The organism is Leptospira broomii serovar Hurstbridge str. 5399 (assembly GCF_000243715.2).
GTDB classification, from domain to species: domain Bacteria; phylum Spirochaetota; class Leptospiria; order Leptospirales; family Leptospiraceae; genus Leptospira_B; species Leptospira_B broomii.
In genome coordinates this window covers 115,343-230,000 of sequence record NZ_AHMO02000008.1, presented here as the reverse complement: position 1 = coordinate 230,000, position 114,658 = coordinate 115,343, and the positions used below count along the sequence as shown (strand labels likewise).

105 protein-coding genes (1 of these 105 only partly in view) are annotated in these 114,658 nt (G+C 44.0%); 63 read left to right on the top strand and 42 right to left on the bottom strand.

Features of this window, described 5'->3' with window-relative positions:
• The 3 genes from LEP1GSC050_RS06440 to lfb1 all read left to right on the top strand — a co-directional run.
• On the top strand, positions 1-279 hold the 3' portion of the coding sequence (locus tag LEP1GSC050_RS06440; protein WP_010570428.1) for a hypothetical protein. Its footprint begins 102 nt before the window's first position; 279 of the gene's 381 nt are visible here — the last part of the coding sequence; the start codon falls outside the window, past its left edge; the stop codon is at positions 277-279.
• Between the two features lie 248 nt (positions 280-527).
• The gene (locus LEP1GSC050_RS06435; protein ID WP_010570427.1) at positions 528-3,779 is read left to right on the top strand and encodes an acetyl-CoA carboxylase family protein; all 3,252 of its coding nucleotides are present in this window, start codon (positions 528-530) and stop codon (positions 3,777-3,779) included.
• Between the two features lie 159 nt (positions 3,780-3,938).
• Positions 3,939-4,298, top strand: coding sequence for an LIC10280 family protein (gene lfb1 / locus LEP1GSC050_RS06430; protein ID WP_010570426.1), 360 nt, complete (start codon positions 3,939-3,941; stop codon positions 4,296-4,298).
• Positions 4,299-4,525: 227 nt separating this feature from the next.
• On the opposite strand, the gene LEP1GSC050_RS06425 is transcribed toward lfb1, so the two are convergent.
• The 6 genes from LEP1GSC050_RS06425 to LEP1GSC050_RS06395 all read right to left on the bottom strand — a co-directional run bounded on the left by LEP1GSC050_RS06425 (position 4,526) and on the right by LEP1GSC050_RS06395 (position 11,833).
• A complete protein-coding gene (locus tag LEP1GSC050_RS06425; RefSeq protein ID WP_232225668.1) occupies positions 4,526-5,548 on the bottom strand; it encodes a DUF4384 domain-containing protein in 1,023 nt (340 codons plus the stop codon).
• A gap of 288 nt (positions 5,549-5,836) precedes the next feature.
• Positions 5,837-7,714 (bottom strand): alginate export family protein, encoded by a 1,878-nt coding sequence (locus LEP1GSC050_RS06415; protein WP_010570423.1) that lies wholly within the window; start codon positions 7,712-7,714, stop codon positions 5,837-5,839.
• Between the two features lie 216 nt (positions 7,715-7,930).
• The gene (locus tag LEP1GSC050_RS06410) at positions 7,931-8,995 is read right to left on the bottom strand and encodes a sulfate/molybdate ABC transporter ATP-binding protein (protein WP_010570422.1); all 1,065 of its coding nucleotides are present in this window, start codon (positions 8,993-8,995) and stop codon (positions 7,931-7,933) included.
• A gap of 10 nt (positions 8,996-9,005) precedes the next feature.
• On the bottom strand, positions 9,006-9,905 hold the full coding sequence (gene cysW / locus LEP1GSC050_RS06405) for a sulfate ABC transporter permease subunit CysW (protein WP_010570421.1): 900 nt from the start codon (positions 9,903-9,905) through the stop codon (positions 9,006-9,008).
• Positions 9,902-10,729, bottom strand: coding sequence for a sulfate ABC transporter permease subunit CysT (cysT, locus tag LEP1GSC050_RS06400; RefSeq protein ID WP_010570420.1), 828 nt, complete (start codon positions 10,727-10,729; stop codon positions 9,902-9,904). The genes cysW and cysT overlap by 4 nt, the downstream gene beginning before the upstream one ends.
• A gap of 102 nt (positions 10,730-10,831) precedes the next feature.
• A complete protein-coding gene (locus tag LEP1GSC050_RS06395) occupies positions 10,832-11,833 on the bottom strand; it encodes a sulfate ABC transporter substrate-binding protein (RefSeq protein WP_051184895.1) in 1,002 nt (333 codons plus the stop codon).
• A gap of 158 nt (positions 11,834-11,991) precedes the next feature.
• Here LEP1GSC050_RS06395 and LEP1GSC050_RS06390 point away from each other — a divergent pair, with 158 nt between their 5' ends.
• The 7 genes from LEP1GSC050_RS06390 (at position 11,992) to LEP1GSC050_RS06365 (ending at position 19,879) form a co-directional block, all read left to right on the top strand.
• Positions 11,992-14,247, top strand: a complete 2,256-nt coding sequence (locus LEP1GSC050_RS06390) for a PP2C family protein-serine/threonine phosphatase (RefSeq protein ID WP_020987517.1) — start codon at positions 11,992-11,994, stop codon at positions 14,245-14,247.
• A gap of 124 nt (positions 14,248-14,371) precedes the next feature.
• Complete coding sequence (locus LEP1GSC050_RS21200) at positions 14,372-14,506, top strand: hypothetical protein (RefSeq protein ID WP_020988308.1); 135 nt, start codon at positions 14,372-14,374, stop codon at positions 14,504-14,506.
• A 101-nt stretch (positions 14,507-14,607) separates the two neighbouring features.
• Positions 14,608-17,106 (top strand): hypothetical protein, encoded by a 2,499-nt coding sequence (locus LEP1GSC050_RS06385; RefSeq protein WP_040911471.1) that lies wholly within the window; start codon positions 14,608-14,610, stop codon positions 17,104-17,106.
• Positions 17,107-17,114: 8 nt separating this feature from the next.
• Positions 17,115-18,248, top strand: coding sequence for a membrane protein (locus LEP1GSC050_RS06380; protein ID WP_040911199.1), 1,134 nt, complete (start codon positions 17,115-17,117; stop codon positions 18,246-18,248).
• 154 nt (positions 18,249-18,402) lie between these two features.
• Positions 18,403-18,609 carry a hypothetical protein gene (locus LEP1GSC050_RS06375; RefSeq protein ID WP_010570416.1) on the top strand — a complete coding sequence of 69 codons (207 nt, stop codon included), beginning with the start codon at positions 18,403-18,405 and terminating at the stop codon, positions 18,607-18,609.
• A complete protein-coding gene (locus tag LEP1GSC050_RS06370; protein ID WP_010570415.1) occupies positions 18,606-18,959 on the top strand; it encodes a hypothetical protein in 354 nt (117 codons plus the stop codon). The genes LEP1GSC050_RS06375 and LEP1GSC050_RS06370 overlap by 4 nt, the downstream gene beginning before the upstream one ends.
• Before the next feature lie 209 nt (positions 18,960-19,168).
• Positions 19,169-19,879, top strand: a complete 711-nt coding sequence (locus LEP1GSC050_RS06365) for a pirin family protein (RefSeq protein WP_010570414.1) — start codon at positions 19,169-19,171, stop codon at positions 19,877-19,879.
• Positions 19,880-19,886: 7 nt separating this feature from the next.
• Here the strand turns inward: LEP1GSC050_RS06365 and LEP1GSC050_RS06360 are convergent, their stop codons facing one another.
• Together LEP1GSC050_RS06360 and LEP1GSC050_RS06355 are read right to left on the bottom strand one after the other, a co-directional pair.
• Positions 19,887-20,921, bottom strand: a complete 1,035-nt coding sequence (locus LEP1GSC050_RS06360; RefSeq protein WP_010570413.1) for a S1C family serine protease — start codon at positions 20,919-20,921, stop codon at positions 19,887-19,889.
• A gap of 201 nt (positions 20,922-21,122) precedes the next feature.
• Positions 21,123-21,437 (bottom strand): putative quinol monooxygenase, encoded by a 315-nt coding sequence (locus tag LEP1GSC050_RS06355; RefSeq protein ID WP_010570412.1) that lies wholly within the window; start codon positions 21,435-21,437, stop codon positions 21,123-21,125.
• An 84-nt stretch (positions 21,438-21,521) separates the two neighbouring features.
• On the opposite strand from LEP1GSC050_RS06355, the gene LEP1GSC050_RS06350 reads away from it, so the two are divergent.
• The 3 genes from LEP1GSC050_RS06350 (at position 21,522) to LEP1GSC050_RS21300 (ending at position 22,951) form a co-directional block, all read left to right on the top strand.
• Positions 21,522-22,439 (top strand): NAD(P)H-dependent flavin oxidoreductase, encoded by a 918-nt coding sequence (locus LEP1GSC050_RS06350; protein ID WP_040911196.1) that lies wholly within the window; start codon positions 21,522-21,524, stop codon positions 22,437-22,439.
• A gap of 63 nt (positions 22,440-22,502) precedes the next feature.
• A complete protein-coding gene (locus LEP1GSC050_RS06345; RefSeq protein ID WP_010570410.1) occupies positions 22,503-22,850 on the top strand; it encodes a PaaI family thioesterase in 348 nt (115 codons plus the stop codon).
• Positions 22,796-22,951 (top strand): PaaI family thioesterase, encoded by a 156-nt coding sequence (locus LEP1GSC050_RS21300; RefSeq protein WP_408605397.1) that lies wholly within the window; start codon positions 22,796-22,798, stop codon positions 22,949-22,951. The genes LEP1GSC050_RS06345 and LEP1GSC050_RS21300 overlap by 55 nt, the downstream gene beginning before the upstream one ends.
• Before the next feature lie 92 nt (positions 22,952-23,043).
• Here the strand turns inward: LEP1GSC050_RS21300 and LEP1GSC050_RS06340 are convergent, their stop codons facing one another.
• From LEP1GSC050_RS06340 to LEP1GSC050_RS06310, 7 genes are all read right to left on the bottom strand, one after another.
• Positions 23,044-23,316, bottom strand: coding sequence for a hypothetical protein (locus LEP1GSC050_RS06340; RefSeq protein WP_010570409.1), 273 nt, complete (start codon positions 23,314-23,316; stop codon positions 23,044-23,046).
• 102 nt (positions 23,317-23,418) lie between these two features.
• Positions 23,419-23,937 (bottom strand): MXAN_6521/LA_1396 family lipoprotein, encoded by a 519-nt coding sequence (locus LEP1GSC050_RS06335; RefSeq protein WP_232225667.1) that lies wholly within the window; start codon positions 23,935-23,937, stop codon positions 23,419-23,421.
• Positions 23,938-24,011: 74 nt separating this feature from the next.
• Positions 24,012-26,939, bottom strand: a complete 2,928-nt coding sequence (locus LEP1GSC050_RS06330) for an efflux RND transporter permease subunit (protein ID WP_010570407.1) — start codon at positions 26,937-26,939, stop codon at positions 24,012-24,014.
• On the bottom strand, positions 26,939-27,475 hold the full coding sequence (locus tag LEP1GSC050_RS06325; RefSeq protein ID WP_010570406.1) for an ABC transporter substrate-binding protein: 537 nt from the start codon (positions 27,473-27,475) through the stop codon (positions 26,939-26,941). The genes LEP1GSC050_RS06330 and LEP1GSC050_RS06325 overlap by 1 nt, the downstream gene beginning before the upstream one ends.
• A 217-nt stretch (positions 27,476-27,692) precedes the next feature.
• On the bottom strand, positions 27,693-28,427 hold the full coding sequence (locus LEP1GSC050_RS06320) for a TIGR04283 family arsenosugar biosynthesis glycosyltransferase (protein WP_020987768.1): 735 nt from the start codon (positions 28,425-28,427) through the stop codon (positions 27,693-27,695).
• Positions 28,406-29,038: a TIGR04282 family arsenosugar biosynthesis glycosyltransferase gene (locus tag LEP1GSC050_RS06315; protein ID WP_010570404.1), complete on the bottom strand. Its 633-nt coding sequence runs from the start codon at positions 29,036-29,038 to the stop codon at positions 28,406-28,408. Before LEP1GSC050_RS06315 ends, LEP1GSC050_RS06320 begins: the two co-directional genes overlap by 22 nt.
• A gap of 572 nt (positions 29,039-29,610) precedes the next feature.
• Positions 29,611-30,945 carry a sterol desaturase family protein gene (locus LEP1GSC050_RS06310; protein WP_010570403.1) on the bottom strand — a complete coding sequence of 445 codons (1,335 nt, stop codon included), beginning with the start codon at positions 30,943-30,945 and terminating at the stop codon, positions 29,611-29,613.
• Positions 30,946-31,109: 164 nt separating this feature from the next.
• On the opposite strand from LEP1GSC050_RS06310, the gene LEP1GSC050_RS06305 reads away from it, so the two are divergent.
• The 14 genes from LEP1GSC050_RS06305 to LEP1GSC050_RS06235 all read left to right on the top strand — a co-directional run bounded on the left by LEP1GSC050_RS06305 (position 31,110) and on the right by LEP1GSC050_RS06235 (position 48,924).
• Entirely contained in the window at positions 31,110-32,180 is a 1,071-nt protein-coding gene (locus tag LEP1GSC050_RS06305; protein WP_010570402.1) for a saccharopine dehydrogenase family protein, read from the top strand.
• Between the two features lie 92 nt (positions 32,181-32,272).
• A complete protein-coding gene (lsa14, locus tag LEP1GSC050_RS06300) occupies positions 32,273-32,731 on the top strand; it encodes an adhesin Lsa14 (RefSeq protein ID WP_010570401.1) in 459 nt (152 codons plus the stop codon).
• A 32-nt stretch (positions 32,732-32,763) separates the two neighbouring features.
• Positions 32,764-33,192: an adhesin Lsa14 gene (lsa14, locus tag LEP1GSC050_RS06295; RefSeq protein ID WP_232225666.1), complete on the top strand. Its 429-nt coding sequence runs from the start codon at positions 32,764-32,766 to the stop codon at positions 33,190-33,192.
• The gene (locus LEP1GSC050_RS06290) at positions 33,189-33,536 is read left to right on the top strand and encodes a TRL domain-containing protein (protein WP_020987535.1); all 348 of its coding nucleotides are present in this window, start codon (positions 33,189-33,191) and stop codon (positions 33,534-33,536) included. The genes lsa14 (LEP1GSC050_RS06295) and LEP1GSC050_RS06290 overlap by 4 nt, the downstream gene beginning before the upstream one ends.
• Complete coding sequence (locus LEP1GSC050_RS06285) at positions 33,533-33,871, top strand: TRL domain-containing protein (protein WP_010570398.1); 339 nt, start codon at positions 33,533-33,535, stop codon at positions 33,869-33,871. The genes LEP1GSC050_RS06290 and LEP1GSC050_RS06285 overlap by 4 nt, the downstream gene beginning before the upstream one ends.
• Positions 33,868-34,605, top strand: coding sequence for a hypothetical protein (locus LEP1GSC050_RS06280; RefSeq protein ID WP_010570397.1), 738 nt, complete (start codon positions 33,868-33,870; stop codon positions 34,603-34,605). The genes LEP1GSC050_RS06285 and LEP1GSC050_RS06280 overlap by 4 nt, the downstream gene beginning before the upstream one ends.
• 1 nt (position 34,606) lies before the next feature.
• Positions 34,607-35,488 carry a hypothetical protein gene (locus LEP1GSC050_RS06275; RefSeq protein WP_010570396.1) on the top strand — a complete coding sequence of 294 codons (882 nt, stop codon included), beginning with the start codon at positions 34,607-34,609 and terminating at the stop codon, positions 35,486-35,488.
• A 307-nt stretch (positions 35,489-35,795) separates the two neighbouring features.
• A complete protein-coding gene (locus tag LEP1GSC050_RS06270; RefSeq protein WP_010570395.1) occupies positions 35,796-37,226 on the top strand; it encodes a circularly permuted type 2 ATP-grasp protein in 1,431 nt (476 codons plus the stop codon).
• Between the two features lie 68 nt (positions 37,227-37,294).
• Positions 37,295-38,239, top strand: a complete 945-nt coding sequence (locus LEP1GSC050_RS06265) for an alpha-E domain-containing protein (RefSeq protein WP_010570394.1) — start codon at positions 37,295-37,297, stop codon at positions 38,237-38,239.
• Between the two features lie 9 nt (positions 38,240-38,248).
• Entirely contained in the window at positions 38,249-41,545 is a 3,297-nt protein-coding gene (locus tag LEP1GSC050_RS06260) for a transglutaminase family protein (RefSeq protein ID WP_010570393.1), read from the top strand.
• Positions 41,546-41,675: 130 nt separating this feature from the next.
• Entirely contained in the window at positions 41,676-42,923 is a 1,248-nt protein-coding gene (locus LEP1GSC050_RS06255; RefSeq protein ID WP_010570392.1) for an imelysin family protein, read from the top strand.
• Entirely contained in the window at positions 42,923-45,340 is a 2,418-nt protein-coding gene (locus LEP1GSC050_RS06250) for a TonB-dependent receptor family protein (protein WP_010570391.1), read from the top strand. Before LEP1GSC050_RS06255 ends, LEP1GSC050_RS06250 begins: the two co-directional genes overlap by 1 nt.
• Positions 45,341-45,515: 175 nt before the next feature.
• Positions 45,516-48,029: a circularly permuted type 2 ATP-grasp protein gene (locus LEP1GSC050_RS06240; RefSeq protein ID WP_010570389.1), complete on the top strand. Its 2,514-nt coding sequence runs from the start codon at positions 45,516-45,518 to the stop codon at positions 48,027-48,029.
• Positions 48,022-48,924, top strand: coding sequence for a transglutaminase family protein (locus tag LEP1GSC050_RS06235; protein WP_010570388.1), 903 nt, complete (start codon positions 48,022-48,024; stop codon positions 48,922-48,924). The genes LEP1GSC050_RS06240 and LEP1GSC050_RS06235 overlap by 8 nt, the downstream gene beginning before the upstream one ends.
• A gap of 106 nt (positions 48,925-49,030) precedes the next feature.
• Here the strand turns inward: LEP1GSC050_RS06235 and LEP1GSC050_RS06230 are convergent, their stop codons facing one another.
• Positions 49,031-50,116 carry an acyl-CoA desaturase gene (locus LEP1GSC050_RS06230; RefSeq protein ID WP_010570387.1) on the bottom strand — a complete coding sequence of 362 codons (1,086 nt, stop codon included), beginning with the start codon at positions 50,114-50,116 and terminating at the stop codon, positions 49,031-49,033.
• A 169-nt stretch (positions 50,117-50,285) separates the two neighbouring features.
• Here LEP1GSC050_RS06230 and pyrE point away from each other — a divergent pair, with 169 nt between their 5' ends.
• Complete coding sequence (gene pyrE, locus LEP1GSC050_RS06225; protein WP_010570386.1) at positions 50,286-50,843, top strand: orotate phosphoribosyltransferase; 558 nt, start codon at positions 50,286-50,288, stop codon at positions 50,841-50,843.
• Positions 50,844-50,846: 3 nt separating this feature from the next.
• Complete coding sequence (locus tag LEP1GSC050_RS06220; RefSeq protein WP_010570385.1) at positions 50,847-51,557, top strand: hypothetical protein; 711 nt, start codon at positions 50,847-50,849, stop codon at positions 51,555-51,557.
• On the opposite strand, the gene LEP1GSC050_RS06215 is transcribed toward LEP1GSC050_RS06220, so the two are convergent.
• The 6 genes from LEP1GSC050_RS06215 to LEP1GSC050_RS06190 form a co-directional block, all read right to left on the bottom strand.
• On the bottom strand, positions 51,554-52,495 hold the full coding sequence (locus LEP1GSC050_RS06215; protein ID WP_010570384.1) for a hypothetical protein: 942 nt from the start codon (positions 52,493-52,495) through the stop codon (positions 51,554-51,556). The genes LEP1GSC050_RS06220 and LEP1GSC050_RS06215 overlap by 4 nt on opposite strands.
• Positions 52,496-52,590: 95 nt before the next feature.
• Positions 52,591-55,101: an FtsX-like permease family protein gene (locus tag LEP1GSC050_RS06210; RefSeq protein WP_010570383.1), complete on the bottom strand. Its 2,511-nt coding sequence runs from the start codon at positions 55,099-55,101 to the stop codon at positions 52,591-52,593.
• A complete protein-coding gene (locus tag LEP1GSC050_RS06205) occupies positions 55,098-55,796 on the bottom strand; it encodes an ABC transporter ATP-binding protein (RefSeq protein WP_010570382.1) in 699 nt (232 codons plus the stop codon). Before LEP1GSC050_RS06205 ends, LEP1GSC050_RS06210 begins: the two co-directional genes overlap by 4 nt.
• A gap of 112 nt (positions 55,797-55,908) precedes the next feature.
• Positions 55,909-57,027 carry a SpoIID/LytB domain-containing protein gene (locus LEP1GSC050_RS06200; protein ID WP_010570381.1) on the bottom strand — a complete coding sequence of 373 codons (1,119 nt, stop codon included), beginning with the start codon at positions 57,025-57,027 and terminating at the stop codon, positions 55,909-55,911.
• A gap of 61 nt (positions 57,028-57,088) precedes the next feature.
• The gene (locus tag LEP1GSC050_RS06195) at positions 57,089-58,441 is read right to left on the bottom strand and encodes a class I SAM-dependent RNA methyltransferase (protein WP_020987417.1); all 1,353 of its coding nucleotides are present in this window, start codon (positions 58,439-58,441) and stop codon (positions 57,089-57,091) included.
• Positions 58,442-58,488: 47 nt separating this feature from the next.
• On the bottom strand, positions 58,489-58,929 hold the full coding sequence (locus LEP1GSC050_RS06190) for a hypothetical protein (RefSeq protein WP_010570379.1): 441 nt from the start codon (positions 58,927-58,929) through the stop codon (positions 58,489-58,491).
• Positions 58,930-58,989: 60 nt separating this feature from the next.
• Between LEP1GSC050_RS06190 and LEP1GSC050_RS06185 the strand changes: the two genes are divergently transcribed.
• A complete protein-coding gene (locus LEP1GSC050_RS06185) occupies positions 58,990-59,463 on the top strand; it encodes a hypothetical protein (RefSeq protein WP_010570378.1) in 474 nt (157 codons plus the stop codon).
• A 102-nt stretch (positions 59,464-59,565) separates the two neighbouring features.
• Here LEP1GSC050_RS06185 and LEP1GSC050_RS06180 read toward each other — a convergent pair whose 3' ends face one another.
• Complete coding sequence (locus LEP1GSC050_RS06180) at positions 59,566-60,048, bottom strand: DUF3015 family protein (RefSeq protein WP_020987556.1); 483 nt, start codon at positions 60,046-60,048, stop codon at positions 59,566-59,568.
• 11 nt (positions 60,049-60,059) lie between these two features.
• Positions 60,060-60,557, bottom strand: a complete 498-nt coding sequence (locus tag LEP1GSC050_RS06175) for a DUF3015 domain-containing protein (protein WP_010570376.1) — start codon at positions 60,555-60,557, stop codon at positions 60,060-60,062.
• A gap of 810 nt (positions 60,558-61,367) precedes the next feature.
• Here LEP1GSC050_RS06175 and LEP1GSC050_RS06170 point away from each other — a divergent pair.
• The 4 genes from LEP1GSC050_RS06170 to LEP1GSC050_RS06155 all read left to right on the top strand — a co-directional run bounded on the left by LEP1GSC050_RS06170 (position 61,368) and on the right by LEP1GSC050_RS06155 (position 65,461).
• Positions 61,368-61,868: a DUF3015 domain-containing protein gene (locus LEP1GSC050_RS06170; RefSeq protein WP_010570375.1), complete on the top strand. Its 501-nt coding sequence runs from the start codon at positions 61,368-61,370 to the stop codon at positions 61,866-61,868.
• A gap of 19 nt (positions 61,869-61,887) precedes the next feature.
• Positions 61,888-62,382 (top strand): DUF3015 domain-containing protein, encoded by a 495-nt coding sequence (locus LEP1GSC050_RS06165; protein WP_010570374.1) that lies wholly within the window; start codon positions 61,888-61,890, stop codon positions 62,380-62,382.
• 66 nt (positions 62,383-62,448) lie between these two features.
• Positions 62,449-64,620 (top strand): Lnb N-terminal periplasmic domain-containing protein, encoded by a 2,172-nt coding sequence (locus LEP1GSC050_RS06160; protein WP_010570373.1) that lies wholly within the window; start codon positions 62,449-62,451, stop codon positions 64,618-64,620.
• Positions 64,583-65,461 carry an alpha/beta hydrolase gene (locus LEP1GSC050_RS06155; RefSeq protein ID WP_010570372.1) on the top strand — a complete coding sequence of 293 codons (879 nt, stop codon included), beginning with the start codon at positions 64,583-64,585 and terminating at the stop codon, positions 65,459-65,461. Before LEP1GSC050_RS06160 ends, LEP1GSC050_RS06155 begins: the two co-directional genes overlap by 38 nt.
• On the opposite strand, the gene LEP1GSC050_RS06150 is transcribed toward LEP1GSC050_RS06155, so the two are convergent.
• From LEP1GSC050_RS06150 to LEP1GSC050_RS06140, 3 genes are all read right to left on the bottom strand, one after another.
• On the bottom strand, positions 65,440-65,859 hold the full coding sequence (locus LEP1GSC050_RS06150; protein ID WP_020987368.1) for a hypothetical protein: 420 nt from the start codon (positions 65,857-65,859) through the stop codon (positions 65,440-65,442). The two genes, LEP1GSC050_RS06155 and LEP1GSC050_RS06150, sit on opposite strands and share 22 nt — an antisense overlap.
• A 110-nt stretch (positions 65,860-65,969) precedes the next feature.
• Positions 65,970-66,614, bottom strand: coding sequence for a hypothetical protein (locus tag LEP1GSC050_RS06145; RefSeq protein WP_010570370.1), 645 nt, complete (start codon positions 66,612-66,614; stop codon positions 65,970-65,972).
• A gap of 74 nt (positions 66,615-66,688) precedes the next feature.
• The gene (locus tag LEP1GSC050_RS06140; protein WP_010570369.1) at positions 66,689-67,258 is read right to left on the bottom strand and encodes an LIC12231 family lipoprotein; all 570 of its coding nucleotides are present in this window, start codon (positions 67,256-67,258) and stop codon (positions 66,689-66,691) included.
• A gap of 845 nt (positions 67,259-68,103) precedes the next feature.
• Between LEP1GSC050_RS06140 and LEP1GSC050_RS06135 the strand changes: the two genes are divergently transcribed.
• Positions 68,104-68,448, top strand: coding sequence for a hypothetical protein (locus tag LEP1GSC050_RS06135; protein ID WP_010570368.1), 345 nt, complete (start codon positions 68,104-68,106; stop codon positions 68,446-68,448).
• Positions 68,445-68,786: a hypothetical protein gene (locus tag LEP1GSC050_RS20550; protein ID WP_010570367.1), complete on the top strand. Its 342-nt coding sequence runs from the start codon at positions 68,445-68,447 to the stop codon at positions 68,784-68,786. The genes LEP1GSC050_RS06135 and LEP1GSC050_RS20550 overlap by 4 nt, the downstream gene beginning before the upstream one ends.
• Positions 68,787-68,915: 129 nt before the next feature.
• Here LEP1GSC050_RS20550 and LEP1GSC050_RS06125 read toward each other — a convergent pair whose 3' ends face one another.
• The gene (locus LEP1GSC050_RS06125; protein ID WP_010570366.1) at positions 68,916-70,088 is read right to left on the bottom strand and encodes a tetratricopeptide repeat protein; all 1,173 of its coding nucleotides are present in this window, start codon (positions 70,086-70,088) and stop codon (positions 68,916-68,918) included.
• Between the two features lie 145 nt (positions 70,089-70,233).
• Between LEP1GSC050_RS06125 and LEP1GSC050_RS06120 the strand changes: the two genes are divergently transcribed.
• The gene (locus LEP1GSC050_RS06120) at positions 70,234-72,348 is read left to right on the top strand and encodes a sodium-translocating pyrophosphatase (protein WP_010570365.1); all 2,115 of its coding nucleotides are present in this window, start codon (positions 70,234-70,236) and stop codon (positions 72,346-72,348) included.
• A 239-nt stretch (positions 72,349-72,587) separates the two neighbouring features.
• Entirely contained in the window at positions 72,588-73,166 is a 579-nt protein-coding gene (locus LEP1GSC050_RS06115) for a hypothetical protein (protein ID WP_040911465.1), read from the top strand.
• Between the two features lie 104 nt (positions 73,167-73,270).
• On the opposite strand, the gene LEP1GSC050_RS06110 is transcribed toward LEP1GSC050_RS06115, so the two are convergent.
• Positions 73,271-74,551 (bottom strand): hybrid sensor histidine kinase/response regulator, encoded by a 1,281-nt coding sequence (locus LEP1GSC050_RS06110; protein WP_010570363.1) that lies wholly within the window; start codon positions 74,549-74,551, stop codon positions 73,271-73,273.
• 349 nt (positions 74,552-74,900) lie between these two features.
• On the opposite strand from LEP1GSC050_RS06110, the gene LEP1GSC050_RS06100 reads away from it, so the two are divergent.
• Complete coding sequence (locus LEP1GSC050_RS06100; protein ID WP_040911461.1) at positions 74,901-75,461, top strand: NADPH-dependent FMN reductase; 561 nt, start codon at positions 74,901-74,903, stop codon at positions 75,459-75,461.
• Between the two features lie 44 nt (positions 75,462-75,505).
• Here LEP1GSC050_RS06100 and LEP1GSC050_RS06095 read toward each other — a convergent pair whose 3' ends face one another.
• Complete coding sequence (locus LEP1GSC050_RS06095; protein ID WP_010570360.1) at positions 75,506-75,991, bottom strand: GNAT family N-acetyltransferase; 486 nt, start codon at positions 75,989-75,991, stop codon at positions 75,506-75,508.
• Positions 75,992-76,076: 85 nt separating this feature from the next.
• On the opposite strand from LEP1GSC050_RS06095, the gene LEP1GSC050_RS06090 reads away from it, so the two are divergent.
• Positions 76,077-76,931 carry a hypothetical protein gene (locus LEP1GSC050_RS06090; protein WP_010570359.1) on the top strand — a complete coding sequence of 285 codons (855 nt, stop codon included), beginning with the start codon at positions 76,077-76,079 and terminating at the stop codon, positions 76,929-76,931.
• Positions 76,932-77,331: 400 nt separating this feature from the next.
• Here the strand turns inward: LEP1GSC050_RS06090 and LEP1GSC050_RS06080 are convergent, their stop codons facing one another.
• Positions 77,332-78,729, bottom strand: coding sequence for a glycine--tRNA ligase (locus LEP1GSC050_RS06080; RefSeq protein WP_010570358.1), 1,398 nt, complete (start codon positions 78,727-78,729; stop codon positions 77,332-77,334).
• A gap of 105 nt (positions 78,730-78,834) precedes the next feature.
• Here LEP1GSC050_RS06080 and LEP1GSC050_RS06075 point away from each other — a divergent pair, with 105 nt between their 5' ends.
• The 4 genes from LEP1GSC050_RS06075 (at position 78,835) to LEP1GSC050_RS06060 (ending at position 83,273) form a co-directional block, all read left to right on the top strand.
• A complete protein-coding gene (locus LEP1GSC050_RS06075) occupies positions 78,835-80,514 on the top strand; it encodes an energy transducer TonB family protein (protein ID WP_010570357.1) in 1,680 nt (559 codons plus the stop codon).
• A complete protein-coding gene (locus tag LEP1GSC050_RS06070) occupies positions 80,511-81,284 on the top strand; it encodes a PrsW family glutamic-type intramembrane protease (protein ID WP_010570356.1) in 774 nt (257 codons plus the stop codon). The genes LEP1GSC050_RS06075 and LEP1GSC050_RS06070 overlap by 4 nt, the downstream gene beginning before the upstream one ends.
• On the top strand, positions 81,274-82,182 hold the full coding sequence (locus LEP1GSC050_RS06065; protein ID WP_010570355.1) for a 50S ribosomal protein L11 methyltransferase: 909 nt from the start codon (positions 81,274-81,276) through the stop codon (positions 82,180-82,182). Before LEP1GSC050_RS06070 ends, LEP1GSC050_RS06065 begins: the two co-directional genes overlap by 11 nt.
• Before the next feature lie 95 nt (positions 82,183-82,277).
• Positions 82,278-83,273, top strand: coding sequence for an adenosine kinase (locus tag LEP1GSC050_RS06060; RefSeq protein WP_010570354.1), 996 nt, complete (start codon positions 82,278-82,280; stop codon positions 83,271-83,273).
• A 51-nt stretch (positions 83,274-83,324) separates the two neighbouring features.
• Here LEP1GSC050_RS06060 and LEP1GSC050_RS06055 read toward each other — a convergent pair whose 3' ends face one another.
• Genes LEP1GSC050_RS06055 through LEP1GSC050_RS06040 form a run of 4 tightly spaced genes read right to left on the bottom strand, consistent with a single transcriptional unit; the run spans position 83,325 to position 87,171 of the window.
• Positions 83,325-84,596, bottom strand: coding sequence for an LIC11270 family surface protein (locus LEP1GSC050_RS06055; protein WP_010570353.1), 1,272 nt, complete (start codon positions 84,594-84,596; stop codon positions 83,325-83,327).
• Positions 84,593-85,414: a hypothetical protein gene (locus tag LEP1GSC050_RS06050; RefSeq protein ID WP_020987525.1), complete on the bottom strand. Its 822-nt coding sequence runs from the start codon at positions 85,412-85,414 to the stop codon at positions 84,593-84,595. The genes LEP1GSC050_RS06055 and LEP1GSC050_RS06050 overlap by 4 nt, the downstream gene beginning before the upstream one ends.
• Positions 85,411-86,235 carry a tRNA pseudouridine(38-40) synthase TruA gene (gene truA / locus LEP1GSC050_RS06045; RefSeq protein ID WP_232225770.1) on the bottom strand — a complete coding sequence of 275 codons (825 nt, stop codon included), beginning with the start codon at positions 86,233-86,235 and terminating at the stop codon, positions 85,411-85,413. Before truA ends, LEP1GSC050_RS06050 begins: the two co-directional genes overlap by 4 nt.
• 54 nt (positions 86,236-86,289) lie before the next feature.
• Entirely contained in the window at positions 86,290-87,171 is an 882-nt protein-coding gene (locus LEP1GSC050_RS06040; RefSeq protein WP_010570350.1) for a DUF2225 domain-containing protein, read from the bottom strand.
• A 137-nt stretch (positions 87,172-87,308) separates the two neighbouring features.
• On the opposite strand from LEP1GSC050_RS06040, the gene LEP1GSC050_RS06035 reads away from it, so the two are divergent.
• From LEP1GSC050_RS06035 to omp85 (LEP1GSC050_RS06005), 7 genes are all read left to right on the top strand, one after another.
• Positions 87,309-88,424, top strand: coding sequence for an LIC11274 family protein (locus LEP1GSC050_RS06035; protein WP_010570349.1), 1,116 nt, complete (start codon positions 87,309-87,311; stop codon positions 88,422-88,424).
• A gap of 177 nt (positions 88,425-88,601) precedes the next feature.
• Positions 88,602-89,399 carry a lysophospholipid acyltransferase family protein gene (locus LEP1GSC050_RS06030; protein ID WP_010570348.1) on the top strand — a complete coding sequence of 266 codons (798 nt, stop codon included), beginning with the start codon at positions 88,602-88,604 and terminating at the stop codon, positions 89,397-89,399.
• Positions 89,396-90,871: an acetyl-CoA carboxylase biotin carboxylase subunit gene (locus LEP1GSC050_RS06025; RefSeq protein ID WP_040911184.1), complete on the top strand. Its 1,476-nt coding sequence runs from the start codon at positions 89,396-89,398 to the stop codon at positions 90,869-90,871. The genes LEP1GSC050_RS06030 and LEP1GSC050_RS06025 overlap by 4 nt, the downstream gene beginning before the upstream one ends.
• Positions 90,868-91,353: an acetyl-CoA carboxylase biotin carboxyl carrier protein subunit gene (locus tag LEP1GSC050_RS06020; protein ID WP_020987617.1), complete on the top strand. Its 486-nt coding sequence runs from the start codon at positions 90,868-90,870 to the stop codon at positions 91,351-91,353. Before LEP1GSC050_RS06025 ends, LEP1GSC050_RS06020 begins: the two co-directional genes overlap by 4 nt.
• 514 nt (positions 91,354-91,867) lie before the next feature.
• A complete protein-coding gene (omp85, locus tag LEP1GSC050_RS06015; RefSeq protein WP_010570345.1) occupies positions 91,868-93,388 on the top strand; it encodes an Omp85 family outer membrane protein in 1,521 nt (506 codons plus the stop codon).
• Between the two features lie 13 nt (positions 93,389-93,401).
• Complete coding sequence (lsa25, locus tag LEP1GSC050_RS06010) at positions 93,402-94,097, top strand: surface adhesin Lsa25 (protein ID WP_010570344.1); 696 nt, start codon at positions 93,402-93,404, stop codon at positions 94,095-94,097.
• A 270-nt stretch (positions 94,098-94,367) separates the two neighbouring features.
• Positions 94,368-95,861: an Omp85 family outer membrane protein gene (gene omp85, locus LEP1GSC050_RS06005; RefSeq protein WP_232225769.1), complete on the top strand. Its 1,494-nt coding sequence runs from the start codon at positions 94,368-94,370 to the stop codon at positions 95,859-95,861.
• Between the two features lie 35 nt (positions 95,862-95,896).
• Here omp85 (LEP1GSC050_RS06005) and nadB read toward each other — a convergent pair whose 3' ends face one another.
• Both nadB and LEP1GSC050_RS05995 read right to left on the bottom strand, forming a co-directional pair.
• Positions 95,897-97,498 (bottom strand): L-aspartate oxidase, encoded by a 1,602-nt coding sequence (gene nadB, locus LEP1GSC050_RS06000; protein WP_040911455.1) that lies wholly within the window; start codon positions 97,496-97,498, stop codon positions 95,897-95,899.
• A 55-nt stretch (positions 97,499-97,553) separates the two neighbouring features.
• Positions 97,554-99,377: a S41 family peptidase gene (locus LEP1GSC050_RS05995; RefSeq protein ID WP_020987425.1), complete on the bottom strand. Its 1,824-nt coding sequence runs from the start codon at positions 99,375-99,377 to the stop codon at positions 97,554-97,556.
• Between the two features lie 124 nt (positions 99,378-99,501).
• Between LEP1GSC050_RS05995 and LEP1GSC050_RS05990 the strand changes: the two genes are divergently transcribed.
• The gene (locus LEP1GSC050_RS05990) at positions 99,502-100,419 is read left to right on the top strand and encodes a hypothetical protein (protein WP_010570340.1); all 918 of its coding nucleotides are present in this window, start codon (positions 99,502-99,504) and stop codon (positions 100,417-100,419) included.
• On the opposite strand, the gene LEP1GSC050_RS05985 is transcribed toward LEP1GSC050_RS05990, so the two are convergent.
• Positions 100,370-101,125, bottom strand: a complete 756-nt coding sequence (locus LEP1GSC050_RS05985) for a pyridoxine 5'-phosphate synthase (RefSeq protein WP_040911182.1) — start codon at positions 101,123-101,125, stop codon at positions 100,370-100,372. The genes LEP1GSC050_RS05990 and LEP1GSC050_RS05985 overlap by 50 nt on opposite strands.
• Positions 101,126-101,236: 111 nt before the next feature.
• Between LEP1GSC050_RS05985 and LEP1GSC050_RS05980 the strand changes: the two genes are divergently transcribed.
• The 8 genes from LEP1GSC050_RS05980 to LEP1GSC050_RS05945 all read left to right on the top strand — a co-directional run bounded on the left by LEP1GSC050_RS05980 (position 101,237) and on the right by LEP1GSC050_RS05945 (position 108,222).
• Positions 101,237-101,692 (top strand): TIGR02300 family protein, encoded by a 456-nt coding sequence (locus LEP1GSC050_RS05980; RefSeq protein WP_010570338.1) that lies wholly within the window; start codon positions 101,237-101,239, stop codon positions 101,690-101,692.
• 20 nt (positions 101,693-101,712) lie between these two features.
• Positions 101,713-102,588 carry a tRNA (adenosine(37)-N6)-dimethylallyltransferase MiaA gene (gene miaA / locus LEP1GSC050_RS05975; RefSeq protein ID WP_051184858.1) on the top strand — a complete coding sequence of 292 codons (876 nt, stop codon included), beginning with the start codon at positions 101,713-101,715 and terminating at the stop codon, positions 102,586-102,588.
• Positions 102,589-102,602: 14 nt separating this feature from the next.
• Positions 102,603-102,854, top strand: a complete 252-nt coding sequence (hfq, locus tag LEP1GSC050_RS05970; protein ID WP_010411443.1) for an RNA chaperone Hfq — start codon at positions 102,603-102,605, stop codon at positions 102,852-102,854.
• Positions 102,855-103,733 (top strand): hypothetical protein, encoded by an 879-nt coding sequence (locus LEP1GSC050_RS05965; RefSeq protein ID WP_010570336.1) that lies wholly within the window; start codon positions 102,855-102,857, stop codon positions 103,731-103,733.
• Positions 103,734-103,735: 2 nt separating this feature from the next.
• Positions 103,736-104,797: a mannose-1-phosphate guanylyltransferase gene (locus LEP1GSC050_RS05960; protein ID WP_010570335.1), complete on the top strand. Its 1,062-nt coding sequence runs from the start codon at positions 103,736-103,738 to the stop codon at positions 104,795-104,797.
• 294 nt (positions 104,798-105,091) lie between these two features.
• Positions 105,092-105,826: a hypothetical protein gene (locus LEP1GSC050_RS05955; protein ID WP_010570334.1), complete on the top strand. Its 735-nt coding sequence runs from the start codon at positions 105,092-105,094 to the stop codon at positions 105,824-105,826.
• A gap of 9 nt (positions 105,827-105,835) precedes the next feature.
• Entirely contained in the window at positions 105,836-106,300 is a 465-nt protein-coding gene (locus LEP1GSC050_RS05950) for a chemotaxis protein CheW (RefSeq protein ID WP_010570333.1), read from the top strand.
• Positions 106,297-108,222, top strand: a complete 1,926-nt coding sequence (locus tag LEP1GSC050_RS05945; RefSeq protein ID WP_010570332.1) for a hypothetical protein — start codon at positions 106,297-106,299, stop codon at positions 108,220-108,222. Before LEP1GSC050_RS05950 ends, LEP1GSC050_RS05945 begins: the two co-directional genes overlap by 4 nt.
• On the opposite strand, the gene LEP1GSC050_RS05940 is transcribed toward LEP1GSC050_RS05945, so the two are convergent.
• The 3 genes from LEP1GSC050_RS05940 to LEP1GSC050_RS05930 form a co-directional block, all read right to left on the bottom strand.
• On the bottom strand, positions 108,219-108,728 hold the full coding sequence (locus tag LEP1GSC050_RS05940; RefSeq protein WP_010570331.1) for an LIC_12238 family plasminogen-binding lipoprotein: 510 nt from the start codon (positions 108,726-108,728) through the stop codon (positions 108,219-108,221). The two genes, LEP1GSC050_RS05945 and LEP1GSC050_RS05940, sit on opposite strands and share 4 nt — an antisense overlap.
• A complete protein-coding gene (locus tag LEP1GSC050_RS05935; protein ID WP_010570330.1) occupies positions 108,725-108,916 on the bottom strand; it encodes a hypothetical protein in 192 nt (63 codons plus the stop codon). Before LEP1GSC050_RS05935 ends, LEP1GSC050_RS05940 begins: the two co-directional genes overlap by 4 nt.
• Before the next feature lie 152 nt (positions 108,917-109,068).
• Positions 109,069-109,509 carry a CBS domain-containing protein gene (locus LEP1GSC050_RS05930; protein ID WP_010570329.1) on the bottom strand — a complete coding sequence of 147 codons (441 nt, stop codon included), beginning with the start codon at positions 109,507-109,509 and terminating at the stop codon, positions 109,069-109,071.
• Between the two features lie 288 nt (positions 109,510-109,797).
• Here LEP1GSC050_RS05930 and LEP1GSC050_RS05925 point away from each other — a divergent pair, with 288 nt between their 5' ends.
• The 3 genes from LEP1GSC050_RS05925 (at position 109,798) to LEP1GSC050_RS05915 (ending at position 113,576) form a co-directional block, all read left to right on the top strand.
• Positions 109,798-111,300 carry an ATP-binding response regulator gene (locus tag LEP1GSC050_RS05925; protein WP_010570328.1) on the top strand — a complete coding sequence of 501 codons (1,503 nt, stop codon included), beginning with the start codon at positions 109,798-109,800 and terminating at the stop codon, positions 111,298-111,300.
• A 99-nt stretch (positions 111,301-111,399) separates the two neighbouring features.
• Complete coding sequence (locus LEP1GSC050_RS05920; protein WP_010570327.1) at positions 111,400-112,455, top strand: class I fructose-bisphosphate aldolase; 1,056 nt, start codon at positions 111,400-111,402, stop codon at positions 112,453-112,455.
• A 140-nt stretch (positions 112,456-112,595) separates the two neighbouring features.
• A complete protein-coding gene (locus LEP1GSC050_RS05915; protein WP_010570326.1) occupies positions 112,596-113,576 on the top strand; it encodes a cysteine synthase A in 981 nt (326 codons plus the stop codon).
• Here the strand turns inward: LEP1GSC050_RS05915 and LEP1GSC050_RS05910 are convergent.
• Positions 113,573-114,574: an LA_0442/LA_0875 N-terminal domain-containing protein gene (locus LEP1GSC050_RS05910; RefSeq protein ID WP_040911451.1), complete on the bottom strand. Its 1,002-nt coding sequence runs from the start codon at positions 114,572-114,574 to the stop codon at positions 113,573-113,575. The genes LEP1GSC050_RS05915 and LEP1GSC050_RS05910 overlap by 4 nt on opposite strands.
• Positions 114,575-114,658 lie beyond the last annotated feature (84 nt).

Below are 114,658 nucleotides of genomic sequence, written 5' to 3'. Positions count from 1 at the left end.
GCAACGGATCGACAAACTTATTGTAAAAACGTTCCACATGGTCCCCGCTTACACGATTGTTTTAGAGAGAACGATTCTAAGCTATCTCCAGCTTGTAAATCGCATTTAGCGGAAATGCATGCAAAGCATGAGGCAATAAGACAGGCCTGCTCTTCGGACGAACAAAAATTTTGTGGCGATTCTGGACATGGCAATGGAGGTCCGATCGGTTGTTTGAGGAATCATGAGGCCGAACTATCGGCTACCTGTAAATCCGCACTGCCTCCGCCGCGCAGATAGCGTTTCAAAGATAATTTATAAAATTATAATATATTACGAGTTTTGATGAAAGGATTTCGTTACTTACGCACTTTTTAATTGTTTATTGTAACGAGTTCTTTTTAGTTCGTCTATTTGTGTTGGTTAAATTCTAAAAAGTTTTTTAATCAAACCAATTATAAGACTTTTCCTCTTTCCAAGAACAAGTTTCAAACCCGAATTATAGTCGACTCTTTCGCAATTTGGAGGAGATTGCTGCCCATCTACATATGGCATCCAAGAAATTACTAATTGCAAATAGAGGGGAAGTCGCGATTCGGATTGCACGAGCTTCCGCAGCGCTAGGATGGGAAAGCGTAGTCGTTTTTTCCGAGGACGACGCAGATTCGAAACATCGTCTGTGCGGAGATCATTCCATTGCGTTAAATGGCAGCGGAAGCCACGCGTATTTGGACGCGAAGCAACTGATCCGAGTCGCGAAGGAGACGCATTGTTTGTTTCTTCATCCGGGCTACGGTTTTTTAAGTGAAAACGCTGAGTTTGCCGAAAGCTGTTTGGTGGAGGGGTTACAATTTATTGGTCCTTCTTCGCGGGTTGTCAAAACCCTGGGAGATAAACTCGAGGCGATTCGATTAGCGGAACAGAACTCGATTCCGGTTCTGGCTGGGACCAGAGGTCCTACTACACTCGCTCAATCGAAGGATTTTTTCGTTCAACATGGAGCGTTAATGATCAAGGCGTTATCCGGTGGCGGAGGGAGAGGAATCCGAAGGGTCCGAAATCTGGATCAAATGGAGGAAGATTTTCTTAGATGTTCTTCCGAAGCTAAAGCCGCGTTCGGAAACGGAGATTTATACGTTGAGCAATTTCTTCCGAGAGCTCGGCACATCGAGGTCCAAATCGTAGGCGATACTCATGGAGAAATCGCTCATTTATGGGAGAGAGATTGCACCTTACAAAGAAGAAATCAAAAATTGATAGAGGTGTCGCCGGCTCCCAATTTATCCCCCGAAATTCGGGATTCGATTCTAAATTCGGCTCTCCGTTTAGCTCGAAGTGTGCAATATTCGAGTCTCGGGACATTCGAATTTTTAGTCGATGAGGATACGCGAGGAAAATTTTACTTTATGGAGGCTAATCCACGTTTACAAGTCGAACATACTGTTACAGAAGAAGTGACCGGAATCGATTTGCTTCAGCTACAATTGCGCATAGCCGCCGGGCAATCTTTGAAAGACCTAGGAATTTGGCCCGAGGCGATTGCACCTCCTACGGGATTTGCAATTCAGCTAAGAATTAATGCTGAGACTCTTGATCGAACCGGCAATCCGCAGCCGTCGACCGGAAAATTGGCAGTCTTTGAGCCGTCAACTGGGCCGGGGATTCGCGTTGATACAGGGGCATATTCCGGATACGTAATGAATCCTAGTTTCGATTCATTGCTTGCGAAGCTTATCGTCCATAGTAAAAGTTCGCGCATTCAAGACGCCATATCTTTGGCTTATCGCGCATTGAGTGATTTTAATATCCAAGGCGTTACAACTAATAAGACATTTCTCCAGAATCTTCTCCTTTTGCCGGAAATGGAAAATTATGCGGTTTATACCAGAATGATAGACGAAATCTCCGGATCCGCCGTATTTGAACATTCTAAAGTTCATAAAGAGTTTTCTTTCTTATCGGATAAAAACGAATCAATTCCGGAAGTAACCGAAATAGAGGAGGCTCCATTAGGAACTTTGCAAGTTCCTTCTACGATTTCCGGACGTTTAACGGAAATCTGCGTCGCCGAAGGCGAAATGATTCGAAAAGGGCAAAAAATCGCGATTATTTCCGCAATGAAAATGGAGCACGTAATTAATACCGAGGTTTCGGGTTTGGTGGAAAGAATTCCGATTTCGATAGGTTCCATTGTGGCTCCAGAACAATCTTTGCTTTTTGTCAGGCCGTCGGAAGTAATAGACTCGGCTTCGGAAGATCAGAGTAAAATAAATTTGGATTCGATTCGTCCCGATCTTCAGGATTTATTGAATCGGTTGTCGTTAAACGAAGATAGCTTTCGCTCTCAAGCCGTAGCCAAACGCCATAAAAGAGGGCAAAGAACCGCTAGGGAGAATATTGCCGATCTCTGCGATCCTGGTACTTTCGTGGAGTACGGCGCGTTGGCGATTGCGGCGCAACGTCGCAGACGATCCCTGGATGAGTTAATCAAATTGAGTCCAGCAGACGGTTTGATTACCGGATTGGCTAACGTAAACGGGGCAATCTTTGACTCGCATAGATCGCGCTGCGCTGTTCTGGCGTACGATTACACCGTCTTTATGGGAACGCAGGGAGCAATGAATCATAAAAAAACGGATCGTTTATTGCAGGTTGTTAAGGAGCTTCAACTTCCGTTAGTCTTTTTTACCGAAGGCGGAGGCGGTCGTCCGGGGGAAGTCGATATGCCCGCGGTAGCCGGTTTGGATTTGCACACATTTCGCCAATATGCGAGTTTAAAAGGAATTGCTCCTCGTATTGCGATTACTTCCGGTCGTTGTTTCGCAGGGAACGCAGCTTTATTCGGCTGCAGCGACATCACTATCGCAACTCAGGGATCAAATATAGGCATGGGCGGACCTGTTATGGTTAAAGGGGGAGGTCTTGGCAATTTTTCTGCGGAAGATATCGGCCCGGTCGATATTCAGACTAAAAACGGAGTCGTAGATATTCTCGTCAAAGACGAGATAGAAGCCGTTGAAATTGCAAAAAAAACCTTATCCTATTTTCAAGGGGACATTATAAATTTTTCATGCACTGATCAACGAGCATTGAGAACGGCTATTCCTGAAAATCGATTACGTTCCTACGATATTCGCTCTTTAATTAAGATTCTCGCTGATGAAGATTCTTTTTTGGAACTTAAACAAAAATTTGCAGCGGGTATGGTCACGGCTTTTATTAGAATCGAAGGGAAAGTGTTAGGGCTTGTCGCTAACGATCCTACTCATTTAGCAGGGGCAATCGATGCGGAAGGGGCGGATAAAGCTAGCGACTTTATAAAACTATGCGATTCTTTTAATATACCAATATTATTTCTTTGTGATACTCCCGGATTTATGGTCGGTCCTGAAGTGGAGAAGAAGGGTTTAGTGCGTAAAGCTGGGCGTTTATTCGAAGAGTCTGCCGCTTGTAAGGTTCCGATTTTTACTGTCGTTCTCAGGAAAGGATACGGTTTAGGTGCGATGGCAATGGCGGGCGGTAGCTTTCATGCTCCGGTTTTTACGATTTCTTGGCCTTCGGGCGAATTCGGAGCGATGGGAATCGAAGGAGAAATTCGCACCGGATTTCAAAAGGAACTTGCTGAAATTAAAGATTGGAACGAAAGACAGAAATTATTCGATCGCTTAGTCAACGAAGCTTATGAAAGAGGGAAGGCAATGAATATGGCTTCCTATTTGGAGATAGATGCCGTAATCGATCCGGCGGATTCCAGAAAATGGATTTTGCGCGGATTGAATTCTATTCCCAAGACTCCTTAACCCTGAACGTTAAATTCGAATTTGGTTTTTTGCGAAGAAAATAAATTATTTTGATTATATTTCTCATCTAAGTTGGAAAATTAAGGACTTTTCTTTTGTAAATTTCTTGATTCGGGTGAGAAGAATAAGTATAATACGCACCCGAAAAGGGAGGTTTTCATGTCGCATAAATTTGGTTCAAAAATTTTGATTCTTTTGGCTATAATTAGTTTAGTCTTTTCTTTCACATACGTTTCCGCCCAGGTCTTGACGATCGGCGGGACATATAAAGTTTCGGGAACGAATCCGAACGGGTCGAAATATAGAGGGTCGGTGCAGATCAGGCAAAACGACGACGGGTCGTACTATTTTGCATGGACTGTCGGAAACAGTTACAGCGGAACCGGAACTCTCGATGGAAACGTTCTCACGGTGGATTGGGGAGATACTTATCCGGTGATTTATACCGTAACAAACGGAGGGGCGAGACTCGAAGGAACTTGGGGAGACGGTACAGGAACTGAAATTCTAACAAAATAATCTACGATTTATTCCGAGATTACGAAGTTTCTACCCCTTTGAGAAGAATACGAGTATTGCTCTTTTTGGGGGACTTCGCAATTTCGAGAACTCTCCAATTTATATATGAACTAGTCTGCGTATTTTCCGTTCGTATTCGCTTTTCCATCCAAGGCTTCAAGTAATGCAGTTGCCAAAATTCCGTGTGATAGTACCGGAGATTCGGATTTTAAGTCACTTTTTCAAATTCAATCGGCTTCCGTCTGGATCATGATTTCCGCGGTATTCCAATCTTCGTCACGAATTTCTGTATTAATTTTTTTGATACCTCTTGAAATTACGTCGAAAGGATTTACGATCCTTCCGAAGGGAGTTCCCGGCACGGGAGTGGAGTCGAAGAGATTCAAACTTTTTTTCGATGCTATTGCCTTAATCATGTCAGAACCGAACGGTTCACCTGCCGCCAATATATATCCAGATTTTCCATCCGGAATGAGAATGGTGTCCCCGGCTTTTGCGAAATTAGAAGGAGAGCTATCGTTAGGAAATAGTAAGATCGATTCTCCATCGCTTTGTAGTAATATTAAATATAAATAACAATCTTCCGAGACCTTAACTTCGAAAGAAACCGGGTCGTTATTTTTATACAACTTTCTAGAAGAACTCAAACTTACTTTTATCGAGCTTTGTTTGGGTCGTAGTCCGCTTAGATTCCTGAGTAGAAGGTTTCTGGACAAAAAATCCACCAATTCCTGAAATGCTTTTTGAGAACCACCTTCGGAAAACGACCGGTTAAAATCGATCTTGGATGTCTGTACGTCGACTAACTCCACCGACCATTTACGGCCCGATTCTTTAATCTGAATCAACTTCTGGGCGGAAAGTAGTTTTCCGATTTTCGGAGCATTCTCCTTATCAGCCAATCCTTGCAGGCTAAGAGAAATTTCGTTGAGCGCGTCGGCGGTTTTCTTTCTGTCAATGACGATCACCTTTCCAGATTGGATTAATAAATCCTTTAGCTCTTCTTCGAGCGGTATGGCGCGATCAGAGGAATCCAGGATGGCTACCTGATATTTCTCCAAAAATTGAACATTTGCATTTGTAGTATAAATTTCTTTGTTTTGGACGGTGGAAGGGGCGACCGTCGCACAGGAAAATAGAAATGCAAGAGAGAACCCGATCGCCGCAATCCGATTCAATTTGCTAAGCGAACACCTCTCGTCGGTAAACTCTTGTATAGAGTCCGGGATCGAGAGAAAACGACCCATCATTGTTCTCCTTTTGCGACACCGCCAAAGTGTCACATACTTCCGAATATATCTCATCTTAAGACCTAAGCTGAACGGCAATGATTCCAATTTGTTAAAAAATTTCCAATCCGGTATTTACGAAATAGCATCATCTAGTTTGCGTAGAGCTACTCTTTTTCATCGGAGGGCAGGAATTCGTCCCGCAAAATTCGCTTATTAACTGCATTGATGAGATGGCCTTTGTCGTCGGATTTTAAGGAGGATAGAGATTGGACTCGCTTCTTTTTTCGGAAGCGAGTCGAAAGATATCTATATTGCGAATACCGTTTGCAAAAAGAAATAAGACGCATCCGGTTTCCCGGTATAGATCGAAGGTGCAGTAGAAGTAGGAACCGACACATGCGCGTTTCGAATGGAGTCTCCCGCGCGAACGAACGCGATGCCTCCCCATATAGAAACGTTTTCCCAAGGCGTTACGATATAAATTAAATCCAACTCTGATCCGATTTTCTTTCCCAAATGTTGGGCCGAATAGTTGTACTTTTGATTATTGGAAAAATCTTCCGTACTAGCCGCCAAACCGCCGGTAACAATTCCATTATTATTATAATAAGCGTCCTGAAGTTTCGCCTTATAATAAAAATGAGGATTAATTATGAACGTCCCCCATTTTCCGGCGCTCCATTTGATATGAACGGAGTAATCTTTTGCGTTCTGCCAAAAGAATGCACCTGCAATACCGTTTCCACTATATGGAACGAACCCGGTCGCGATCCGTCTTGTCGGAAACGGCGCGTTCCAGGTTCCTACTGTCGAATCACTTCGATTCGGATCGCCGGACGCATATACGTATTGAATACCGATTCTTAAATCCTTGGTCGGATTCACTCCAGCCTGCAAAGTGAGGAAGTGAGCGTTATATCTTTGGTTTTCATTTTCGATCAGTAGGTTTTTGTTATTAAATGCGTTGATCGCACCGGCGCCGGTATTTCCGTCGGTAGCATTTTGAAGCCAACTTGTGCCTACTCGTAGGCCGTCGTATCCGCCTTGCCAGGCAGCTTCGATAGTCCAGTCGAATAACATTCCTTCGGGAAGAGCATTGTTTTCGGTTCTATTCGTTAAACGAAAACCGTACGTATTCTGCTGGTCGGTTGGTTTATTAACCGCAGTGTTAGCGTTAGCCGGATTATATTTTTTTAGAACCGTAAAATCATAGACATCCAAGGCAAGCCAGCTTGCAACTTTCGTAAAGTTATTGGCTCCAACTAAGTAGGTATTCGGAAGCGATGTGTTTGCACTTACTAGCCCGGATGAATTGTACTGCGCCGTTACGACACTCCCGAATGCGTCCAATACGCTGCTTGCATATTTTCCGGTGAACCGGAGTCCGTCCGTCGAGTTTCCGATCTGATTGTCGTTTGCTGCGCCTAATATTCGCCCGTCACCGAAATCGATGATCTGTCGCCCCAGGCGCAGTCGCAGGGACTGGTCCGGCTTGCGAATATCGAAGAACGCCTCTCGGAACGACGTGCTGTTGAGAACCGGGACCTGATTTTGAGAAGTTTTAGTAGTATCATAAACCACCCCGCCATTGGTGCCTAATTCGAAACGGGATGTTCCGGAATATGCCGGCGACTGTTCTCCTCCCCATACCCGGGAATCCTGCAATGTCGCCTTAAATATTACATATTTATTAATATCTGCGATAAGATAAAATTGGGTCTGTCCGGTAAATACGTTCGAATTATCCGCGGTCGTCTTATTAAAATCCATGTTATTGACCGACTCGTATCTTGGTCGAACGGAAAAGCCTACTCGGAATCTATCCTGGATCCAGAGGTCCGAGTTGGAGCGGATGATCTTGTTTTGCTCAGGAGTTACCTGAAGGTTTCTAAGGTATTCACCGGGGGTATTTCCCACCAATGGACTTTTGTAGATTTCTTTTTCTTTAACGATGCCCTGGCGGCTATCGCCGTTGCTGTCCGTTTTTTCCGCGCTATTTTGTATGGGCTTTGCTTCTTGCTTTTCCTTAGGCGGTAGAGGGGGGGCTGCCGGATCTATCGGTTTCGTTTCGGAATTAATTGTGGGGTCCATACCTGGTTGCCCCTGGGCATCAGTCTGAATTGGAAAGGAAAATGCGGCTAATCCGATAGCGAGGCTCGCTAGTTTTAATCCATTTTTCGACATTATATTCATCTCCTATGAAAGGATAGCAGAAATAATGTATTAAATTAAATCAACTTATTTGTTATATTAGATATAAATATGTTATAACAGAGATTGGGTTAGAGCATATTTTCCCGCAGAAAATCTGACATACTTCGAATACTCGTTTTGAATTGTCGGAAGAAATAGAAAGTAGGGCCGAAATACCCGGTACTTTCATCTATAAGCGCGATTGATTTAAATTGAAAAATCTTCGACGTAAACTTTTGCGTTTCGAATCCGAAGATAGACTTTCTCGCCGGGCAGTAGATTGAGTTCGCGGAAAGCATTTTGGTCGATAAGAGATTCGATTAGAGAACCGGAATCTAATCTCTTTAACTCGACTCGAACATTTCTGCCGGTTGAATGAATGTATTGAATTTCGGCTGGAATTCCGTTTTCGGCGGATCGTAAGATTTCCACATCGTAGGGACGAACGTAGGCGACTGCCTCGGCGTCTTGGATTTCGGAATGTTCGGGGGATTCGACATGCTGGTCGCCGATTCTAGCCTTGCCATCCTGAACTCGTCCATGGAAAAGATTAACGTCGCCTAGAAAGTGAAATACGAACGGGTTTTTGGGTTTGTTATAAACTTCATCAGGACTTCCGATTTGCTCGATCTTTCCGGCTCTAAGAATAACGATCGAGTCGCTTACTTCCAAAGCCTCTTCCTGATCGTGGGTGACAAAGACGCTCGTTATATGGATTTCATCATGAAGCCTGCGCAACCAAGTACGGAGTTCCTTTCTTACTTTAGCGTCCAAAGCTCCGAACGGCTCGTCCAAAAGTAGATACTTAGGCTCGATTGCCAACGCTCTTGCTAAAGCGACTCGTTGCCTTTGGCCTCCCGATAATTCGGAAGGAAAACGGTCGTGAAAATTCTCCAACTGGACTAGCTTTAAGAGACGAAAAACTCTATCACGAATTTCTACTTTAGAAGGTCGGATGGCTCTCGGACGAACTTTTAAACCGAACGCGATATTTTCAAAAATTGTCATATGGCGAAAGAGCGCATAGTGTTGAAAAACGAAACCGACTCCGCGATCTTTCGAGTTCTTATTTTTCGTTTTCTCTCCGTTAAAATAAACTTCCCCTTCGTCCGCCGCCTCGAGTCCGGCAATGATTCTGAGTAAAGTAGTTTTACCACTCCCGGACGGTCCTAGTAATGCGACTAGATTTCCTTCCGGGATCGTCAGGTTGATGTCCTTTAAGGCTTGGAATTCTCCGAAACGTTTGCTTACATTGCGTATTTCTATGGACATTACTTTCTCCTTAAATGACCGGATCTGCGGCGGTCGACGGATTTGCCTCGGAGGTTTTTCTATCTTTGGGATCGGTTAGATCTTCTTCCGGAGGTTCAATCGATTTTGTTTGTAAATTCTTTTCTAAAATCGTCTTCACCAATAGTGTAAGTAGAGATAGGAAGACGAGTAGAGAAGCCGCCGAGAAAGCCCCGACCGAATTAAATTCGTTATATAACATTTCTATTTGCAGAGGAAGAGTGTTCGTTTTTCCGCGAATATGTCCCGACAGAACCGACACGGCTCCGAACTCGCCCATCGCGCGCGCATTACAGAGAATGATTCCGTAGAGTAGTCCCCATTTGATATTCGGAAGAATGATCTTGACGAATAGTTTCGGAAGAGAGGCTCCTAATAGTATGCCGGCTTCTTCTTCCTCCTTGCCCTGAGTTTGCATCAAAGGAATCAATTCTCTGGCTACAAATGGCAATGTGATGAATAGGGTCGCTATTACTAAGCCCGGTGTATTGAATACGATTTTGATTCCGTATTCGTCCAAGGTATTTCCGAACCATCCCTGTCTCCCGAACAAAAGCAGAAAAATTAAACCGGAGATAACGGGCGATACTGCAAATGGGGAATCGATGACGGTTAATAACGCGTTCTTTCCGGGAAATTCGAATCTTGTGATTAAGAAGGCGGCAACAACGCCGAAAAGCGTATTTAAAGGGACGGCTATCCCGGCGACTTTCAAAGTCATCAACCATGCGGAAATGGTATCCGGATCCTGCAAGGCGGTAATATAACCGTCTACACCTCTTGCGAAAGCTTCCGCGAAAACCGTCACGATGGGTAATACGAGAATCAGCCCGGCCAAAAAGAGGACAGCGCCGATTAGAGCTATTCGAATCCAAGTAGGTTCCGTTCTCATCCTAATCTCCTGGAAGACCTACTCTGGAAAAAGTTAATCGTAAACATTATAAAAAAAGAAAGTAGTAACATCAATAAGGCGATTCCGGTCGCCTTCGAATATTCGTATTGTTCCAATTTCGTGACGATTAAAAGTGGAAGGATTTCCGTTTTTCCGGGTAAATTTCCGGAAATAAAAACGACCGATCCGTATTCCCCGATTCCCCTCGCAAACGCCATCGAGGTTCCTGCTAAAAGCGAGGGCCAGAGTTCAGGAAAAAGAACCCGCGTAAAAGTTTGTAGACGATTTGCACCGAGGCAGTAGGCGCTTTCTTCCAATTCCTTGGGGAGTTCCTCCAAAACCGGTTGAACCGTCCGAACGACGAACGGAAATCCTATAAATACCAGAGCGATTACGATGCCTAGGGGAGTATAGGCCACCTTGATTCCAAGCGGATCCAAAAACCTTCCGATCCATCCGTTAGAAGAATAAATCGCAGTGAGAGCGATCCCTGCAACCGCGGTTGGAAGAGTGAACGGAAGATCAACTAAAGTGTCCAAAATTTTTCGACCCGGAAATTCGTATCGAACTAATACCCAAGCGAATAGAAAGCCGACGAATAAATTGATAATCGCGGCAGCGGTTCCGGCGCCGAAACTTAGCCATAATGCTTTTTGTATTCTATCTTCGGAAAATACATCGATAAGACCGGACCAACCCAGATTTGCGGATTTGAAGAATAAGGCGGAGAGAGGAATGATAACCAAAAGGCTTAGATAAAAAATCGTCGTGCCTAGAGAGAGGCCGAAACTTGTTTTAGAATAGGGGCGAATGATAACTTTCAATTTCAGTTTCCGCGATTTAGGAAGTTCCCACCGACGATTGTTGTATGACGAGGAAATTCGTCAAACGAAGAGCCGTTTTTATTCGGCCCTTCGAGGAGACTGTTACTTCTTTGCGTCGTTATAGATACTATCAAAAACTCCGCCATCGGCAAAATGCTTTTTATGAGCCGCTTTCCAAGAGCCTTCCAAATCACGAACGTCGAACAGTTTTAATTTCGGAAACTTAGATGCGTTTGCTTTTAATACCGCCTCATCGGTCGGCCTGAAGAAATGTCTTGCTATCGTTTCTTGACCTGCCTTTGTGTATAGGAAGTCCAAATAAGCTTTGGCGATCTCCTTGTTTCCTTTTCTCGCGACTACTTTTTCAACTATCGCAACCGGAGTTTCTGCAAGGACGCTTGTGCTCGGATAAACGACTTCGAATCTGGATTGGCCTCCGTTTGCCTTGCGCGATTCGTCCAAAGCGAGTTCCGCTTCGTTCTCCCAGGCTAAAAGAACGTCTCCAATTCCTCGTTGAACAAAGGTAGTCGTGGATCCGCGTGCACCCGTGTCCAACACGGACGTGTTTCTATACAAAGATTTTATAAAATCCCTGGCTTTATCTTCCGATCCGTATTTCTTCTTCGCAAATCCCCAAGCAGCGAGATAATTCCAACGAGCTCCCCCGGATGTTTTCGGATTCGGAGTGATCACTCCGATGCCGGGTTTTACAAGATCGTCCCAATCTTTAAGTTTTTTAGGGTTTCCCTTTCGAACGAGAAAAACGACGGTAGAATAGTATGGAACCGAATGATGCGGGAATGCTTTCTCCCAATCTTTAGAAATCGACCCGCCGTTTTCGGCAATGCTATCGATATCGTAAGCGAGCGCCAATGTCACAACATCCGCGTCCAGTCCATCGATAACCGCGCGAGCTTGCTTACCCGACCCGCCATGCGACTGCTGGATTTGTAAGGCTTTTCCGGTTTTCTTTTTCCAGATATCCGAAAACTGCTTATTGATGTCTTCGTAGAGTTCTCGAGTGGGGTCGAACGAAACGTTAAGAAGGACATCCTCCGCAAGAACGTCTATCGGACCAAGACTTATCAAGGCGATTGTTACCATTAGAAGAAGGGCGGAAAACCGCCGGGTTATGCGCTGGTTTTGAATAATTTGCTTCACTTTTACGTCCCTTTGGCTAATAAGCCGGATAAAAATTCCAATAAATTGGATCTTTCTCTGCTATAGTCGGAACATTGCTTTCAAATGTCAATTCAGGTTTAATGGTAGGATCTGTTTTTTTCTTAAAATGTGGCAGTTTTTTAGATCGAAAGCATCCGGATCGTCATGCAAGCTCAAGATACGTGTTTTTCTTGATTCGATTTCAGTATTTTTTTCGAAAACTACAGCGTTCGTTCCGGAAATTCGGAACCGGGTCTATCCGTATTTTGCTTGTTCGTAATCCCGTGACCTTCGGGAAAAAGGAAGGTTGGGGATTTTTTTGCCACTGTGCAGCGGCGCTTCTCTTACTAAATTTTTCGCATTGTTCTCCTTCCATCTCTCAAGCCGATTCGAATCGACCGTTTGTGATCGAGGGAGAAATCGACTTAGGGAAATATGATTTAAATCTTCAGGATCCTATTCTTTTAGCCGGCCTCTGGAAATTTCATTGGCTATACTGGAAGGGAGTCGGAGAAGAAACTCCCACAGAAACGTTAAGCGTGCCTTCTTCCTGGAACGGAAAAAACGGAACAAGAATCGGCGAAGGGTACGGAACCTATGAGCTAACGGTTAAACTGGAGAGGAATTACAAGGAATTAGCCTTACTCGTACCGGAACAAAGTTCCGCATACAGGCTGATGATCGACGGAGAAACGATGGTCGAATGCGGCTCCGTCGAATTCCTTTCCTCACAGGATAAGACCGCCTTTCAAGTGAAGCCTGCCTGGTGCAATCGATTCGTTCGATTCGTACCGAAAGGAAATGAATTTCATATTGATATGTTGATCGCTAATAAGGACCATCGATTAGGCGGCTTTTGGTCCCCGATCCGCCTTGGTGAATCCGAGTCCTTACATAAAGCTTGGGAAAATGAGCGATACTTGGACATTTTCTTGGCAGGAGGACTTTTTTGCGTCGGAATGCTGCATCTGATTTTCGCGGTTTTTAGAAAAGGAGAACCGGCCTCTCTCTATTTCGGAATTTTTTGCATCGTAATGGCTACCCGCGGAATTTTTGCCGGGACCCGAATCGCATCCGAATATCTTACTTTTTTGGGATTCGAACATTTTATAAGAATTGAATATATCACTTTCTATCTGGCGATCCCCGTATTCCTGAGCTATATCCTTTCGATTTTTCCGAGGGAATCCAAAAGGGTGCTCGTAGATATCGTTTGGTGGATCGCGATACTCGCAACGATTATCGTGTTGGCGCTCCCGGTTCGAATTTTTACTTTTACGATCACGATTTATTACTTAGTCGCATTTTTGGCCGGAGCGCTCGGATTATATTCCCTGACGAAGGCTGCCGTCCGCCGCAAACAAGGAGCGATCACTATTTTGGGCGGCTTCATTTTTATTTATGCGGCTATGATTCACGACCTTTTTTACGCCACATTCTTTTTAGATACCGGTTACTTTGCACATGTCGGCGCGTTTGTCTTTCTAATCGCTCAGTCTATTTTTCTTTCCATCCGAAGTTCCGAGAATTTGGATCGGCTCATCGATCTTTCTAGAAACCTGGAGAAGCGTGTGGAAGAAAGAACTAAGCAATTGAGAAATGCTCTTAGGTTGATTCGAAACGATCTAACGGTCGCCAGGGAGATTCAAAAAGATTTGCTGAACCTAAAAGACAACGAGAGAATCATCATTTCCGATCTGATATTCGAAGTTTTGCATAAACCGTTGGCGGAAGTCGGCGGGGATCTTTATGATATTTTGGAATTACCTGACGGGCGTGTAAGAATTTTTGTCGCGGACGCAACGGGACACGGAGTGCAGGCAGCATTACTGACTATTTTAATCCGGCGAGCATACGAAGACCACCGGACAAAGGAAGTTAGTCCGGGTAAATTAATGTCCGCTCTTAGCGGGGAATTTCATGGAACATATAAGAACGTGGGAACGTACTTTTCCGCTTCGATATTGGAAGTTTCTAATGATAGGAGAACATTACGATATTCTCTTGCCGGATCGCCGCCGGTCATCGTGCAAACACCCGGTGCGGAGCAATTTTTAGAATGCGAAAACCCTTTGGTGGGGCTTCTCAAAGACTTCGTTTATACAGAACGGGAAATCGAATTACCTTACGGATTTAGAGTACTTTGCTTTACCGACGGCCTAACCGAAGCTTCCCGGGAGATGGGCGATTACTTCGGCAACGAACGAGTTTTAGGGTTTTTACGCCAAGGTAGGGATGCCGAATTAAACATTTTGATTCCTATGATATACTCCGAATTACTTAAATTTCTCGGACTTGGAGGTCCGAAAGACGACGTACTTTTAATCGGATTCGAGCATAAAGGAAGAACTAACTGAGCCAAAATAAAGTAATCTTTTTGTGGTTTAATTGTTTTGCACTTGAAAATACATGGTATAGACAGATGGCAAACGGCAGGGATCGATTAGGATTCGCCGAATAGAAGCCATGAGAGGACCGTTTATGGCCTATAAGCTCGACGGGGCGAAATTTCCCACATTGGAAGAGCTCATCACTGCGCTTTATCCACTATACGCGGATAAAATGAGCGAAGCGGAATTCAGAAAATATGTACAGGAAAATGTCAAGGAGGAATAATCTCCTCCTTGTCGTTGTTTTTAAGATGCGACGAATGAACTTAAGGGCGATTTCGTCCTCTTTTGCTTGTCAATCTAGGCGGCCTTGCGTACCTTCTCGCCATGTCTTTTCAATTTAAGAAGTGGAGACTCGCTCCGGCGTGGCGAAGGCCGCTTCTCCTCCTGGCTTCCTTTTTAGTAATCATCATAAAACTACGATTTCTGCTGACCTCCGAGGCCTTATCCGGTTGGAGTCTTCATGCGCAAACTCATTTGGCAGAAACATACGATTCGCTTCTTTCCAGCGGCGAATCCCTCGGCTACGATACTCGGTGGTTCTCCGGGATGCCCGTTTTTTTCTTCGAGCCGCCTTTCTTCTATTTCACCGTCGCGCTGCTGCATAAGACTATTCTATTTTGGTCCCCGCTGACTCTTTCGTTTAACATCGGAATTTTGCTTTCCGTTCTGCTTTTTACTTACGCTTTCATAAAATTCAGCCTTTTGCTTTTGAGCGAAACCAACCATAGAGCGAACACGGTTATGCTCGCGATGTCCGGCCTTCTTTTTTTCTTTCTCTGTTCGGGCGAAGAACCGTTCGGACTTTCCTTGGTAGGATTGTTTAGCGGAACCGTAACCGGGTTTTTCGGGCTGGGGTGGAGTTTATTAGGATTTTATTATTTAGAAAAGTACCGAACAAGCGGCAGGCTTTCGGCCCTTTCCAAATATATGGTCGTCAGCGCCTGCGTTTTCTATTCCGACTTTCCATCCTCCTTGTTTTACGTAATTTCCCTGCTGATTTATTTCTTATTTCTAGGCGAGGAATTGGGCAAACGGGCGTTCTCTCTGGTTTTCTTTCTCCCTATCGTAATCGCTTCTCCCGTTTGGTGGAATTTTCTAAAGTATTCCTCCTATAGAGCGGAAACGTTTCCTTTGGAGGCCAATCCTGGTTTGATTTCCATACTAGGTTCCGGAGCCTTGGCGCCGATCTGGGAAGGGCGGGGAGTCATCGCTTTTTTAACGAATTTTATACTAGGGTTGCACTGGATTCAAGCCGTCTTTCCGATCCTATTCCTGTTCGGAATTCGATCCGTTTTAAAACGCAAGATCTTTCCGCCAGCGTCCAGGTTCGTTTTCTTTGCCAGTTTGATTTTTTATTGGATGGGCGTCGATACGTCTTTGTCGAAATTTTTCCCTGGATTAGGATTCCCCTGGTATAGGGCTCTGGATCTTTCGCTCTTATTTCTCACGTTATCGGCGCTTGAAACGGCCGTTCATTTGTTAAAGAATTTTGAATATAAAACGGTAGGTCAATATTGTATAGGCGGACTTTTATTCTTTGCTTTAATCCGATTTTTTCTCTGGCATCCGGAGCTGGAATGGAAGGAGAACTCCGCATTTCTAAAAGAAAGTCTTTCCGCTTTGGAAATGCAGGATGTGGAGGCTACTCTTTCCGGGCTTCCTAAAAACTCGAAAATATTTCCTGAAACGAATGCTCGTAAAAAATGGGGGGATAGCCCGTTTACCCTGGGATTGTTGATTCGTCGCGCCGGTCATCGAAACCTGATCGGCATGGAGGCTGATGCCTCCCTCAGTTCGATTGCAGTTCAGCCGTATCTAAGCAGGTATCTCCCCTGGACTGCCTGGAAAAAAGAAGGAGCTTACGAGGAAGAACTTTCTCCCGAGGAGGCCGGTAAAGGATTGCATAGGTTTTTACAATCGACCGGGACTTCCTATATTTTGGGTTCCACTAACAAACTTTATAAAATACTAAAATCGAACCCGGACAAATTTCAATTGGTGGAAGGATGGGTCAATTCCGAAGGTCTCCAACTCGTCGACGGAGTGGAGCATATCAATAGAAAATACGAGAAGGAGATGGAAGATCGGATTTCCCTTTTTCTTTTTTCCGTAAAGGGAGCCGGGAGCGATCTTGCCCGATTAAAGGAGATGCCTTGGGCTGTCGCGGATTATAAAGAATTAACCGGCGGAAAAAGTCTCAGACCGAAGCGATTTCTTTACAGTACGAACGAGGCCATTCTATACGAAGGCTTAGATGCGGGAATCGTATTTGCGAGACTTGGAAAAAACGAAATCGAATCGAAAGGATTGAGTTTAACGGACTGGTTTAAAGGAATTGTAGTTTTAAATACGCCCGCGAATAAAGAGGATTGGAAGCACGGATTGAAAGAGAAGTACGGCGAACTTCCGTTCTTGGACAGAACCGAGTTCTTGGGCCTCTTTTTCCCTGTTCCGGGAAAACCGCCTCAAGAAACTTTATCTTTGGCGGAAAATCCCGTTTTACCGACGCTTATGTCGGATGAAACGGTTTTATCGGATAGCGAGATTCCTTTCCGGGAACTTCGAGCGAACGAGAAGGAATTAGTTCACGCTCCAAAGGAATGTTTTTTGATTCGTAGAAGTTACTTCCCGAAGTGGATCGACGCGGACGGTGGAACGTTATTTCAAACCCAACTGAACGAAATCTTACTATGTTCTAAGGAAAGAAAATTCAATCTTTATTTTGATAAGGGAAATTCAGTAATTCTTACTATTGTAATGCTTCTTTTGCCTTTATTATTTATTTTTTCCTCCCTGGTCAAGGGGAGGTGGTTTTTTCGTTGAGTGAGGATATGCATAAGGAATCCGTCATAAAGCCTTATGCAGGCCTGCAACTATTCTCCAATTCGTTATTGGCGATTTTCGGAATCTTGCTCGCTTGGGGGTTGCTTAGCGAGTGGGGTCGGTCCATTTGGGGAGGTGTTCTTCTTCACGGGCTGGAAGGCGGTTTGGTCGGAGCGGTCTGCGATTGGTTCGCCGTTTGGAAAACTTACCGCGCGGTCGAAATTGAAAGCGAAACTATCGCCGAAGAAATCGGTAAATGGGTCTCCTCCGATCTTGTGAACGAGGTGAAGTTAAAGGAATATATGGATCGAATTTTGGACGATCCCGATAATATTTCCGCTCTCTCCCGACTGATAGAGACTCATTTGGGAGGAGAGCAGGAAGTTAGGAAGCTTCTAGATTTGATTTGGGATAAAGTGGAGGAGGATATCGTCCGTTATCTTACGAACTTTCGTTTTTCGGGATCCGATCAGGAAATTTTGCGGGAACTCAATCGCCGGAAGGAAATTTTCGGAACGGTCCGTTTCTTAGTCGGAGAAGCTCTAGTCAAAGCTACCGATCAAGCGGATTTTAAAATGAGAATGGATCGAATTACAAAAAACTTATCCTTCTTCGCAAAACCTCTAGTTTGGTTGATCGATCCTCAAAAAAGGATAAGGGAATTCGGAGAAGGCCTAAAGGACGGGAAAGAATTCGATTCCGACGAAGAGGGAATTTTGTACGAAGTATTTTCCCTATTCTCCGATTGTGCGGATTTATATATCGGTTCCTGGAATGATTTGCCCGAATCCACTAAGGAAGAAGCGGTTCGTGCATTGACCGATTTCGGGAAGGACCAATTGAATCGGTTGGTGACGGATGTGATACTTCTTCATATGGAAGACATCAAGAAATTGGGAAATTTACGCGAGTACGGACCGGCGCGATCGATCTTGGAATTTTTGAGATCCAGAACGAACGCGGGGGTATCCCAATACGTAGGCGAACAGGTCGCACTTGGATTGAAACTTCTCGAACCTAGGCAGTTTCGGATCAACCTGGAGGAAAAAACTCGGAAAGTTTTGGAGAAAATTCGGATCAACGGAAGTTTGCTCGGATTTGTTTGCGGAATAGCGATCGGACTTGCGGATTTTCTGTTTTAATTTAACGTCTTTAATTTAGAAAAATCTTGCCAATCGGCCCGAACTATCGTTTGATTATCTCTCTATGAGTAAGCGAGCATCGTTAGTTCTATTCCTCGCCCTGTTTACAACGGGATGCTACTCATCTACCATATTCTTTTTTAATAATATCCGAATGAAGCCGGTTCCGGTCGATGTACAAAAGGGATTATATAAGCAGGAAGAACAAAGTTGCGACGAAAAAGTCCAGGATCTTATCTACAAAATCCACGAGAAAAATTCTCATGCCACTCATATTCGAGATTTGGAAGTCTACAAGAAGGATGACGGGACTTGGGCAAGTTGTTATCGCCTTAGATACGGCTTGGAGATCACTCGATGAATCGAACATTCAGTCAGGGTTTTTCAATATTGATTGTCTCGGTCTTGATTTCCGGTTGCACGGGAGGAGAAAAGCTTCTCTTTCAAATCGACAGATTGAAACCCGCCAAAGAAAGACCCGCATTTGCGGAGAATCGTATCGAGGGCGAGAGTTGCGTAGGCTGGTTCTTTCCGATTTATTTCGGAAAGTTCGAACCGGATCTTCAGGCCGCTTACGATAATGCCTTGGAAAGAGCTCCTGCAGGAACGCAATCGCTTTCCAACGGAGAAGTATTTACTCGTTTCTTTCTTTTACCTCCTCTAGTCTATATCCGATGCATAGCGATCGTCGGAACTCCCAGCCAAGAATAACCTTAATCGTTAATACTTCGTTTTCGATTTAGTGAGCTCGTTGTCTCGAGCTAATCTCGATTTGACGGTATTCCATAATTGCTTATGAATCCGATTTTCGTCGGATGAAAATCACGTATAGCTCAGAAATATACTTTATCATTGAACTATTGTCTAATTCAATCGTCTAAAAAGTATCCTCGGATTAAAGGAGGATAAGGAAGGATTTCATGGAATCAGTAGTGCATAAGTCGGAAACGCGAGGAAACGTAGATTTTGGCTGGTTGAAATCCAGACATACTTTCAGTTTCGGTTCCTATATGGATGAAAGCCGGATTCATTTCGGGGCTCTCCGCGTATTAAACGACGATGCTATCGCTGGTGGAACAGGTTTTCCTATGCATCCCCATCAAGATATGGAGATTATCACGATTCCATTAGAAGGGGCGGTCGAGCATAAGGATAGTATCGGTACCAACGGCGTAATTCATGCGGGGGAAGTTCAGGTAATGTCCGCAGGAACGGGAATTAGACATTCTGAATATAATCACTCGGAGTCGGAATTGCTAAGCTTATTGCAGATTTGGGTTATTCCGGATAAGAGATCCGTTTCTCCGAGATACGCTCAGAAAAAATTCGCCGTGGAAGAGCGCAAAAACCGTTTTCAATTGCTGGTCTCTCCGGAACATGCTTCCGACGGGCTTTGGATTCATCAAAACGCTTGGTTTTCATTAGGAAATCTTGATAAAGGAGCGGAAGTCTCTTACGAACGTAGGAATAAGAAAGGCGGAGTATACGCCTTCTTGATTTCGGGTAAGGTTGAGATCAACGGGACCGAACTTCTTTCAAGAGACGGAGCCGGCTTTACGACGGGCGACGTTCTTCAGGTCAAATCCCTGGAAAACTCGGAGCTACTTTTGATCGATGTCCCCGAACTTTAAGAAAAGTTTATTTTAGTTCTCTGGGTTCCACGAAAATGGTTCTCAGGGAACCTTCCCTTAACAAACGAATCGTCAGCTTTTTACCGATACTAGACTCGTCCAAAATCTTATGAAGATCGTCCACTCCTTCGATTTTCTTTTCGGACAAGGAAATTACGATATCTCCGTTCCGAATGCCTGCTTGGTTTGCGGGCGAATCCGTTTCCACACTCTGAACTAAAACTCCGGATTCCTGACTGATTCGATTCATTCCGCGCATCGTTATCGGGATCGTTTGATTCTGCCCTCCGATACCGAGGTAACCTCGTTTCACGCTTCCGTGAGTGATCAGTCGAGTGATGACATATTCGGCCGTACTAGAGCCGACCGCAAAACAAATTCCTTGAGCCGGTAAGATGATCGCAGTATTGATTCCGATAATTCTTCCTTTTGAATCAACTAATGGACCGCCCGAATTTCCCGGGTTCAGCGCGGCATCGGTTTGGATCACGTTATCGATCAGTCTACCGGTCCGGGAGCGCAATGTCCTTCCTAATGCGCTAACGACTCCCGCCGTCACCGTTGATTCGAAACCGTACGGATTTCCTATCGCTATGACCAACTGACCGACTTTCAATTTTTGAGAATCTGCGAAACTCGCATGACGATAGCCGTTTCCTCGAATTCTAAGAACTGCGACGTCCGTATATGGATCATCCCCTACGAGCTCGGCTTCAGTCGTCGACCCGTCCGATAATCTAACTCGGATTTTCTTGGCGCCGCTTATCACATGACTATTGGTGGCCAAAAAACCGTCGGGGGTTACTAAGAAGCCGGAACCGCTACCGCCCTCTCCTTTGGAATTATTGGATTCGACTTGTAAGTGAACGACGGCCGGTCCGACAAGATCCACCGCATTTACAACCGACCGAGAATAAGCATCCAATAATTCCGAATCATCGATAACCGAAGTGTTTTCGCTTCGCAAACGAGAATGACTGTCTTCAACGGGATTCGTTTCGTTCGAAACAAGGGCGGCTTTGGAACCTGTTATTCTTACCATTCTATTTCTTGGACCCCGCAAATTTGAGAAAAATCAAAAATGTAACCAAAATAATTACAATTACGATCGGCCTGAAATCCACGTTCCCGTTTTGATAGTTGAAGATAGTAGCTCAGTCGACATTATAGAAGGACCCGTCGAAGCCGATTTCGTGTACTATAAAAGTCGGAGGTTCGATAATTATTTACGAAGAAGTCTACATTATTCTTTTTTCCAGTCCGACGATCCCGGATAAACGGGCTTATAATGTACGGTTGTGGTTCCTTGAGAAAACATATCCGGAACCGTTCTTCTCCAATTTAGAAAATGCGGCGTCTCCAAATGCGATTTTCTAAACCCTTCCGTTTCATACGCTTCGATTAACAGAAATCGTCCTTCGTCGCCGTCATTTTGGAGAAAGTCGAATCGATAAACGCCGTTCTCCTTTATGGATTCTTTTGCGAGATCGGAGCTTATTTGCAAAAATTCTTGGATTTTTTCCGGAAGAATTTTGTAGGAAGAAACCGTTACTATCATAATGCGTTCAATACTAGATTTCGATTTCTAAACAGCCAGAAAAAAAAGATGGATTCGCTGGCTGATAAGTAAAAGCTTCTCTTCATGAAAATACGTACATCTATCACCGATATGCTCGGAATCGATCTCCCGATCATCGGTGCTCCAATGTTTCTTGTTTCGTATCCGGATCTGGTCGTCGCCGTATCGGAAGCGGGGGGACTGGGAACTTTTCCCTCCCAAAATTATAGAACCATCGAAGAATTGCGGAGAGGGCTGGAGGAAATTCGCTCCAGAACCAAGAAACCTATCGGTGTTAACTTAATTTTGCATAAGGATCATAATCCGAATTGGGCTAAGCATTTGGAAGTGCTTCTGGAGTTCAAAGTTGAACTTATCATTACAAGTTTAGGAAGTCCTCGGAGCATAGTAGGAGAAGCTAAGTCCGTCGGAACAAAAGTTTTTTGCGACGTCACGACTTTAAAGCATGCCAGAATAGTCGCTAAGTCCGGCGCGGATGCTCTTGTCGCGGTCGCGCAGGGTGCGGGTGGACACGCAGGAGCGATCTCTCCGTTTAGCCTGTTTCCGTACTTGAAAAAGGAAGTCGGATTACCTGTTATTGCAGCAGGAGCGATCAGCGGAGGAGCGCAAATGGCTGCCGCACTTTCGTTAGGAGCGGATGCAGTCTATATCGGGACCAGGCTTATTGCTTCCAAAGAGGCTTCCGCCTCCGAAGAATATAAGCAAATGATTGTGGACTCTCCTCCCGAAGAAATCGTATACACTGAAAAAATTTCCGGGATTCCCGCAAACTGGCTGCGACGTTCGGTTGAGAAGGCTGGTGACGATTTTCATAACAATCGAACCCATAGTATCGACCAGGAATTTAAACGTTGGAAAGATATCTGGTCAGCGGGTCAGGGAGTCGCCCAGATCGATTCCGTTTTGCCTGCAGGTGAAATCGTTCGAAATATGGCGAAAGAATACGGCGAAATTCTCGGCAAATTACCGAGGCCGGGATAATTCAAACCTTGGTAATTTACGAATCCGAACTTTCATTTTTGTATTAAGGATTTCGAAATAACGATGAGCCGAGAATTTAAACCTAGAGGCGCCGATTATAGAGAAAGAGTTAAACAAATTTTTCTAGAAGCTAATTTTGTTCGCTTATTAGAAATCGAATTACTCGAGATCGAACCCGGTTTGATTCGAACTTCGTTAGCTGTTCAGGATAAACATAAGCAGCAGAATAACTTCGTTCATGCCGGAGTGATCTCCACTTTAGCCGATCATAGCGCCGGCGGCGCCGCAGGAACTCTTATCGGAGAACAGCAGGTAGTTCTTACTCTGGAATTTAAGGTTAATTTATTTAGACTCGCATCGGAGATCGTCTCCGATGCGAGTCTAAAGTTATCTATCAGGGGAAAACGATAATCGTGGCCGAATCGGAAGTCTTTGCGGAGCATCAAAAAAGGGAAAAATTGATCGCAAAGGCTACCGTAACTCTGGCAGTCGTAGGAGAGCTATACGGTTAGACTAAAGCCGAATGCTTCGATTCATTAAATGAAATTCGCCGGCCTAGCTTTAAATGCAAAGGCAAGACGAGACTTAGCGAATCGAAAAGACCTCATTTGTTGTTCGAAAAGCTGACAGGAATCAGATGAAAAACGCCGAAGATAAAAACTTGAGCTGCATCCGATATTTTAAAGCCGCCTCTTTGCGGAGCCCTTATCGTATAGATAATCGTCTCGATTACATGAGCTGCCAGTATCGCCCAACCGAAAAGTATAATGATTCCGTCATATTGCGGGATTAGACGAATAATTTGAAATAGAAGGCCGATCCACAATAGCCAGAATAGGCCGGTTACGGTCTTAGAAATCGAATTGATTGCGTTCATCAAACCTCCTGGGAATTTCCCAATTCGCCGCTTATCCGAACCTATAATTCGAAAAGGTCAAGAAAAACTTAAAGTATTCGTAGCGAACGCTATTCGCGTTGTTTACGATTGAGACTCTATTTCTATCTTCTCATCCTGTTCCGCTTCATTCAGTACAGGACCCGTTAATTCGTCGAATAGGGCCCGGAGCAGATGATAGTAAGGAACCGCTTTCGACGCTACGGATTCTCCAAACTTCTGAGTATACGTTTTGCGGAGCGATTGCTCGTCTTCTCCATCCGTCGAATATGTGGCGGATGCTAATGCTTCCCAGAGAATAGTATTGGAGGAACAATTCTTTAATTGTCCGAGAGCCGATAGCCGAATTTCGGATTTTCGAGACTCTTCCGTAAGTTTCAGCGTAAAGATTCCCTGTGCTTTTCCCGGCAAGCCAGAGCAATCAGCGCCTTTATTTTTCGGATTCGGGTAGACTATGAATTCCTTATGATGAGCTAGATACTGTTCGGACATCGACTTTGCCATCCCGGATTCCGGAAGCCCGATCGAAGACGTCGAATCTAAGATCACTACGACTCTTTTGAATTGGGTTAAGGATTTTTCAAATTCGGGTGCAGATTTCACATAACGCACCGTACAATTTGAAACAAGGCAGAAGACAAAAACGAAAAGTAAGGTCGGTATCTTTCTAAAACGCATCATTTAGATTTCTTTTTTGGGATTTTTTTCTTGGGCGAAAGCTGTGATTCTGTCTTGCCCTTGGCTATTCTTTGGTTCGGTTGAATCCGGAGTGCCTCGGGAATCTTCGCTTCCAACGTCGGTTCTTCCGTTTCCTCGGGTCCAAGACCCAAAGGAACCGTTTCGGATTCCTCGGACTTTCTGGAACGGTATGCCAATTCCAAGATTGCCGGCAGAAGGGTTAAGGCGATTAAGAGGCAAGCGGCAATCCCGATCGTCGCTACTTTTCCGATGGAATGCAATCCTCTTTGATCTGCGAGTAATAATGCACTCCATCCAACTAATGTAGTTAACGTGGATGCAATCACTGCCGGTCCAACCATCGCCATGGCTCTAACGATATCGTGGTCCTCCCTAAAACGATAATAGATATATATTCCGTTTTGGATTCCGTACCCGATCACGACGGGAAATACGAGGACGTTCATAAAATTGAGTTTTAGATCGATCAAAGCCATAAAGCCCACCGTAACCAAAATTCCCAAAAGCAAAGGAATCAATGATAGTACGGCCGGCAAAAAGGCTCTATAAAAAAGAATTAATACAACGATCACTAAAAACAATGTGATAAAGAATGCCGCAAATCCCTCTTTTTGAACGATCAGGATCAAATTTGCAAAAAGCATCAAACTTCCCGCAGTGCTCGTCTTGAACGTGTATGATCTTACTTGCGCGACAGTTTTATAAGGTTTATGCTCTAAGATCGTCTCGACTGTGCCGGGTAGAATCTTTAAGGAAAGGAATTTTTCCTTCGTATATGAATTCAATGCGACAAGAAGAGCCTTCTCCTCCGATTTTGAATACGTTTCTTTACTCGGTTCAATAAAGCCCTTTCCGGCGATACCTGTGGAGTATAAAATAGTATTCAAATTTCTGCGGGAAATTTTCGGTATTTCCAGTTGTCCGACTGCGGCAAAGAATTCCAATAGCTTCCCGCCGTGCCAGAGAGCCACTTTAGGGTAAAGAAAGACAATATGGCCTTTTTCTTTCGAAGAGGGAATTTCCTTAAATTGGGATGCGAAATAGTCGGGAACCTCTCGGTATCCGTACGGTTTTACCGAAAGAAACACTTTTGCTTTAGGAAGATATTTTCTCTGCTCGGGTTTTAGAAACGCCGGTTTGACGGGCTTCATATCTTTCGAGACTTGATCCAGGATTTTACGATTCGCTAATTGTTGACCATAGGGTGGTACGAAGTTCCAAAGCGAAACGACTTGATCTACCGAACCGGAAATTTCCTCAGGGACCGGATTCATATAATCGAATACGGCTTCGGATTCTTCCAAAGTATTTACGACTATAGCCTGCGGATCCGACGAAATATCGAATCGATCGGAAATCTCATCGTAGAGATTTACGGATTCTTGATTTTCGACGAGTAAATTTCTGCCGTTCACGTCGAACTCTACTTTAGGGGCAAAGAACCCGAGAAAGAGAACGGCCAATACTACGATTGTTGCAAGCAGCCCGGGTCTGGAATAAAATTTTCTTAATATTCGAGAAGGAGTCTGTTGTGCTTCGTTTAATAGAAAAACTTTTGATAAGCGCGGGAACCATTTTAAGAGTAACGTAATTTGTATTGCTGTGACTGCGTACATCGTCACTGCGATTACTAGAGTTCCGTAGGTCGCTATGATTCCGAATTCGCTAAAGCCCCTAAACTCCGAAAAGGAAAGCACCACGAATGCCGAAGTGGTAGTTAAGGCGGAACTTAAGGAGGCTACACCAGTATGATAAATCGTATCCTTGATAGATCGAATTAAATCCTGCTTTTTGGTAAACTCTTCCCTAAATCGATACAAAAACTGAATTCCATAGTCGATTCCCAGACCCATTAATATGGATCCGATAATGCTGGTGATGCTATTTAGCTCTCCGATAAAAAACCCGGTAATTCCGAAAGTTATCAATAACCCGGAAAAGAGAGAAAAAAGAAGCATAGCAATGAAAAGGGGATTTCTGAAGAACAATAAAAGTAAAAAAGCGATTCCCGCAAACGATGCAATTCCGATCGGCTTCAATGCGCCTATCAAAGTCTCGTAATCGTCTTGATTAAGTTTATAGGTTCCGGTATAACCCGCGTAAACGCCGTCCTTTTCAAGATGGGATTCTTTTACAATGGCTTGGATTCTTTGATCTAGTCGTTTGTCAAAATCGATATCTACGAAGGATCCGGTCGGTTTGATCAGTAATAAGAGCATCCCCTTGTCGGGAGAAATATTATATTCGTCGAATATATCTCGCTTTGCTAAGCGTTGGTATTTGGAAATAATATCGGTAAAATCCGGGTTATATTCCTCATCGGTCAGCTTTATGAAGAAGGGGTTCGCGCGCTCAACCTCCTCTTCAATTTTTCGTTTGACTCTCTTTCGTATTTCGGTCAAGTCTTCCGTTTTTAAAAATAAAGGAAGTCTATCTTGTAAAAAGGAAACGTTATAACGATACGATACGAATCGAACGAATTCCTTATCGGCTAAAAATAATTCGGCGAGTTTTTCGGAGGATCGTTTTAGGGCCCTTTCCCTCTCCTTATAATAGGCTAAATGTTTGCGCTTTTCCGCATCGGCAAGATCGAGTTCTTTTTTTTGCAGATCAGTGTTGCCTTCCCGCTTAGCTTGGAAGGCTTTCACCAAGTGGGAGGTCATTCCCTTCTCGTCTTTAAACTTCAGAACTACGGTATAAAATCCGCTTCCTCCGACCATTTCGATAACTTTACGCGTGATAACGACCGAAGGGTTTTCCGGCGGTAATAATTCCAGATTATTGCTATTTATCGATAATCGAGTCGTGTAGAATGCGGAAACGAAGAGGAAAATTAATAAGCATATTGACGATGTAACCGGACGAGTGAGTACTGCATCAGTCGATTTAGAGAGAAATTTTCTCATCAATTTTTAGCCGCTTTCTGAACTAAGGCGATCGTCCCTTTGACTCCATTTTTTTTCAAGGACGGTTCTATATTTTTAGTGCGATTGATGTCGGTCGCGAGCTTTCCTTCAGTTTCAAAATCCGTAATATACCAATTTCCGTCGATCTCGGAAAGGATCCATGCGAAGGAAACTTGGTCAGAACCTTTATACAAAATTGAGGAACCGATTCTAATACGCTTATCTTTTAGGATCGGTTTTTCATATGTGATATCTATTTTGTCGAAATATTTTACCGCAATCGGAAAAGCCTTATTTACTATATATTCGGCGATTGCATTTTCGAATTCCTTTCTTTCCCCATCCGAAAATTTAGACGCACCGATTAATGATTCGGAAAATCGACCTACATGGATTAAAGCCAAAGCCTTATCATTTTTTTTATATCGAATAAAACCGACCAACTTTTTAACCGTGGAAAGAGACGATTCCTCCGGAGAGACGGTTGTTTCTGCCGGAGGCGCAGACGTAGGTTGCACTTCTTCGGAAAACAGCATAGTATTTGCGAAGAACAGGATGCTAATTAGAAAAATTCGGGTTTGTTTCACGAGTCGTACCTGATATCGGAAGGGTCCGAGGAGTTTTATTTATGTCCGAAGGTTGCCGATGGCTGAATGGATCGAACTTTTCGTACAGTACCCGGTAAGGAAGTTCTAAGTCAACGGAAATACCCCCCGCAAACTTACGTTTCCGTTTAAATAAAGATTTACCCTTTTACGAACGGACTGCTTTCTTTTTTTTTGCAAGAAACCGATACGATTTCTCGATTAAATTAGGTCCGGCTCCAAGTATAAAGAGGAGGGAGCAAATAAAATAAGTGAACTGCAATCTGAGTATTCCAATTTCTGCAAATTTCCTAGAAGAAACAATTATACGAGAGTCTAAAACGTTAAATGAACTGACTTTACGAATTCTCCGAACAATCTCAGAATCTTCCATTAAGTTCCAATCTTCTCTGAACCCGTCGCATTTTGAGAAAATCTCCGTCGTTACGAATAGTCCCTGATCACCGAACCTTAATAGGTTCAGGTCTCCGTCTTTGTAAACGGCGTTCAGCTTTAACCACCAATTTTGCGAATCATAACGAATGCAAAAGCAACCTGCCGGATTGCCTTTCTTCACGCTTGATCGGATAGAGTGGAAATAATCTATCGGCGGAAGGCAATCCGCATGGAGGAAGAATAGAATTTTTCCTTTAGCGAACTTCGCGCCCAGGTTACATTGAGACGCGCGACTTTGAACGGGTGAGTCGATTAACGTTACTCGATATTGGGAGATAATATGTTTCGAATTGTCCGTACTTCCGCCGTCGACTATGATAATTTCAAGATTTTCATCCTTTCGATTTAAGGAATCGAGTCGTTCCAATAGTATGGGGAGAAAATTTTCTTCGTTATGGATGGGGATAATAACGGAAATCTTTGAATTTAAGAGGAAGTCCTTTTCCATGTTAAAATCCCTTTTGATTCGCATTCTTGCAGATCTTTTAGAGTATCGATGTCGCTTAAAACGGGAAGTAAACCGACTTTCTTCCCCGCTTGTCGAACTTTCTCTAAGCTTACACCTAATACAGTGCTTGTACTCCATTCGATTCCTTGAAAAAGTTCAGGAAAGTCTTTCTTCAATCCAACCAAATAGTAGCCCCCGTCTTTCGCCGGACCATAAACGACATCCTTCTCATCTAAAATTCGGAAAGCCTCCTTTAAATGAAACTCTTGGAGTTCCGCGCAGTCGCTACCGATTAAAATGGCCGAGGAATATCCGTTATGAGACGAGTATAGAAATGCGCTTCTCATTTTTTCGCCTAAATCTCCGCCCTCTTGCACTTTTGTAATCAAAGAGGAGTTCCCCCAATTCTCAGATTCACTGGAATCGGGAAGAAATGAATCGAACCATAGAATCTTGGGAATATCAAGAGGGCGCACGCATTCTCTGGTTTTTTCCACTAAGGCAAGATAGACTTCTAATGCGGCTTTTTCGCCAATGTCCCCAGCGAGCCTCGTTTTTACTCGTCCTGCAATCGGATTCTTTAAGAATATATGTAAAATCGGATTTGGCATTCGAACTAGTAAACCGTGAAATAAGAAGTTATGCTTTTCATACTTATTCCCGTCTAAAATTGAGCAATTAATTTACATTCTATTGAAGTAAAAACATGCCTTCGGACGATGCAATATCCGATAAAATCGAAAACTCATGCCCCGAGGCAGTCGAGAATCCTGGCGGGGATGGAAATTTGTTATCGGTCCTTGAAGCTGTTTTTCGATAACGACGGAGGGTCGTAGGTTTCAAAGAATAAGTAAATTATGAAAAACAGATATATTATCTTTATTCCGATGTTCGACTGATTGAGTGTTTAACTATTTCGCAATCGATTTCAATTCTAAGGAAAAATTCGAGAGATCGATCGAATGAAAGTAATGAAGCCTGTATCAAGACTATTATCAGGTTACAGTGGGAGTTCATACACAGACTGTAGACAAAAAGTGGTTGTCGCAAAGTCCCGTTTGTGATAAGTAGGCGCTTCGTGACCGTTAGAGTCGGGCGGGGGTACCACCGATCCGGCCCCCACCCAGGAAGGGTGGGGAATCAATCCGCCGTCCTTCCTGGATCCACTCTAATTCCCGGTTCTCTAAGCCGTACGGCTTTGAATTTCTTTTGAAGGATCGATTTCCTTCCAGCTGGAAAATGATTGCCTATAAAGTAGAAACCAGGCGACGGATAAGAACACCAAACCGCCGATAATCGCAAGATTTGCCTTGCTAAAACCGAATAGAATTGCTGTCGCGATTAAAATCGCAAGTCTTGCGGGTTCCATATAAAGCGCCCATCTTTTCAAATCCAGGATTCCTCCGATTGAAATCAAAGAAAGAAAACTTAGGATAAAAATCGTATATTGAACGTTAACCGGAATGACGGAAATTTTTACGAGCATCGCAAAGGTTCCGGCGACGGTTGCTGCGAACCAAACCAAGGAGTATGCGGTTAGTCCGGTTGGCAATGAAACATCATATTTTTTGAAAGTTTTCTCGCTCACTTCTGGAATCGGGTACTGTCCGCCCAATTCCTGGGGTCTCCAACCGGGCACCGCAACGAAGACTTTAATTTTGTCGATCCATCTAGAGGATTTCCAGGCAAGTTCGAACATCTCCCACCAATAATGTACGTTCGCCCAAAGCGGATTGAAGCTTCGTAGAGGTTTTACAGTTCCATACACCGGAACCTCTTCTTCCTTCTGGAAAGTTCCGAACCATTTGTCGAAGACGATTAGGGTTCCTCCGTGGTTCTTATCGATGTATTTAGGATTGATTCCGTGATGCACTCTATGATGAGAGGGCGTATTGAAAATCGCTTCGAACCACGAAGGCAGCTTGTCGATCGCTTTTGTGTGAATCCAAAATTGGTAGATTAAGTTCAGCTCTCCGTTTAAAATCGTGACAATCGGAGGGAATCCTAATAATGCGAGAGGTAAATAGAATACCCAGGAAAAGAGAGAGTGGAAGCTAGCTTGTCGTAAAGCAACCGTTAGGTTATACTCTTCGCTCTGATGGTGAACGACGTGTCCTGCCCATAGAAAATTGACTTCGTGACTGAGACGATGATTCCAATAATACGCAAGATCGTACAAAACGAAGCAGGCAACCCAAACGAAGAGAACGATGGACATCGACCAGGTCCCGACGGAGATACCGAGAAGATCATGCGATGGCATCCAAGAAACTCTTTCGCTAGGCCAGGCTGGAAGGTCGAAAATTCTCCAATTTTGATATACCCATAGGTAAGCCAGAAAAATAATCGTCTTGAAAATGATTCCGAATATTTGACTCGAGACTCCTGCGCTCAAATCATTAATCGAGTCGTTTAAGCGATATAGTCCGCGTTTCTTGTACCAGGAAAAGAATAGTTCCAATCCAATTAGCAGGAAAAAGAAAGGAATTGCGATGGTGATAAGGTTTATTTTTTCCATACGTTCGTTCTCCTTAGATGATCTCTCCTTAAATTTATAGGGTCAATCCAAAACTAGCGCGGCAATCGGATTCCTACTTTTGTCATAACGATTGGCCGAAAAAATTCAAGACTGAGCGGATGCCGGTTGACTAAAATAAGAATAGTTTCGAACAATCCTCCCTTATGGCTTCGAAAGAATGGTTATTATATGGGGCGAACGGATATACGGGCGAGCTAATTGCTCGCAGAGCGGTTTCTCGCGGAATGAAGCCTGTTCTTGCCGGTAGAAGTCCCGCAAAAATCGAAGCTCTTGCAAAGGAGCTTAGGTTGGAATATAGAGTCTTCGGTTTAGAAGACTTAGAGACGATAAAAAAGAACATTCGTTCATTTTCGCTTGTCCTTCATTGCGCGGGACCTTTCATTTCGACATCAGTTCCGATGGCTGAAGCATGCATCGCGCAAAAAGTTCATTACCTGGATATTACGGGTGAAATTCCGGTATACGAATCTTTGTTCTCGTTGAATCAATCTGCTCAGGAAGCGGGAATCTTGCTCCTTCCGGGAGTCGGTTTTGATATAGTGCCGACGGATTGTGTTGCTGCCGCCTTGAAAAAAAAATTACCATCCGCGTCCGAGTTGGACCTTGCTTTCGTCGGCTTAAGCGAAGTTTCTCCTGGAACGATGAAAAGCGCCCTCGCTCAACTTCCTTATGGTTCTAAAATTCGAAAAAATGGGGAGCTTGTCGGAGTTCCTCATCTAAGCTCGAGTAAGACGATATCAATTAAGGATAAAACATATCGAGTATACGGAATTCCTTGGGGAGATGTGTTTACTGCATATATTTCAACGGGCATTCCGAATATACAAGTGTTCACCGATATTCCCGAAGGACAGGTTAAGGCGATGAAATATTTAAAGCCTTTCCTAACCATATTAAAGTTTTCTCCTATACTGAAATTGATGCAGTTCCTTGTAGGAAAAACGGTCAGAGGGCCGGGGGAAGAAACTAGAATAAATGTGAAGACTCGCGTGTGGGGGGAGGTTCGAGCTCAATCCGGAAAATCGATTTCTTTACTACTGGAATGCAAAGAAGGTTACGAGTTCACGATTGAATCTTCTATTCTCGCCGTGCAAAAAGTATTGAATTGGAAGGGCGGAAAAGGAGGCTTTCGCACTCCTAGCTTAGCCTTCGGTTCCGACTTCGTATTAGAAGTATCCGGCTCTAAATGGGAATTCATTGAACGGAAAGAATAACTCGATTCGTCGGCTGTCGTTTTGACTTTCGCCGAGAAATTCGGTTAAAAAATTTCTTTACACTTTCGATAAACGCATAATATTTCTTTCGCATGAACGAGACCTTTTTAATTCGCAATTTGCACAAAATCGTTCTCATTCTGTTTATCGGATCGCATTCCTTTTGTTCCGGCATCAATATACTCACGGTTACGAACGCGGAATCTTCCACCCATCCTGTCGTAGGCGATTCCAATTTTCTCCAAATTTTATCAAAGGGAAATTGGATCTTCTCTAGACAATCGGCTATCAGCGGGATTCCACAGCAAGGAGAAAGCTTAATTTCTTCTTCTGCATGTAGTAGAAGTTTTATAGGCTTAGTCGGCTGGGGGGATTCCTCACTGGAGGAAGTTCTGCGACAGTCAAATATTAAGAAAATCGCATTCGTGGAATACACTCAGGAAGCATGGCTTTCCGGCCTTTTGTTTCATTCCTTTTGCACTGTTGTAAGCGGAGAAGGAAATGCGTCGGAAAAAGATTCCGCGATTCTTAAGGAGAACGATCCTCGCTGATCGGAATGTATAAAACTCCAGTGATTTTAAAAATGAAGATTAATATCCTCTTGATTCTACTTCTCTGCCTTTTCATAAAATGTACCGGATGGAATCTTTTGAGCGCCGGATCTCCAAGAATCGAGACTCATCCGATTCGCGGTGGAAGCAATCCGGCTCAATCGATTTCGCGAGGAGGCTTTCTTTTTTTCGAAACAAGTACCTGGACGGGAGATCTTTCAAAATCGGAACCGACAGATTTCGGAGAATCCTGCGCCTATAGCATTTTTTCCATTTATGCTTACGGTGATGCTAGTGTGGAAGCTTCCATTCGGAACGGAAATATTCAGGATGTGGGTTTTGTAGAATTCGATCAGATCGCAGTTTTAGGGGGCACAGTGTATCAATCTTTTTGCACGGTTGTTTGGGGACGGAGAACCGAGTCGATCCGCCCCGCGCGTTCCGACGGAGAAAAAAAATGAACCAGCCCGGAAAGTCTTACGTTATAATCCGAATCTATCTTTTACTATTGGTCTTCTTCGTTACTACTATAAGTTGTGCCTCAGGGCCCGTATCGGGTCTACTCTATTCGAAGACTTCGTTTCCGGGTACGATCAATCCGGACGCCTCGGTTCGCAGAGAGTTGAGGGCTCAAGGTTGCGTACATAATTTCCTGACTCTTTTTTCCGTAGGCAATGCGGGAGCTGGCGAAATCGCTTTTAAGAATGGAATTGGACGAGTCTCATTGATTGATCATTCTAGCATGCAAATTCTGACTCTTCTTTATCGAAATTATTGTACGATCGTGATCGGAGAGAAAGGATGAGGAGTTGGATTTTCCGTTTATCGATCGCTTTGTCGATTGCTTGCATTTCCTGTACATCGACGCCGGAACCCGGTTGGATTTACACGAATAATAAATACCATTTGTCGACGGACCCGGCGGGACATACCGTCACTTCGGCTAGGATTTTGAAAAAGGGAGAATCCTGTACTTTCGGATCGGTCCTTTTTTACTTCGGCTATTACGGACAGCAGGTTTCTTTAAAGGAAACTCTCCTTAGGAGCAAGATTTCGAAAGTCGCCCTAGTGGATCGAAGCACCGAAAGTTATCTGATGGGGTTGGTCTATTTCGATTGTGTCGAGGTCTGGGGGGAATGATTCGAAACCGAAATCCTCTAACTCCAGCCCAATGCGGTCATCGTGGAGTTTTAAAATTTCTTAATATTATTATTCTATTATCTCTCTTTAACTGTATTTCTTTGCGAGTTTACGTCCCTCGTACATATCCCAATCCTCGCGACGGCTTCGTGCAATGGAAAAAATACAAGGATCTAGGAACGGACGTAGGATCCGGTTCCGTCGTCGAGCCGTCGATTAGCGTCGAGTTTCCTGAAGAATCTAAGTCCCAGTTTGCCAAACGCAATCCTAGTTGGCTATTTTTGGCCCCCAATTATCTAAAGAACGAATATGGCCCGTTGACTTCTCTCATGAGAAAGGAATTTTCGGAACATCCCGACGAATACAAGGGAAACTATCGGATCCTTATAAAGAGATTCGATTTAGCTACTAAGGACAATTGGATCGTACATCCGTTTACGAATCTTGTTAGCGTAAATTTCGAAGCGGATGTTTTTTCGCCGGGAAAGAACGACCCGATTTGGCAATTTCGTTTTCAAGATAGCATCGAATCCGCGACTACCGACGCTATGTTCGTTATCTCCACGATTTCGATTATCGGATGGATTATTTATATGCCGTATCTCGGTTACAGGGGGAATCGAGAAGACCAATTGAATCAACTCGGTCGAATTGCTTTATTAGAATTTTTTGAAGGATGGAAGCGTCATCCTGCGCTCGGTTCCTCGCTTAGCCCGTCCGGAAAAAGAGACTAGGATGCGCGGAACTACGTATTTATCCCTACTTCTTTTTAGCGCCCTTTTGCAGTTCGGATGTCTATATTCGGCCGAAAAAAGGTACACGATCGGACAGCCTTACGATCCGAACGAGGAGTATTATTTTTCGGAGGATAATCCTCAGTTTGAAGAGGGGGTTCCGAATAGTTTCCTAGACGGGTTGGGAAATATCTTGGGAGTTTTGAGTAAAATCGTAATCGGAGATAAGCGAATGAGTAATCATAGAATCTCCGAGGAGACTAAGAATTTCTTAAAGGAATATATCAAAGATAATAATCTTAGCGATGTCAAGGTCCGTTTTAACCAATATTCTCCGGGCGGCGATTTTATGAGACTCTGGCGATCTAAAAACGTGAACCCTTTATTAAAATGGACTTTCGGTTTGCTTACCTGGGTTTTGGAACTGGCTTTTCCCGAGCGAATTTTTGCGAATTGCGGCATACCGTACGTATGCGGTGGGGATCATTATAATCCCTATACGAATACGATTCATATTTATTCCGATCTTCCTGCGGCAGCAGTACATGAGGGAGGACACGCGAAAGATTTTTCGCTTCGTAAGTATAGGAGCATCTATACGTTCTCGTACATGATTCCGATTTTGGGAACGTTCTATCCTGAAGCCCGAGCGTCCGACGATGCCATTCGATATTTTAGGTATCGATGCGATCTCGCGACTCAAATGCATGCATTCCACGTTTTATATCCCGCTTACGGGTCCTATATAGGCGGTCAATTCATCGGATTGGTTGGAGTAATTCCCGGATATATCGTCGGATCCAGGAGTGCTACGGAAGTCTTACGCCAAGAACCTCCTCGCGAATGTCAGATCGCGAAAGAATTGGAATCTAAGAAAAAATAAATTTCCAAATTAATAAAAACTATTCAATCTTCTAATCTTGCAATCTAGACGCTGCCCCAATTTTAGCTAGAATTGCTACAAATTCTTCCCAAAGTCCTCGATTTTCCCCAGTATAAACTCTCGCCAGAAATCCCTGAATTCGCGAAAACCAGTCTTCGAAATTTGCATTTTGTTCTTTAGTGGGTATTATTGCTTAAATACTATACAATAAAAAATAAATAGATTAAAAAATAGGCGATAAATCCAAATTCTGCTTGTTAAATAGAAGGCATGGCCGTAACTTCCGGTAAGAGATGGAGGAATTTCTATGCTCCTGACAAACTATCAAACAGATTCATTTTATGATGAGATGTTCTCGCCCGAAGGCGGGATTCGGCAAAGTTACCATATCTTGAAATCCAGAATCGAGGGGATGGACGACAAGGAGCTTTTCAAACGCAAAAGCTCTGCGGAAAAAGCTCTACTCTCTTTGGGAATTACGTTTAACGTTTATGGTGATGAGGAGGAAGAGGAAAGGATCATGCCTTTCGATATTATTCCCAGAATCGTAACGGCTCACGAATGGAAAAAATTAGAGGAAGGGTTGAAGCAGCGAATTCGAGCGCTCAATCTTTTCGTTCAGGATATCTACGGCGAAGAAAAAATCATCAAAGATGGAATCATTCCTGCGGAAATCATCTACAGCAGCACCGGTTACTTGAAGGAATGTAAAGGAATCGTTCCTCCCAAAGGTACTTGGATTCATATCACCGGAACGGATCTGGTTCGGGACGGGGACGGTAGAATGCTTGTGCTCGAAGATAATCTTCGCTGTCCATCCGGCGTCTCTTATGTATTAGAAAATCGTGAAGTTATGAAAAAGACGTTTCCCGAATTGTTCGCGAGTCTTTCCGTTCGTCCGATTTACGATTATCCGATCCGACTGCGAGGCATGCTCGAACATATTTCGGGAAAACCCAATCCTAGTATCGCAGTTTTGACTCCGGGAATTTATAACTCCGCCTATTATGAGCACAGCTTTTTAGCGTCTAAGATGGGAGTTCCTCTAGTTGAAGGAACCGATCTGACGGTTAAAGATGATAAACTGTACATGAGGACCACTCACGGATTGAAACAGGTGGACGTTCTTTATCGCAGGATCGACGATATCTTTATGGATCCGAAGGTATTCCGTAAAGACTCCTTGCTCGGAGTGCCCGGGATTTTCGAAGCTTTTAGAAAAGGAAACGTGGCTTTGGCAAACGCCCCAGGTACCGGAGTCGCCGACGACAAGGTAATATATTCTTTCGTACCTGAAATCATTAAATATTATCTAGGCGAAGAGGCGATCATTCCGAACGTTCCAACTTATCTCTGTTCGAGGGAAAAGGATTTGAAATACGTTCGGGAGAATATCGCGAATCTAGTGGTAAAAGCCGCGAACGGTGCGGGCGGATACGGAATGATAATCGGTCCTGTTGCAAGTCAAAAGGAGAGAGAAGAATTCATTAAAAAGGTGGATGCGGATCCTCGAAATTACATCGCTCAGCCCGTGCTAAACCTTTCCCGTGTCCCCACTTTAGTGGAGGATAAATTGGAAGGCCGTCATGTCGACTTACGTCCGTTCATTCTTTATGGAGAAGATATTTATGTGATGCCTGGTGGGCTGACGAGAGTCGCTTTGCGAAAAGGATCTTTGGTAGTGAATTCCTCTCAAGGCGGAGGATCCAAAGACACTTGGGTGATGGGTCAAGGATGAGTAAATAGGCACCGGGTAAATTCCCGGCAAGCGGAACCGTAGTAAAAAACGAACTAGAGAGGTTTCCTATGCTGAGCCGAGTCGCCGAATCCGTGTATTGGATGAATCGATACATGGAGAGAGCGGAGAATTATTCCCGCTTTCTCGATGTAAATTTCCAGCTTTCTTTGGATTTAAACGAAGATGCCAATCGTCAATGGATGCCGTTGGTCTACACGACGGGAGATAACGAGCTTTTTACGAAGAAATATTCCCTTCCGACGAAGGAGAATGTCATTCACTTTATGAGTCTGGATATCGAAAATCCGAACTCTATTATGAATTGCTTAATTAGGGCCCGTGAAAACGCGAGAACGATTCGTGAGAATATTTCCACGCCTATGTGGGAAGTGATCAACGAGTTTTATCTCACATTTAGGACGAGAAAGAGATTCGAGGAATCCGACATGCCCGGGATCGCCGAATTTTTTAAATCGATTCGGAATCAATGCTTATTATTTTACGGATGCCAAGAGGCCACCATTTCACACGACGAAGTTTGGCACTTCGCACTGCTGGGGCGGTTATTGGAAAGGGCCGATAAGACGACTCGGATTCTGGATATGAAATATTTCATTTTGCTTCCGTCTCATGAGGAAACCGGATCGACTTTGGATTTAATTCAATGGCTTTCTCTTTTGAAATCTGCGAGTGCTCACGAGATGTTTAATCGGATATATACGAGGATCACGCCTAAAAATATAGCTCAATTCTTGATCTTGGATAAGCTGTTCCCTAGGGCGATTCGATTTTGTTTATCCAAAACTTTCGATAGTCTAAAGATTCTAAGTGGTACCGACAAGGATTCATACGCGAACGAAACGGAACGTAGGGTAGGATTGTTGTTATCCGAAATGAATTACGCTTCCATCGACGAGATTTTCGGAACGGGTATGCATGAATATCTGGATCAATTGCAGGTAAGATTGAACGGTATTGCGTCCGAATTGGACGAAACGTACTTCAGGAATTAATATTTACGCATGTCGTTATTGGTATCTCTAACACACGAAACATCCTACGAATACGATAAGGCGGTTTCTTTATCCCCGCATGTGATTCGTCTGCGTCCGGCTCCCCATGCTAGGACTAAAATTATCTCATATTCGCTTCAAGTGGAGCCGACCAAGCAATTTTTAAATTGGCAACAGGATCCGTTCGGAAATTACCAAGCGAGACTAGTATTTCCTGAAAAAACGAATAAGCTTCGGATACTTGTGGATCTAATCGCGGAAATCCAAGTCTTTAATCCCTTCGATTTTTTTCTAGAGCCGGACGCCGAAGAGGCGCCCTTTATTTATTCCGATTCGTTACGGAAGGAACTCATGCCTTATTTGAGCGCCAGTGACGGAAGTTATGCTTTGGCGAATTATATTTCCCAACTTCGGAAAGAGGGCATATTACAGAAAGCTCGAACCGTCGATTACCTGGTTCGATTAAATCATCGAGTCTATGAAGACGTTTCCTACGTTATTCGCATGGAGCCCGGTGTGCAAACTTGTACGGAGACCCTGGAGAAAAAATCCGGATCCTGTCGCGACTCGGCTTTCCTACTAGTCCAAATTTTACGACATATAGGCTTGGCGGCACGTTTCGTTTCCGGATATCTAATCCAATTAAAACCGGATGAAGTTCCGATAGACGGACCTGCCGGACCTAAGGCTGACTTCACCGATTTGCATGCATGGGCCGAAGTCTATTTACCTGGGGCAGGCTGGGTCGGACTCGATCCGACTTCCGGCTTACTGGCCGGTGAAGGTCATATTCCGTTGGCTGCAGTTCCGGAACCGTCCAGCGCATCGCCGGTATTCGGATATTCCGATCCTGCAAATTCTAAATTCCATTTTCACATGGAAGTAAAACGGATAAAAGAATCCCCCCGTGTTACAAAACCGTATACGGATGAACGATGGGAGAAGATTCTAAAATTAGGAAAAAAAATCGATGATAAATTAAGAAAAAATGATATTCGATTATCGATCGGAGGAGAACCCACCTTCGTCTCGGATACCGACCGTCAAAATTCACAATGGAACACCGATGCCCTCGGTTCCGAAAAACTTTCCTTGGCTGAAGAGCTTCTAGGAAATCTTAGAAAGAGATTCGCTCCGGGTTCGGTAGTGCAGGTTACTCAAGGAAAATGGTATCCCGGAGAGCCTTTGCCTCGTTGGTCTTTGAACACATTTTGGAGAAGGGATGGAGAAAAGCTTTGGCAGGAAGAGGCGTATTTGTCTTCGGTTAAAGAAAAAAAGGACGCTGACCGTGAGGAGGAGTTGGCTAAAGCGGAAACGATCGGAGAGCAAATTTGCGCTTCCCTAGGTATTTCTGCCAAGCATCTAATACCGGTATTCGAGGACGGCTTCTATTATTTATGGAAGGAAGGACAATTGCCGAAATGGGAAAAGCCTGAATCCCCGAAGGAAGACGATTTTTCTTTCGAATCGTTGGAAAGAAGGAGAGTTCTCTCCGTGTTGGAAAAGGATTTTAAATTAAAGAAGGGATTCGCTGTACCATTACAATACAATTATATTTTAAAGCGTTGGGAAAGCTCGGAATGGGTCTACCGTCGAGAGCGTCTATATTTGGTTCCGGGCGATAGTCCTGCCGGTTTGCGGCTGCCGTTTGCTTCAATTGCGGATTCCTTCCGTCTTTCCGCAGTTCTGACGGATATTGCGGAGCCGAGCAAACTTCCTTCCTATAAGGATATTTTAAAGAAAGTTAAAGAGAGATCGCAAAAAGAAGGAAAGTTTTACCCGAGCGGTAAAGAGCTTCCGATTCGAAGCACTCTCGTAATCGAACCCCGTGCCGGAGTTTTGCATATATTTCTTCCTCCGATCGAACGTTTAGATGTATGGTTGGATTTATTGTCGTCCATCGAAGATGCCTGCGTACGAACGAAGCTGCCTATCGTATTTGAAGGATACGAACCTCCCCACGATAATCGATTGTGCCTTTTTAGAATTACACCCGATCCGGGAGTAATCGAAGTGAATCTACATCCTTCCTCGGATTTTGCGGAATTAGAGGAGAAGACCAGGATTCTTTACGAGGAAGCTAAAGCGATCAAACTCAGTGCGGAAAAATTTCAAATCGACGGTCGACATTCCGGAACCGGAGGCGGAAATCATATTACGGTAGGCGCTATGACTCCTGCGGATAGCCCCTTCTTACGAAGACCGGATTTGCTAAGAAGCTTGGTCAGTTATTGGCAGCACCATCCGTCCCTATCTTACTTATTTTCGGGGTTGTTCGTCGGACCGACCTCTCAGGCTCCGAGATTGGACGAGGGTAGAGACGAGGCATTGTATGAATTCGAATTGGCGGCAAAGCAAGTCGACGAAAGGAAAAAGGATCTTCCTCCTTGGCTAATCGATAGATTATTTCGAAATTTGTTAGTGGACCTGACCGGCAACACTCATCGAGCCGAGATTTCCATCGATAAATTATATCCTCCTTCCGGGCCCAGATTGGGGTTGGTGGAGCTAAGAGCATTTGAAATGCCGCCTCATTACCGAATGAGCGTCGTACAGCAACTTCTCGTTTTGTCCCTCTTGGGTCGTCTTTGGGAAAAACCGTATAAGAAATCGCCTGTACATTGGGGAACGGAATTACATGATCGGTTTCTTCTACCTCATTACGTATGGAACGATTTTAAGGATGTCTTGCGGGATTTAAAAGATCACGGGTATGCTTTTGAAGAAGAGGATTTTATCCCTTTCTTCGAGTTTCGCTTTCCGGTTTACGGATCGCTCAAGAAGGATGAGATCTTTTTGGAGTTAAGACTTGCATTAGAACCTTGGAATGTCCTAGGGGAAGAATCTTCGTCGTTCGGGACATCTCGGTCAGTCGATTCCGCAGTGGAACGTCTGCAGGTAAGAGTGGAAGGTTGGACCAATGAGCGTTTTCAATTGGCTTGTAATGGAGTGGAAGTTCCGCTGCGACCCACGGGTAAGCTCGGGGAGGCGGTGGCAGGTATTCGTTTTAAAGCCTGGAATCTTCCGTTTACCCTCCACCCAAACTTGCCGATCCAAAATCCTCTAGTGTTCGATATTTGGGATACCTGGTCGAATCGGCCGGTTGCGGGATGTAGATATTATGTTTCACATCCCGGTGGCAGAGCCTACGAGACTTTTCCGGTAAATTCCTTCGAAGCGGAAAGCCGCAGAATTTCTCGCTTCTTTCCGGATGGACATTCCGGGGGATCTAAACCCGCCCCGCTGAAAATTGAGAAATCCCACGCTTATACTTTGGACCTTAGATGGATAGATAAGACCATTTGATCTTCTTATAACGGACCTAAACTTGATTTTCGTCAATTTTTGAGAATCTTTCTCAAAAACACTTGTCCTCAGAAGGCCCTAGTTAATCTTGATTCTCAGATCCAAGTTTAATAACGTCTGAGGCGAAACGATGAATCGTTCGGGTTTTCATTCCTTTTGGGAACTTCCTGTCAAAAGATCCTATTATTTACGCAGAATTTTTTCCGGTTACGGAACCATTCTTACCTCCATAATTCTATTTTTCTTCGTGCTCTCTTGTAATCCGAAGAACCCGTCGTCGAGTGATACTTCGCTCGTTAACGGATTTCTCTATGCGATGTTTAATTCCTACAATCCTAAGCCCTTTTTGCAAAACATGGGTCGTAATATTATTCCTCCATTATATTCCGACCTAAACAGTAAGGCCCAGGATTTGGTGACGAAAGCCACGGCCTTGTCCACTTGCAACGCGGGCACTCTCTCTAATGTGCAGGCTTCCTGGCTTGCGAATATTTCCGCAGTAAAAAAGGTCGAGCTATATCGCTTCGGACCTTCCAATACATATTACCCTCTATTCGATGCTTGGCCTGGAGAAGCGACGAAGACGGTCAGTCCGGAATCGCCGCCAAGTAACGGCGATATGGACGATCTAGATGCATCTCCCGGCTTCTCCGGTACGGCAGCAGCCTATATTGGCACTTTAGATAAAGATGCGAAAGGTCTCCCTGCTATCGAATATGTCATTTATGTAAAGCCTGCCAGTTACGGAGCTAGTGCTCTTTCCTGCTCGGACATGAGTGCGAATCGCTACCAACTTTTATTGGCATTAGTGAACGATTATGCGGCAAACGTTGCCGCTCTTGCCGCCGCCTGGGCTCCGAACGGTACCGCTCCTTACGGGGAACAGCTTGCGACAGCCGGTAACGGGTCGACGGTTTTTCCGAATTCCGCAGGAGCATTGAATACGATCTTTGCCAGCGCTATTCGGGAATTAAGCACGATGAAGGACGGCAAGTTGGAAGCGCCTGCCGGTCTTGCCCAGGGAGGAAACGGCTCCGTTATCAATCTCAGTTTGTCGGAGTCCCGCTTTTCGGGCAACAGCATACAGAACCTTCGGGACAATCTTTCTTCCTTCAAAACATTCTACTTGGGGGGTGGCGGGATCGGTTTCTCCGACTACGTAACTTTTTATAGCCCTACCCTGGACACCCAGGCAAAGGCTCAAATTTCCCTCTTAGAATCCACGTTAAATTCGTTTAACAGTATTAGCGCAGGTAATATGGCCGCAATCAAACAAGCCGTGACTCAATTAAATACCTTACTGACGATTTTGAATACGCAACTCGCGGCTATCGTGGGTAGCGGCGTAGTATCAGGACATACAGGGGATGGAGATTGATGGCGTACAAATCCTGTTTGCGTACGCTCATTCTTTGTTTATTCCTTCTTCTTCCGATTTCCATAATCCTTTCCCAACCGAACGGGAACGGGAGCAACGGGGAAGAAAAACCTAAAGAAGGAACCGAAACGAAGGAACAGCCTTCCAAGGAAGAAGAAGATATAAATGAAAAGAGGCGTAAGTTCTTAGAAAGCGGACAGATCAACGTGATCGGGTCCAAGGACGAAGATCTAAAAAAAATCCCCGGATCGGCTAACGTCATCGGAAAGAAAATTCTGAAAGAAACAAGCCCGATCGATTCGATGGAAGCCTTGAGAAGGGTTCCCGGTGCGACGATTCGATACCAAGACGCGGTCGGTCTTACGCCGAATATCGCTTTTCGAGGAGTGAGTAACGAGGAATCTAGAAAGACACTCATTTTAGAAGACGGTGTTTTTACTTCTTTGAGTCCCTACGGACAACCCGAGAGTTATTTTATTCCTCATATCGATAGGATGGAAAGAGTCGAGGTCGTTAAGGGTTCCGGTTCCATTTTATTCGGACCAACGACCTTGGGCGGTATCGTGAATTTTGTGACTCGAAAACCTCCCGAAAAACCGACTCTAAATTTGAAATTGATCGGGGGAACCAACGGATACGCTTCCAATTTGGTCCAATACGGCGGGACGGTTCAAAACACGAATACAGCTTACGACGTTTCTTATTTACATACTCAAGGGAACGGATTTAGGAATTATCAAGGATTTAACGTTAACGATTTTAACGTTAAATTAATGCAAAAAATCGGTGATAAGGATACGGTTTTTCTAAAGTATCAAGTCTACCAACAAGATTCGCAGGCCACCTACTTGGGATTAACTCAAGGATTGTACTGGAAAGATCCGAAAATCAACCCGGCTCGTTTCGATAGAAAGCATGTGGAACGCCAGGCCGCAGTCATCGGACACGATCATATGTTCAACGAAAATTGGAAATTGATCACTCGTTCGTATTGGACGAATGTCGGATTCGGTTTTAAGCAGGAATCCTATTCCTATAATAGCCCGAACGAGTTGGGACTCCCGTCGCCGCCGACCGGAAACGTCTTCGCAGTATATGCCCCCGCTCCGATCGGGAACAGTCCGGGAGATGTGATTTATATGTTAAATACCACTCCGAATCGGCACCAATTTTTTCGTACGGGAGGATTGGAAACGAAACTGGAAGGTAAGTTTTCGACATTCGGCGTGGAGCACGAAATCTCCGTCGGCGCAAGGGCACATTATGAAACCGTAAACGCCGCTTATAATCAATTTCCGTATCCGACGATGAACCAAGGACTCACGACTCAACAGCAGACTCGGAATGCGAAAGCGTACGCTACGTATGTTCAAGACTCGATTAAGCTGACCGAACGATTGAAAATTATTCCGGGGGTTCGTTACGAATATATTTCTCAGGGAGTATTCACTCACCGAAAATTCGCGACGACTACGGACGTAGCTTACGGATTGGCTACGACGGTCGGGCAAAATATTATAGTAAACCAGGCTAATGAAAGTTATACGAAAGTCGTTTTGCCGGGCTTCGGGATTACCTATGACTTGATGGAAAAGTTCATGTGGTTTGCAGGCGCTCATACCGCCTTTGCTCCTCCGTCCTTCTCCACCATCCTGAATCCTTCGTTAGGGTTGGGGTATAAACTGAATGCGGAAAGATCCAATAATTACGAAACGGGTTTTAGGGGGAATATTACAAAATACTTTTATACTCAAGTAAGTACGTATGCCTTATTCTTTTCCAACCAGATAGTAAACACGAATGAAGCCGGCTCCTCGATAGGGGCGGTCCCGATCAACGCCGGGAAGTCGGTTAACCGAGGTGTGGAAAGTAATTTCGTATTCGATTTCGGGAAATTCGCCGAGTCTCGCTGGGAAATACCTTTTGAAATCGCGTATTCCTATACCCATGCGATTTCAACGACATATGTTCCCGTAGGAACGATTCAAAATCCGGACGGAACCGTAGGTGTAACGAATCAACCGTTATTCAGCGTAAATTCCTCTGGAAACGTGATCAAAGTGAATACGAGCGGAAACTATCTGCCATACGTTCCGATGCAGACGGTCATTACTGCGATCGGATTAAAAAGTCCTCGAGGGTTTTACGTAAGAGTCGAATACCAACATTTCGATAAACAATATTCGGATTTGCAAAACACGAAAAACCAGAGCGCCGACGGTAGCCAAGGAGTGGTACCCGCCTACGGGATTTGGAACGCGGACTTCGGTTACGAGGTTCCCGGAGGGAGGTGGTCGATATTTGTGAATGGCAAAAATCTCGAAGATCGTGTGTACATTTCGGGAAGACTCCCAGTAGGAATCCAGCAAGGACCGTACCGTCAGATCAATATAGGGGCGACCCTGAAATTGGATTAAATTTTCGATCCGTTTCGGAGGAGGATTCGAGAGCCTCCTCCGGAATTCGTTCTTGCCGGTAAAAAAGGACATATAGATTTGCTCCGAAGGAGCTTTTCCTCCGCGTAAAAACGATCTCGAGCAGTTCGAAAGGATGGAAAAAATCCGGACCGGACCGGAAAATGACTCTCGGAAGATGAGCCAGCAAGCTTCCCAGAACAATAGTCTCCTATCCGGGTATTTTCCAGTCTCCGGAATTTTTGACGAGGTATGTTCTCATCAAGGAACCCATCGCGAAAAGTACGATTTTCTTCTTCGTTCTTTCGATCATTTAGGACCTTCGGAATTACGTCGTAGAAAAGAAGACAGTCTCAGGATCCTTCGCGAGAACGGAGTCACGTATAATGTTTACGGCGACGATCGTGAACGAATCTGGTCCCTGGATTTATTCCCGCTTTTGATGGAAAGCAAAGAGTGGGATCAAATCGAAAGAGGTTTGATCCAACGCTCCGAATTGCTGGACGAAATTCTCAAAGACGTTTATGGTCCTCGAAAGCTTCTATACGAACGTAAAATTCCTCCGCAAGTTTTGTTTCATTCCGGCGGATTTTTACGTGCATGCTCGCCGATTTATGATAATTCGACGTTTCGATTGGCGTTCGTCGCAACGGATATCAGTCGGGATAAGGACGGTAATTTTTTCGTAATCGGAGATAGAGTTCAGGCTCCTTCCGGATCCGGTTACGCTCTCGAAAACCGAATCGTTTTATCCAGAATTTTTCCTTCGGTATATCGTGATTCTCAAGTCCATCGGGTTGCTCTATATTTTAGATCCTTAAGAAAAACATTATATAATTTGTCTCCTGCAAAGGATCGCGATCCGTTGATCGTGCTTTTGACGCCGGGACCTGGAAATGAAACCTATTTCGAACACGCGTACTTGGCCGGATATCTCGGTTTTACTCTGGCGCAAGCAGAAGATCTGACTGTCCGCGAAAATAAGGTTTTCTTAAAAACGGTGGAAGGCTTACAGCAGGTAGATGTTATCTTTCGCCGCGTCGATGATTGGTTTATGGATCCGCTCGAATTAAAGGGAGATTCCTTATTGGGAGTTCCCGGAATCTTAGGAGCGGTAAGAGCGGGGACGATCGTAGTCGCAAATCCTATCGGCTCGGGCTTTCTTGAAAATCGCGCTTTGCACGCCTATTTGCCCGCATTATGTAAATTTTATCTAGGGGAGGATTTAATTCTCCCGAACGTAACGACTCATTGGATGGGGGAAGAATCTTCCCGAGCGGAAGTTTTTTCGAATTACGAAAAATACGTTTTAAAGCCGGCCGTTCGCTCTTCCTTCGAGCCCTCCGTGTTTTTGTCCCAGCTTTCTCAATCCGAGCGGGACGAGTGGAGAGCGAAAGTTAACGCAAAGTCTGAGAGATACGTGGCTCAGGAAATTCTAAGCGGATCAACCTGTCCGGTTTTCTCCGGAAATTCGGAAGGCTTACTGGTAGGAAAATCGGTTCTAAGAACTTTTTCCTGCCTCTCCGAAAACGGATACACAAGTATGCCCGGCGGGTTAGTACGTGTGGCACCTAAACATGACGAACTTATTGTCACGAACCAAAGAGGAGCCGTATCCAAGGATCTTTGGATTTTATCGTCGGAAGAAAAGAAGGATATCACTCTTCTTCCGGGCAATGTGGAACGAATCCCTCTCAAAAGAAAGGGAGCTGGAGTTCCAAGTCGCGTCGCGGATAATATGTTCTGGATGGGACGTTACGCGGAACGTGCGGAAAATATGGCTAGGCTCGTTCGAGAGGGAGTAAATAAAATTCTCGAATCGGAAGAGTCCTACGAAAGAGACCAGTCCGGCGTTCTCCTAGGAATCTTAAACCAAGTTTCGAATTTTTCCGGAGGGTTTGGGGAGGCAATTGGATCCGGGTCCTTGGAAGCGGTCCGGGACAAAATCTACGAGATGGTTACCTCGCATTACTCCTCGGGAAGCATTCGTCACGATTTGAATTTCTTCGTTCGGACCACTAAATCGGTACGGGATCGCATCTCCGACGATACCAGATATTTGATTTCTCAGATTGAAAGCGAATCTCCGAGCGATTCTTCCTACGGAGAAATTCTAGAATATCTGCAAATCTTAGTCACTCTACTTTCTTCCTTATCCGGATTATCCTCCGAGAATATGAGCCGAGAGACAGGATACTATTTCCTGGATTTGGGAAAAAGGTTGGAACGCTCTCAATTCTTAGCGAGAGTATTACTTTCAGTAATCAACCAAACGACTCTTTATAACAAAGGGGTTTTCGAGAGTCTATTAAACGTAAATGATATTCGAATAACATATCGCAGAAGATATAAATATAGGATCGAAGCGGAGTCGGTGATAGATATTCTAATATTCGACGAAACGAATCCTAGGTCCTTGGCGTATCAATTATCGCGGATCCGAGAAAACGCGTTGATGATTCCCGGAGTCAACGGGGAGCTCCCGGAGGAAGTTCGACTTTTCAACGAATTGGTGGCTAGATTTAAGGAAGAGGATGCCAAACGATTATTCGAATACGCCGATCCGGCAGGAGGTTTGCGCCGATGGTTGGACGATATCTTCCTACAGTTGAAAGCGGTTGCCGACGCTTTAGCTAAGAAATATTTCCGGTACGTAGAAAATCAGGTTCGCCTAGGAGGACCGTATGGCTGAATATTCCGTACGTCATCTGACGCATTATACGTATGAAAAATCGGTTGCACATTGTTTAAATTTGGCTCACCTTTGTCCGGACTCGAACGAACGTCAAATTTGTCGGGAACTTAGGATCACAGTCGAACCGAAACCTAAGCTAACCGAATTTCGGAGAGATTATTTCGGAAATACGGTTTATTCTTTTTCCGTCGACGAACCTCATACCGTTCTTTCCGTCCTTGCCGAAGCTAAAGTATCTACGGATTCCGTCCTTACTCGATTTTCAAATTCTCCGACCGGTTACGAGGTTTTGCAATCCTTGAACCATTTTTCCACAAAGGAGGAAATGGAAGCTCTCGAATTTATCGGAGATTCTCTATTCGTTGTTCGATCCGATTTATATTCTGAATTCTTAAACCGTTTTCTCCCTCTGAATAAGCCTTATTTGGAAGCTGTATTGGAATACGTAATGCGGTTCCGCGAAGAATTCAAATTCAAAGCCGGGAGCACCAATATATATACCCCTCTCGAAGAAGTGCTGGATAAGAAAGAAGGTGTTTGTCAGGACTTCACTCATTTATCCATCGCCGCATTTCGCTCCATGGGATTTCCTTGCCGGTACGTATCCGGTTATATCGAGACGTATCCACCGCCCGGCAAACCTAAATTGAGAGGTAGTGATGCAACCCATGCATGGATCTCCGTTTTCTGTCCTGGATTGGGTTGGTTTGATTTTGATCCGACCAACGGTAAAAGCATAACCGAAGAATACATTTATACTTCCGTAGGACGGGATTTTTCCGACGTTTCTCCGTTACGAGGAATACTTTTCGGCGGCGGAAAGCATAAGTTAAAAGTAGAAGTGGATGTGATTCAATTGGGAGATTCGACAGGAATCGGAACTGATATCTAATTCGATTTTAGTCCGAGGTTTTTACCAAGGCAGTAAGTAAGCCTTATCTAAAAGAAAACCCTCCTTTTTAGGGGAGGGCAAAGCTGGGATCAGGTACAGTGAATTCTTAAGCCGGAGCCAAATCTCCGGATACGAAACGCTTCCAAGTCTTTAATGCGACTTTGAAATCGGATTGAGCGTCTTTTACCGCCTTTTTATCGACTTCCTCTTTCTCGGTTTTGAGAGCGAGTAAACGAAGTTGTCTTTCCTGAACGGTCTGACGAAGAGATTCCAATTTTTCTTCGAATCCAGGAGTTAAAGATTCTGATTTAACTTCTAGTTTGTTACGAAGCCTCTTCTCATCCATTATCATTTTCTTACGAAGAATCTGCTCTTCAGAAATAGTCTTTAGATCGCTTGCAAGCCCCAAGTAGGAAAAGATATTAATCAGCCATTTAGTCGGATCATAATCGTGCCAGCGGATTCCGTTTCTATAATCTGCCTGGAATTCGTGATGGTAATTATGGTATCCTTCTCCGAAAGTAAAGAGAGCGATGAACCAATTGTCCTTAGCGGTGTGCTTATCCGAATAGGGTTGAGCGCCCTTGTAATGCGCCAACGAGTTGATAAAAAACGTGAAGTGGTGATTGATTGCGACTCTAAGAGTTCCAACCACGATCAGTCCGCCTAGCCAGTCTCCCCAAAGTCCGCAGATCAGCATCGGGAGAATGAAATTCATGAAAATCGCAACCGCATAATAATTATCGTGTTGGAATTTGACCCACTTATCTTCCCAAAGATCCGTCACATTGGTCGGTTCTCTGTAGCTGCGATCCTTAAATAACCATAGGATATGAGCGTGCCAAAAACCTTTGGTGATCGAGTAAGGATCTTCGTCCTTATCCACATATCTGTGGTGAATTCGGTGATCGGAACTCCATTCGATAACGGATTGCTGAAATGCCGCAGCACCGAAGAAAATATAGAAAAGACGGACTGGAAGAGCCGCTTTATAAGCTCTATGCGAGAAAAGACGGTGATAACCAGCTGTAATCGAAAGCCCCGTTGCGACCAGCATAAAGGAGAATGCAAGCCAAGTATAGGTCGGTATTCCTCTCGTTAAGAGGAGGGCCGCCGTGCCAAACACCCCGATAATCGGAGTGGCTATGAGAAAGATGGTAGTTTTAAGCGCAATTTTTTTCGTTTGTTCCATATCGGTAATCCGGTCTTGGTTTGTTTTATATGAGCGAAAGCTGTTCGTTAGGTTGCGGAAAAGTTTCCGTTTTTCGGATTTTTTCCGAATTTAGAAAAAGCGGTTTTTCGTTCGGAGATCGTTCTTATTATGGAAAAGCAGCCCAGAAACCACCACGGAGGATACAAAGGTGAGAGAGGAATTATTTAGACTCATACAGAATCACGCGTATCGATTTAGGGAAGAACCCTTTACGTTAGCAAGCGGAAGAAAGTCTAGACATTACTTTAATTGCAAGGAAATCACGTTACATCCCGAAAGATTGGAGCTGCTTTGCCGGTACATTGTGGAAAGACATATTCCGAGTTCAGGGCTTTCGGAACAGGAAGCGTACGGCGGTCTAACTATGGGTGCGGATCCGATCTGCTACGGAATCGCTCTGGAGTTCAGACGGCAGGCGAGAAACGTATTTCCTTTAATCGTAAGAAAACAAGCCAAGGATCATGGAACAAAAAACCTGGTAGAAGGCGCCGTGAATGCGGTAAAATCCTGCGTGGTCGTGGACGATGTGATAACCACCGGCGGTTCGACTTTGCAGGCGGTTAAGAGTCTTCGGGATTCCGGCTTGGAAGTAGCGGCTTGTATTTGTATTTTAGATAGGGAAGAGGGCGGCAGACAAGCGATCGAGGCCGAAGGAATTCGAGTATATCCTATTTTTAAAAAATCGGAATTCGGAAATTTGGAGTAAGCGATGGGAAACTACACGTACGATGTTCCCGCTTTTCGTAAAAAATTGATACAGCGGACCGGAATGGTGGTCCTTGTGTTCCTTCTTTTTTTAGGGATAAATTTTCACCAGGTTTCTCCGGAGAGCCAGGAATCTTTTTTGACGATGTTTGTGGTTTTAGGCGGCCTGTTGATTTTTTTACTCGTTAAGAATTATTCTAGACAATTAAAAACTTTAGAAGGTTCTAAAGTGGAATTATCCGGAAATAGTCTCAAACAATGGAATCCTCAAGGTCAATGTATGGAATTCGATTTGCGAGAGGTGAACGGAATAGAGAAGGATACGTTTAGAGGATATCAGCGAATTCTATTAATCACAAAACAAGGAACGTATATCCCGATTTTGAATTTGCAGTCTATGGACGAGTTTCTTTCCGAATTGGAGAAAAAATCCGGTAAAAAAGCTGCGGTTTTCGAAGAGGATTCCCGCGTTCTCACTTGGAAAACGCCTCTGGCATTCATCCCGACTTTCGGGACTATCCTAGCTTATTTATTCGGTCCTTGGCATTTGAAACAGGACGCGATTTATATCGTAGCGACTGCGAACACTCTTCTATTTTTATTATATTGGCCTAAGGACAGAATGAATACCGGTCAGACGGCGCGGAGAAGATATATATTTATACTTCTGATTCTTTTAATCGTACTGATTGCGAGATATTTCGGATTGATTTAACCCGATCCTATCGAACCCGAATTCGTGATTCCTTTCAGAATGTTCATTTTCTTTTGAGCTAATCTACGTAGTTCCGTCATTTCCGATATGAAGTTGCTGAGTAGAGGATCCAGATGAACGTGACTTTCCATTACCTGCAATGTATCGCGTACGAATTTTAATTCGTCGTATTCCACAATCTTTCCACCTAAAATGAGTTTTTTAACCGTATCGAATTCATATTTTCTAAGATGGATTCGAATTAAAAACTCGGAGGAGAATTTTGAGGTCAGTCTGGACCAAGGGCTTTTTGGGTTGATAAGAACTTCGTCGGAAGCGATTTTATCCACGGCTCGTTTTGTTCCGTGACTTCCGATGGAGGGACCGATCTCATATTCGGGAATGTCTCTTGCGACGGTAGTAGGAGTTCCCGACTGTTCCAGCAATGCGGCAAGATTGTTTCGACGACGAGCATCCTCATATTCGTTAGGGGATGCAGTTAGAACTCTCTGATATTCTTCCAGCATGACGACGACGTTTACGTATCGCCCTAACGGAGTGTTATTATGTTCTTTGATTTTCGGAAACAATTCGCGGGTGATCTGAAACGGGGACTTCCGTTTATAATAAGTCGCTTCGTAAGCCTTCTCTAATTTTTTCTCAGTATAAGATCTAAGGTCACTCACGATTTTTGGATCAGCATAGATGTAAGCATCCACTCCAGGGTCCTGATTTCTGGCATTATGGGCCATGTCGGGAAGAACGACTTTAATGATGAAAATATATTTCGCTACCCTCAATATATCCAAGCTTTGTCTGATTTGAGCGGTCTCCCTAGAAAAAAAAGCTATCATGTCCTTGAGGAAAGTATCGGAGTAGGGAATTCGGTTATCCTCTTGGGTGTTGACCTTCCTTATTTCTTCGGCTAATTCAAGGGCGGTTTCGAGCGGGCTTGCCATCGTTTTGGTAGCTTAATTCCCTCTATTTTTCAATCAAGAGAGATTTAACTCTTTTTCCATTCTTATCGTTATAAGAAAGGAGGTGAAATTTTTACCTATTCAGGGCTTAGTTTAAAATTCGAACGTTTCAGAATTCGAAGAGGATAGAAAGAGGCCAACCAACCTAAAATCGGAGCCACAATCATTATCGTCATGGGCATCCAAGGGAGAAACGTGAATGTTAAAGTCCAACCGAATGCGTTTCGGTTTATCACATACAGGATGATCGGAGCCATAACTAAAGAGGCTAAAATTCCGAAAATCGCCCCGAAACTGGTCAAGAAAATAGCTTCGGACCTAATAATCGCGGCTAATTGCGAATGGGAGGCGCCTAAGTATTTTAGCAAACCAAGAAGCCGCTGTTTATCGAATAAATTATGCATCAACGATGATAAGAGAGAGATGAGAGTGATGAATAAAGCCGTGATTTTTAAGGAATCCAAAACTCTAAACACTTTGTTCACTTCGTACAAGTAGAGCTCCCGGAGCTGGGAGGAATCTAAGAGAGCCAGATCGGAGAAAGCCGGATCGGATGCAAACAATCTCCTTAATTCTTCCTTTGCGATCTTGGCTCCTTCTTCGGTCTTAAATTCGTCTTTCAGAAAAAGTTTGATGGAATTCAAGGAACGAATTCCGAATATTTTTTCGTATGAACGAATATCCATCATAACGGTTCCTCTCTCGGAAAAGAAATGTTCCTTTATTCCTCGAACGACGAACTTTTTCGGACCGTTGGGAGTTCCGGAAATAAGCTCGTCCCCTACTTTCAATTTATGAAGGAATGCCATATTGGAAGAAACGAGAATGTCGGTTTCTTCACGAATTATTTTTTCCGGACCGGCGCTTCTCGCAGCGTATGCATTAAAATCGTAAGCGTGAACGGTAAAAACTCCCCTATTAGTTTCGAAGCGGGTATTTACCAAAAAACCGTCAAGATAAGTTGTGATCTTTAAATCTGCGATTTTTGCCAAAAGGTTTCTCGGCACTCCGCCGTGTATTCCGGAATAAAAAAACCGGTTGTTGATAACCGTAATGTCCGATGGAAATTCGGAGTTCACCCAATCGTTTAACGACCGTTTATAACTGTCGGTTAAAATCGTCAGGCAAAGAACTAAGGAAACCGAAAGCATAACTGTCGCCGCGGTCAGAGTATTCCTTCCCGGATTTTCCTTCAATTCCTCAAGACCGATTTTTAGAAAAGGAAACGTAGAATCTCCCTTTTCCAATAAGGAAATCATTATGCCGGTAATCGTTTTAATGCAGAATGGGAATGTGAGAGTAATTCCGATTACGATTCCGCCAATTCCTAAAAGACCCGGTAACGGGAGTTTCCAAGGCGATGGTATATTCGCAATTCCTAAAGAAAGAATAAATAGCGCTCCTCCGGCTATGGTGAATTTCCCGCTGTCGAATGTGGAGCTGCCTTTCGACGCGTCCCTTAAGATGGAGAGAGGAGTTATTTTCCCCGCTCTAGAAGAAGGAATCAATGCTGAAAAAACGGACCCTGCAATTCCGACTAGTAAAGCAATGGCGTAATCGGCGGCAGGTATCGAGCCGTAGGTAGATAAAAAGGATCGATCTACAAGAGTGGATTCCGGTCGAAAGAAATCCAAACCGGAAAAGAAAGTGCCGATACCTAACCCTAATACGCTGCCTAAGACGCCTAAAATCAAAGATTGACTTAAAAATAAAAAAGTGGCTTTTCGATGATCTAACCCGAGAGTTCTTAAGATTCCTAATTCTCTTTCGCGGCTCAAATAAAGGCCGGACATGGTGTTTGAAACCATAAAGAAAGCGATTAGAAGAGATATGAATGAGATCACTAAAAGATTCAGTTGAAATGATCGAAGTGCATTTGCCGATTTTTCCCGAATTTCACGGGATGTTTCGACCTGAAAATTTCCACCCAGATCTTCCGTTAGAATTCGTTTAATTTCGGCGGTGTCCTCCTCAGGACAACGCAAGAGTAGATAGTCGGGACCTTTTTCGATATCGATATTTGTGGAGGCGAGAGAAAAATCCTGAAAAACTAAAAATCCCCCTTCCGTTTTAACAGGCAGGTAGTCTCGAATTTCTCGAGTAGTTCCATCCAACAAAAGGTCGAACGGTTTTCCTTTATAGCGATCCCAAACTGCTTGAGAGACGAACGTCGTATTTGCAGGAGAAAATTCCTTTGTCCTTTCATTCTGTCCGATCAAGGATTTTCCAGGCGTCTCTTTAATTAGATCTACAGCAAGATAAAGAATCCTGAGATTGTCCGATGCGATCGCTTCGCGCTGGCTCCTTGGTAGGATATTCGTTATTTTACGAAGCCTTGGGTTATTATAAATATTTGATATTGTATTCCAAGAAATCGTCTGGCCGGGTTGCGAGGCTCCGACTTTGAGCTTATAATCTCCTCGAAAATAACCCAATGAAAAATCGATTAGGGATCGTTCCGCTTTTCCCGCATTGGTGGTAGTAGATAAAAATAATCCCACACCTAAGGAGATTCCCAGCAAGGCAAAGACTACGCGTGGAATATGAGTTCTAAAATATTCAAATAGAAAGAGTAAATATAGACTCACCGAAGGATTTCTTCCTCCTGATAGATTCGTCCATCTTTCATTCTCAAGCGGATTTTACCCTTCGCTCCGATTTCTCTATCGTGGGTGACTATTATAAGCGAGAATTTTTCCTTCTCTTGGAGTTCCAGCAAAAGTTCTAGGACTTTTTCTGCGTGGAGAGTATCCAAATTTCCTGTCGGCTCGTCCGCTAAAACGATCCTAGGTTTTTTACTTAAAGCTCTCGCTATAGCGACTCTTTGTTGCTCTCCTCCGGAAAGTTCGTCCGGTTTATGAGTCCTTCTGTTTGCAAGACCGACTCTGTCTAAAGCCTCCTCTGCAATCGAACGGGCGGCCTTTCGTCCGAGCCCGATAATATACAAGGGTAGAGCGACGTTCTCTATCGCATCCAAATAGGGGAGGAGGTGGAAAAATTGGAATATGATTCCGGTATCGTTTCGACGGTATTCGGTAAGTTCGGATTCGGATAATTTTGTCAGATCGAATCCGTTCACCCATACTTCTCCGGAGTCTGCGGAATCGATTCCGGAAAGAATATTCAAAAAAGTTGATTTTCCTGAACCTGAAGGCCCCATCAAGGTAATGAAGGCGGTGGGGAGATCGATATCGATACCGTTCAGAACGGGTGTCGTTAATTTTCCCGTTTTATATTCTTTCTTAAGGTTGCGGACAATTAGTCGATCGGATGATCCGAGCATACGACTATTTTCGTTCCCGGTGTGCGAATGCAAGGAAAAGAACTCAATAGTCGAAAGATAAAATAGTTTGAACCCTAATCAAAATATTAGACTATCTTATGAACGATCGATTCTATTTTGTGATTCGGGCAAAATCGATCCCTTGATAGTAATGGCGAAGAATTTCGGTATAGGAATAGTTTTGCTTTGCCATTCCGAAACTTCCCCATTGGCTTAAACCCACTCCGTGTCCGGAGCCCATTCCTTTAACTAAGAAGCCATCGTGCTCACGTTTGATTCCGAAGCGAAGCGATTTTACGGAAGAGCCGATTAGGCTACGGAATTCTTTTCCTTTGATTCGACTTGTTCCTTTGGAACCTATTATTTCCATCAAATCCACTCTTCCTGATGGGGTTCTGGATAAAATTTGGACGGAATTTACGCTGCCAACTCCGAGCGAGGCTAAGGCTTGATCGATTTTATCGTGATTGAGGACTTCCTTCCAAACGAAATTATCGCCTGAGTCGTCGAAACGGGAAGAAACGGATTCCAGATAAGGAAGTCTTTTGCCGCCCCAAACTTGATCCGGAGTCTCCGTTTTTCCTCCGCTATTCGAATGGAAAAAAGTATGGATCGGATCCTCGTCGAAAACTGCCAACACCCCTTCGGTTTCGCGGACTGCCTTCGTAGTTTTTGGATTCTCTTTATCTAAGCCCGCGTACGCTTGAGAGCTCACTGTTGCTTCCACATCGTAGGGGAGATCTTTCTTATTCAACATTTCACGAACTGCATAAGTTCTTGAACAGATCGCTTGCGCCTTCAATGCTTCCGAAGGCCAAGTGGCGGGGACTTCCGAAGGAACTACGGCGTACAAATATTCCTCCAAGGAAAGCGTGTTGATAATAAGCGAAATACCCGATCTATCAGGCTGAAGAAGAATTTCCCCTCTATATCGTTTCCCTTTATATTCGATTCCGGGTGTATCGGAGACGAAACGGATCGGAGCCTTAATTTTTCGGGCATCGATAGAAACAATATCATACGCGCGTTTAATTAAAAGATCGTTTACATCGAATACCGAAATGGTCCCGTCCGCTTTTATAAGCAGATCGGAATCGGTTTTTCCTAAAAGCACTCTGATCTTATCCACCGACTTCATCTGATGAGGAGGATTCCACGGCTTAATCACGACGGTGTTACAACCGATTGCCAGCGAGATAAGTAGGAGTGTATATAAGACGCGAAATTTCATCGTTCGGAACCCTGGGAATTTGTCTCTTTGGGTACTGTATCGAACGAATCAGCGGTATCCTTCAGCTATTTTTGGGAATTAAAAGCGCAACTGCTTCCAAATGAGGAGTATGCGGAAAGGGGTCGCACACGAGTAAATCTTCGATTTCGTAGGATTCCGATAAAATTCGGAGATCCGCCAGAAGTTTTTCAGGATTGCAGGAAACGTAGAAAAATTGACCGACTCGGCTTCGGTTTAGAAGGCCGCAAAGTTCGGGAGATAAGCCGCTCCTTGGCGGATCTGCGATCAGCACCGCGTCGGAATGAAGAAGGCCGGTCGCTTCCAATTTTTCCAAACCTTTTTTATTGAATAAGTCGACGGACAACATTTCCAATTTCTTATCGGGAAATTCGTTTTGCAGTACGGATAGTCCGGCCGAAACCGAGGACGGAACTACATCGATTCCTAACAGGCTTGGAAATTCCTTACCGAATAAAAGCGAAAAGAAACCGCTGCCGCAAAATAAATCGATAAGCGTTTTCTTTGGAGTTAGCCTTTGCTTCACAAAATCTAGAATATGCAAAAATTCTTTAGGGTTAGGTTGAAAGAAACCGTCGAACGGGATCAAGAAGGAGCGGCCCAATACGGCTTCGACCAAGCTGTCTCTTCCTCGGAGGACAAGGCTTTCCCCGGATGCGGAGATTTCACCTTTCTTTCGATTAAAGCAAAAGACTAAATTTTTACCGACTGAAATCCGTTTCGTAGCTTCAGCAACTTTTTCTAATAAAGAATTCTCTTTAAAATCTTCCGTAAATGTGAAGATAGTCATGGAATCGTCGGTGAACACGGATTTACGGAGAGTAACGTATTTTAGAAATCCTATCTCCTTCTTCCTATCGTATTCGATACCGGGAAATTCGGATAAGAGTATTTTTATGCGGCCGAATTCCTCGTTGGCCCAATCCGATTGTATCGCGCAATTATCTAAAGGAATTATTTTTCGGAAATTCCCGGCCATCCTGAGTCCCACGATTTTATCCGGGAAGACCGCAAAATCCATTCTGTTTCTATAATGGTATTGCTCGACCGCGGGTTGAACGGAAAAATTTTCGATTCCGCACTCCAGCAACGCGTGTCGAATCGGTCCGAATTTCAATTCGAACTGTATTGCATATTCCAAATGTTGTCCCGAGCAACCTCCGCATTGACCGAAGTGGGAGCATTTCGGAATTACATCACGTTTTTCTAAAGAATCTGCCTGCCATTTATAAAAAAATTTACGTTTTCCGAATTTAAAAACACGATAGACGTCCCCTACGAGAGAGTAGGGGATTTCGATAGATTTTCCGCCTAGTTTTCCGAAGCCTCGCAGGTTCCGTCCGAGTCTGTCTATCGTGATGACACCGGTAGGTTCGACATTATCCATGTTTGACATTACGCTACCCGCCTACCGGTGTGAAGGAAAACACAAAGGTCTCCGCTTCACTTAATCTCAATATTATCCAAACCTTGATTTGCGAAGATCTCCTCGTACTTCGTGATAAACGGAGCTTCTTTCTCGATCCTTTCTTCGATCGCCATAGCTGCAATTCCGTCTTCGCCGTATTCGATAGCAAAGTCCCTACGAGCCATTCTATGAATCAACTCGTCCCAAAAGAGTTCGTTATCGTATTCGGAGATGATATCGAAGATGTCCGTTTGATCCTCGAATTTTCGAGTCGGATAATAGACGTTATCCGCGGCATCATAGTCGACGAATTCCTGCTTTCCAAAATCCTTTGCAAATGACAGGATGTATTGTTCGAGTTCCGAATAAGCCGTCGTTTCTTCGCTGCCTTCGTTAAAGGCGTTGATCATCCAGCTTGAAATGGCGATGGATTTAAGCAAAGTCTCGAATTGCTCCGGTGTGAACTCAATTTTCATTAGAAATCCTCGGTATGTGGGGTCAATTTTACCCGAATGCCACTAGGGGCTACAAGATTTTTGAAGAAATTACGCGCTTCTCTGTTTACGATTTGGCTTATCGGTTTACTCGCTTCTTGCGCAACCTCCGCCAAATTTCAGTCCTTGGAAAAGACGACCGACACGCAAGCTTTACTCTATGTCTTGCGTCCTACCCAAATGGCGCTGTCTCTTTGGTCCTTTCGAGTGGAATTATTTCGCTACAACGGATCCTTCACGTCCGATAAGAAGTCACTGATCGCTAGCTGGAGTTTGGATTCTTCAGATTTTATAAAAGTTCGATTGAATCCCGGTTTTTATTCGCTTCGATGTAAGGACATGGATAAAATATTTTATGCGAAAGAAGGGGAAGTTCTTTTCCTATCGCTCGAACTATATAACAGGGGGCCTTTTTCGCTCCCGGGATTATTTATAAAAAGTTTAAGCACAGAGAGTGCACTTCGTAATTTCTTGGAAGGGTCAAGGATGAATGAAATCGGTGGCGGAAATCCATGACACACCCTACGAAATTAGTGCGTCCATGCGATCTTTTGATAATTGATGCAGGCGTATCGAATAGAATGAAACCCCTTCCGTAAGATCGGAAGGGGTTTTTTATCAAAGTCGGCAGGTAGTAGTCAACTGTTGATTGGAAGAGACTTCCTGTCTTATTTTCTGCAGGAAAGAGTCCGGCGTATCTTGGTTAAAAAGTACGGCAAACTTCTCTTTCCCGATTTTGCTGAATGCCGCAGAATCCCGGCATCCCATCAAAGAAGCCAATGCACCGACTCTTTCTCCGCTTCCCTGAGCAAATTCCTGCTCCAGATAGCGGTAGTTCATATGAACGAAGATTTCCTGCGCTTTCTGCTTCTGGGCAAGACTATCCGTCTTACAATTCAAGGTACCTGTGGAGATTCCGAAAGTTTGATTTCCTAAAGTACCGTTCACGGTAGCTGCGATTACTTGATGGACTTTTTTATTCTCCGTGATTACTACCGATCCGAGTCCACAACCTGCGGCTCCGTATCCGTCTTTTGCCGCGATATAAGTCGGTAAAATCGCTAGAGTGACAACTAATAATGTTAATAAGAATTTCTTCATGTTGTTTTCCATTAAATCTTGCAACTACGGGATAGAGTTTCGTCTTCTCGAATACCGTCTTTTACTGCGGAAAGAAGGGTCGATGGAGTAGTCTCTTTTACGAAGAGCTTTGCATAGTTTGTTTTTGCCAACAAACCGAGTTGGTTAGCGCTCTCCGGACTGCAACCGAGTAGATGCGAAAGGGTATTCAGTTTTTCCCCACTTCCGCTGGACATTTCCCGCTCTAACGATTCAAAGTTTTGAGCGATGAAAATTTCCTGAGCCTTTTCATTCTTTACGATTCCATCCGTCGTGCAATTGAGCGAGCCGGTGGAAATTCCGAACGTTTGGTTCGCGGATGTTCCGTTCGTCGTCGCAGCTAATACCTGAAGAACGGTCGTATTCTTGCTAAAAATAACCGAACCAAGTCCGCATCCTGCGCTTCCATAGCCGTTCGCGAAGATGCTATTTGCACCGGATCCGAGCAGCAGGAATGCACCTAAGCCGATCGAAATTAGTCTTTTGTCCATAAACTAACCTCTCCTATATTTTAATTAAAGAGAACATGTGATCTCTTGAAATGGGTATGTCAACTAGAATAAACCTCGGTCTGCTCGAGAACATTTGAAGCAGTTCGTGATGTAATCTAAAATTTTTTGCTCGGTATCCGTTCGGGAAACATCCATCGATTGAAATTCGACTTTTAGAAAGGTTTATTTTCGAGTATAAACGTGTCGACGAGGGGTAATTTGGAAAATAATCGCAAGAACTTATTCATGTAATATCGGATTGTAGATGAAATGAAACCCGACTGAACCCATCTTTTCGAAGATGAAAAAGGGAATTGAGTTTATAGGAAAGGCTCGAAGAGCGAACCGAATTATGTTAAATTCAATTTTTATAATTCTATTAACGATCGTCATTTCGAAAGGCGGGATTGACGTTTTTTAAACTCTATTTAAAAATAAAGCCGATCGTCTCCTTAATAAATCACGTTAGGCGAACTGATAAATATCAATGGTTACTCTAAAGGATTTAGTATATCATTTTATACCGATTCATTTAGAATATGAAAAACATATTCTAAATGGAAGATTTTAGAATGAATTCGAATTAAGATTAGTCGTAAACTTATTTCCAATATAGTCCCGGTTTTGTGCAATAAGATAGAAATTTCCTGTTTGAGCTATCCTAAACTGGATACAGTACAAAAAAATCGCTTCACCACTACTGCTCGATCTTACGGCTTTGAGCTCTCTCTCAAGTAGCGGAAAAAAGTCATTGACTATCGACTTTTCCTGAATACGGTGAAGCCCTATTTTTCCTTAGGAGACAGTAGAATGAAAAACCGATTATTGGCAGTTCTATCCGTTACTGCTTTGGCAGGTGCGTTATTTGTATCGCCGAGAGTGGAAGCGAAAGGCTATGGGATGGCAGGATGCGGCTTAGGCTCTCTGGTCATTAAGAGTAATGATATTTCCCAGATCTTTGCGGCGACTTTGAATGCGACTGGTATTCAGACATTCGGGATTACTTCCGGAACTTCAAATTGCAGTTCCGACGGAATTGTAATGAAAGAGAAAGCCCAAGAGTTGTTCGTAACCGTTAATTATGAAAGCCTCGAGCAAGAAATGGCATTAGGAAAAGGTGAAAAATTAAATACGTTCGCTCAACTATTAGGATGTACTTCGGATATTTCTTCGGCTCAATTCGGTAAAATGGCGAAGGACAAATATTCTTCTTTGATTAATTCGGATACTACTCCAGCACTTCTACTTTCAGCCGTTAAATCTGAAGTTCGTAAAAACGAAAGCCTCTCAAAAAGCTGCGCTTTACTATAAATTCGGAGAATAAAAGATCATGAGAAAACTTATTATTTTATCCTTTATTTCTTGTTTTGCATTCTCTTTCGGAATTGCGAATCTTTCGGCGAAAGGCTACGGTCAAGCCGGCTGCGGTTTGGGTTCGATCATCATTACCGGAAATGGAATCGAGCAAATTTTTGCGACAACGACCAACGGGACTCTATACAATCAGACCTTCGGAATTAGTTCCGGAACGTCAGGTTGTACGAAAGATGGAATCGTTCAGACCGAAAAAGCTCAAGAAATTTTTGTTCATATGAATTACGAAAGCTTAGAGCAGGAAATTGCGAAAGGGCAGGGAGAAAAACTCAGTAACTTGGCATCTCTTTTCGGTTGTCCTAAAGACTCGAAACGTTTTCAAGAAGTAGCAAAGGAGAACTATTCTAGAATCTTTACTTCCGCATCTTTGAAAGATCCAAGCTTGGTGCTGACGAATTTGAGGAGCCAAGTCGGAAGTGACTTAGAGCTCAAAAATTCCTGCAAGATTTAAAAATCAGTTTGCAGCCTTTTAATTAAGAAATACCCTGGGGAGCTAAGACCCCCAGGGTATTTTTTTGTGACGAAAGTCAAACGTCTTACTTTTATAATAGTTTTCTTTCTCATCCTTTCCCTTTTCGGCCAAAGCAAAAAAGAGCCGGAGCTTTCGGGCGAAAATTCCAATTCAAAAATTGAAGAAGAGTCCGTAACTTCTTCAGAGTCGGAAACTCCTCCTAGCAATCTTCCGAAACCGGAGGACGAGTTGAAACGAAATCGTTTTTACTCGACTTTTACCCCTACCGATCCGGTGCAATCCTCCTATTTGAGCGATTTGCTTAAGCAGATTGATGAGAAAAAATTGTACGAGGAAAAACATTGGTATCGGCTGCAGCGATATTCCAAGAACTTTTTGGGAGGAGTGGAGAGTGAATCGGATAGCGTTCTATATTTTCTTTCTCCTAAAGGAAGAGTAAGCCCGTCGGAAGAAATGAGGGCTACAATCCGTGCTTTTTTTGCCCCGGAGCCTACTGAAGAAGGAACTATGCATCCTCAATGCATTTATCCTGAACGGTATTATTGGCTGAAGCAGAAATTGTCCTTTAATCCGGCGCTATTGCAGGAGCGCGAATGTGTCCGGTTCCAAAATTGGCGGGAAGCATTGGATCCCGGAAGCATTACGGTGGTATTTTCATCTTTTTATATGCAATCACCCGCTTCAGTATTGGGTCATACTTTATTCAAAATCGATTCGGCTAAAAATGCGGACTCGGAGCTTCTGGATTACGGAGTAAATTATGCCGCAAACACCGACGACAAAAATCCTTTCACTTATACCTTTCGAGGACTGACCGGAGGTTATCCGGGAATGTTCGCTCTTTTTCCATATTATCTTAAAGTAAACGAATATAATGATATGGAAAGTCGTGATCTATGGGAATATCGTTTAAACATTTCTAAAGATGATCGAGAGAGATTTTTACGCCATTTATGGGAGATGGGGAGAAATTATTTCGATTATTACTTTTTTACTCAGAATTGTTCTTTCCATATGCTAGGATTGCTTGAGGCCGCGAAACCGGATCTCGATATTTCCAACAAAGCAAGTTGGATTGTAGCTCCTCCGGATACGGTAAAGATATATCTGTCCGTGCCAGGTTTAGTATTGGATCGGAAATATCGTCCTTCGCTTTACTCCAAAGTGAAACAAAAAATCATAGCAATGACGTCCGAAGAGAAAGAGATTTATTGGTCCCTTTTGGACGGGGAAAGAGAAATCGATTCCGTTAAACCGATTGGAATTAGATATCCTTTGATCCTGGATACGCTTTTGGATTCCTACCGGTATAGAAAATCGAGAGATAAGAGTTCGGAAGTGGAGCAATCCAGATATAGAAAGCTTCTACTACTTCGAAGTAAAATTAACGAACAGATCGCGATTAATGAAAACGAGGAAATGACGACCCCGCCGGAGGATTCACATTCCCTTAGTCGAGTCTCAACAGGATTCGGTTTTTCTAATGTTGGGCCGTTTGCGGAATATAAATACAGAGTTGCATATCATGATATTTTAAATACTGACCGTGGACATGTTCCGAATTCGGAAGTCCAATTCATGAATTTTACGGTTCGCAAATACGAATCGGCACCGCTGGAATTTACTTCGATGAATTTGGTACGTCTAATGTCTTTCACGCCGTATAATGCGGTTTCGAAGCAATTTTCGTACGGAATTGATATTGGAACGGATACTGCTATGGTGGAAAAGGAGAAATTCCAGAAAGATTTAAATGTAAATCGGATAGGCGCTTTACTGCCCGGGGATCCGACCGCTCAACTCTTAAATATGGATGCCGTAGTACGGGGCGAGAGAGACGGACGTGAATACATCCGTAAACAGGCCGGAAATTTCGAAGTTCTATATGGATATTCTTTTCAGGACGAATTCTCACAAAAAAAGGCCCCGGTTCTAATTTCATTTCTTGGCGGAATAAAAGCACAGCCGGCCGCGTTTTTCAACGGGGGAGTCCGATACGGACCGGAAGCCGTCATCAGCGTCTTAAAAGAATACGGGTCCTGGAAGTTTCAGTTGTACGGAGCCTATCAATACTATCAAGGAAGTGGCAACGAAAATAATTATTCGGGGAATCTTAAAATTCGCTATCTAATAAATAAGAATAACGAATTGAGATTCGAGATAAATTCTATGAGGTATTATGCCGAAGTTTTACTTTCCTATAATTTTCTTTTTTAAAACAGTTTGTTTGTTCTGTCTGATAAGCGGTTTGGCTTGCACTAGCCTATACTACCATCCGTCAAAGCAGGAGTATTTTTCTCCCGAAAAGCTCGGTTTTTATAGCAAAAACATATTCTTAACCGCCAAAGACGGAATCCGTCTTCATTTATGGCAAATAACAGATCAACATAAATCGTCGAAAGAACCAAAAGGAGTCATTCTTCAGTTCCACGGTAACGGAGAAAATATGACTACGCATTTCATTTCGTTGGTATGGTTGGTGAATCAAGGTTACGAATTATATACATACGATTATCGCGGTTACGGACTTTCGGGCGGCGAACCTGACCCGGAAAGTATTTATGAGGATAGTCTAATTGTCTTGGACTACGCCCATGCGTATGCTAAATCGATTAATAAGAAACTTATCGTTTACGGGCAGAGTCTAGGAGGTGCAATCGCTCTGCGATCCATTCCGGATATGAAGGCAAAAGAGAATCTAGGTTTAGTGGTAGCGGACGGGACTTTTTTTTCCTACCGTTCCGTAGCGAAGCAGATAGCAAACAAAACTTTATTCCCGCCGATAGGATTTCTACTCGCTCCTTTTTTTAGCGACGTGGCCAGCCCGGAGGAATATATCCCGAAGATTGCTCCCGTTCCGCTTTTAGTAATTCACGGCACTAACGATCCGGTTGTTCCGTTCGATAACGGAAAGGAAGTTTTTCGTTTGGCCTCCGACCCGAAAATTTTCTGGGAGATTCGAGGAGGAGGGCATGTGGATTGGATGCAATTAGGACGAAGCGACGGGGCAAAAGATTTCCTGAAATTATTGAACGGTTATTTCGAGGCCTCTAAATAGATTTTAGAAGGTTCTCTTATTAATTTTTTGTCCTCTAAAAGATAAGTTAGAGCGGTTTCTTTTTCTATTTCCTTTAAAAAATACTCCGGGCCTGAGAATTCGCTTTTGCTAAAAATAATGAATTCTAAGAAACATACTTCTTCGTTTTTCAGCTTGAATATTTTTTCGACAGATTCGTCCGAATTCAAAGTAAGTTTATAAAATCCTTCAGGCAAATTTTCCAAAAAGAAGGAACCGTTCGATAGTCGAATCGTACCGATTTCTTGCGGATTCTTGTCGGTTTTGAAATTTCCTCTGTATTTATACAAACGAAAGGAATAGCTCCAAATTGCCATCTGGGTTACGATCGGGCGAATAACATAAAGTGTTCCCGAATTCTTATCGGGGGTTTGTAACATTACGAAATGATCTTTACGAGTACATGAATTAAGCTGGAGTACTGATAGGTTCAAAAAAAGGATTATAGATAATCGCTTTAAATAGTTCGCGATGTTGTTTTTTGAATGCATTAGAAATGATTACTCTCCGGAATAACGATCCTGGCAACTTCCGAGTTATACAAGCCTAAAACGAATCGCTCTTCTCCGGTCTGATATAAACCGAAAGCGTATACTTCGAAAAGAAATGCTGCACCAAAACCGTAACTTCCATCGACTCGTTCATCGCACGCTTCCACATTTTCCAGGGACGTTTGGGGAGCTCTCACACTTAAGTAAGGAAATCCTGCCGGACACTTCGAATGTGTGAATTCTCTTCCGTCCGCATGTCTCGCTTCGTGAATTAAAACCAAGGCCTGTTCGACTTTCGGAAGATTAAAAAAATCTTTGCCCAGTACGACCATACCGTCGTGAAAATAGGCTATATATTTGCCGGTTGGTCCGATCTTATAGACTTTAATTCGAGAATTCAGCCAAGCCGATAAATCTTTACCGGAAAAAGAAAACCCGAAGAATTTTCGAAAGTTTGATTTGCGACTATAAAAGTTTTTATCGATATGCAATCGATCTGCATTCAATTCTTGAATGTAGCGCTTTAAAGATTCGATCTTAAGAGATTCGTCGTAATTCGGTGCATGGAGCGTCCAATTTGAAAAGAAATCGCATGCCAGTAAGGAGGAAGAAGACAGGAAGAGAATCGTTAATATCCGTATCATGGATTCAGATTTGTCAGACTATGTCTGTTAACGTTGTATAGACGATCCGACATCTTACATATTCGTTTTGATATTTATTTTAGAAAGTCCTTCGAATCAGCGAAGAACTTATTCGTAATTGCTGTAAAAGCTTCCTGTTCATTATAAGTGGACCCGTTTATCCAAACGACCGGAAGCATAAGGATCCAGACGAAAACTTTTCTACGAATCGGATACGTGTATGATTTTACGGGAGATCCATCTTTCGAAATTTGGAACTCCACGTCATAACCGTCCTCTCTACTCCAGACAGGAAGTATCGTTAAAGTCGCCATGGAAAAATAACCGAATAGGATTGCAGGAATGCTTGGGGGAACGGACTCGATTTGAACTCTTATAAATAGTCCTTTTGCCGGGGGATTTGAGGTAGATATCGTTTCAGAAAAAGGAGTATCCTTGGCAAAAATTTCTTTTAGACGATTTTTCCCTTTGAAAATCGTTCCGTTCTCAATTTTATAATATAGAATGTTCTTGCTGGCCGACTTTTCCGGAGCTTTATGGATGAACTCTTCGGGAAATTGATGATAATCTATACAGGCATTGAAGAGAAAGAAACAAGTTGAGATGATTGCAAGTGAAACTGGACGAATCCAAAATCTAATCATGGATTCATAGGAATCTTTTTTGAATGCCTGTCAAGATAATAAAAGGTATTGATTTCATGCCGGATCTAACCTTGGCCTTTCTTACAAATAAATAGATTTGTTTCGATCGAATGCATCGTCGGTTTTAATATTTAATTCGTTATTTCTTCTTATATTTTTAAACGAACCGTTTTGTTTTGAGGTAAAATTTACGATATGCTTATACCCAAAATTGGATATAAGCATATCGTTGGACTCATAACTTTTTCATTTATGAGAAAGGTGTTTATTTTTCTATTTTCTAATTATTCAAAATGCTAAAAAATACTTTAATTTATTAGCATAAATATATTACTGTCGAATTCGAAAGTTTTATAAAGTTTGCTATTTATAGTAACGTTAAAATTCGGAAACGAATATCAATGAATTAAGAGAGTTGAATTGTTGTTTTGTAATCGAAACCTCCTGAATTTGCTGAGTTCAAGAATCGTCGATTACCCGTTTTCATGTTTATTGCTGAAATAGTTTCGTTTGAATTTATATGATAATTTTAATATTTCAAATACGGATGCTTGCGTTGTAACCTTAAATTTTAGGCCCTTAAATCAAATATGCAGGAATTTGAATGATTTTCCGCATAATCTGAATCGTAATCGAGCGGCGATGGAGTGCCAGCGGAATTTGCAGGCTCTCGCTCTTTGCCTTTCTTGTATATGATATTTAATCTAAACTATACATAGTTTTAATATTCTATTTTAAAATATTATTTATATATTTATTATTAATTTAATTAGTAATATTGTTTTAATATATTCAAAAATTAAAATTTTACTTTCAAAAATAAGTCGCCGATGACCTTTGGGCGAATGGGAAAGAAAAATTTTATTTTGTTATTGGTTCTTTTCTCGTTCCTTGTCGGTTCGATTTCGTGTACTTCTGGGGAAGTGCTGATTCAGCCGAAATTAACGGGAAATGAAAAGGTTATTCGGAGAGTAAACGGCGAGGCATGCGGCTTTTTAGGCCTCGCTTTCACAGCCTATAATTTTCTCCCGATCATGCATAATTCAAGAGTGGACCGTGCATATTCGAACGCTCTAATGCAGGCGCCGGGAGCTGTAGCTCTTACGAATATTACGATCGAGGAAAGCTGGACATGGATCTTATTAGGGACGTTACGTTGTCTAAAAATTTCAGGAGACGCAGTACAATGAGATACAATTCGTTACTAATAAGCGTGGCAGTCGCTTTGTTTTTCATCGGCTGTGATTCGACTCGGCTTGTAATTCCCGAAGCCCCTGCAGCTAAACCGCCGACAAAAGGACAAACGATTTCCAGTTATCCGATCTCGGCGGAATCTTGCGGATTTCAACTCCTTCTATTTATTCCGATCGGTATTAATTCCAGGCATGGAGAGGCGTATTCGAAATTGACGGCTCTTGCCGCCGGCAGTAGAATTTCCGATCTTAGGATGGAAGAATCCTGGTACTATGGGTTAGTTGGAACAGGTTATTGCACTCGCTTTTCAGCGTTGGCAAACCGAATTAATTAAAACTATAACGGTTATCAAAGGGGCGATGATCCTTCGATAACCGTTATTTTAAGATTTTTATTTCAATCCAGGGTATCGAAAATTTATTTGGAACTTAAACTAAAAACGGAAGGTTAGTTTTCCGGCGCGTTATTCTCCCACTGACGCATTTTCCAAAAATGACTCAAAGCTACTGTCCAAATAATAAGGACCGGCGAATCTGGATAAATCCTTTTCTCTTTCCGGACCTCTGAGAGACAAATACCTTTGCCGTAAATCGGAGACGGCTTTGTCTGACTCGTCAGTCCTTTCGGATTTATTTATTTCTGAAATCGCAAAGCTTAATATTTCCCAATTAAACCTAGTTTGCTTCAATAGAGTTTCCCATTCGCTCCCGGATAGTTTCTTCTTCTTTAAAAGAACGTCTTCCAGTAAATCCATTGCGAGCAAATCGCTGACCGAACCGTTTTGGAGATAAATTCTTCGAATCGGAACGAGATAATCCTTTTCCGGAAACTGACTTTGCTGCAAAGCCAAGAGTAGCGCCCGTCTTGCCAATGCGCAGGAATCCGCGTATCTTTTTTGGTCCAAGTATTCCATGGAAAGAATATGTTGGAAAACCGGATCGTCCCGAAAAATTACCGCGCGCTGGATCAATCCTTCTTCGAATAATTTCGGGGCCTTGTTTCTATAAGAAAGTATGCAGGTCCGATGGAGGTCCTTATTTTTCGGAAAAAACGGGAGAAATTTACGGCAACGAGTAATGACATCGTCGTCCTTTTTAGCGGATTGTAAAATACGAATTTCGTCCAAAAGAGCTCTTTCATCGGAAGCGTAAGGATTAGAGACTTCTAATTCCCGTAGTGCATTTTTGTAATATTCTAGGTTTCCTGTTCGTGAAGCCCAGATCATCGCCCTATAGCGAAGTTCCGCATCATCGGGTTGCTTAGATAGAATCACTCTCGCCGTTTCCAGCGCCTTATCCGGGAGGCGAAGTCTATCGTAGAGTTCGGTCATTTCTCTTAATAGAGGTTGTTGGTCCGGCTGGAGCTGTAAACTATACCTAAAATTCCTCAATGCGTCCAATTCACTCCCTTGACCTAATTGGGCTTTTCCGAGCACCCAATAATAGCGAAAGTCTCGCGGTTCTCCCGTCTCGTCCGCAATCCTGAGTTTTTCTAAACCCTGCTCGTATCGTCCTCTCCGGACTTCCTCGGCGGCTTGTTGCAGGAGCTCCTCCCAAGAAAAGGTTGAATTCAAGGGTAGGATGGATTTTATAGTGCAAATAACTAGAAAGAACCAAATGGAAAATGTGCGTCGCATTACCGGAGCCCACCCTTGAGTGTAAGCTTCGTATACACGGTCGAATGCATTCGTATGCAACCAAGATCTGCCGTGCCCAAAAAAATGCTCATTCCCATCTTTTTAAACCATCGGACATTTTAAAAAAAACAAGAGGTTTCTCTGAATGAATTCGGTAACGATTATTCTGTCCTTGGCCGTCCTGGCAATTTTGACCGCCGTAATTTACGCACTTAAGGTCACCAGGATTACCATCGGAACCGAGGGCGGTAAAGACCAAGAATCCAAAAAACTGGTCGAGATCTCCTCCGCTATTTCTGAAGGCGCTATGGCCTTCCTGGTTCGGGAATATAAAACTATTTCCCTGTTCATCGGCTTTATGGCCTTGTTGATCTTCTTTCTTTTAGATAACCCGGAATCAGTTGATTTCAACGACGGGCTTTTTACGGCCATTGCATTCGTTTCCGGAGCGGTCATTTCTTGCCTTTCCGGCTTTATCGGGATGAAGATCGCGACTGCCGGGAATGTCAGAACGGCCCAGGCGGCAAAAACTTCCATGTCAAAAGCCTTCCGAGTCGCTTTCGATTCAGGCGCTGTGATGGGTTTCGGTTTGGTCGGTCTAGCGGTTCTCGGAATGATCAGCCTTTTCCTTTTGTATACCAGTATGTTTCCGAACGTCAGTAAGCTCTTTCTAATGGAGGCACTCGCAGGATTCGGTCTAGGCGGATCGGCAGTCGCTCTCTTTGGTCGAGTCGGCGGTGGAATTTATACAAAGGCAGCCGACGTCGGTGCGGATCTTGTCGGTAAAGTCGAGAAAGGAATTCCCGAGGATGATCCTCGCAACCCTGCAACGATCGCGGACAACGTCGGCGATAACGTAGGCGACGTAGCAGGAATGGGCGCCGATCTATTCGGTTCCTGTGCGGAAGCGACTTGCGCCGCGTTGGTGATAGGAGCCACTGCAGCCGGTCTTTCCGGAAACGTAGATGCACTTTTATATCCTCTGTTGATTTCGGCATTCGGAATTCCAGCATCTCTTTTAACTTCGTTTATTGCTCGTGTAAAAGAAGGCGGTAATGTCGAGACGGTCTTAAAGATTCAGCTTTGGGTTTCGACTCTGCTAGTCGCAGCGATTATGTATTTCGTGACCAATATTTATATGACCGATTCTTTCGAGATCGCGGGTAAAACGATTACGAAATGGAATGTTTACGTTTCCTTAGTCGTGGGTCTATTCTCCGGAATGTTTATCGGACTGATTACGGAGTACTACACTTCTCATTCTTACAAACCGGTTCGCGAAGTCGTGGAAGCTTCCAAGACCGGTGCGGCCACTAACATCATATACGGCCTGGCATTAGGTTACCAAAGCTCGGTGATTCCGGTAATTTTATTGGTAATCACGATTGTAACCGCGAATCTTTTAGCAGGAATGTACGGAATTGCGATTGCAGCGCTTGGAATGATTTCTACGATCGCGATCGGACTTACAATCGACGCTTACGGACCTGTTTCGGATAACGCGGGTGGAATCGCAGAAATGGCGGAATTAGGCAAAGAAGTTAGGGACCGCACCGATACCCTGGACGCCGCGGGTAATACCACTGCGGCAATAGGTAAAGGATTTGCGATCGGGTCTGCGGCACTTACTTCGCTCGCTCTCTTTGCAGCCTTTATTACGAGAACCGGCACGGTCGGTCTGGATATTTTAAACGCGGAAGTGTTCGGCGGTTTATTATTCGGAGCCATGCTACCTTTCGTTTTTACCGCCATGACGATGAAGTCCGTCGGTAAGGCCGCGGTCGATATGGTAGAGGAAGTTAGAAAACAGTTCCGAGAAATACCCGGAATCATGGAAGGTAAGGCCAAGCCGGATTACAAGCGTTGCGTCGATATTTCGACGTCAGCCGCTCTCCGCGAAATGATCCTGCCCGGTTTACTTGTTCTTTTAACGCCTATCGTTGTTGGCTATCTTTTCGGCATTAAATCTCTTGCGGGAGTTCTTGCAGGAGCTCTTGTCGCAGGAGTGGTTCTTGCAATTTCTTCCGCAAACTCTGGAGGCGGTTGGGATAATGCTAAGAAATATATCGAGAAAGCCGCGGGCGGAAAAGGTTCCGATCAGCATAAAGCGGCCGTTGTGGGAGATACCGTAGGCGATCCCTTAAAGGATACTTCCGGACCTTCGATCAATATCCTTATCAAGCTCATGGCGATTACTAGTCTTGTCTTTGCGGAATTCTTTGTTCAGCAAGGCGGACTCTTATTAAGACTTTTCCATTAAGAATCTTCGTAAGGAATCCTCTTTCGAGGATGTTCAATGACGGATATCCCTCGAACGAGGGATAAAAAAGGGGGCCTACTTGGTCCCCTTTTTTGTCTCATAATATTTTTTGCATTTGTTCGCTCAGATTTTAAGGAGTTGGAAAATTCTTAAATAGAATGAAAAAAAGAAATAGGTTGAACGATTTCCGGTTAGAGACTACACTAAAGCCGGGTAAGCGGCAATCGCCCGGGATTAAAATGAAATATTTGAAAACGAATAATGTGTCAAGTCGCCGCGATCTTGGAATCTTCGCTCTGTTGCTTGCGGTCCTTTTTCTCAACTGCGGTGCGTTACTGGTTACCGAGTCGGAGACAAATAAAGTTGCTAAGAGTTCGAACCAAACGGACACTACTTTAGGTTTATTGGGATTGTCTCTTTCCAATCGCCCGAATGGCGGGACCTTCTCACTTGCAAATACGCCGTCCGGACTTATTTCTGTGCCGCAATCGAATTATACGGCCAGCTACCAGATCGTAGCCGCATCGGTCGCGGCTTCGACAAACCTAACTATTTTAATCCAGAAAAACTGTAACGCGTTGAATATGTCGGATTCGTTTAGTTTTCCGGGTGTGTCCCCCGCCTCGAACACTTATGCGGTGCAATATCCTCAAGATTTTAGTAACGGATCCGTTTCTATAAGCATTGCCATATATAATATCAGCTATACCACCGATACATGTAGCTATTCGCATAGTATCTCTGCATCGAATAATATAGCATTACCAGTCGGAACTAGTCTAGGCACAGCAACGATCAGTTATTGGAATAGCGGTTAAGATCTCCGGTCCTACATCGCCGCGCAGAATCCGAATTATATTATGGAATATTTACGAATCTTCCTTCCACAAGAATACGACTGGAAGTGCACGTATGTTTGATCTTACGATTTATGATTCAAAGGTAGGAAAATTTCCGCAAGTACTGAAAGCCTAACCGAATTCGTAGTGTGATCCTTAGCGTTATGAATGAAGAACATTCCATTATGTTTATGCGTAATATAATCTACGGCGGTTAAGCCTAAACCTAATCCGAATCTTTCAAAATCCGCCGCTTCTTCCACGGGAGGAAGGACTCGAAAGAAAGGCTGCACGACTAGATTCTCGAATTTTTCTTCGATTCCTGCACTTACTTTCTCCACTATATTTTTTACGGCAATGCAGAAATACCCTTGGACCACGGTTGCAAAGAGGTCTACACTTGTGTCGGAAATGCAATACTTGCAGGCATTTAGTAGTAGTTCGTCGGTAGCCATAGAGAAGGATTCGAGTTCGATATCTAAAGGAGGATCGCTTTTAATCTCCGGAAAATTTAGAGTCACATTTTTGGATTTAAAGATAGGGGATAAACGAGTGGATTTATCTTTTATATGCCGTAATAATTCGGATGCTCTTACGGTTATGAATTTCGGCTCTCTATGCACTATGTCCAGAAGGTCGGATATTCCGGAAAGTATGTTTTTACCGACCTGTTGATTCATATAAATTAAATCTAAAGTTTCTTTATTAACGAGATATTCGGAGCCTGCATCCTTTTGTGATAATTTCAGCATGTCCAACAACGTAATTAACGCGCCGATTCCCGACCCTTGGGAAAGCGAAGTTTTTAAGGAATATAAGGAGGAAATTTCCCACGATTCTCTACTCGATTTTCTTTGAGATTCCTTAAACGTAAGCCAATCCAATTGATTACGGAGCTGTTGCGTTTCGATTCCTTCTATTTCCTTTTCAGTCTTGGATTCTAGACGTTTTTCCGCTGCCTTCTTGATCGAATTAAAAAAAGGATTGGGGAGTATAGGCTTAATCAAATAATCCACAACTCCCATCTTCATTATATCGATCACCTCTTCCGATTCGTCGATAGAGGTTTCTATTATGATATAAGCCTCCGGTTGGATCTCCTTCAATTTTTGAACGAAGGTTTTTCCGTCCATTATAGGCATCATCAAATCCACAATATATAGGGAGTAGGACTTCTTATTAGCTTTCTCTAAACCTATGACTCCGTTTTCTGCGATTTCGCAGTCTATCCCGAGCCGTTTACAATAGGAGGAATAAAGCTGAGCGATTTCTTCGGAATCTTCAATGATCAGGACCGGTTCATCCAATAATACCTGGATTTTGGATCTGCTGATTTGTTCAGAATGTCGCGAAGTGTGGTCCATTTTATTGTCCTTTGAGGAGTCTATCGAAAGAGATAACTTAAAAGACGTTCATATTCTGTTAAATTATACAAACTTGATATACATATCAAAAATATAGAATATGGTAAAATCGAAAAATATCCAGAAAGAATTCTCCTTAAGGACGGAAAAATTTTCCCGCTTTTGGCGCAATAAATGAGAGTCGCATTTGCATTGCCAGCGATGCCTTTGAGGGAAACCGCCAAATTCTTCGTTTAAACCTTATTTTTTGGGCGAACAAACAATCCGAATTCATGTCATATTAATATAGCTTTTAACAAGCTTGGGAGGCTTTTATTCGAAGCCTTTTATTCTATCGAAGGTCTATTTTTTGGCAAGTTCGACTCCGAAAATTCTGGGTATTGTAGGCAGCTTACGATCGGGTTCTGTGAACAAGGCTCTGCTTTCGGCGGCGAGGTGTTCGGCGCCGGAATACGTGCAGCTAGATATTTACGAAGGAATCGGAAACCTACCGTTTTTTAATCCTGATTTGGAAGGGCAGGAATCCGAGAGTGTTTCGGATTATCGGTCCGCCTTGCGATCGGCAAACGCGATCATAATTGCAAGTCCGGAATACGCTCACGGAATTACGGGCGTCTTAAAGAATGCTTTAGATTGGGTTGTAGGGAGCGGGGAATTCATCGATAAGCCTGTTGCAATCTTGAATGCCTCGAAACGTGCCACCATAGCTTATGAATCGCTTCTGGAAATCATGAAGGTAATGTCCGCGAATGTTATCCGTGAGGCTTCCCTAACGATACCGTTGGTCGGTAAAGATATCACAGAAAAGGAAATTTTGGCCGATTCCGAATATACATATCTCTTAAAAAAATCTCTGGAAACATTGTGTTTTGCAATCGAAGCAAATAGAGAGAAGCAGATATCAGGATAGGCAAACCGAAAGGAAAATTTGAAATTCGGATAAGCTTGGTCGGATCAATCGACTAATTTTCGAAAACGAATATAGAAAGGATCGAAGCCTAAAGATTTCCAGAAGGCAACCGCGTTTTCGTTTTCGGCGATTGCACGTAACTCGATCGCTTTGATCCCCTGCGCTTTTGCCCATTCGAAAGTGGCTTCTACAAGAGGTTTCATAAAACCGGACCTTCGTTTTCCTTGTTTCGTGATGGCAAGATCGATATAAAGGTTTTTTTCCTCTTCAAGATACGGTTTGTCTTCGACTCTAGCAATCAATATGGAAACCAACTCTTCTCCTATAAAACCGCCTAAAAAAACGATCTTCTCAGTTCCCCGTAGTTTCAAATAAACATCCACCATTTTAGCAGCTGCTCTCGGTCGGATTTTAAATATACCGTCTAACGTTAGTTTGTTGATGAATCGGAAGAACTGATTAACGAGTTCGATCGCCGCTTCCCGATGCTCCGGTAAAACGGGTTTTATGATAAAATCTTTTGCATTCATTGCATTACTATGAAAAAAGAAACTTGATTTAGGATGAATCTTTAGTGTTATCGAAGGAGTGAAAACTCGATTAAGGACATTTTTTATGCAAAAATTCGCCGGTCGAGTGTTTTTAACTGTGATGGCGGGTCGGAGCTTTCTTAGCGGATTTTTATTCGTATCGTTTTTCTTCTTCACGAACTGCCAAAGCAATCATCATGATACCCTTCCGGCTCCGTTACTCGACTTCATCGTTCTGGATTATGTAATATCCCAAGACCCCGATCGTTCGGCCGTCTATTTTTCGACCGTTAGAAGCGTCGGCGTGGAAGTTGCTTACGAAACGGGAGCCGCTCCCGAAGACGGTACGTTTGCAAGTGTTGTTCCTCCTATGCCGGTTTGGGAAGTTACTCGTAGGAATCTGGAAAATGTGTTTGCGAACAGGGGATATTCCGTTTCAGTTTCGACTCCTTCCGGTGTTTCGGGAGAGATGCAGGAATTGCCGAGCCAAGGTAAGGATGTTTGGAGCGTCGGTGATTTGGTTGCGTTATCCTCAAAGTATAGACGGAAATCTTCCGATTTTCAGACGGCAAATTTCTTTGTAGTGTTTGTGAAAGGAAAAATGAGTGATAGCAATATAATTGCAATTACGATTTCGGGTGTATTCAATATAGGAGCACCGGCGGTCTTCGTATTTAAGGATATTATAAACACTTTTCCCGTGCAGTATAGAAAGTCGGGGGAACAGTCGACTGTTGTGCATGAGTTAGGCCATGCGGTAGGTTTGGTTAACAACGGAATTCCTATGCAGTCCTCCCACCAGGATCTTTCCCACGGTGCTCATTGCACGAATAAGAAATGTACGATGTATTATTCCATACAATTAGAGAATTTTAATGCGTCTGCGCCCTTGATCTACGGCGACGAGTGCATTGGTGATATTAGAAATTATAAACCGTAAGCAGGAGACAGGGTTACATTCAGAAAATTAGAAATATTGCCACTATTTTATGTTCGAAAGTTCTGTTGGACCTCCAACATGAATTTCAAAATGAAAAATGCTTGTGTTCTCGCGATTTTTGTGAAATAAGACGATTCTCCACCGCTTCGCTCCGGCCCCCGCCCACTAGGGCGGGGTTTATTAAGTAAATTCTACTCTCCTGATTTATTGGATCCAATACCTAATACCTAACTTCTACGCACTTTTAATGGTTCTCTGATAGAGAAACTTCTCCGCGAGAAACCGCCGCCTTTCCAGCGTCGCGCAGCTTCTGTCTTCCAAAAGGCAAATGGCCGACGCGTTCGCTTTGCTCACGCTAGATAGATAAGTGAAACGAATGGAATATTCCAAGCATTTTCGACTATAGAATTTTTTCCGCAAAGAACGCCTTAAGGTTCGCGATCGGCAGCCTTTCCTGGGACATACTGTCTCTCTCTCTGACGGTTACAGTCTTATCCTTAAGAGAATCGTAATCTACGGTGATGCAGTAAGGGGTCCCGATTTCATCTTGCCGACGATATCGTTTTCCGATCGCTCCTCCATCATCGTATTCCATATTTCCCAGCGAGGATAAATCGGAAAAGATGGAACGAGTTAGTTCGGGAAGGCCGTCTTTTTTCATCAACGGGAAGACTCCTATTTTTACGGGCGCTACCTTAGGGGAAAAGCGAAGCACGGTTCTAATCTCCCCATCCGCTAATTTTTCTTCCGAGTAAGCGTCGGTAATCGTAGCGAGGAATAGGCGATTTAAGCCTAACGCGGGTTCAACGACATAGGGAATATACTTCTTATTTGCGACCTGATCTTGATACTTTAAATCTTCGCCTGAGAATTTTTCGTGTTGAGTCAAATCATAGTCGGTACGGGACGCGATTCCCCAAAGTTCTCCCCATCCGAATCCGTATTTATATTCGATATCGGAGGTTGCTTCGCTATAAAAGGATAATTCCTCTTTCTCGTGCTCTCTGATCTTTAGATTTTCCTTACGAAGTCCGACGTGATCGGTCAAAAAATTTAAACAATAATCCACCCAATGTGAGAACCATTCTTTCTGAGTTCCTGGCTCGCAAAAATATTCCATCTCCATTTGTTCGAATTCGCGGGTTCTGAATACAAACTGTCTGGCCATAATTTCATTTCGAAACGATTTTCCGATTTGAGCGATTCCGAACGGTATCTTGCGTCTTGTCGTGGAGACTACGTTCTTAAAATTGATAAAAATTCCCTGAGCGGTCTCGGGTCGAAGGTAGATATCCTGAGCGTCTTCGGCGGATGCACCGTGGGAAGTTTTGAACATCAGATTGAAATCGCGGGCTTCGGTAAAAGTGCCACGGTTCCCGCAAGTCGGGCAGGCGAAGTTTCCTTCCTTAATCACCTGATTCATTTTTTCAAGAGTGAGGCCCGTCGCCGCGCCTTCCCCTTTTTGATCTTCCAGAAATTTATCCGCACGGATGCGCGCTTTGCAATTTTTACAATCGATCAGGGGATCGTTGAAATTCGAAACATGGCCTGAGGCCTCCCATACTTTCGGATTCAGAAGTATGGAAGAATCTAAGCCCACTACATCTTCGCGCAGGTGAACAAAATGCTTCCACCAGAGTCGCTTTAAATTATGGAGAAGTTCCGCTCCGTACGGACCGTAGTCGAAAGTATTCGAGAGTCCTCCGTAAATTTCGGAACCTGGATAAACGAAGCCGCGTCTTTTACATACGGACACGATATCTTTCAACGATGAATCTAGGGTTTCTTTCTTCTCCATGCGTCCAAGAATTCCCGAATCGGTGTTACGATAAAGTATTAAATTCCCACAAATCTTTCAATTCTTGTTTGCGTTGGAAGACTAGGGAGGTCCAATAGGCGGAGGATGTTCGAGACAGTGTTTTCCCGTAAACGTCGAATCGTAGAGTGGGGGATTAACTTTCTTTCCTGGATTTCACCGTTCGTCGGATTCGGCATCTTTTTTCCCTTAGGGGTCTTGTTTGCGTTTCCGACCGGAAGAAATGTTAGAAGAAACGCTTTTTCTTCCTTGGCGCTGCAAGTCGCCATCCTTGGAATTTTATATCCGCTCGAAATTATTCAGCTTTTTTCCACAAAAGCCGAGGAATTCATTTCAATCTTCGTTTTAGTAAGTCCGCAGATATCCGGATTGCACGGATGGTTTATTCTTCCGTTATTCTTTTTGCTTGGCCTTGTATTCATGCTTCTGCAAGCAAAGTCGGTTCGCTCTAAATTGCGCTCCGGAGAAAAAAAGCCCTTAATCCTTGTACCTGTTTTTTCGATTTTGGCCTTATTCGGGGTTTTAATTCTGACTCACCATCTCGCCTTTGAAGATGAGTTCAGGGTAAAGATGGCTCCTTTTGTGGTGCTGTCCGAAAGTGTTTGGATTTTTTTCCCTTGGTTGATCGCCGTCGCAGGAATGATGTCCGGAGGTCGCCCGATCTTCTTATTTCGCAAACCCTGGGCTTGGTTTTCTAAACAGGTATTCGTTTCTAGAGTTTCCGAAACCAAGGAAACTCCATCCGCTTTTAAGAAACGAAAATATTCGACGATTCGAGACTTATTGCTTCCCGGGTGGGGGCATATTTATTCCGGAAATCTTTGGAAAGGGTTTCCGATTCTATTCGTCTATTTGCTTCTTCTTTTATTCTTTGCGGCTTTCTTTTTCTCCTGGATGGAACCTGCATTCGGAATTCGTTATTTAGCTTCTCTGGGTTTGAAGCCCGGTATACCGGATAAGAAATTTTTCGAAGTTGCTTCCTCCTTTCTTCCTTGGTTTATCGCTTTGCTACTTTTATTGGCGACCAACGGTTTCTCGCATTGGTTATTGCGGAGATCGTTTCATACGAATTTACCTGCGCGTGGCTTACGGCCCGGGTTTGCGAATAATATCGCTCTTAGTGTTTTGATTCACTTGATTCTTCTCTCTTTAGTTTTAATTATCCCTGCGATGATTAATCGGAAATCGGATAAGGAAAAATCCAAACCCGAAGGACACTATACTCCGGAAAATACGATGGAATATTATTTCATCGATCCTAACCTTCCTGACGAAGTTCAGGGTCTGAACGGAGGAGTTATAACGGGGACTGAAACGCCGAATACCCAACAAGGTGAGAAGATTCCGAACGAGAAACCTTCCGACGAAGGGCGGGTCAAAGGAGACGTAAAACGAATTCGAGGAAAGAAGCTTCCTCCGACATATTCCAATTATATTTCCGCGAAGATGCGGGCCTTCGAATCCTTTATGGAATATTGGAAGACAGCTCCGCTTAATTACTCTTGCGTCGTTGCATATACGATCACTCCTGAAGGTGATGTTGTGGATGTAGAGCTTGTGGAAAGTTCTCCCTATCCCGAACAGGATCGGCGGACGTTGGAGTTGATCGAGAATCTATCTCCGATGATGCCTCCACCGGGAACCAAGGGCTATGTTCGAGTGACGGAGCTTTTCTGGAACGGCACCATTAATCCCGAAACGATGCCTACAAAATTGCAAAGCGATTTGGTGCAGATGTTCGACGGACGTTATATGGAGGAGTTATGAGCGTCGAACTACTTGCCATTCTGAGTATTTTCCCCTGGGCTTTCGTCTTGGTCTATATTCATCCTAAAATTCCCGTTTCTAAACTTTTATTCACACTATTCGGCGCTCTCGCCTTAGGTTGGCTGGCTACCGAATTGGTTCTACAATTGAATGCTTGGTTTTGGCCGAACGTTCCGGTTCCGGGAAAAAAACCTTCCGGTTCAATTTTATCCCAGACGGTTCACATTGCGTTCGTTCAGGCAGGAATGATGGAGGAGGCTTGCAAATCCGCACTTATTTTAGGATTTTCTTATTTAGTTGCGTATGACCGGCAGGCGAAACGTTTTTTACCGGAAGTTTTCCTGATCGGAGGATTTGTGGCGCTCGGATTCGCCGGTGTGGAAAATTACCATTATATACAGTCCGCAAACGAACATGACCGTGTAGCTACCTTCATCGCAAGAACGTTAAAATCCACGAACGCGCACCTACTCATAAACTTATGCTTCTCCCTTTTTCTGATTAAGAGCAATTTTAAGGAGAAAGGGGATAAGGCCAAGTATTTAGTCCAGGCATTTTTGCTTGCCGTTTTTCAGCACGGTTTGTTCGATTTTTTCGTTTTGCCTAACGGAAGATTCGGAGCTTGGATCGCGATCGCCTTATTCGTCGGGATTTGGGTTTGGATAGTAAAGGATCGAAGAAAATACTTGGTTCCCCTTGATGCAGAAATCGTAGATGACGTTAGGGTCCGTCTACCTAACTTGTCCTCAGGGCAATCAGGTGAAGTATAAGGAAGTTAAAGTATCCATACCTAAAGATTTTGCAGAAGAGTTTTCCTCCCTGCTCGATGAATGGAAGGTCGCCGGATATTATGAAATTCTTTTCGATCGGGAAGAAGCTAGAAAGCCGGGCGAGGAAATTATTTCGGATAATACTCCGATTCGAGTTTACTTAGCGGAAGAAGATCCGACGTCGGAAGCAAAAATCTGGGTTTACCTAAAGGCAGTCGCTCCGGAGAATTCTTTCGCCGAATCGAGATGGATCGAAACGAAAGAATACGAAGAAGCTTACAAGGAATTTTATAAACCCTTTTCGGTAGGAGTGTTTTGGGTAGTACCAACTTGGGAAAAGGACGATTGGGAAAATGCGAAGGCTGCCGAAATTCAACCTGCCGTTCCCATATACATCAATCCCGGACTGGCCTTTGGTACCGGACATCATGAAACGACCCGATTGGTATTATCCCGACTCGGGGATATCGAGCTGACCGGAAAGCGCGTGGTAGATATCGGCGCAGGTTCGGGAATTCTTTCCGTTGCGGCTTCCAAGATCGGTGCTTCGGAAATCCTCGCCGTCGATATCGATCCGAATGCGGTTAGATCGTCTAGTTTCAATCGCGATGAAAATCAAATATCCGATTCGAAGCTTAGAGTAGAAGAGGGCGGATTCGATCACCCTTTGGTCGCGGAAAAAGAATACGATCTATGCGTGGCAAATATCACCTTTGCCGTTCTGAAGGCGAATATCGGACGGATTGCCTCCTTAAAAACGAATCATTTCCTATTTAGCGGGGTGATAACGGAAAGAAAGGAAGAGTTCCTGGAACTTCTCACCAATATCGTCAAAGGGAAGTTAGTCTATGAAACTTCTTGGAACGGCTGGGAGTTGATCGAATGGCTTCGCGAATGAGGAATTATTCCGCCTAGTTTCCGTCGGTGAATCGAAAATGTTAATCCACTTTAGGTTTATTGCATTTTAATTTTATAATAGTTTAGGAGATTTTCATGAAACATTACGACGTATTCGGAGTCGGAAACGCACTAGTCGATATTTTAGTATTAACCGACGATCCCTTTTTGAAGGATTTAGGTTGGACTAAAGGAATCATGACGTTAGTGGATTCGCAAACGCAGGGAAAAGTCTTAACGGCTCTCGAAGGGCATAAGAAGGAATTACGCTCCGGAGGGAGTGCGGCAAATACTATGATCGCCCTGGCAAACTCCGGCGGAACCGGAACCTATACCGGGAAGGTCAGCAAAGATACGTACGGCGAATTCTATAAACAGGATATGGAAAATGCAGGGATTCTATTCGAAGTTCCTCCAGTAACGAACGGACATACCGGTACTTGCGTAATTTTGACGACTCCGGATGCCGAAAGAACGATGCTTACCCACTTAGGTATCTCATCCACATTAACGAAGCAAGACATCGATCTCACTAGATTAAAAGCTTCTTCCTATAGCTACTTGGAAGGGTATCTTTGGGACGTTCCATCCACGAAGGAAGCCTGCATTTTAACGATGGAAGAATCGAGAAAAGCGGGAGTCAAAGTGGCTTTTACTTACAGCGATCCTTTTTGCGTGAATCGCTCCCGGGAAGATTTTATAAAACTAACTAAAGAATATTGTGATGTAGTTTTTTGTAATGTAGAGGAGGCTAAGGCTTTGGCCGGTTCGGAATCGAAAGAAGAGGCTCTTAAATTCGTGGCCTCCCTTTGCTCTACGGTTTTTATGACGGACAGTTCCAACGGGGCGTTCGTATCCGAAGACGGAGTAATCCGCCATGTCGGAGGTTTTCCCGCTCAGAATTTATTGGATACCACCGGCGCAGGAGATAGCTTCGCCGCCGGTTCCCTATTCGGGCTTACTCACGGATTTTCTCTGGAAAGAGCGACAAAATGGGGGAACTACGTAGCGTCGCGAATCGTTCAAGAAATCGGGCCCCGTCTAAACGTAAGATTGATGGGAAGGCAAGAGGAAATCCTGGGGAAAGTTTAATAACGGTTTATCCGAAAAATAGAAATAAAAGTTTTTCGGACCACTAAGAACTTACGGACAGTTTAAGGAAACGGCCATCGTGTTTCCGTTCCCGTTAGGAGGAACGGAAAAGGTGGTCTGTCTTACGATCGTATCCGGAAAACCGTCGACTCTTGCGATGTCTCCTAGACAAACCAATTGATATTGACCGGGCATGATGTATTTGATCGGTGTGGTTCCTGAAAGCGCCGGAGACGCAATCAAAGGTAGTTTTTTCAACAGGTTGATTTCGGTGTCTCGGAAAATTCCATAATAATGGTACGTGGAGCCGCTTCCTCCATTGATCAGTAATCTGGAGGCGGAACTAGGGTAAATGGTTCGGGAACGGAGTAGTAAATTTCCGCCGATATCCGTTTGACCTTGGTGATCTGCATTCCAGTCGCTGACCGCAACCAAAGTTCCTGCATTCGATCCGTCGAGCGCGGCGAACGAGTGAATCATTAAGTTTTCCTTAAGATTCATCCTCACTTCGAAGATATAGGGTTCATAACCGGGACGGAATTCCATGTCGCCGTTGCCCATGGGTCCTCCTTCGTCGCCGCCCATGGAGTAGAGCAAAGGGAAAATTAGAGGAGTAGTGGATTTTGTCAATGCACCCGGAACATACGCCATTCTTGGAACGATATTAAATCCGTTGATCGGATAGTTATCAAAAAAGGTGATCGTAGTAAGATCTACATTCGGAATATTTCCCCAGGCGGTTATCATGCTTCTTAAGAAGACGCCCGTGTAATAATATTGACTAGGATTTCCTTGGCTAGTCCCCTCAGTGGGATCGTTTGATTCGTACTGAGCGCCGTCTCCGTTGAATAACTGCTGCATTTTAAATTCGCCATTTTGCGATCGGCAAGTATTTGAATTCAGAGTATACGGAACGGTGCAATAAACTTCGCGATTCGGCGCGATAAAATCCCAGAAAGATTTCGATTGCTTAGTCGTCGTGATTTGGGAAAGATTCCCCAGCCCTTGTTGGTACTTGGATGAGATCCTGATTTCTCCGATATCGATGAAAATCGGGAGATCCTTTGCCAAGGGAACTCCAGCAAGATTGAACGCAGGATCACCGGGGACGTCATCCTTGTACAAGGCTCCCGTTCCGCCGTTGTATTGCGAAAAATCCTGAGGATTGTCGGTTGCATACGTCGCTTTTAAAAGAAGAAGCATTCTACTATTAAAAAGCGTGCTCACTACAGGCGCTCCGGTAAGGTTCCCTTTCCAGTCACCTTGGCGGCAGGCCGCGAGCATGAGGCTTAGCAAAATAGCCGTTGAGATTTTGCGATTCATAGGAACATACTCACCATAAGACCGAAGTTGAAAAATTCCGTATTTACCGTATGATAATAATTGGGATTCGTAAGTCGAGAATCTTCCGTGGGTCCAATATACGGATATTTGGTCGCACTTGGAGGTTCCAAGTCTGTCTCGAATATTTTATAATAATCCACTCGAATTCCGATTCGAATTTTTTTCCCCGCAATGAAGCTGGCCTCGAAACCTGCATACAACGTTTTATCCCAACGAGACGTGTTTGCAGGTCGAGCGACTACGTAGGTTTCTCCAGCTCCACCTTTTACGAGGAAATTGATGGGAATTTCAAACGGTAGTTTATAAACCAATGCGCCATAGGTTGGAATCGTCGTTAAGGCACGTTCCGACCGTGATAAATAATTGGCATAGGAAGCTCCGAATTCCAGGTAAAAGATCCAAGGCCAGGGTACCCTAAAAAATAAACCGGCCCCCAGAGTCGTATTTAATATTTGCTGAGATTGGCTTCCGGGAAATGGGTTGGCGGCTCCTAACCAAAAGCCGATTTCCGGCTTCCGATTATCGAAGAAGCTAGGTACGTCCTCCTCTTCCTCTTCTTCGCCTTCCTTCACATCGCCCTTTTTACCCGATCGGGTCAGACCCGAGGACGGAAGATTTCCGCCTTGCGCGACTAATTCCCCATTTCGAAAGCTATTTCCTATCTTTGGTAAATTCCAAGTTCCGGGTATGCTCGATCCGCCTAAAAAGTTCAAGGCACGTTTACTAAGCCCGTCCGGTACGGCGAAGACGCCAGTCCAAGGAAAAAATAAAAAGGCAATCGGGAGGAATTTTTTCAACGTGAAATTCCCCCAAAAGTATCCCGTTCGACGTACAGTGAATCAATTTGAGGAAAGGAATCGTAATACGCTCGAATGAAATATAATCCATAAGGTGGAAGAGTAATTCCAGCTATCGTTCGATCTTTTGAGGATAGGATTTCCAATATATTTGTCTCTTTGCGCTTTCCTGTCGCGATCTCTAATAATGTACCCGTCAGAATACGGATCATATTATGGAGAAAGCCATTTGCCTTAATCCGGAAGCGAAACAATCCCGGTTCCTCTGGGCTCTCTTTTAAACTCGTATCATAAATGACCCGAATCGTAGTCTTTCGGTTCCTCATGGAAGTTGCCTTAGCCAGACTACGGAAATCATGCTCGCCTTTTAATAGTTCCAGTTCTTGCCGTAACCGGGAAACGTCAATCCGATGTTGGTACCAAAACACTCGGTTTTTCCAAATAGGTCGAGGGATTCTAGAGTTTAAAAGCAGATATTCGTATTCTCTAGCTGTACAGGAAAATTGAGAATTGAAGTTTTCCGGAACTGGAGTAATTCCTAGGATAGACAGACCTGGGTCGGTGAGTGCATTTAGTCCGAGTAGGAAGCGGGATAATTCTTTGATCTTTGATTTCGTTTTGAAATTTACGATCATTCCTCGAGCATGAACCCCGGTGTCAGTTCGACCCGCCCCGTAGATACGCGTGGGTTTAGCTAAGAGAATCGCTAACGCTTTCTCTATTTCATTCTGAACCGTGGGTGTTTGTCTTTGAGTTTGGTAACCGTAAAAGCATCCGCCATCATATTCCAAAAGGAGAGCATAATTGCCAGGCTCGTCCATTTCATTCATGTTTCAGAAACCGCGGGTGAGTTTTAAGGAACAAGCGGGGAAGGGTTATTTCTCTCCTCCCATCTCATCGATGATCTTATTGTATTCATCGTACAATTCTTTTGCCATATCGATGATGACCGACGGTTTGGATTTAGAAGCTTTTCCAGAACCATAAAGTCTAGAAAGAGTTCGTTTGGCCCGAACAAGCAGATTCAGTTTGGACTGGGGATCAGAAGCCAATTCGTCTTTAAATTTCATCGTCAGATATGCAGAAAGATAAATGACTCCATCAAACCCCCAGTTTTTGTCCGTATCTGGACCTAACAAATAAGAAGCTGCATCGACCGGCTCCGAACCGGATTGCATGATTTCCATCGTTTCCGTGTACCAGCCGGCGGCTTTCTGGCAGAGTAAATCCCTAATCTTATCGAATCCGATTTCGGGAAATTCGACATGCATATCGTCGAAGTACCAAGCGCCACGCACCGCACAGACTGCCTTTTTGGGAGTCGGAGCAACGTTTACTTTTCTACTTTGATAGCACTCGATCGCTAATAAGTAGGATGCCGTGCCTAAAACTAGATTTCTCTCTTGGTAAAAATCAAGAGGGCCGAGGATTAGTTCGATATTCTTTCTACGGGTTTCCGCACTTTCTCTTAGTTTTGTGTTTTCATCGGCGTCTAAAGAGGACCAGTCTTTGGGGAATGCGGTATAAAGGCATCTAGGACAAACGTTGAGAACGTAGTCGTTTGGGCTTACCCGACCGAATTTTTTGTTCTTTTCGTAGAGGCGACGTAATTCTTGAGTGAGTCGACCTGCAATTAAGCGTCCACCGCCCTGAAACATGCTCTCCCTTTGGTGAACTTCGTTGCAGATTGGGCAAACGGTGTCTTCCTTATTGCGGAAGGAGATTTTCTTACCTTGTGCTAGTGCGATTGCTGTCATTAGTTAGAGAATTTCCGGAAAAATGCAGCCGGAAGCGTCAATTCTCACCGTATTCTAACCGATAGACTAAGAAGAAAAGCACGATTTTCGGGTTGAACCCGGTCTCTTACGGGAGATAGTAAAGAAAAGGTCCGCCAATGAAGAAACTACTCGTTTTCATGATCGCGATGTTTATCGCGCCCGCAATCCTCCACGGCGAAGCCGTTTCGATGAAGGCATATAAGAAACGGGTCGAACTCCTTACCTACTTACGGGAGATAGAGCCGATCGTTCGGAATTATCCGGGCGAGCAAAAAACGCCACAGAACCAGCAAGGCCAAGCTGCACCGCAGCAATCCGAAGGGGATCGAATCGGGAAATACAAGGAGTTGAAGCGCCTTTACCAAGAGGGTTTGCTTTACTTCTTTGAAGGGAATCACGTCAATTCATATCGTCGTTTCTTAGAAGCGCAATTCGGAATGGAACTTCTATTAGAAGAAATTTCCCAGGCTTACGTTGAAAGAACCGAAGAAATGCTGAAAACGGCGATTGAAAGAAAAAATCCGAACAATCCGCAAGATAAAGCTCTTGTCGACATCGCAGTCGAATACGGACAAGGGAGTTATATTCGCGCCGATATTAAAGAAAATCGCGAAGCTCCTTATTTCCGGAGAATGTATAATCCTCGCGAATACCATTACGTAACAAGCAAGTATACGATTGAAAAGAATATGGAGCTCGGTTACCAATTTTTGGGGGAAGCGAAAGAGACCAGAAATAATGCGCTCAAAATTGAGAAGCAATTGGAAAAACATCAAAAGCTTCAGCCAAGCCATCGCAAATATCGGATAGAATATTATTTAGGCGCCATCAATCTTTGCCGGGATGCAAGAGCGAACGCTATCAATATCTTTAAATTGAAATACCCCTATGATAATTACTTCATTCAAAGATCCGATGCCAAGACGGAGGAACTGAAAAACGAATACGGGGAAATTACTCCTGCGGAAGTCGTTTCAATCGAAGGAGTTACCTACGATTTCACCCAGAATCCTCTAGTCCGTTTGGATGCAAAAATGAGTCCCGTATTCGATAAACGGATTCCGGATGAATATCGTAAGGATGCGGTAGACGTTCTCGGCAGAGTGTTTGACGATGAGATCAGTAGTCGTTTGTATCTGAGATGGGATGCCGAAAAGAGAAAGGCCCTCGTTGGAGATAAACTTCCTCCCGGGAAAACGAAGGCAACCCAGCCTGCGAATACGAATAAGTAAGCGTTGCCAAAGCGCCCCGGCTCTTCTCCAAACTTAGAAAATCGTTCTGAATGCCGTTCGTTAAAGGAGCGGCATTCCTGTTTATTACCGTCTCATTCGTTTCGTAATAAAAGAGAGTAGGCTAAGCATCGAGAAAGTACTTTCCAGACGACGTCCTCTCCGGGAGCATAGTAATGCATGAGTCCATTCAAGTTTTTGGAAAGTCGACTGGGTAGATTCTCAAAGGAATACCAGAAACTCGTTTTAAGAACCTATCTGATTACCGTCCGATTGGTATTAACGACCGCTTTACCTTCCATGATTAAAGGAATTTATTATTCGCTGATCGGGAATCGTTCCAGGCAATATATCTCGTTTCTAAAAGGGTCGGCGCTTTGGGGCGAGGCCGTACGTAAGATGACGAAAACCAAACTAGTTCTTACTAACGAGATTGCGATTCCGCAAACGGGTCATATGATTTTTTTAAATCATGTGAACGAGATCGATTTCCCGTACGATTGCCTCGTGGTGAATAAACCGTATCTTGCGAATCAAGTCATTAAGAAAACTTTAGTAGCTTATTGGTGGATGAAAGCCATGGGGTCTCAGGTATTCGAGACGTCTAAGGCGACTACGATTGCAGTTTCCGTTCGGAAGTTACTTAAAGGTTTAAATACGACCTCGTACATCGTCTATCCGGAAGGTCATAATACTTATTCGGAAGTGATTCAACCCTTAGTGAAGGGAATGGTCAAGATCGCTTTCGAAAATCGAATTCCGGTCGTTTTAGTTCTCAAATCCGGGATCACCCGCTATCAAACGGATCCAATGAACGTTACAGTCGGTTATAAGTATGTCGGGAGATTCGAACCGACAGGTTTTGCGACCTGGGAAGCATTTAGAGAATTCTTGCAAGAAGTCATGATTAAGGAGAAGGCCCTTCTGGACCAAGAGATCGGAACTCGAAGGGAACCGGAACCGGTAAAGTCAAAGTGATCCACACATTGCTCATTGCGAACCGGGGTGAGATTTCTCTTCGGATCCAAAGAACTTGCAAACGACTCGGAATTAAGACTGTCGCAGTTTTTTCCGATGCCGATGAAAATTCTCCGTTCGTTCGACAAGCCGATCTTGCCTATCATCTAGGCGCTTCAGAGCCCTCAAAATCGTATCTCTCAATCCAATCGGTCTTAAAGGCAGTCAAGGAAACCGGCGCGAATGCGGTGCATCCGGGGTACGGGTTTTTATCGGAACGTACCGAGTTCGCGCTCGCGCTCGCTAAGGAAGGAATTTTATTTTTAGGTCCTCGGCCCGAGAGCGTGGATTTAATGGGAGATAAGATTCGTTCCAGGGAAGCGATGGTGCTTGCGGGAATTCCGGTCGTTCCGGGATATAACGGAAGTTCGCAGGATCCGAAATTATTGTTAAGCGAAGCTAAAAAAATCGGGTTTCCGGTGATGATTAAGGCGAGCGCCGGCGGCGGCGGAAAAGGGATGAAGAGAGTGTATTCCGAATCGGAATTTTTACATTCTCTCGAATCCGCTCAGAGAGAGGCGAAGAACGCCTTCGGGGATGCCCGAGTATTTTTGGAAAAATACATAACCAATCCGCGTCATATAGAAGTGCAGGTTTTCGGGGATTCTAAGGGCAACGTCCTCCATCTGTTCGAAAGGGAATGTTCCATCCAGCGCAGACACCAGAAAGTCATCGAGGAATCACCGGCACCGAATTTGGATCGGAATTTACGGGATAAGATCTGCGAGGTCGCCGTTAAAGCGGCGGCATCTATCGGTTATCTCGGCGCAGGTACGGTCGAGTTCATCCTCGGTGAAGATGGAAATTTTTATTTTCTGGAAATGAACACTCGACTTCAGGTTGAACACCCGATTACCGAGATCGTAACCGGGTACGACCTAGTCGAGTGGCAGATACGAATCGCCGAAGGAAAAACCTTACCCGAACTCTTAAACGGTGCAAAACCGAATCAGACCGGGCATGCCATCGAAGCCAGGGTCTACGCGGAAGACCCGGAAAATGAATTTCTTCCGTCGATCGGAAAGATCGAATTCGCTTCATTTCCGGAAGGACAAAATATTCGCGTGGATAGCGGGGTTGTTACCGGTTCGGAAGTATCCTTATATTACGATCCTATGTTGGCTAAAGTAATCGGATCGGGTAAGAGTAGGGAAGAAGCCCGAAAAAATCTGATCAATGCGCTTGAAAGTACGATAGTGTTCGGGCCTACTACGAATGTTCCGTATCTGAAAGGGATTTTGATTCATCCTGAATTCGCAAACGGACATACCCATACTCATTTTCTGGAACAATACTCGATATCCGTCGGCGAGAACGGGGAAGAGAAAGATGCTTTAGCAAAAGTCGCCTCCTTGCTTGCCGCTCGAAGAAAAAAAGCCCCATCCATCTGGGAAGCGTTGGGTCCGAAGGATTTATGGGAAGTGAATTCATGAGTAACTTATATAGATTACGCTGGAAGGAAACGGAGTATCTTCTCGATTTGGGAGAGTCTTCGTCTTCCGCAAGAGTGTTCGATCCCGAATCCGGCTGGGAGACCTTGCTTTCCCATTATTCTTGGACAAGCGAAAAGGATGGGACTTTTTCGCTTCCTGACGGTTCTGTCGCGTTGATTTCCGGCGCGAAAATTTTCATCCATACTAGAGGACGTAGTTTTCAGTTTCTCTTGAAAGGAAAAGAAACTAGCGGAGTTGATGCTGCACAAAAAGAAATTAAAAGCCCGATGCCTGGAAAGCTCATTAAAGTCGAAGTAAAGCCGGGTGATTCAGTAAAGAAGGGTCAGATACTTGCTGTAGTCGAGGCAATGAAAATGGAACATGCTTTAAAGGCAGGCGCGGACGCAGAGGTCCAAGAATTGAAAGCTTCGACCGGCGAGCTTGTAGCCCAGGATCAGATAATTTTAATACTGAATTCATAATCCTCTTTCCAATCTTCGGAATTGCCGTTCAAATTGCCTTCGATTGCAAGTGCCGCTCGTAACGTTAAGCGCCTCAACCGGAAATATTTCCACCGAATCAATTTCGAAACTAAAAAGAAATACCGGAGCATTGTTTTAAAGTACTTCTACAACTTATCTTAATCCTTTCGGGGCTTTTCATTTTTCTTCTTACTTAACCGAATCTCTTTGAGGATGCGTTTAAACATTCGTTCATTTGTTAAATCGTCTATGACTCTTATTATTGAAATAGACAATGAGTTTTATTTCGATCTCGAAAAGTGAGATATAAAACATGTTTTTGGTGCGGAGCTTAAACTTTCCTCTCGTTCAAGATTACAATTCTATTTCGAACGATTGTATGGACTCGAATCTAGAAAATTTGCAAAAGACCCACTTAAACGCTCAACGGTTCCCCGTTTTCCAGGAATAAATTTGACATCGCCTCTTACCCCACTATAACTTGCGAAATCGTATTTTATTACCTGGGCTCTGAATGAAGAATTTTCTCGTTTGTCTTGCTTTAATCGGACTTATCACCTTTGGATTCGCTGAACCGATATCCGCGCAGAATATCATCGGCGGATGCGAAAAGCCCGAGGCCCGTAAGGATCTCCCGTTTCCAATTAGCCAGCAGAGACAACTCTGTAAGAAGGATTTAATAAAAAAGAAGGAAGGTTGGTTTCCCACTGGGCTTCCGCTCTTAAATTCGGATCCAAACAGCGGCGTAGGATACGGTGTGCGTATCTTCGCTTACAATAACGGAAAGAGGGACGATCCATTTTTCGAATACACGCCGTATAAGTTTCGCATCTATGCTCAATACTTTAACACGACCAAAAATCGACAATACCAGGATATCGCATTCGACGCGCCGTACGTTTTTGGAACTCAGTGGAGGTTAAGAGGAGAAGGCGTATATGATGCAAACCCGAATACCTTATTCTTCGGCGTTGGGGAATCCTCTCTTCAAAATTTAAGCTCTCATGATCGAAACCAACCCGGTTCGCAATTGGATACGAACCAAACATTCACTCAGCAGCAACAGAATCTTGCCTATACTCGACCGGGAGGTCCCGGCGATCCTGTTGCTTTAGGTGGAGGAACTTACAGTGGTCTACCTGCGCAGAATGGATTTAGAGTTTCCGACGGGCAATACAATCGATACAATATTATTTCGCCGACGGCGAACTTAAGCGCGGAGCATTCTTACTTAGGCGGAACGGTTAGGCTTGTTACGGGAGCTAGGTTTTCGCAGAACATCGTTCGCACATTTGACGGCACACAGGTTAAAGGGAACGACCCTGTTTTGGACGGATGGCCTATCAATTCGGGCGGGTTGGTCTATAATGGTATAACAAAACTGACGCAAGATCAGCAAGCGGGTAAGATTTTAGGGTACCATGGCGGAAATGTGAATTCCATTCGTTTGGGTTTGGTATATGATACTCGCGATTTGGAACCGGATCCGAATCAAGGCGTTTTCATGGAGGCAACCTATGAAAGAGCGACTAAAACGATGGGATCCGATTACAATTATTCGAAATATTTCGCTCAGGCTAAATTCTTCTACAGCCCGTTCCCGAAAGTTTTTGATAAACTCGTACTGGCCGGTCGTGGAGGTTTCTCGCTTACGGAAGGAGACGTTCCCTTTTTCGAATATAGAAATATGTGGGGAACGGAAGGTGTGATTTCGGGTCTTGGGGGCCGCACAACTCTTCGCGGTTATAAACAAGATCGATTTGTCGGTCGTACGATGGGCTGGGGAAACTTAGAAATTCGGTATAAATTCGCGGAATTTTCCATATGGGGGCAGCACTTCGCCTTCAATATTGTTCCATTCTTCGACTTCGGTCGTATTTGGGACGACGAACATAAGATCAGCACCCAGGGGTATAAATATTCTAAGGGAACGGGACTTCGGATTGCTTGGAATCAAACTACGATTATCATGATCGACTACGCAGTTTCTCGAGAAGATAAGCAGCTTTTTATAAACTTTAATCATGCATTTTAATAGAGTATTACCTATGAAGAACCAGTTAACCATTTTCTTTTCATCGATCCTTCAATGTTACTTCGTTCTTTCGGTTTCGTTTTTTGCAATTGCAAACTGCGAGCAAAAAAAGGATAAGGAGACTCAAGGTTTCCTGAATGAAGACGCAAACGTATTGTTGGCCGGTGCGTTATTCTTCAGCACGTATCGATCTAATGGGGACGGAACGATCACAGATTCGTCTATCGGGCTGACTTGGAAAATTTGCTCTCAGGGACAAACCTATGTTGCCACGTCCGGCGGCTATAGCTGCGAAGGCGCCAGTCTTATAAACAACGGCTGGGGAGCCGTTCAATTACAGTACTGTAATCTAAACAACGATGCCTGTAACGCGGTAAGTTTACCGAAAGCGCTAGTTCCGGTTTCTCAGATCGGGGTGGCCGGAAGCTCGGAGGCTTATAATAGTTGTTCGGGAGATAGGACCGGGGGGTATTCGAATTGGCGAGTGGCGAGCTATACTGAATTAAAATTGCTAAGTTCTTCAAGTCGCGCGGAGATGCTGATGAAATTTCCCGACACGATAGAAGATCTGTATTGGAGCGCCTGGGCCAACGAACAGGATCCCTCCAATCAAACTGCCAGAGCCGTTTCGTTTGCGAGAGATAAGTTCGGAACGGACAACGCGTCGAACAAGACCAATCGTTATTTTGTTCGCTGCGTTCGCCCTTAGCCGCAATTCGTTTAATAATAAAGAGCGAGCCGAGTACTTTAGATTTTTATAAAATTATAAAGTTATTTGGGGGTCCGGTTCGATTCATTCTGCATTTATTCTTATTCGCGTTGCGTTCCAAGTAAGTCTTTCTTGTTATTGGAATGTGAGTATTTATTCGCGATTTATATTTGACAATTTCAAAAAGAAGCGTACCTACTTATGAATTCGGAAATGTCGGAATCAATGAGTCGCTCTATGAAGATTCGAAAAGTTAGAAATATTGTTTGCATGCTTGTCCTTTTGTATGCCTTCGAATCCGTTCGCGCCGAAGCGCCGCCCCCGACCGGAGGTTGTGAAAAGCCGACACCTCGATTGAATCTACCCTTTCCGATGGACGCGACCAAACAGTTATGTAAAAAGGATCTGGATCAAAAAAAAGAGGGTTGGTATCCGACGGGCTTGCCTTTGATTAACTCGGATCCTAACGAAGGGATAGGTTACGGAGTTCGAGCCTATGCGTATAATAACGGGAAAAAGAGCGACCCATTATTCGACTACACTCCGTATCGAGTCCGTTTCTTCGCGCAGTATTTTAATACGAATAAGAATGCGCAATATCATCAGCTCAGTCTGGACATGCCGTTTATTGCAAATACGCAATGGAGATTGAGAGCGGATGCCTTTTTGACGATCACTCCGACCACTTTATATTTCGGAATCGGACAGGATTCCATGAAAAATCTAAGTTATCATGATCGAAATCAACCTGCGGGAAACTTGAGCACGAACGCAACGTATCAGGATCAGTCTCAGAATTTAGATTACTGGCGTCCCGGAGGTCCTCAGGATCCGGTCCGTTACGGGGGTAATACGTATGCTGGAGTTCCTAGTCAACCGGGCTTCGTAGTAACCGATCGAATGTACAATCGCTACCAGATTCAAACACCTATGATTAACTTGAGTACCGAACGATCCTATGTGGGAGGAACCGTTCGTTTAGTCGCTGGAATCAAGGCTTCCGATAATATCGTTCATACTTTCGACGGTAAGTTCGTCCAAGGCCATGACCCTTTGCTCGGCGGGGATCCTTTGAACTACGGGGCCAAAGTTCCGAATGGTAAAACTAGGCTCACTCAAGATCAAGAAGCTGGAAAGATTCTGGGATTCGGGGGCGGCTTTGTAAACACGGTCAGAATCGGATTAGTCTATGATACTCGCGATTTTGAGCCCGATCCGAACAGCGGAGTTTTTCTGGAAGGAACCTACGAAAAATCCAGCAAGGCGATCGGTTCGGATTTCGATTTCCAAAAGTATTTCGCGCAGGGTAAGTTCTTTTACAGTCCGTTTCCGAAGGTTTTCGATAAGCTCGTTCTCGCCAGCCGCTTCGGCATGGGATTGACGGACGGTAATACTCCATTTTTTGAATATAGGAACATGTGGGGAACGGAAGGAGTCATCGGAGGCTTGGGAGGTTTACGGACATTACGCGGATACAAACAGGATCGATTTGTCGGTAGAGTGATGGGTTGGGGGAACTTGGAAATTCGTTGGAAATTCGCGGAAGCCTCCGTCGGAAGCGAATACTTTGCGTTTAATATCGTTCCCTTTTTCGATTTTGGACGAGTTTGGGATGACGAGCATAAGATCGGAACTCAAGGGTATAAGTATTCCGAAGGCTTAGGCTTACGTATTGCTTGGAATCAGGCTACGATTATCATGATCGATTATGCAAAATCAAGAGAAGACGAACAGCTTTTTGTGAACTTTAGCCATGTCTTTTAATAAGGCACATTTATTAAAAGAATTCGGATCGCATGTTATTCCCGTAGAACCGTATCGTCCCGCAGTATAGTGTCATGACGGGAAGGAGCGCGATTTTCAGGATAATCCGTGGAATAGTGTAGTCCTCGACTTTCTTTTCGAGAAAGCGCGGCTCTAATAATCAACTCTCCGACTAAAACCAAGTTTCTTAATTCCAGTAAAGGCGCAGTAATAATCGTCCGCTTGTAATAGTCTCGGACTTCCGAGAATATCAAATCCATTCTTCTGAGAGCTCTTTCCAGACGAAGGTTGGATCGGACTATTCCGACGTAATTCGACATCGTATTCTTAATTTCTAATAAATCATGGGAAATCAAGACCCATTCTTCGGTGTTTACCAACCCTTCCTTATTCCAAGAGGGAATTTGATCGTGTTCAGGCAGAAATGTCGGGTGATTTCGCTTCACGTCTTGCGCAATTCGATTCGAAAAGACGAGGCATTCCAATAAACTGTTGGATGCTAAGCGATTCCCCCCATGAACTCCTGTGCAGGCCACTTCGCCTGCGGCGTATAAATTCTCGATATTCGTTTTTCCGTTCAGATCGGTTGCGACTCCGCCGCACATAAAATGCGCGGCAGGGACAACAGGAATCGGTTGGGAAGTGATATCGATTCCTAATTCCATACATTTTTCGTAAATGGAAGGGAAGGCTGCCTTGATTTCCCCGGCAGGTTTGTGGGAAATATCCAGCCAGACATGGGGATCGCCCGACCGTTTCATTTCCGCGTCGATCGCTCTCGCCACTATATCGCGAGTCGCCAAGTCGGCCATCGGGTGATATTTTTTCATAAACGGTTCGCCGTCCATGGTCAGCAAAATGGCGCCCTTTCCGCGAACCGCCTCCGAAATAAGAAAAGAATCGCCTTTCTCGTGATAAAGCGAAGTAGGGTGGAACTGGTAGAATTCCATATTCTTAATTACGGCGCCTGCACGATAAGCGCATGCAACACCGTCACCCGTCGCAATTTTGGGATTCGTAGTATGAGAATAAACTTGCCCGGCTCCTCCGCTTGCGAGAACGGTTCGCTTTGCAAGAATCGGAATCACTTCTCCTGTGTGATTGGAAAGAACATACGCCCCGAAACAGATAAGCCCTTTTTTCTTGAGATGATGGGGTGTGATCAAATCCACCAATGTATGGTATTCTAAAATTCGTATTTTCGGGTTTTGTTTAACGTTTTCTAATAGAGTTTTTTCTATTTCCCGTCCGGTTCGATCGTGAGCGTGGACGATTCGATTTGTTCCGTGTCCGCCTTCGCGATGTAGATCGAAGCCGCCTTGAGCATCCAAGTTAAATGGGACACCGTATTCTAGTAATTCGCGGACGAGAGCCGGACCTTCCTTGACAAGAATATGAACCGCTTCCGGATCGCAAAGTCCCGCTCCCGATTCCAACGTATCTCGCACATGATCCTCGAACTTATCGCCTTCCGCAAAAACGGAGGCGATTCCGCCCTGCGCATAGTTTGTGTTGGATTCATAGTCGGATTTTTTGGTGATGATCGTTACGTCTCCAAAGGGGGAAAGCTTGAGAGCTTGAAATAGTCCGGTAATCCCGGTCCCGATGATAAGGAAATCGGTACGAATTCTAGGCATGGATAAATCCCCGGAAACGCTATGGTACGTATTTCGTTCCATAGCGCTTTATATATTACTTACGTTTGTTGGCTCCGGTATTAATGAGAGCTTCGACGTAATCGATGGATCGAATCAATTGGTAATCCGGTTTGATCGGGTCATTCTTATGTTCCTGAATGAACTTTTCGGCCTTGCCGTTTGTCTTGACCCAAGTTTCCAATTTTTTCACGTCGAAGTGGCTCTTTTCTTCCGCGGCGGAGGGTAATTCCGGAAGGTGGTTCCACATATTTTCCTCACGGTAATGGAACGGAAAAGTTCCGTCTTCTTCCGCAGAAACCTCTACGTCCGGTTTTACTCCGACAACCTGAATCGTATTTCCGGAAGGGGCATAATACCTAGACTGCGTTAACTTTATGTAATAGGCTCCGTTACCCGGTAATTCCTGCAGCTTTTGAACTGTAGCCTTTCCGAAAGAACGTTCGCCTAAAATCAATCCTCGTCCATGGTGTTTCAAAGCTGATGCGACGATCTCGGAAGCGGAGGCGGACTTGGCGTTAATCAATACTGCAACCGGAAGATCCGTTAAGTCCCTATTTTTTGCGTTTGAGTCTTCCGGGCTGCGGTTCGGACTCTTAACGGATACGATGAGCCCGTTGGTAATGAACATGTCCGCTAAGTCGATAGCTAGATCCAAATATCCTCCGGGATTGTTTCTGAGATCCAGAACCAAAGCTTTTAATTTAGTTCCCTTTGCTTGGGCTTGCTTTTCCAGATCTTTAAAATGAAGTACAAATTCCTTGTCTACCGAAGGATCAGACTTAACAAAGCCCGTTAATTTAATATAACCGATCTGATTATGGCCTTCGATCAATTTACTTGCAATATTCTTAATTTCGATAGTATCTCGTACGACGTCAATATTCAACGTGCCGGAGGTTCCCTTGCGTCGAATCGTCAAGCTAACGGTGGAGCCTTTCTTTCCCTTGATTCGTTCGACAACCTTATCAAGGATCATTCCTTTTACCGATTTTCCGTCCACCGCTAGGATCACGTCGCCTGCACGGACACCTGCGTTAACGGCGGGTCTACCCTCGAGGGGGTTTTCCACCACGACTTCCTTATTTCCGCCCCCACTTAAGATTGCACCGATCCCTTCGAAGCTTCCATCTTCTATCTTCGCCATGGATTCTTCCCAAACGGCTTTTAGAAATACTTGGCTATGCGGATCGAGAGAAGATAAATATCCGTTAGCAGCGGCTAAGTATACGTCTTTGATGGAAAAAGGTTCCTTATCTTTAGTTTCTTCCGTTCCGAACGGATCCTTTAAAGGGGGAGTCGTATAATTTTGAAGATTCTTTTCAGTGAATGCTAGAACGCGATCGAAGTCTTTTTTCGAGAAATTCGTTTGCTCCCATTTTGCGGACAAAACGGCTTTTCTTACTTTTTCGCGTTCTACTAGTTTTATAACTTCTTCACCGGAAAGTTTCGGCTTATTTGCCTCTTCTTTCAACTTTCGATCTCTGATTTTTTCGACCTCTTTGTAGTCCGGATCGAAAACGACAAACTTGTCTTCGGAAGATAATTTAAACGTTTTGCCGGGAAAAATATCATCCGGCTCCTCGTATTTTTCACGATCCTTAAAATAACTTTCGGGATAAAGATATAATGCATGTGGGAGCGCAAACAGCGCGAAGATCGCTGCGTCCTTATATGCGCGATTTTTATCGATGTTTTTATCGATATAACTTCGATCAACGGTCTTGACTACACTGTCAAAATCTTTAAGAGTGAAATCCGCGGTAGTCTTGGAGTGTCCAGAGGAAGGCTCGCAAAAGAAGATACTCGTACATAATACGACGGAGACGAAGGAGAAAGAGAGTGATCTCAGGCTTTTCAAATCGGTTCCTCTTGCCGGTCGGGTTATTTTCGAACATTTTCCACCTCGTACGGGGTCTGTCAATACATTCCCCCGAAAAGGCGATCTATCCTTCGACCGATCTACCATTAATGGACAAACATACGTGAATATCTTTCGCATTTTTCTGATCATTATTTTCCTATTTTCGGGAACCCTCGGATGTTCGTCTGTTTCCGTTCCCGGAGGCGGAAGATTCGGTTCGGAATTAATCCAGGAACAGGCGATCTTGGATTTTTACGGAACCGAAGAGGAAAGGAATTCCTCTTTGAAGTTATTACGGTCCAGCTGTCGTTCTATTCGAAGCGACCGAGGGCTTGCTTGCTATAATTTATCCATTCTTTATCAATCTTTGGGAGATTTGGACGGAGCAATCGAATATGCGATTCGCGCTAAATCAGCCAACCCGAAAGATCCATTATACTCTGAATTGGCGTTTCAGACAGCCTTAGCAAAGGATGATAAGGAACGTTCAGACTTGGATCAGGATGAAATTTCGCTAATAGCCGCGATTCGCGCCTGTAAAGAAGGTCGGAAGGACGATGCGTACCTTTTTCTCGCTCCTTTGATCGGATCCGGGGAAGTTTCCAAAGAATCATTGAGTCGGGGATTGTTTGCGGATTGCGGGCTGGATAAATCTTTCGTCGCCAAGGCAAAACCGAATTCAATAAAACCTTCGTTAGAATATTATAAAACATTGGAAAAGAATCATCCCTTCCGGAAAATATGGGATCTATCGGGGGAATTCGGACGAAATCCGAAAGAACCTTCCGCAAATAAAGTCACTCGCTCCTGGCAGGAACTGCGTAAGGCTCTCCCTTCGAAGGACATTGCTTCGGCGAAAAAACATATCGTTTCCTTCAAGCAAGGGCTGGAGGATTTATCTAAAGATACTCCGGCTTCCAAGCAACTGGCTCTTCACCTAAAAAAAGCGGCGTACTTGCTTTTGTCCGAGGATTCGAACTTCTCCACGTTTAAGGATTTGGCGAAAGAGCTCTCAGATAGGCCCGTACAGACTCAGTGATTCCCACTTCCAGGGCGTAGGAAATCAACCGGTGCCCTATGGAAACTTCCAAAAGACCGGGCAGTTTGGAAAAAAGCAGCAGATTAAATTGATCCAAATCGTGGCCGGCGTTGATTCCTATTCCGGTAGCCAGGAGTGTTTCGGCAGCAGATCGATAGACTTGGAAGGATTTTTCCCCTTCTTCCCGAGAAGAATCGAATGCCATTGCGAAAGGGCCGGTATAAAATTCCACTCGGTCCGCACCGGTTTCGAAAACGTACTTTAAATTTTCCAGATTCGTCTCCACAAACAAGGAAACTCGAATTTCCGCATCGTGAAATTTCCGAATATAGGTCCGTAAGAGATCCCCGTCTTTTCTGAGATCGAAACCGTGGTCAGACGTGATCTCTCCCGGAGTAACAGGCACTAACGTGACCTGATCCGGTTTGGCCTCCAAGACTAAATCCAAGAATCGTGGAGACGGCTCTCCTTCTATATTATATTCTATTTTTCTGTTCTTAGATTGATTATACGAAATTAAGAAATTTTTAAGCAAAAACACATCCGATTTGCGGATATGCCTTTCGTCTTCTCTGGGATGAACCGTAATCCCTTCAGCTCCCGCGTCTAGAATCAATCTAGAAATATGCAAAATATCAGGATGGTTTCCTCCGCGAGAATTGCGAAGGGTTGCGACTTTATTTACGTTCACGCTCAGCTTGGTCATTTGCTTCCTTTTGGCCCTATTTCAGAATATTTGGAAGGAATCGGAAACTAGATTTCAAATAGGTTTTTCTGCTTGAATCCGGTTTTGTGTATTCCACGATGGTCAATTCCAATGGCAACCGCTAAGAAAACGGCTAAGAAAAAAGTGGCCCCTAAGAAGAAAGTTCCGGTAAAAAAACCGGCTCCGAAAAAGAAGGTCGCAGCAAAAAAGAAGGAAATCGCAGTTTCTGCAAAGCCTGCCGTATCATCCTCATCGTTCGCAAAGAGATCTTTTGCAGGAAGTAAAGTTTCCGCAAATCCATTGGGTAAAAAGTTCACCTGTCACACTTGTGGAACTAAATTTTACGATTTAAATAAAGAAGATAAGATCTGTCCGAAATGCGGTGCCGATCAAAATAAACGACCTGTAGTCAAAAGTCGAGCTGCGGCTCGCCCCCGTATCGAAGAGGAGGAATTTCTCGAAGATGCGATTGTGGAAGATGATGCAGAAGTCGGTTTCGAAGACGAAGAAGCCATCGTGGAAGAACCTCTGGAAGAAGAGGAGGACGAAGAAGAGGAGGAGGAATAATCCGCCCCCAGTCTTCGATCATAATCCTGGCCGCGCCGACTGGCGCGGGTAAGACGGCTCTGGTCTCGGCATTGGACCCTTCTCGCTTTGAGATTCTTTCCTTTGATTCCCGGCAAATCTATAAAGAACTCCCTATTGGAACAGCTTCTCCATCCCAGCAGGATCTAGATAGAATTCCTCATCACTTAACGAATTTGATATCCCCCGCTGAGACGATCGATGCGGCTAAATATACGATCTTTGCGGAGATTGCATTGGATATCGTCCTCTCGAAAGGAAAGATTCCTGTACTGACTGCAGGTACGGGATTTTATTTGAATGCTTTTCTATTTGGAATGTACGATGTTCCGAATATTAGTCCTGAAGTTCGCGCCCGTGTAGAATCAATTCCTATGCAGGAAAAAACGAAATTGCTCCGCGAATTAGACCCGATCGCGCTAGAAAGAATATTCCCAAATGATGATTATCGATACGGCAGAGCGCTGGAAGTTAATTTAATGGGAGTTCGTTGGTCCGAATTAAAAATCAAAGAGGGATCAGGCGCCTTACATACTAGAAATTTGAATATTCTCCGAGGTTATTTTTTGGATTTAGATCGTAAGGAATTGTATCTTAGGATCGACGAAAGGGCCCGGAAAATGATCTCGGAGGGAATGGCGGAGGAAGCGAAAAGAGTCGCCGACAAATACGGCGAGAGTTGTCCCGGGCTCTCGTCGCTTGGTTATAATTTCGCGCTTGAAAATATTAAAGGAAAGTCCAATCTTGAGACATTCTTAGGGAATTTAAGCCAATCCCACAGAAATTACGCCAAACGACAAATCACTTGGTTCAGGAAGCAAGCCTTCTTGACTCCCGTGAAACCAAGTGAAGCGTATAAAAATATACAAAATATATAAAACGGATAAAACCTATGTCTGCTAAAAACAATATCCAGGACCAACTCCTTAACACTGCAAGGAAGGAAAAATTGGAACTCACAATCTACCTTCTGAATGGAGTTCCTTTAAAAGGAAAGGTTGTAAGCTTCGACAATTTTACAATCATCCTGGAGCAGGAAAATAAGCAGAGTTTAGTTTACAAACATGCGATTTCTACCATCATTCCTTCCAAAGTGATCAAACTATATACCGAAGAAGCGGCGAAGGAAACTCCTTCTGCCTAGATGATTCGATGGATCGGTAGAGCTTTTCTATTCTTCCTGTTAGGAGGAATCCTCGTCGGGGTCGCCTATCCAATTTATATCCTAGGGGACGGGGAAGCCCTCGTCTCCTGGTCATCAGATTCTCGATTATTGTCCTTTATACGTGGGCCGGGATTGGCATACGAACCTAGGGCATATTTATTCTGGGATCATAAAGTTCTAAAGGAAGAATTGCGTTCACTTTCCGAGGAATTGCAAATCGCGTACGATTTGTCGTCCGGTTTGTTTCCTAAGGATTCGGAAGATGGGACGATTTCCGCCAGGTTTGAGGTCGTTTTCTCCTTAGAGGGAGAAGGATCTAAAAAATGGTTTTCCGCCGGAGGAATCTCCGAGGCCTCGAGAAAGAAATTTCTGTCTGGGATTTTCCTTTCTTTACTTAGATCTCGGATCGAAGATGAAAAGAATCTGAATCTTACAAAGGACGGACTCTCCAATTTTCTGAGAAAGGAGGCTTCTATCGGGGTCTCGAACCAATTACCCTGGCTTCGTGTCGAGTCGGTTCGGATTGTGGAGTTGCAGGTTCCGGATCCATTAGTGATTAATAACTTGTTTAGAAATCCGAATTACCTGTTGGCCAAAAAACAGGAAAAATTGGATGCGCTAAAAAAAGCGGAACTCTTCTTGGTTCAAGAAGAGGCAAAACTTTCCGCGGCAAAAAACCGTTGGGAAGCATACCGAGACTTCTTAAAAAAGAATCCGGAAATGAAAGAGTTTGTCCTGTATGAGAGCCTTGGAGATAAGGTCGAAGTAATCCTCCTTCCTGTGGACTCCATTCTCGGAGATCCAAAGGCTTTGGGGAAAAAGAAACAAACCGCTCGAAAACCCAAAGAAGTGGAGTAGAGATGAGTCAGGAAAAACCCGTAGTTTTAATTATGGCAGGCGGAAAAGGGGAGAGGTTTTGGCCTCGCTCCCGAATTTCCACGCCGAAGCAGCTTCAAAAAGTCTATTCTAAAAATACCTTACTTAAGGAAACCTTAAATCGTGCTTTAAGCATCACTAGTTTAGATCGGATATTCATCGGAACCAATCCTACCTTAAAGAAAGCGATCCTGGCTCAGGAACGAAATTTTCCTGAAAAGAATTTCATAATCGAACCTGAAGGCAAAAATACTGCGCCGATCATCGCCTTGGCTTCTCTTTACTTTAGGGAAATGTTCGGCGATCCGGTTCAAGTAGTTCTTTCCGCTGATGCCTGGGTCAGTTCCGATAGGGAATTTACCAAAACGATTCAGAAGGCGATTCATGAAACCAAAGACCATTTGGTCCTACTCGGAATCAAACCGAATCGCCCGGAAGTCGGATATGGTTATATCTCTTCCGGTAAGCCTACTAAGCACGGATTCGAAGTGAAGGCATTCTTTGAGAAGCCTGATACGAAGACCGCATTAAAGTACATTAAGAAATCGAATTTCTATTGGAATCCCGGAATTTTTATATGGAAAACAAGTTTGATTTTAGAGGAGTTTTCTTCTTTAGCTCCTAGAATTTTAAAACCGCTTCAAGATCGTTTTCCCTTTAAGAAAGCCGGAGAGTTGGGCGAGGCGTTCAGATTACTTCCGTCGGAACCCGTCGATATCGCCATAATGGAAAAGAGTTCGAAGATTCGGATGGTGGAAGCTAGTTTCGGTTGGGATGATGTGGGCTCTTGGCTTTCGCTGGAGAGAGTGCTTCCGGGTGACTCGCAAGGAAATCGGCATATCGGAAAGGATATTCTATTTTTCAAATCTTCCAATAACGTAACTCAAACTCGAAAAGAGTTCACTGCCTTACTCGGAGTTCAAAATTTAGTCGTAGTGGAAGAAGAAGACGTACTATTCATCGCTTCTAAAGAAGGTATCGGAGAAATCAAAACACTAGTGGCCGAGATCCGTAAAAATAAAGGTTTACAAAAGTATACCGAATAATTTGCTGACAGGGTAGGAAACCCATAGGAGCACCGAATGCCTTCCGGTAAAAAAAGAAAGCGAAGAAAGATCGCGACTCATAAAAGGAAGAAAAAGAGAAGACTTAACCGTCATAAGAAGAAAGGCAAATAGACCGGTACTAACCGGACTTTAAGACCGGGTTCCTCTTCCCATTATAGGCGAGCCCCGGTCTCGCCGCCCACCTCATTTCCGAATCGAAGATTTCCTTCGAAATTCAAAACCGCCTCAAACGGACCTAAAGCAATTTTCGAAATTCACCGATAGGAACGTTGTATGGCTTCGTTCCAGGATTATTCAGTTCTTCGTCGGTGGTGGAAGCCCGAGTTTCCTCCAGCTAAAGGATATACAAAATCCTACCAAGCTAAAACTCCGGACGGAGATATTCTCCAAGCCGATTTTCATTATCATGATCGTAAAATTCGTCTGACGCTAGAAGTTGCCGGAGAGAACGGAAAGATCTATGTTTCGACGATTCGAGACGGTTCGATTCTCAAGGAAACCGATCTAAGTACGGGTCGTTCTTATCCTCTATATTCCAGATTTGCTCCTTTTCGCGATTTAGTTTCCTCTCTTCCGGACAAGGATGCTCTCCAAGCTATGGGCGGAGCATACGGGGTTTCTCCCGAACCCTTAGGGGCTCCAACGGAAAGGAAAGAGTCGAAACCTTGGGAAATTTCGACCAAATATGACCATGTTTTCGGGATTCGCAAGGGGCCAGGTTTCTGGGAGAGATTTTCAGAGAAAACCCCTTCTGAGCCATTGTGGCCGAGAATCCGTCGTAGGCTCTGGGGAGATCTGCAGGATCTGTTTTTAGGAATCCTGAGTGCGGCCGGAATCTGGTACGCCTACCTGGATTTTTATTTACTGGGTTTTTCACTCGCGGTTTTCGGTTTGCTTTTTGGCGGTTTGGACTGGATACTGAGGAAACGCGATCCGCTCTTTTCGAAGGTGATGCTTTTCTTAGGTTCAGGATCGTACTTCTATTATTACGGATACACCCGTTTCTGAGGAGGGGGAATGTCCGACGAAATCGAACACCAATACATTCTGTTTAGTTTAGGCGAAGAGGAATATGCGATTCCGATTTCCTGGGTAGACGAGATCATAAAAATTCACAATTTAGTACGTGTACCTCGTTCTAAAAATTACTTTGCCGGGATCATGGATATTCGGGGCAAAGTCGTAAAAATGGTCGACCTCGGAGTAAAATTAAATATTCCGAGGGAGCACCAATCCGAATACGATCGCGCTATCGTAGTAAAAATCGGCGGCGAATCGGTAGGAATTATCGTAGATAAGGTCGCAAACGTAGCCTTATTTCCTCCGGAAACGATCAATCCTCCTCCGCCTTCGGTTAAAGGAATTTCCTCTCGATATATTACCGGTGTCGGTAAAAAAGATGATAGATTTATTATATTGATAGATATCGAGAAGATCCTAGGTTCCGAAGAGTTATCGGAGTTAGGTTCCGCGGCAAAATGAATTTTCTCCGCCTGAAAACGGGCGCGCTGCTTCTGTTTTGCATCGGATCAGCGGGCTTGCTTTTGGCGGACGAGCAGGATCAGAGACTCGATCCTGCGGGGATTTATAAACTTCCTCATGAAGTTATCCCGCCGGACGATATCGCAAAATTAAAAGAAACTTTAGCGAATCCTGTTGAAGGTGCTGATCCGATCGCGTCAATTCGCGCTCCGCTGGACCGTTATTACGCGCAATTCGTAGATCCAAAGCGAACCGAGGAAGAGAGACGACTCGGAAAAATCTTCACCGAAAAGACCGATAGAAATACATTAAGATTATTGATTCTGAAAATGGTGAATAAACTCACCGACGGATCGGTGCTTCGAGAGTCTCCTATTCTGTTCGAACTTCATTCTCTTTTGGGACAGGAATACGCCAAGAAAAAGCAAAATTTCAAGGCGTTAGAGGAAGCGAGTACCGCTTTACGCTACCGAGATTTTTCTCATACGGAGGAATCCTTCTCAAAAGAGTCGAGACTTAGAGAATTATACGATACTGCCGAAATAGAAAAGGCGAGAGGACATGGAAGGATTGCGAAGGAACTTTCCCAAGCCGGAATCGATTGGAATAAAGCCAAAGATAAGGTTCATGTTTTGGAGGCTGCGAACGTAAGAGGGAAAGAGCTTCTCTTCGAGGAAAACCGACCTAAAAGAAAGATAGATCCTAAGGATATCGCAGACGCAAGACAGAACGTAAAGCTTGCCGAAGAACGTCTTAAGCAGGCGGACGCCTCTTACAAAGATTCCTTCGAGAAAAATTATTATCCTTTCTTTAAGAGAAAATCTAGGGAAGATGCGAGCGCCGTATTTGATTTGGCAAAATACGTAAAGGAAGCGGAAAACGAAAACAAGGAACGACTTAAAGTAGTTAACAAAACTTCGGTAAGCGGACAAGGAATCTTCGTTTTATTCGACTATAAGAGAAACACGGACTATTTCGGATATGCCGGTTTACTCGAAATCGCATTTCGATTGGATCCGGAATATTCTCCGGTGGTTTTAAACCTAGCCCAAGAGTTGCGTTCCGCAGGAAAGAAATCCAATGCTTTGGATTTTTACTTAAAATATCTTACTCTTGCTTTAAAAGAAAATAAAACCGACGCCGAGATGGCTCAGACGTATCGGGAAATTGCGTCCCTTCATACCGAATTGAAACAATACGTTTTAGCGGCGGAATATTATGAAAAATATTATCAAGCCGAACCTGATCCGAAAAAGAAAGGATTGTACGCCTTTGAATTGGGTAATTTTTTCGAAACTAAAATCGGGAATTTGGAAAAGGGCGCCTTATACTACACGGATTGGCTGGAAGGCAGGGCGAAAGAGACCGAAACGGAATCCGAACTTTCGTTTCCCGATTCTCAAGAACGCTTTAGAATGGAAACTCTCGCCCATCTGGGAATTTCGCGTCTGTACAGATACGAGAAAAAACCGGTTAAAGAAAAAGCGGAATTATTGAAAGCGATCGATTCCTATACTAAGCTCCGTGAGAGTTTTGCTAGGGAAGATCGTAAATATGCGGAAGGCAAGAAGGAATTACTGACGATCAAGAAAGGCCTCTTGGAACGCACGAACGACCAGGATATGGCTCAATATCGATTGAAAAGTTTGGAATTGGAGGAAACTAAGGAGAGGATAGACGTCGTTCGGACAAAGTTGGATACTTCTCCCGGAGCGAAAGCGATGCAGAGAGTTTCCATCTTATTCGAGTTCGAAAAGGACTTTGCGACCGCGAAGAAATTCAACGAAGAGATCCTCAAAATCGGAACACAATTCGAAATGAATCTAGCTTTGCGGAATATAGAAAGAATTAATAAAATTCTGGAGGACGGGATTCCTCGCGATCCTTATCCCAGAGATCCGCTTGCGAGCGACACACCTTAATCTTTACCGTTTCTTGTCTTAGAATATTTTTCTATATCATCCGAGTTGGACGAACCGTCCTCATCCTCTTCCGCAGTTCCTTCGGGCGAAACGATCCTAAATTCTACGCTATCGATCACATCTTCATCATACGAAACTTTAAGTAGATATTTTCCGGTAGGTAAATCGCGAAAGCTTCCTCGAATCGTCGATGTGGATAGATCCGGACGTTTTCGACTGACTTCTATTTCATTAAATCCTAATTGAAACCGACTTAGACTGACATAGGTTTCGGCCTCGGGGTTCGGGAGGCGGGAGAATTTATAAATATACGCTAATGTTTTATCATTCGGAAAAGCCAACTTATCTCGAGTTAGAGTGAATTCACTTATGTTGGTCATCCGTTTTTCGAGAAAATCCAATTGTTCCTCATCCAAAATGGCCCAACCGAATTCTCCCTTCATTCCGAGACAGGAAGCCATAAAGAATGCAAGGAATAGGGGGAAGAAGAACCGAGATTTCTTCATCGATTTTCGGAATCTTCTTTTTCTAAAATTCTAACTTTATCGGAAATATCTTTTTCCCTTCTGGCATGTAGGGAATCCGGAAAAATAACCCTAAATCCGTTTCGTCTTTCCTTCGAAATCGGTGTAAACGCCCTCTGAACGAATCGAAAAACGAGATAACTGAGTAGTAAGAAAAGTAGGAACTTCATCCTAGAATCATTCTTTCGATAAAAAGGATTCCGGCAACCTGATTTCGTCTCACTCGGACAAAGAGGCGACCGAAAGACGCGGTCGGGAACTTAGCTGGAAGAGCGGCAATTTTTGTAGTTGCCGCGGGAGAAACGGACTAGGCGATTAAAGTTCAAATAAAGCCGGATTCACTGTAAATATAACGTTTCAGATTTTTATTTTCCTCTTCCGTTTTTTCAATTTTGGCTTTAACCGCATCTCCGATGGAAATAATGCCCATAAGCCGGTTCCCGTCCAGAATCGGCATGTGACGGATTCTTTTTTTTAGCATAATTGCTAAGACTTCGTCCACTTGGTCCCCCGGAGTCATCGTAGTCAACTGAGTTGACATTACTTCCGCAACGGTTTTATCAAAGACTTTTTCCCGATCAGTGGATGCAAAGTGGAGCAAATCGCGTTCCGTAAAGATTCCCGCCAACTTCCCCGCGTTCAAAACGATTACAGAACCAATATCGTACTTGGTCATGAAGCGAATCGCCTCCCAAACAGTCGTTTGGGGTTCTACCGAAAGTATCTTCCGGTCCTTCTTTTCCAAGATTTCCTTAACCAGCATGTTAACCTCTGGGCCAAAGTGTATGTCCGAAGATGCCTCGGTTCAAGGATTTTTTATCACTTTCAGGATGGGCTTTTCAGAAAGTAAGAGGCGAAATTAAGGAAAAAAAGCAACGAAATTCGGAAAAATAAGTCCTAAATCGCGCACTCTAACGAATTTAAAAGGTTAAGCTTATGGAACATTCCGGATAAATGGAAAAAAGGTTTCCCAATTCTCTCCTAACGTGGAAGGATATCGACAGAGGAAGTCGCCCGCTATTACTGTGGGACTAAGTAAAAACAATCACCTATGAGCTCAACTTCTTCTGAGCAACCGAATATCTTAATCGTTGAAGACGAATGGTTGCTTTCGTTTAATCTTCAAAAAACTCTTCAAAATTTGGGATACCGGATTGCCGGCGTAGCTGCGAACGGACAAGATGCGCAGACGATCTTTCAAGAAACCGATCCCGATCTTGTACTTATGGATATCTCCATAGAAGGAGATATGGACGGGATTCAAACTGCACAAAGTATTCAAAGAATCAAGGATGTGCCGATCGTCTTTATGACTGCATACACGGACGATTCCACATTTATGCGTGCGATGGATTCCGCCTCCACGTACGCGTACATTACCAAGCCGTTTCAGAATCACCAATTAAAGTCCTCGATCGAGATCGCGCTCCGTCAGCAAAAAAGATTCGGGCAAGTTAAGGAAAGCGGGAACGAATATAGGAACGTTATTCAAAGCATTTCGGAAGGCGCGGTTTCGCTCGATGGAGAAGGAAAAGTAATTTTCTTAAATCACGCCGGAGAAGAGTTAACCGGGTGGAGATTGGCGGATGCGATGGGCCAACCTGGGGATAGGGTCCTCTCTTTTATTCAAACTCAGTTCGGTGATTTAGAAGAAGATAATACGGATTTGGGGAATAATTTGCGTTATATCCCGGCGGTGCTTGCGCGTCGAGACGGGAAAAAAATTCGAGTCGGATTTAGGGTATCTCCGATTCGGGACGAAGACGGTCGCATCATAGGAAGCATCGTTACTTTCTCGGAACTTTCTTTGCTCACCATTTCCGAGCAGAGAATCTCCGAAATGGAAAAAGTCATTCAGTCCGAAATGAGATTGGATTCCATCCAAAAACTGGCCGCCGGTATCGCCCACGAAATTAATAATCCCTTAATGGGAATTATTAATTACGGAAATATTATACGAAATCATCGCAGCGCCGAACCCGATGTAAGAAACTATGCCCGCGTTATCATAGAGCAGGGTGAAAGAATTTCGGGAATCGTTCGAAATCTCATTCTATTTTCCAAATCCGATAACGAGGAAGCGACTTGGGTTCGTTTCGAGGAAATTGTTTCGGCTGTGGAGGGAATGATTTCCGCGTTGCTACGTTCGAAGAATTTGGAGCTGATCAAAGATATTCCCCAGGAACTACCGGAATTATTTTTGAAGCAAAGTCAAATTAAGGAAGTTCTATATTATTTACTCTATTATTATGCGGCCGCGATGGCTTCTCAAGGCGGTGGTATCAGGCTGACCGCAAAATTCATTAAAGGTAGCGATGCAGGGAAGCCGGAAGAAACGAATTTGGAAATTCGAGTATCCGGTTCCTTATCATTGGAAATCGATCCAGATAATGCGTTTCAACCTTTTGAAAGAATCCAGTCGGACGATACTAGAGTGGGGATGGGTCTCTCAGTTTGTTATGGAATCATCCAGTCCAACCGGGGCAAGCTCCTCGTTCGCAAATCTTCTTCGGGAACCGATTTCTTTGTCAAATTACCCGTAAAATTCAGGTAGATCTATCTCGTTGATTCCGGATCGGAAAAGCGATGGAAATTTTGGGGTTTTCCAAAAAAATGGACTCCAAGATCCAAATCCATTAAGGTAGCAACAGGAATGTTAGACAAAATCAAGAACGCACTCGGCGGAGAAGCGGATTTCCTATTGAATCACATATCTAAAACGATTCCGAAGGAGACTCTCACTATTCCGGGTCCTTCGTATGTCGATGATATCTTTTCTAAAACCGACAGGAACAATTCAGTTCTAAAAAATTTCCAATCTATTTACAATACGGGGCGTTTAGCCGGAACCGGCTATCTTTCGATTCTTCCGGTCGATCAAGGCATCGAACATAGTGCAGGCGCCTCGTTTGCCAAAAATCCAGCTTATTTTGATCCTGAAAATATCGTAAAGCTCGCGATTGAAGGCGGTTGCAATGCGGTGGCTTCCACACTCGGGGTGTTAGGTCTAGTTTCCCGTAAATACGCGCATAAAATCCCGTTTGTAGTAAAAATCAATCACAACGAACTCCTAAGTTATCCGAACAAATTCGATCAGATCTTATTCGCGAATGTGGAGCAGGCTTTTGATATGGGAGCCGCCGCCGTAGGCGCTACGATTTATTACGGTTCCGACGAGAGTTCTCGCCAAATTCAGGAAGTCTCGGAAGCGTTTCATAGAGCTCACGAACTCGGTTTAGTTACGATCCTTTGGGCATATCTTAGAAACGACGCGTTTAAGACCGATAAAACGGATTATCATGTTTCGACGGATTTAACGGGACAGGCCAATCATCTTGCCGCGACCATCGAGGCGGATATCGTAAAACAAAAACTGCCTGAAACGAATGCAGGAGGCTTTAAGGATCTTAAGTTCGGCAAGAAGGACGATAAAATGTATACCGATCTTAGCTCCGAACATCCGATCGATATGGCGCGTTATCAAGTAGCGAATTGTTATATGGGAAAGATAGGTTTAATCAATTCCGGCGGGCCTTCCGGATCGAACGACCTTGGCGACGCTGTGAAAGCTGCCGTCATTAATAAACGCGCAGGCGGCATGGGATTGATTTCCGGACGGAAGGCATTCCAAAAGCCGATGAAAGACGGAGTTGCGTTGTTGAACGCGATTCAAGACGTATACCTTTCGAAAGACGTAACGATCGCGTAAACGATCCTTACTGAACAGACACTTCGTCGGCAAGAGATAAAATGTCGAACGAATCGAGGGGAAGGGGATCTTCGCTTTATAGCGTCGACTCCTTCCCTTTTTATTCCCGTTATTATTATTAGGAAATTAGAGGGCCAACGATGAAGATTACGAAAGGGTTTCCGGGAACGGTGGGGAATACTCCTCTTATTCGATTGAATTATTATTCTGATAAAACGGGCTGTGAAATTTTAGGTAAGGCCGAATTTCTAAACCCCGGAGGATCCGTTAAGGATCGAGCGGCCCTTTATATAGTGGAAGACGCGGAAAAGAAAGGGTTGTTGAAACCCGGCGGAACCGTAGTCGAGGGAACCGCCGGGAATACAGGAATCGGATTAACGCATATTTGTAATGCAAAAGGTTATAAAACCTTAATCATCATCCCCGACACTCAATCAAAAGAGAAAATCGACCTATTGAAAACTTTAGGTGCAGAAGTTAGAACGGTTCCTGCAGTACCTTACAAAGATCCCGGTAATTACGTGAAAGTATCGGCTCGTATTGCCGAGGAAACCCCGAACGCGATATGGGCCAATCAGTTCGATAACGTAGTCAATCGCATGGCACATTATCAGACGACAGGTCCGGAAATTTGGGAGCAAACTGAAGGTAAAATCGACGTATGGGTAACTTCCTTAGGAACCGGAGGTACGTATGCGGGGACGGCGCTCTATTTAAAGGAAAAGAAAACGGGTCTACTTTCCGTAGCTGCGGACCCGATGGGTTCAGCAATTTATAATTTTGTTAAGAAAGGAGAAGTCAGTTCCGAAGGGAGTTCGTTTACGGAAGGAATCGGCAACGGACGTATTACCGAGAATATGAAAGATGCTCCGTTTGACGATGCGATTCAAGTTACCGACGGCGAATGTTTGGAAGTCATTTATACTCTACTGAAAAAAGACGGACTATTTTTGGGCGGCTCTTCGGGGATTAACGTCGGGGCGGCTATAAAGTTGGCGGAGAAATTAGGTCGCGGGCATACGATCGTTACGATACTTTGCGATAGCGGTGCAAGATACCAATCTCGTCTTTTCGATCGAGACTGGTTAAAAACAAAGGGTTATTCTATTCCTCAGATTTAGAATAAGGTAACGTAACGAACGTCGGTTCTATATTCCGATCCGGCGAGACTCCCTCCGGCCGCCATCGGTATGTATACGCTTTTAACGTTTATTCCTGCGGATACCTTTTCACCCGACGGCGTTTCCACATAATTATGGGTGGCCCATTTCTTACCGGCAAAATAACTATGTAACAATTGTATTGCGTAAATTCCGAGTCCTACACTTAACGCGTTATGGCTGTAAGAAGAGTAGTTGTGTTCCTGGTTTTTTATCTTATTCAAATCCTGAAGTTTTGAAATCTGATCTTGTTGTATATAGAGCTGGGCCGTCGAAGCGGGTAGGGCAGCGTTGATTTGCGCGTATATTAGAGGATCTTTTAATAGGATATCGTTTACTTTACTATCGTACTTACTTGACCTATCTTGCGCCGCTTTTTCAAAACCGAAATAAGCCAATGCGGAAAGGATGAAGACCATTTGGTAGGTTTTACCATATGCATTTTGCTTCATGTGGCTTAATCCCCAACCCGGAAGAACAGCCGATCTCCAAACCGGATCCCACGGACTCCGTTTCGTCGTAATATATTCTTCCCAACTTGCGTCCTGCTCTTCCAAATATTTTTCGATCAAAGCAAGACGCTTTTGTACGACTTTATAGCTGTTTTCCTTGATCATCTGTTCGAGCAGTATCGTATCTAGCTGTTCTTCCTTCTCGGTTTTTTTGCCTTCTTTGTTCAGCTTCTTCTTTTCCGTTTCTATGATTTTCGCTAGTTCCGCCTCGTCCTTAATATCTTTAAAGATAATTTTAAGAATTTGGCTCTTAGGAATCGCTTGACGCTTTGTTTCTTTCAAGATCGTAACAAAATCGGTCGATTGATCGATCACCGTAGCGTACACCTTATCTCCATTTTTCAAAAGGATGGTTTCCGCTGAAATCGAGGTGGATAGAACGAAGATCAGCGTGAAAATGACCGGAAATAAATTTCCAATCGGTGGTTTTGCGGAAAATTCTTTCATTAAGATGCCTTTCGAAGAATATATTTCCTTTTGGTTCTCCTGCAAATAGAAAGTCAAGCTAAAATATTCCCTCAGCGAAAGAAT

Coding starts and splice junctions, on each gene's coding strand:
- LEP1GSC050_RS06435 (WP_010570427.1), top strand. CDS start 528: ATGGCATCCAAGAAATTACTAATTGCAAATAGAGGGGAAGTCGCGATT.
- lfb1 (WP_010570426.1), top strand. CDS start 3,939: ATGTCGCATAAATTTGGTTCAAAAATTTTGATTCTTTTGGCTATAATT.
- LEP1GSC050_RS06425 (WP_232225668.1), bottom strand. CDS start 5,548: ATGATGGGTCGTTTTCTCTCGATCCCGGACTCTATACAAGAGTTTACC.
- LEP1GSC050_RS06415 (WP_010570423.1), bottom strand. CDS start 7,714: ATGTCGAAAAATGGATTAAAACTAGCGAGCCTCGCTATCGGATTAGCC.
- LEP1GSC050_RS06410 (WP_010570422.1), bottom strand. CDS start 8,995: ATGTCCATAGAAATACGCAATGTAAGCAAACGTTTCGGAGAATTCCAA.
- cysW (WP_010570421.1), bottom strand. CDS start 9,905: ATGAGAACGGAACCTACTTGGATTCGAATAGCTCTAATCGGCGCTGTC.
- LEP1GSC050_RS06395 (WP_051184895.1), bottom strand. CDS start 11,833: ATGGTAACAATCGCCTTGATAAGTCTTGGTCCGATAGACGTTCTTGCG.
- LEP1GSC050_RS06390 (WP_020987517.1), top strand. CDS start 11,992: ATGGTAGGATCTGTTTTTTTCTTAAAATGTGGCAGTTTTTTAGATCGA.
- LEP1GSC050_RS21200 (WP_020988308.1), top strand. CDS start 14,372: ATGGCCTATAAGCTCGACGGGGCGAAATTTCCCACATTGGAAGAGCTC.
- LEP1GSC050_RS06385 (WP_040911471.1), top strand. CDS start 14,608: ATGTCTTTTCAATTTAAGAAGTGGAGACTCGCTCCGGCGTGGCGAAGG.
- LEP1GSC050_RS06380 (WP_040911199.1), top strand. CDS start 17,115: ATGCATAAGGAATCCGTCATAAAGCCTTATGCAGGCCTGCAACTATTC.
- LEP1GSC050_RS06375 (WP_010570416.1), top strand. CDS start 18,403: ATGAAGCCGGTTCCGGTCGATGTACAAAAGGGATTATATAAGCAGGAA.
- LEP1GSC050_RS06370 (WP_010570415.1), top strand. CDS start 18,606: ATGAATCGAACATTCAGTCAGGGTTTTTCAATATTGATTGTCTCGGTC.
- LEP1GSC050_RS06365 (WP_010570414.1), top strand. CDS start 19,169: ATGGAATCAGTAGTGCATAAGTCGGAAACGCGAGGAAACGTAGATTTT.
- LEP1GSC050_RS06360 (WP_010570413.1), bottom strand. CDS start 20,921: ATGGTAAGAATAACAGGTTCCAAAGCCGCCCTTGTTTCGAACGAAACG.
- LEP1GSC050_RS06355 (WP_010570412.1), bottom strand. CDS start 21,437: ATGATAGTAACGGTTTCTTCCTACAAAATTCTTCCGGAAAAAATCCAA.
- LEP1GSC050_RS06350 (WP_040911196.1), top strand. CDS start 21,522: ATGAAAATACGTACATCTATCACCGATATGCTCGGAATCGATCTCCCG.
- LEP1GSC050_RS06345 (WP_010570410.1), top strand. CDS start 22,503: ATGAGCCGAGAATTTAAACCTAGAGGCGCCGATTATAGAGAAAGAGTT.
- LEP1GSC050_RS06340 (WP_010570409.1), bottom strand. CDS start 23,316: ATGAACGCAATCAATTCGATTTCTAAGACCGTAACCGGCCTATTCTGG.
- LEP1GSC050_RS06330 (WP_010570407.1), bottom strand. CDS start 26,939: ATGAGAAAATTTCTCTCTAAATCGACTGATGCAGTACTCACTCGTCCG.
- LEP1GSC050_RS06325 (WP_010570406.1), bottom strand. CDS start 27,475: ATGCTGTTTTCCGAAGAAGTGCAACCTACGTCTGCGCCTCCGGCAGAA.
- LEP1GSC050_RS06320 (WP_020987768.1), bottom strand. CDS start 28,427: ATGGAAAAGGACTTCCTCTTAAATTCAAAGATTTCCGTTATTATCCCC.
- LEP1GSC050_RS06315 (WP_010570404.1), bottom strand. CDS start 29,038: ATGCCAAATCCGATTTTACATATATTCTTAAAGAATCCGATTGCAGGA.
- LEP1GSC050_RS06310 (WP_010570403.1), bottom strand. CDS start 30,945: ATGGAAAAAATAAACCTTATCACCATCGCAATTCCTTTCTTTTTCCTG.
- LEP1GSC050_RS06305 (WP_010570402.1), top strand. CDS start 31,110: ATGGCTTCGAAAGAATGGTTATTATATGGGGCGAACGGATATACGGGC.
- lsa14 (WP_010570401.1), top strand. CDS start 32,273: ATGAACGAGACCTTTTTAATTCGCAATTTGCACAAAATCGTTCTCATT.
- lsa14 (WP_232225666.1), top strand. CDS start 32,764: ATGAAGATTAATATCCTCTTGATTCTACTTCTCTGCCTTTTCATAAAA.
- LEP1GSC050_RS06290 (WP_020987535.1), top strand. CDS start 33,189: ATGAACCAGCCCGGAAAGTCTTACGTTATAATCCGAATCTATCTTTTA.
- LEP1GSC050_RS06285 (WP_010570398.1), top strand. CDS start 33,533: ATGAGGAGTTGGATTTTCCGTTTATCGATCGCTTTGTCGATTGCTTGC.
- LEP1GSC050_RS06280 (WP_010570397.1), top strand. CDS start 33,868: ATGATTCGAAACCGAAATCCTCTAACTCCAGCCCAATGCGGTCATCGT.
- LEP1GSC050_RS06275 (WP_010570396.1), top strand. CDS start 34,607: ATGCGCGGAACTACGTATTTATCCCTACTTCTTTTTAGCGCCCTTTTG.
- LEP1GSC050_RS06270 (WP_010570395.1), top strand. CDS start 35,796: ATGCTCCTGACAAACTATCAAACAGATTCATTTTATGATGAGATGTTC.
- LEP1GSC050_RS06265 (WP_010570394.1), top strand. CDS start 37,295: ATGCTGAGCCGAGTCGCCGAATCCGTGTATTGGATGAATCGATACATG.
- LEP1GSC050_RS06260 (WP_010570393.1), top strand. CDS start 38,249: ATGTCGTTATTGGTATCTCTAACACACGAAACATCCTACGAATACGAT.
- LEP1GSC050_RS06255 (WP_010570392.1), top strand. CDS start 41,676: ATGAATCGTTCGGGTTTTCATTCCTTTTGGGAACTTCCTGTCAAAAGA.
- LEP1GSC050_RS06250 (WP_010570391.1), top strand. CDS start 42,923: ATGGCGTACAAATCCTGTTTGCGTACGCTCATTCTTTGTTTATTCCTT.
- LEP1GSC050_RS06240 (WP_010570389.1), top strand. CDS start 45,516: ATGAGCCAGCAAGCTTCCCAGAACAATAGTCTCCTATCCGGGTATTTT.
- LEP1GSC050_RS06235 (WP_010570388.1), top strand. CDS start 48,022: ATGGCTGAATATTCCGTACGTCATCTGACGCATTATACGTATGAAAAA.
- LEP1GSC050_RS06230 (WP_010570387.1), bottom strand. CDS start 50,116: ATGGAACAAACGAAAAAAATTGCGCTTAAAACTACCATCTTTCTCATA.
- LEP1GSC050_RS06220 (WP_010570385.1), top strand. CDS start 50,847: ATGGGAAACTACACGTACGATGTTCCCGCTTTTCGTAAAAAATTGATA.
- LEP1GSC050_RS06215 (WP_010570384.1), bottom strand. CDS start 52,495: ATGGCAAGCCCGCTCGAAACCGCCCTTGAATTAGCCGAAGAAATAAGG.
- LEP1GSC050_RS06205 (WP_010570382.1), bottom strand. CDS start 55,796: ATGCTCGGATCATCCGATCGACTAATTGTCCGCAACCTTAAGAAAGAA.
- LEP1GSC050_RS06200 (WP_010570381.1), bottom strand. CDS start 57,027: ATGAAATTTCGCGTCTTATATACACTCCTACTTATCTCGCTGGCAATC.
- LEP1GSC050_RS06195 (WP_020987417.1), bottom strand. CDS start 58,441: ATGTCAAACATGGATAATGTCGAACCTACCGGTGTCATCACGATAGAC.
- LEP1GSC050_RS06190 (WP_010570379.1), bottom strand. CDS start 58,929: ATGAAAATTGAGTTCACACCGGAGCAATTCGAGACTTTGCTTAAATCC.
- LEP1GSC050_RS06180 (WP_020987556.1), bottom strand. CDS start 60,048: ATGAAGAAATTCTTATTAACATTATTAGTTGTCACTCTAGCGATTTTA.
- LEP1GSC050_RS06175 (WP_010570376.1), bottom strand. CDS start 60,557: ATGGACAAAAGACTAATTTCGATCGGCTTAGGTGCATTCCTGCTGCTC.
- LEP1GSC050_RS06170 (WP_010570375.1), top strand. CDS start 61,368: ATGAAAAACCGATTATTGGCAGTTCTATCCGTTACTGCTTTGGCAGGT.
- LEP1GSC050_RS06165 (WP_010570374.1), top strand. CDS start 61,888: ATGAGAAAACTTATTATTTTATCCTTTATTTCTTGTTTTGCATTCTCT.
- LEP1GSC050_RS06155 (WP_010570372.1), top strand. CDS start 64,583: ATGCCGAAGTTTTACTTTCCTATAATTTTCTTTTTTAAAACAGTTTGT.
- LEP1GSC050_RS06150 (WP_020987368.1), bottom strand. CDS start 65,859: ATGTTACAAACCCCCGATAAGAATTCGGGAACACTTTATGTTATTCGC.
- LEP1GSC050_RS06145 (WP_010570370.1), bottom strand. CDS start 66,614: ATGATACGGATATTAACGATTCTCTTCCTGTCTTCTTCCTCCTTACTG.
- LEP1GSC050_RS06140 (WP_010570369.1), bottom strand. CDS start 67,258: ATGATTAGATTTTGGATTCGTCCAGTTTCACTTGCAATCATCTCAACT.
- LEP1GSC050_RS06135 (WP_010570368.1), top strand. CDS start 68,104: ATGGGAAAGAAAAATTTTATTTTGTTATTGGTTCTTTTCTCGTTCCTT.
- LEP1GSC050_RS20550 (WP_010570367.1), top strand. CDS start 68,445: ATGAGATACAATTCGTTACTAATAAGCGTGGCAGTCGCTTTGTTTTTC.
- LEP1GSC050_RS06125 (WP_010570366.1), bottom strand. CDS start 70,088: ATGCGACGCACATTTTCCATTTGGTTCTTTCTAGTTATTTGCACTATA.
- LEP1GSC050_RS06120 (WP_010570365.1), top strand. CDS start 70,234: ATGAATTCGGTAACGATTATTCTGTCCTTGGCCGTCCTGGCAATTTTG.
- LEP1GSC050_RS06115 (WP_040911465.1), top strand. CDS start 72,588: ATGAAATATTTGAAAACGAATAATGTGTCAAGTCGCCGCGATCTTGGA.
- LEP1GSC050_RS06110 (WP_010570363.1), bottom strand. CDS start 74,551: ATGGACCACACTTCGCGACATTCTGAACAAATCAGCAGATCCAAAATC.
- LEP1GSC050_RS06095 (WP_010570360.1), bottom strand. CDS start 75,991: ATGAATGCAAAAGATTTTATCATAAAACCCGTTTTACCGGAGCATCGG.
- LEP1GSC050_RS06090 (WP_010570359.1), top strand. CDS start 76,077: ATGCAAAAATTCGCCGGTCGAGTGTTTTTAACTGTGATGGCGGGTCGG.
- LEP1GSC050_RS06080 (WP_010570358.1), bottom strand. CDS start 78,729: ATGGAGAAGAAAGAAACCCTAGATTCATCGTTGAAAGATATCGTGTCC.
- LEP1GSC050_RS06075 (WP_010570357.1), top strand. CDS start 78,835: ATGTTCGAGACAGTGTTTTCCCGTAAACGTCGAATCGTAGAGTGGGGG.
- LEP1GSC050_RS06070 (WP_010570356.1), top strand. CDS start 80,511: ATGAGCGTCGAACTACTTGCCATTCTGAGTATTTTCCCCTGGGCTTTC.
- LEP1GSC050_RS06060 (WP_010570354.1), top strand. CDS start 82,278: ATGAAACATTACGACGTATTCGGAGTCGGAAACGCACTAGTCGATATT.
- LEP1GSC050_RS06055 (WP_010570353.1), bottom strand. CDS start 84,596: ATGAATCGCAAAATCTCAACGGCTATTTTGCTAAGCCTCATGCTCGCG.
- truA (WP_232225770.1), bottom strand. CDS start 86,235: ATGGACGAGCCTGGCAATTATGCTCTCCTTTTGGAATATGATGGCGGA.
- LEP1GSC050_RS06040 (WP_010570350.1), bottom strand. CDS start 87,171: ATGACAGCAATCGCACTAGCACAAGGTAAGAAAATCTCCTTCCGCAAT.
- LEP1GSC050_RS06035 (WP_010570349.1), top strand. CDS start 87,309: ATGAAGAAACTACTCGTTTTCATGATCGCGATGTTTATCGCGCCCGCA.
- LEP1GSC050_RS06030 (WP_010570348.1), top strand. CDS start 88,602: ATGAGTCCATTCAAGTTTTTGGAAAGTCGACTGGGTAGATTCTCAAAG.
- LEP1GSC050_RS06020 (WP_020987617.1), top strand. CDS start 90,868: ATGAGTAACTTATATAGATTACGCTGGAAGGAAACGGAGTATCTTCTC.
- omp85 (WP_010570345.1), top strand. CDS start 91,868: ATGAAGAATTTTCTCGTTTGTCTTGCTTTAATCGGACTTATCACCTTT.
- lsa25 (WP_010570344.1), top strand. CDS start 93,402: ATGAAGAACCAGTTAACCATTTTCTTTTCATCGATCCTTCAATGTTAC.
- omp85 (WP_232225769.1), top strand. CDS start 94,368: ATGCTTGTCCTTTTGTATGCCTTCGAATCCGTTCGCGCCGAAGCGCCG.
- nadB (WP_040911455.1), bottom strand. CDS start 97,498: ATGCCTAGAATTCGTACCGATTTCCTTATCATCGGGACCGGGATTACC.
- LEP1GSC050_RS05985 (WP_040911182.1), bottom strand. CDS start 101,125: ATGACCAAGCTGAGCGTGAACGTAAATAAAGTCGCAACCCTTCGCAAT.
- LEP1GSC050_RS05980 (WP_010570338.1), top strand. CDS start 101,237: ATGGCAACCGCTAAGAAAACGGCTAAGAAAAAAGTGGCCCCTAAGAAG.
- hfq (WP_010411443.1), top strand. CDS start 102,603: ATGTCTGCTAAAAACAATATCCAGGACCAACTCCTTAACACTGCAAGG.
- LEP1GSC050_RS05965 (WP_010570336.1), top strand. CDS start 102,855: ATGATTCGATGGATCGGTAGAGCTTTTCTATTCTTCCTGTTAGGAGGA.
- LEP1GSC050_RS05960 (WP_010570335.1), top strand. CDS start 103,736: ATGAGTCAGGAAAAACCCGTAGTTTTAATTATGGCAGGCGGAAAAGGG.
- LEP1GSC050_RS05955 (WP_010570334.1), top strand. CDS start 105,092: ATGGCTTCGTTCCAGGATTATTCAGTTCTTCGTCGGTGGTGGAAGCCC.
- LEP1GSC050_RS05950 (WP_010570333.1), top strand. CDS start 105,836: ATGTCCGACGAAATCGAACACCAATACATTCTGTTTAGTTTAGGCGAA.
- LEP1GSC050_RS05945 (WP_010570332.1), top strand. CDS start 106,297: ATGAATTTTCTCCGCCTGAAAACGGGCGCGCTGCTTCTGTTTTGCATC.
- LEP1GSC050_RS05940 (WP_010570331.1), bottom strand. CDS start 108,728: ATGAAGAAATCTCGGTTCTTCTTCCCCCTATTCCTTGCATTCTTTATG.
- LEP1GSC050_RS05935 (WP_010570330.1), bottom strand. CDS start 108,916: ATGAAGTTCCTACTTTTCTTACTACTCAGTTATCTCGTTTTTCGATTC.
- LEP1GSC050_RS05930 (WP_010570329.1), bottom strand. CDS start 109,509: ATGCTGGTTAAGGAAATCTTGGAAAAGAAGGACCGGAAGATACTTTCG.
- LEP1GSC050_RS05925 (WP_010570328.1), top strand. CDS start 109,798: ATGAGCTCAACTTCTTCTGAGCAACCGAATATCTTAATCGTTGAAGAC.
- LEP1GSC050_RS05920 (WP_010570327.1), top strand. CDS start 111,400: ATGTTAGACAAAATCAAGAACGCACTCGGCGGAGAAGCGGATTTCCTA.
- LEP1GSC050_RS05915 (WP_010570326.1), top strand. CDS start 112,596: ATGAAGATTACGAAAGGGTTTCCGGGAACGGTGGGGAATACTCCTCTT.
- LEP1GSC050_RS05910 (WP_040911451.1), bottom strand. CDS start 114,574: ATGAAAGAATTTTCCGCAAAACCACCGATTGGAAATTTATTTCCGGTC.